A 114,756-nucleotide genomic window follows, 5' to 3' on the forward strand; every position below is an offset into this window, starting at 1 on the left:
AACGAGATCGTGGTGCTGCGAAGCTTTCCCTCCGCCGAGGCCCTCGATGAGCAAGCGTTCGGGGAGGCCGAACTGGCGCCCCATGCCGGCGCCATCGACAGCCTCGTCGGGCTGGACCAAGGTCTCTTCGTCAGCTTTCCTGGGCTGCCGGTGCATGCGGGCGGCAAGCTCGGTGGCTTCTATGAGATCCGAACCTATGCGCTGAGGGATGCGCCGCAGGCCCTGCCGCAGACGATCGCTGCATGGCAGGAAGCCGCGCCCGGGCGTGTCACCCTGTCGCCGCTGGTCGCGGCCCTGCAGTCGCTGTCGGGACCCCCGCGCATCGTCCATATCTGGCCGTTCGAAACCCTGGACCAGCGTCAGGCCGTGCGTGCCGATGCCTTCCAGAAAGGGCTGTGGCCGCCGCGCGGTTCGCTGCAATGGCTCGACGGCGCCAAGTCCTCGATCTACATCCCCGCGCCTTTCTCTCCGCTTCGGTGAGCCGGCGGAACAGCGACGGCGCGATCCTTCATACCAGGAGATCTCAGAATGAAAAACAGCAAGGGCAAAGTGATCATCAGCTGTGCGGTGACCGGCAGCATCCACACCCCGAGCATGAGTCCGCACCTGCCGTTTACACCGGCCGAAATCGCGGCAAGCGCGAGGCAGGCGTACGAGGCGGGCGCTGCGATCCTTCACCTGCATGCGCGGGATCCGAGCAATGGCGAGCCGACCGCCGATCCGGACACCTTCATGCAGTTTCTTCCAGAGATCAAGCAGTCGACCGACGCGGTGGTGAACATCACGACGGGCGGCGCCCAATGGATGACGCTGGATGCACGGATCGCGGCCGCCCGGCGGGCGTCGCCGGAGATGTGCTCGCTGAACATGGGCTCCATGAACTTCGCGTTGTTCCCCATGCTGGAGAAGTACAAGGACTTCCAGCACGCCTGGGAGGCCCCTTACCTGGAGAACTCCCGCGACGGCATCTTCAGAAACACCTTCAAGGACATCCAGTACATCCTGCATGAAATCGGCGAAGGGCATGGCACTCGCTTCGAGTTCGAGTGCTACGACATCGGCCACCTGTACTCGCTGGCGCATTTCCTGGACCGCAAGCTCGTGAAGCCGCCGCTCTTCGTGCAGACGGTCTTCGGCATCCTCGGCGGGATCGGCGCGGACATCGACAACCTGAACCATGCCCGGCATATCGCCGACAAGCTGTTCGGCGACGATTACGAGTGGTCGGTCATGGCGGCGGGTCGCCACCAGATGCCTTTTGCCACTGCGGGCGCGATCTCGGGCGGCAACGTGCGTGTGGGCCTGGAGGACAGCCTCTACATCGGCAAGGGGCAACTCGCACCATCCAACGCCGCCCAAATCTCGAAGATCCGCGCGACGATCGAATCGCTGGGTCTGGAGGTGGCCACGCCGTCCGAGGCGCGGCAACGACTCGGTCTGAAAGGCTCTTCTCAGACGGCGTTCTGACCTGCACTTCGAGGATTTCCATGAAGCAGCAAAGCTATCAAGCCGCCAACTTCTCCATTGAGGACAAGGTGGTGCTCATCACCGGTGCCGGCAGCGGAATCGGCAGGGCCATGGCCATCGGCTTGGCCGATGCAGGCGCGAAGATCGCCGTCATCGACCGAGACTTCGAATCGGCGCATCAGGTCGCCAACGAGATTGGTATGCAGCGGGCCGTGGCAGTCGAATGCGATGTCACCGACGAGGAGGCCGTGGCGCGGACGGTGGAAACGACGTTGGACCAATGGGGACGCATCGACGGGCTGATCAACAACGCGGGCCAGCTGCACCGGTGCCTCGTCAAGGACCACACGCTGGCCGACTGGCAGCGCATCTTCGAGGTCAATGTGATGGGAACCTTCCTGTTCGCACGGGCGGTATTGCCGCAGATGATCCGCCAACGGAACGGGCGAATCGTGAACTTCACCTCCGCACTGGGTGTCAGGAGCATGCCTGGCGGCGCCGCCTACGGTGCCACCAAAGCGGCGGTCACCAGCTTCACCAACACCTTGCATCAGGAAGTGTGTGGAGAGGGCATTTCCGTGACCGCCATTGCCCCGGGGCTTACCAACACGCCCATGGCCAACGACCACATGACGTCGGAATACATGGAGCGCATTGCAGCTTCTTATCCGGGAGGACGCCTGGGTCAGCCCGAGGACATCATCGGCCTGGCGCACTTCCTCATGACCGACGCTTCCCGGCATGTGAGCGGCACCACGCTGTTCGTGCGCCCGCCCGGCGGCTGATCCGTCCCTCCCCCACGGACACTAAACTATGACCCAATGTCTTGGAATCAGCCTCTCCGATGAGCACCGCTCCCACCGTCGCCAACCGTCAGGGCACGCGCAACACTGGACGTCCGCGCAGCGAGCAGTCCCGCACCGCTGTGCTGGATGCCACGCGCAATCTGCTCGCCACCACGCGGGTGGGCGACTTGACGATCGATGCGATCGCGCGGGAATCCGGCGTGGCCAAGATGACAATCTATCGTTGGTGGGCCAATCGCAATGCGGTGGTCATCGACACGTTCATCGACCTCATGCTTCCCAGCACGCCGGTGCGCGATGCGGATTCGGCGATGGAGGCCATGTCCGAGCACCTGATCCTTCTGGTCAGGCAGTACCGCGGCGAAGTGGGGAAGATGGTGGCGGAGATACTGGCGGAAGGCCAGTCGGATCCCGTGCTGCGCGACGCGTTTCGCGAACGCTTTTTCCGGCAGCGCCGCGCCGATGTGCGCGCGGTCGTCGTGCGCGGCCAGGAGACGGGGGAGTTCTCCGCGGAGCTGGATGTGGATACCGCGCTCGACATGATGTACGGGGCCGTGTATTTCCGGCTGCTCATGGGGCACAAGAACCTGGACGCGCGCTTTGGCAAGGACCTGGCGGCCATGGCAGCCACCCTGCTGCGATCGGGGCGCCAGAAGTAAGTCTGCCGGGCGGCGCGCAGCCGTCGGGACGGTCGCTCCTCGAGGAGCGGCCATGAGCGCCTACAAGCTCTACTGCCGAGGCGAATCCGGCAACTGCTACAAGGTGGCGCTCATGCTCAACCTTGTCGGGGCCGACTGGGAAGCCGAGTTCGTCGACTTCTTCAATCCCGACTCCAAGGCGGCGTTCATCCACACCGTCAATCCACAGGGAGAACTGCCTGTGCTGCAACGGCCGGACGGCAAGTTGCTGACCCAGAGCGGCGCGATCCTGGACTACCTTTCGCGGGCGACGGGCCGATTCGCACCGGCGAGCGACGAGGACAGGCAAGAGGTCCTGCGCTGGCTGCTGTTCGACAACCACCGTTTCACGCCGGCGTTCGCCACCCTGCGCTTCATGGTCGGCATCCGCGGCGCTGAAGAGAACCAGCTCACGGGCTATCTGCGGGCGCAGGCGCAGGCCGCCTACGAGATCGTCGACGCGCATCTGGCCGGGCGTCGCTTCATGGTCGGTGACGCACCGACCGTGGCGGACATCTCGATGGCGGGCTACCTCTACTACGACGAGGATGCGCGGTTCGACAGATTGCAGTTTGCCAACGTCCAGGCCTGGGCAGGACGTATCAGCGAGCTGCCGCGCTGGAAGCATCCCTATGAACTCATGCCGCGAGCGATCCGCGAAGGAAACTGAATGATGGCCCACGACCTTCACGGCAAGCGTGCGCTTGTCACGGGCGCTTCTTCGGGCCTCGGTGCCCATTTCGCGCGGTTGCTGGCCCGCCAGGGTGTCGAGGTGGTGCTGGCGGCCCGGCGCGCCGAGACGCTATCCGGCATCGTGGCAGAGATCCGCCAGCAAGGCGGGGCGGCCAGCGCGATGCGGCTCGACGTGCGCGACATCGAGGCCAGCAGCCGCGCGATCTCGGAGCTCGGAACGCTGAGCATCCTGGTGAACAACGCGGGCATTGTGCGGGAGGGCGCCGCGCTCGATCAGAACGAGGCGGCATGGGACGACGTCATCGACACCAACCTCAAGGGCATGTTCTTCGTCGCGCAGGCCGCGGCGCGGCTGATGGCGCCCAACCCCGGCGGCGCCATCATCAACATCGCCTCGATCCTGGGTCTGCGGCAAGCCGGCGGGGTGCTTCCGTATGCGGTGTCCAAGGCTGGCGTCGTGCAGATGACGAAATGCCTCGCCCTCGAGCTGGCGCGGCAGGGCACGCGCGTCAACGCCCTCGCGCCCGGCTACCTCCACACCGAGTTGAACGGCGAATTCTGGACGTCGGACGCGGGTCGGGCGCTGGTGCGACGCATACCGCAGCGGCGCCTGGGGCGACTGGAGGATCTCGACGGACCTTTGCTGCTGCTCGCTTCGGATGCCTCGCGCTACATGACCGGCGCGGAACTCGTGGTCGATGGCGGCCATTTGGTCAGCACCCTTTGAAATCGTCTTGAGCATGAACCAAACCTTCGGTCCTTCTCCCACCGAACGCAGCCGGCAGATCGCCGAGCGGGTCGAAGCCTTCGTCCGCCAGACCGTCATCCCCTACGAAACGGATCCACGCTGCGGTGCCCATGGGCCCTCGGAAGATCTGGTGCTGGAGTTGCGAAGCCTGGCGCGTGCGGCAGGCGTCTTGACGCCTCACATCCTGCCGGATGGACACTACCTGAGCCAGCGCGAGACCGCTGCCGTGCTCGAACGCTCCGGCCTTTCTCCACTCGGGCCGGTGGCGGTCAACACCATGGCGCCGGACGAGGGCAACATGTTCCTGTTGTCCAGGATCGGAACGCCGCAGCAAAAAGAGCGCTTTCTGGCGCCCCTGGTGTCCGGCCAGCAGCGCTCGGCCTTCTTCATGACGGAGCCGGCGGCGGAGGGCGGTGCGGGCTCCGATCCGTCGATGCTGATGACCACTGCGGTCCAACACGGGGGCGCCGGCGGAGATTGGCACATCCATGGCCGCAAGATGTTCATCACCGGAGCGGTCGGCGCCAAGGTCGGCATCGTCATGGCGCGCACCGGTCAGGGCACGCCCGCGCGCGCCACGATGTTCCTCGTGGACTTGCCGCATCCTGCGGTGAAGATCGAGCGCGTCATCGACACGCTCGACAGCTCCATGCCCGGCGGCCATGCCCAGGTTTTGATCGATGGCTTGCAGGTGCCTGACGCCCATGTCCTCGGCTCGGCCCATGAGGGCTTCCGGTATGCCCAGGTCCGCCTGTCCCCCGCGCGGCTGTCCCATTGCATGCGCTGGCTGGGCGGTGCGGCCAGGGCCCATGAGATCGCCGTGCGCTACGCGACCTCGCGCTCGGCCTTCGGGAAACTGCTGGTGGACCATGAGGGCGTGGGCTTCATGCTCGCGGACAACCTGATCGATCTCAAACAGGCGGAGTTGATGATCGACTGGTGCGCGGGAGTGCTGGATGCGGGATCGGCCGGAACGGCTGAAAGCTCGATGGCCAAGGTTGCGGTGTCGGACTTGCTGTTTCGGATCGCCGACCGCTGCGTGCAGGTCATGGGCGCCAGCGGCGTTTCGGGCGATTCAGTGGTTGAGCAGATTTTTCGGGAGACACGCGCCTTCCGGATCTACGACGGTCCGACCGAGACCCACAAGTGGTCGCTTGCAAAGAAAATCAAGCGGGATGCGCTCCAGGGGGGGGGGGCAATGACGTCGGTTCTCGAAGAGGAGGGCATTCGTCCTGTTCGCGCACAGCACCGGTTCGACGAAGAAGCGCTGGCGCGCTGGATGGCGGAAAACGTGGACGGCTACGGGGGCGTCATGCAGGTCGACCAGTTCCAGGGTGGGCAGTCCAACCCGACCTACCGGTTGCGCACGCCGCACGCATCCTATGTATTGCGCCGCAAGCCGCCGGGTGTGCTCCTCAAGGGCGCCCATGCCATCGAGCGTGAGGCGCGGGTCATGACGGCCCTGGGGCAGGCCGGCTTTCCGGTGCCGAGGGTTCATGGCCTCTGCCTGGACGACACGGTCATCGGCAGCTGGTTCTATGTGATGAATCTGGTCGAGGGCCGAATCTTCTGGGACGCACGCCTGCCCGATGTAGCCGCAGCGGACCGGCGCGCCTATCTGGAAGCGATGAACGCCACGCTGGCGCAGTTGCATCGGTACGACCCGGTCGCGCTGGGCCTGTCGGACTACGGCAGGGCGGGCGGCTACATCGCCAGGCAGATCGAGCGCTGGTCGCAGCAGTACCTCCAGGACGAAGTCGCGGGTCGGCATGCATCGATGGATCGCTTGGTGGAATGGCTGCCCGAGCACATTCCCGCCAACGACGAGGTTGCCGTCACGCACGGCGACTTCCGGATCGACAACATGATCTTCCATCCCGTGGAGCCTCGCGTTGTTGCGGTGCTCGATTGGGAACTCTCGACCCTGGGGCATCCCCTGGCGGACTTTGCCTACAACCTGATGATGTATCGGGTTCCGCAGGAGATCCACAACGGCTTGCTCGGCGCCGACCTGGCGGGCATGGCACTCCTGTCCGAGGCGGATTACGTGCGGACCTACTGCCGCGAGTCGGGCCGCCATCATCTCCCCGACCTCGAGTTCTACGTGGTGTTCAACATGTTCCGCTTCGCAGCCATCCTTCACGGCATTCGCGGCCGCAATCTCCGAGGCACTGCATCCAGCGCCAATGCGCAGGAGGTTGGAGACCGCTTCGCGCTGGTGGCCGATCTTGCCTGGCAGCAGGTGCAGCGCCTGTGACCGGCGCGTCAGGATCCCCGCTTTTTAGAAAGTCTTCCATGTCCCATCGTGAAGTCGTTGTCCTCAGCGGTGTGCGCACCGCCATCGGTACCTTCGGTGGTGCCCTCAAGGATGTTCCTCCCATCACCCTGGCCGCCGAAGTCGTCAAAGCAGCTCTCTCCAAGGCTGGCGTCCCGGGTTCGGATGTGGGGCACGTGATGTTTGGCCATGTGATCAACACCGAGCCTCGCGACATGTATCTGTCACGGGTCGCGGCCATCGAAGGGGGATGCGCAGAGACGACGCCTGCCTTCAACGTGAATCGCCTGTGCGGGTCGGGATTGCAGGCGGTCGTTTCCGCCAGTCAAGCGATCCTGTTGGGCGACACCGATATCGCGATCGGTGGAGGGGCCGAGAACATGAGCCGCGCGCCCTATGTGTCATCGACCTCGCGATGGGGAGCACGCATGGGCGACACCTCGATGACTGACATGATGCTGGGCGCCCTGCACGATCCCTTCGAGCGCATCCATATGGGTGTGACGGCAGAGAACGTGGCCAGAAAGTGGGGCATCGACCGGGACGCTCAGGACAGGTTGGCGGTGGAAAGCCATCACCGCGCGGAGCGCGCCTGGGCGGCGGATGTGTTCAGGGACCAGATCGTCCCCATCATCCGAAAGGGCCGCAAGGGCGATGTCGTCTTTGACAAGGATGAGCACTTCCGCACCGGGGCGGTATTGGCGGACATGAGCAAGCTCAAGCCGGTCTTTCTCAGAGAGAACGGGACTGTGACCGCTGGCAATGCATCCGGGATCAACGATGCGGCGGCGGCACTGGTGCTGATGGAAGCTTCGGCCGCCAGAACGCGCGGGTTGAAGCCGATGGCACGGCTGGTGAGCTATGCCCATGCCGGTGTCGACCCCCGGTTCATGGGCATCGGCCCCGTACCGGCGAGCAGAGCGGCGCTCGAGCGCGCGGGACTGTCGGTGAAGGACCTCGATGTGATCGAGGCCAACGAGGCGTTCGCCGCCCAGGCCTGCGCCGTCAGCGCGGAGCTGGCGCTCGATCCAGCCAAGGTGAACCCCAACGGCTCGGGCATCTCCCTGGGCCATCCCATCGGCGCGACTGGCGCCATCATCACAGTGAAGGCGTTGCACGAACTCCAGCGGATCGGTGGGCGCTATGCCCTGGTCACGATGTGCATCGGGGGCGGACAGGGCATTGCCGCGATCTTCGAGAACATCGAGTGAGCGGCGGGGTCGTTAGACCCCTTTCCATCTTCGGGCTGGCCTTGGACCGGCCCATTTCCACCAAAGGACAAGTCATGTTGATTGGCGTACCTGCCGAAACCTCGGCGGGTGAGACTCGTGTTGCCGTCACGCCGGAGACGGCGAAGAAACTGGTGGCGTTGGGGCACACGGTGCGTGTGCAGAGCGGCGCGGGCGTGGCGGCCAGCGTGACCGACGCGGCCTACCAGGCCGCTGGTGCCGAGATCACCGACCAGGCCGGCGCCTTCGGTGCCGACATCGTGCTCAAGGTGCGCGCGCCGAGCGACGCCGAATGCGCGCTCGCCAAGTCTGGCAGCGTGCTCGTGGGCATGCTCAACCCCTTCGACGCCGCCGGCCTGCAGCGCGTGGCCGCGGCCGGCCTCACCGGCTTCGCACTCGAAGCCGCGCCGCGCACGACGCGCGCCCAGAGCATGGACGTGCTCAGCTCCCAGGCCAACATCGCCGGCTACAAGGCCGTGATGATCGCGGCCGACAAGTACCAGCGCTTCTTCCCGATGCTGATGACCGCCGCCGGCACCGTGAAGGCCGCGCGGGTGGTCATCCTCGGCGTGGGCGTCGCGGGCCTGCAGGCCATCGCCACGGCCAAGCGCCTGGGCGCGGTCATCGAGGCCTCGGACGTGCGCCCCAGCGTCAAGGAACAGATCGAATCGCTGGGCGGCAAGTTCATCGACGTGCCGTACGAGACCCAGGAAGAGAAGGACGCGGCCGAGGGCGTGGGCGGCTATGCCCGCCCGATGCCCGCGAGCTGGCTCACGCGCCAGCAGGCCGAGGTCGCCAAGCGCGTGGCGCTGGCCGATGTCGTCATCAGCACCGCGCTGATCCCGGGGCGTGCCGCGCCGACCCTGATCACCGAGGACATGGTCAAGTCGATGAAGCCGGGTTCGGTCATCGTCGACATCGCCGCCGGCAAAGGTCCGGACGGGGTAGGCGGCAACTGCCCGCTCTCGGAGGCCGACAAGACCGTCGTCAAGCACGGCGTGACCATCGTCGGCGAGACGAACCTCGCCGCGCTGGTGGCGGCCGACGCGTCGGCGCTGTACGCGCGCAACGTGCTCGACTTCCTCAAGCTCGTGCTGACCAAGGAGGGCGCGCTGAAGATCGACCTCGAGGACGACATCGTCGCCGCCTGCCGCGTCACGCAGGACGGCCAGGTCACGAAGAAGTAAGCGAACACGCGAGGAGAAGAAATCATGGACATCGTCTCTCACACCGTCATCAACCTCATCATCTTCGTGCTGGCCATCTACGTGGGCTACCACGTGGTGTGGACCGTCACGCCCGCGCTGCACACGCCGCTGATGGCCGTGACCAACGCCATCTCGGCGATCGTCATCGTGGGCGCCATGCTGGCCGCCGCGCTCACCGAGACCGGCCTGGGCAAGACCATGGGCGTGCTGGCCGTCGCGCTGGCGGCGGTCAACGTCTTCGGCGGCTTCCTGGTCACGCGGCGCATGCTGGAGATGTTCAAGAAGAAGGAGCGCAAGGCCGCGCCCGCAGCCGCCGAGGGAGCTTCCAAGTGAGCATGAACCTCGTCACCCTGCTGTACCTGCTGGCCAGCATCTGCTTCATCCAGGCGCTCAAGGGCCTGAGCCATCCCACCACCTCGATCCGCGGCAACGTCTTCGGCATGACCGGCATGGCGATCGCCGTGCTGACCACCGGCGCGCTGATCTACAAGCTCGCCAGCGGCAACCTCGAGGGCCTGGCCTACGTGCTGGTCGCGCTGGTCGTGGGCGGGGGCCTCGGTGCCTACATGGCCAACAAGGTCGAGATGACCAAGATGCCCGAGCTGGTGGCCTTCATGCACAGCATGATCGGTCTTGCTGCCGTGTTCATCGCGGTGGCCGCGGTGGCAGAGCCGCATGCCTTCAACATCGCGCTCAAGGGCGATCCGATCCCCGCGGGCAACCGCCTGGAGCTGTTCCTGGGCGCGGCCATCGGCGCCATCACCTTCAGCGGCTCGGTGATCGCCTTCGGCAAGCTCTCGGGCAAGTACAAGTTCCGCCTGTTCCAGGGCGCGCCGGTGCAGTTCGCGGGCCAGCACATGCTCAACCTCGTGCTGGGCCTGGCGACCGTGGGCCTGGGCCTCGTCTTCATGGCGACGGAGAACTGGACGGCGTTCTTCGCGATGCTCGCGCTGGCCTTCGTGATGGGCGTGCTGATCATCATCCCGATCGGCGGGGCGGACATGCCGGTGGTGGTGTCGATGCTCAACAGCTACTCGGGCTGGGCGGCCGCGGGCATCGGCTTCAGCCTGAACAACGCGATGCTGATCGTGGCGGGCAGCCTCGTGGGCAGCTCGGGCGCGATCCTGAGCTACATCATGTGCAAGGCGATGAACCGCTCGTTCTTCAACGTGATCCTGGGCGGCTTCGGTGGCGACGCGGCGGCGGCCACGGGCGGCGCGAAGGAGCAGCGCCCCGTCAAGAGCGGCAGCGCCGACGACGCGGCCTTCGTGCTGGGCAATGCCGAGACGGTGGTGATCGTGCCGGGCTACGGCCTGGCGGTGGCCCGCGCGCAGCACGCGGTCAAGGAGCTCGCGGCCAAGCTCACCGAGAAGGGCATCACGGTGAAGTACGCGATCCATCCGGTGGCCGGGCGCATGCCGGGGCACATGAACGTGCTGCTGGCGGAGGCCGAGGTGCCGTACGACCAGGTGTTCGAGATGGAGGACATCAACGGCGAGTTCGGCCAGGCCGACGTGGCGATCATCCTGGGTGCCAACGACGTGGTGAACCCGGCCGCGCACACCAAGGGCAGCCCGATCTACGGCATGCCGATCCTGGAGGCCTACATGGCCAAGACGGTGATCGTGAACAAGCGCTCCATGGCCGCCGGCTACGCAGGGCTGGACAACGAGCTGTTCTACATGGAAAAGACCATGATGGTGTTCGGCGACGCCAAGAAGGTGGTCGAGGAGATGGGCAAGGCGGTCGAATAGCGAATGCGGCGCCAATCGCTTGCGTTGCGGCATCACCCAAGCCTGTCCCTTGTCGGCGTCTAGGCGGCGAGCCATGTTTCGGTGGAAATCTTCGAAGGGCGTGTAACCAGCAGTCATCTCTTGTCGAACTAAGCCCTGAGCAAGCGCCAGGCCGGCGTTGTCTGGCTGCTTGCCAAGCCATTGAAAGGGCATGAGATGAAAAGTTCTAAACACACGCACTACCTGCTGTCTGATCGCGGTGCCTTCCGTGGTTCACGCAGCGAGTCGACTCACAACGGGTCGCGATCGACACCACGCTGGGGGGTGTACCTTCACATAAGCGGTCTTGCGCTGACTGCCTCCAACAGTTGCACGGGAGCGTAGGCGAATGAAGACCCCACAGGATCAAACTGCCACCGGGCGACCTACTGTCGTCCGATTCGCCGCGATCGCTCTTTCAGTCGGGGCCGTGGCCTGTGCCTTTGCCTACGCAGCTGGGTGGCTGACACCTGCGCGCCTGACGCCCGCCAAGATTGTGGATTCGCTCGCGCCGGCCAGCGGACCGGTCAAGGGATTCCGACGCAATCATGCGAAGGGTATTTGCTTTGCTGGAAACTTCGAGGCGAATGGCGAGGCGGTCGCAGTTTCGCGAGCGGCCATCTTCAAGGCTGGGAGTTATCCGGTCATGGGTCGCTTCAACCTCGCGGGCCCGATTCCGACCATGGCGGACGGCACCGGTCGTGTACGTGGATTGAGTCTTCGAATCGAGGCGCCAGACCGGCAGGAGTGGCGCACCGCGATGATCAACGCGCCGTTCTTTCCGATCGCCACGCCGAAGGAGTTCTATGAACTTCAGCGTGCCAGTGCGAACAAGAACGACCCCGGCGCAATCAAGCAGTTTGCAGCCAGCCATCCTTCGCTTCGCGAGTTCGGTGCGTGGGCGGGCAGTGCTCCATATGCCGAGTCCTACGCGGAAGATCGCTTCAACAGCCTCAACAGTTTCATGCTGACCAACGCACAGGGTCAGAAGCAGGCCGTGCGCTGGTCATTCATTCCGACCGCCGCGATGGTTCCGGTGCCTTCGGAGGACTTGAAGAAGCGCGATCCCGACTTTCTCTTCAAGGAGCTCACCCAACGAGTCGCCGATGCCCCGCAAAAGTGGAAGCTGGTATTCACGCTCGCCAATCCGGGCGATCCCACGGCCGACCCCACCAAGGTTTGGCCCGCCGATCGCCGACAGATAGAAGCGGGCACGCTCGTGGTGACCCGGATCGAAGCCGAGGCCAACGGACCGTGCCGCGACATCAACTTCGATCCCACGGTTCTGCCGGAGGGAATGCAGACCTCCGACGATCCGTTCCCCGCGGCGCGCTCGGCGGCCTATGCGGTGTCCTATGACCGCCGCACCTCGGAGTCGGAACACTACCCGCGCGTTCAAGCCGGAGCCAAGCCATGAACCATCCAAGCATGAAATTCTCGAAGCTGCAGCGCGTGCTCCATTGGGTCATGGCGATCGGCATCCTCGCGATGCTGTTCATCGGGGTGGGCATGATGTCCACGATCGATCGCGCTTACCTGGTGCTGGTGGGCATCCACAAGCAACTCGGCATTGCAATACTCGTACTGGCGCTGCTGCGTCTCGTCGTGCGATGGCGCAGCGGGGCACCGTCGCTGCCGGCGAGCATGAGCGAGCCCATGAAGCTCGCGGCAAGGTTGTCGCATGTCGCGTTCTATGCGCTGATGATCGCGATGCCTTTGCTCGGGTGGTCCATGTTGTCGGCTGCGGACTATCCCGTGACCTTGGCCGGGATGCGGCTCCCCTCGATCGTTCCAGCCAGTGCCGAGTTGCACAGCATCCTGTGGAGCGCCCATCGCTTCCTGGCGTTCTGCCTGTTCGCCTTGTTCTTGCTGCACTTCGCCGCCGCGCTTCTTCATGCCTGGGTGCGAAGGGATGGCGTCTTCGAGACCATGACCTTTGGTCGTCGAGGTGGTCGCTGATTCATTCGGCCGATCGTGAAGGCGCGCGGGTTCCAGGACCGAAGCGGCCCCGTCGTTGCCGTTCAGCGTGTCGAACCAGCCCGAGGCGCTTGCTGCAATTGCCGCGCTAGGACGAAGTCGGCGATGGCGTCGACGACCCCTGGTGCCAGTGGAAGGTCGGCACGACCGTAGGTCGCGAGATTGGCGGCCCGATCGTCGGTCTCGACGGCTTTCAGCACATGGTTCGCCTCCGGAAGCAGCACCAGCTTCGACTGCGCCGCCGCCTGACGCAGCCGCTGTGCGTCCGCGACGCCGACTTGGAGGTCGCGGCCGCCCTGCACGATCAGCAGGGGCTTCGTGTACCGGCCGGCCAACTTCGCGGGGTCGATGGCGAATGCGCTGATCAGGAACCCCTGCACTTTCGGGTGGAACACACGCCGCAGCGCCGGTTGCACATCGGCCATCTCCACCCGGCGGCCGGCTTCGAGCGCATCGATGGCGGCCATGGCCTGGTCTAGCAGCGGCGCGTTGGCGGGATTGGCCCGCAACTGCTCACGCAGTACCTGCCCCATCGGCCGGCCCGTGCTCGCCACCAGGACTAAGCCGCAGATGGCCGGATCCTGCCGCGCGGCCGCCGCCGCGAGCGCGACCATTCCGCCCTCGCTGTGGCCCAGCACCCAGACGCATCCGGCGCCGGAGGCCTCACGAATCGTGTCGACCCAGCGGCGCACGTCCTCCGCGTAGTCCTCGATGGTGACCGCGTCGGGGTCGGCAACCGCGCCGGCGCTGCCGTACAGGCCGCGCTTGTCGATCCGCACTGTCGCGATCCCTTTCGCTGCGAGGCCTTCGGCCAGGAGCCGGTACGTCGAGGCCTTCACTCCCAGCGGGCTGTTGCCGTCGCGGTCCGTGGGGCCAGAGCCTGGCACGATCAGTAGCACCGGAGCGAGCGGCGTAGCCGGAGCAGCCGGCGACAGCAGGGTGCCCCGCAGCGGACCCAGCGGCCCGGGCGCCTCCAGCGGCTTCTCGCGCGGTTCGGCGGCAGCTGCGCTGACCACGGTGGCGGCGATGGCGGCCCTCGCCAGCAGATGGAGGAGGCAGGCTTTCATTTCTTCATGGACCTTTGACTCGATCCCCCAAGAGCGGGTCGGCCAAGACTATAAGGCTACCATCGCCGCCCCGCATCGAAGAACGCGAAGGACGACCTCCCTGTTGGCCTCGTTGCGGCGCCTTCATGTCTCATTGTCTCACCGCGAGACCCGATCCATGACCACCGCGAGCTTTGAAGCACCCGCCTCCGTTCGGGTCCATGGTGGGTCTGTCTAGGCGGCCGACTGAAGGCCGTGAACCTTCGGGCATCCGCGGCAATCAAATGGAGCTCTTCTGCCGTGCTCTCCAGGCCAAGCAGTTTCCAACCCTCCCGTCCGGAATTGGTTGGTGCCAACAGCCCCTAGTTGGGTGCCGGCCGGGCAGCGACACCGACTCCCGACCTCGAAGCCACAACGGACAGGATGGCCGCAACGGTCAGACTGGCCCCGATGCAAAGCATGGCGGCAATCAGTCCCTTGGCCATGGAGCTCGCGCTCGGCGAAGTACCTGCGACGCTGAAGAAGACGCCGCCGATGACCGCGACGCCCAGGGCGGCGCTGATCTGCAAGGCCGAGTTGGTGATGCCGGCAATCATCCCGGAGCCGCTCACCGGTGCGCGGTCGATGACCGAGCGCACGAGGGTAGGCAGTGCCCATCCCTGCCCGAAACCCAGCAGTCCCACCGCAACGATGAGCGGAAACTGGGCCGGCATTTGTGCGGGGGCGCCAGCAACCAGCACCGCAAGGTACAAGCACCCGGCCACCTCGAGCAGCATGCCGATGGCGGGAACCCAACTGCCAAAGAGACGGACGGCCAGCGGTGTCGTCAACGGACCGATGAAGAAGCCGACGCCGAAGGGCAGGAACACCAGTCCTGTTGCCAAAGGATCCAGTCCCAGCGCCGACTGTAGGTAGACGGAGAACACCAGGAAGAAGGCAGAGACGACGTAGAAGAAAAGAACGCCGGCGAGACCGCTCATCAATCCCGGCATGCGGACCAGGTCGATGCTGACGAGCGGGACGCCGCCTCGTCGAGAAAACGCCTTTTCATAGCGCCAGAAACCGAGCGCGGCGACAGGTGTCGCGATGAGCATGGCGCATGCCCACCATGGCCAGCCCCTTTCGCGCCCCTCTACCAGCGGCACGATCAGCAGGCTCAGCGTGAGCGCGCAGAGCAGAACACCGCCCCAGTCGATGGGCGCGGGGCTATCGCCACGAACGTTCGGCAGCAAGGGCAATCCACCGATCAGGACCGCAGCCACCACGGGCAAATTGATCAGGAAGATGATTCGCCACTGGAGGTGAAAGACGTCTGCGGAGATCAATGCGCCGCCCAGGGCTTGCGCGATTACTGCCGCCAGCCCGACGGTGGCGCCATAGAGGCCCAGCGCACGCGAGCGCTCCCGCACCGGGAACAGCGCATGAACGGAGGCCAGCCCTTGAGGGGCCATGGCGGCTGCGCTGAGACCTTGGAGTATGCGTCCCACGATGAGCATGGAAGGCGAGCTTGCGAGGCCGCACAGCAAGGACGTGAGTCCGAAGCCGCTGATGCCCAGCAGGAACATGCGCCGTCGGCCGAAGAGGTCGCCAAGCCGCCCACCGGTGATGAGGAAGACCGCGTAAGCCGCCGCATATCCGGAGATCACCAGTTGCAATTCAGCAGCACTCGTGCCGAGGTCGCCCTGAATGGACGGCAACGCAACATTGACGATGAAGAAGTCGAGCGGAGGCAGGAACGCCCCCACCAGCAACACCGCGAATGCGAGCCACCGATGCGAATCTGAACTTGCTTCTTGCATGATTTCGGTTGCGGCGGCGCGCATCAGATGGGGCGACCGAAGCGTTCCGTGCCCATGATGGGGGCCCAGTTCTGCAGCGGCGTGGCGAAATGCATCTCGAAGATGCGCTGCTGGAACGCCCATCGCCCGTCTCTTCGCTGGTAGATATCCTTGTACTGGCCGCTCACTTGCAGCGGTCCCTTCTCGACGTCGTAGAAGAGGCAGTCCGCCGCAACCAGGCCATGGCCGTTGTCGCCGTCGAGCGTGATGATCGTGTTCGCCATCCAGTGATGCATGTGCGGCATGCGTTTCATGTTGACGCGTGCTTGCGCCAGGATCTCATCGAGTCCTTCCGAGTTTCCATTGGCGCCGAGCAAGAGCCGAGAGTCGGGATGCCATAGGGTGGCGAGGAGTTCCACATTCATCGTGTCGAACGCTTCCGCATAGTTGGCGATCAAGGCATCGATGGCGAAGCGGCTTTCGATGGCGTCAAGGCGAGCTTCAAGTTCTTGGGACATGCGGGTTCTCCGTGAGTGAGCGGTGCGAGCGATCTGTGAGCGCACCGGGAAAATGTACCGAGTGGTACAAAAATGAGTAAAAAAAAGCGCGACTGGAGCGACCGGGGCGTGGAGCCCGCTTCCTGCGCGGGCGCCTGGTGTTCAAGCGCATGCTTCAAACGCGTCGATTTAAATATCGATTGGTACAAATATATGGCGGCGTTCGAAGGCTGTCAACGGCTCGGTTCCCCCCGGTCGATTTGCCAGCCGGGAGAGGAGGTCTTTGCTTGCCGATTTATTGTGTATCGACTAGTATGTAATTTTGAACTGGCGGAGATCTTCATGGCTCAGCGAGGCCGACCGCGCGCATTCGACCGCGATGCGGCCCTTACCTCGGCCATGCACCTGTTCTGGGAGCATGGCTTTGAATCGACCTCGCTGTCGCAACTGAAGGCGGCGATGGGCAGTGGCATCTCCGCGCCCAGCTTCTATGCGGCCTTCGAGTCCAAGGAAGCGTTATACAAAGAGGCGCTGGATCGATACATGGAGATCTACGGCCACTTGACCAGAAGCCTGCATGATCCTTCCCTAGAGCCGCGAGAAGCGGTGTTCCTTGCATTGAAGCGCTCGGCAAAGATGCAGTGGGAGGGAGGGCACCCCAAGGGTTGCATGGTTGCGTTGGGCGTGATGGGAGCCTGCTCGTCGGGCAGCGAAACCATCACCGCAATGCTCCGAGAGGTGCGCAGTCGCACCCGCGCTGGATTCCGTACCTGCGTCGAGCGGGCCATAAAAAGCGGCGAGCTGCGCAAGTCCACGAACCCGGCTTCGATGGCCGCCGCGTTCGACAGTTTCTTCTTGGGTCTGTCCGTCCTGGCCCGCGACCGTGTGCGGCTCGCGGTCGTCGAGGAATCCGTGGTCGAAGCCATGGGCATCTGGGATGCCGCGCTGGATCGATCCGATCATCCAGGCTGAGCTTTCGGTCGACTGGCAATGAACGCGCAGAGCATTGCGCTGCCGTGCGCCACGCTCTGGCGAACGGTCGGCTAGCCAAGGCCTGCGCCACCCGACCACCTCGACCCGCGGCAACGTCTTCGGCATGACCGGCATGGCGATCGCCGTGGTGACCACCGGCGCGCTGATCTACAAGCTCGCCAGCGGCAACCTCGAGAGCCTGGCCTACGTGCTGGTCGCGCTGGTCGTGGGCGGGGGCCTCGGAGCCTACATGGCCAACAGGGTCGAGATGACCAGGATGCCCGAGCTCCTGGCCTTCATGCACAGCATGATCGGGCTGGCGGCCGTGTTCATCGCGGTGGCCGCCGTGGCCGAGCCGCATGCCTTCAACATCGCGCTCAAGGGCGACCCGATCCCCGCGGGCAACCGCCTGGAGCTGTTCCTGGGCGCGGCCATCGGCGCCATCACCTTCAGCGGCTCGGTGATCGCCCTCGGCAGCGCCCCCCGCCGGCGGCTGCGCGCGAGGCGAGACCTTGGGCAGGCCCGCGTGGCGTGGCGTTCAGGGAAAGGCGCTGGCCAAGCCGGTGCGCGGCGTGGCACCGCCGCCCGGCCCGATTTCCAAGTAGGCGTCGCTGGCAGGCGTGTAGGCTTTCCACTCCGGCGCGTCCATGCTGGGATTGCCATCCTTCGCGAAACGGGTCCATAGCGTCATGGTGGTTTCAGTGATGGCTTCGTCGTTCGGTCCCCAGCCCATCGACGCCTGGACATCGGCCGCATCCCCAGCGGTGCCGGTGATGCCATTGCCATTGAGGTCACCGATGGGCGCCTTCGCGCCGGCCGGCGTGAGCACCAGACCCATCACGTAGTTCGTCACCATGCCTTGCGGGTAGCCGAACAGGTAGGGCAACTCGCCGCTGTGGCCGCTGAGCAGGCCCATCGCCGACCAGCCGTCCGGCACGCGGCTGAACCGGTACACGTACTGGGGCGAGCGATAGGTTGGCGCGCGCTGCGCCATGAATACCGGCAGCGACGCGCGCAGCGAGGGATAGTCGCCAGAGGTCGCCCCCACCATCAGCGGCACGTCGCTGGGCATACCCTCCGCCATGTTCTGACCGTAGGTCTTCACCATGTGACGATGATCCACATTGGGTCGGTAGGTCTCGCGCGGGATGCCCGCGTCGAGGTCGGCTTGGGTGTAGGCGGTCCACGGCAAGGCGCGCGCCTGTGCCAACGTGGTCGCACCGACGCGCTCGAACACGGCCTTGCCGATCGCCTCGCCGCCGGCCAGCGAGCTCGCGGGTGTTCCGCCTGTCGCGATGGCATTGGCGCCGCTCTGCACAATGGCCTTGTGGAACAAGCCGGCAGCCTCGGGCGCGTTCATGAGGCCATAGACCTTTCCGCCGCCACCCGATTGGCCGAAGATGGTCACGTTGCCGGGATCGCCGCCGAACGCAGCGATGTTCGATTTCACCCACTGGAGCGCCATCACCAGGTCCATCTGGCCGTAGTTCCCCGAGCCACCGTGGCCGCTTTCCGCACTCAGCAGCGGATGCGCGAGATAGCCGAACGGCCCCAGCCGGTGGTTGACGGTGACCAGCACCACGCCCTTGGTGGTCAATCCATCTGGATTGTTGTACTGCTTGGAGTTGGCTGTGAGGATTGCGAACGAGCCACCGTGGAACCACACCATCACCGGCAGCTTCGACGCGCTTTTGGGCGCCGTCACATGCAGGTACAGCGAATCCTCGCTCATGCCGCCTTCGCCCAAAGCTTCCATCGTCGGGTTCTGCGCCGACTGGTCGGGCCAGGCGATGGCCTGGCGCACACCGCTCCAGGGTGTGGGCGATTGCGGTGCGCGCCAACGCAATGGACCGACCGGCGGTTGCGCGTACGGAATACCGAGGTACTGCCACGTGCCGGCATTTGCCTCGAAGCCCCGCAGCGAACCGCCCGTGGTGGCCACGAGGTGGCGCGTGCGCGTGCTTCGCGTGTAGTGTTCCTGTGCGGCTGCGGTGGTCCTGGCCGTGCGCGGTCGCGGGTCGAGGTCGGAGAAGGCGCCTGCCGTCTCGATCGCTGCGAGCAGGGGCGCAATGCTGGCACGGAACGCGGCCGCGGGCTGTGCGAAATCGATCGCGGCGGCATGACGCGAGACCGCTTGGCGGATCGCTTCGGTGATCTGTATGCCGTTGTTGAGGTCACCGTCGGCATCGAGGGATTGCAGCAGCACCAGGCGGTTGCTCACACGCACGTCACTGGTCGTGCTGTCGGCCCCGACCCAGGCGAGCGGCGAGACGGCGGCCGATGCCGGTGTCGAGCCCAGCGGCAATGTACCGATCGAGAAGCTCAAGGTCTCGCCGGCCGCATAGCGGTACCGGCCTTCGGCATCGGTGGTGCGCGCGCCGCTCAGTGAGCCGCGGTAATCGAGTCCCGACACAGGGTCACCCGTGAACGTGCCCGTGAGCTTGGGCTGAGTATCGGGCGCGGTGTCGCCCGCAGGCGGCGCGACGAACGCGAGGCTGGCGCCATTGCCGCCGCCTCCGCAGCCGAGCAGGGCGACGGTGCTCGCCCAGGCTGCGAGGCAAAGGACGCGCGAGCGGCGCCGCTCGGCGCGGGCCGTGTGTGAGTGCATGAAGGTCTCCTTGTGGTGTGGTGTGCGGGAACGAAAGGCGTGGCCGCGCCGCCGCGCCTTCCGCGATCTGGCGATGCGGCGCTCAGGCGGCGCGCTCAGGGAAAGACGCTCGACAGGCCGGTGCGGACCACGGGCGCGGCGCCGAGTTCGACGAAGCGGTCGTTCGCGGGCGTGTAGGCAGGCCAGTCAACCAATCCCGCGACGCTTGGGTTGCCGGTTTTGGCGAACTGGGTCCAGATCGCCATGCTGTTCTCGATCGCCTTCGCATCAGCGCTGTCGAAACCGGCCGAGGCAAGGATGTCCTGCGTGTCGCCCGCGGAGCCGCTGACGCCGTTGCCGTTGAGGTCTCCAATGGCGAGCTTGCCGCCGGTGGCCGGGTCGATCACCAGGTCGAGCAGGTAGTGGGTGACGACGCTCTCAGGCGCATTGAAGACGTAGGCCAGCTCGCCCGCGTGATACGTTTTCACGCCCCTAGCGCGCCAGCCGCCCGGCACCTGGCTGAAGAGGGCCGCATAGTGCCGGCTGGCGCTGTGCGCCGTCATCCAGGGAAACACGTTCTTCACCGTCTCGATCGGGTCGGGGGTGTCGTTGGTGTTGACGACAATCATGAAGGGCACGTCGTTGTGTCGGCGCGACTCGAAACTCACGCGCTCGCTGTAAGGCAGATAGCCGTTGTCGATGTTGGTGTAGGGCACGAGCACGGAGGCCGCTGCGACCACCTCGGTCCAGGGGCGGTTGCGCATCTCCTCGAGCGAGGCCGCGCCCAGCCTCTTCTGGAGCGCGAGTCCGACCGCCTCGGCCGAGGCCAGCGTGCGGGTGTCGGGAATCAGCGTGCCGCTCTGGCTGATCGCTTTGTGGAAAAGGCCGGCCGCGCTCGGCGATGCCATCAGTGAAAGCACTTTGCGCCCGCCACCGGACTCGCCGAAGACGGTCACGTTGTCAGGGTCGCCCCCGAAGGCCGCGATGTTCGCCTTGACCCACTGCAGCGCCATCACCAGGTCCATCTGCCCGTAGTTGCCCGAGCCGCCGCGACCGCTCTCGGCGCTGAGCGCGGGGTGCGCGATGTAGCCGAGGGCACCGAGGCGATGGTTCACCGAGACTTGCACCACGCCCTTGCTGACAAGGGCATTCGGGTTGTTGAAAGGCTTGGTGTTGCTCGTGAGCGAAGTGAACCCGCCGCCGTGGAACCACACCATCACCGGCAGCTTGGAGGCCGACTTGGGTGCCGTCACGTTGAGATACAGCGAGTCTTCGCTCATGCCGCCCTCGCCGAAGCGCTCGAGCGCTTGGACCTGTGCGGCCTGATCAGCCCAGGCGACCGCCTCGCGGACGCCGCTCCACGGCTGGGGCGCTTGCGGCGCGCGCCAGCGTAGCGCGCCGAGCGGCGGCTGCGCGTAGGGAATGCCAAGGTATTGCCAGGTCGTGGCGCTGGACTCGAAGCCGCGCAGCGGACCGCCGGTGGTGGTCACGAGGTTGCGCGCGGCGGTGGCGCGGGCGTAGTGCTCCTGCGCGGCGACGGCGCCGCGCGCGCTGCGCGGACGCGGATCGAGATCCGTGAAGGCGCCGGCCGCATCGAGCGCTGCGAGCAATGGTGCGAGGCTCGCGCGGAAGGCCGTGGCCGATTGGGAGAAATCGATGGCCGCGGCATGCCTGGACACGATGTCGCGGATTGGGCCGGTGACCTGAATGCCGTTGTTGAGGTCGCCGTCGGCATCGAGGGTCTGCAGCAGTACGAGGCGATTGGTGGCGCGGGGGTCGGCCGGCGAGCTGGCGCCGCCGATGCTCAGCGGCGACAGCGCGTCCGCGGCGGGCGCGGTGCCCAGCGGCAACTCACCGATCGAAAAGCTCAGCGTTTCGCCTGGCGCATAGTCGTAGCGCCCCTGCGCGTCTGTCTTACGCGCCCCTGTGACGGAGCCACGGTAGTCGAGGCCAACGACCGGTCCGCCTGCGAACACGCCGATGAGCCGGGGCTGGTTGTCCGGTGCAGGCTCATGGCTGCCGCCGGGTGCCGGCACCGTGGGCCACGCTACGAAACTGGCGCTGCTCCCTCCTCCACCGCCGCAGCCCAGCAAGAACGCGGTCGCGGCGCAAGCGGCCACCCACCGCGTGCCGCAGCGGCGCCCCTCGGGCGATGCCATGCCTCTGATCATCCATGTCTCCTTCGGTTATTTGACGTACGGGGTCCCCGCGCGGGGCCGAGCCGACCCAGACGGAACAGGTGGATAATTCCATTGAATTAATTCAATCGAATTAGAACTAACCCTAGCCGAGCCAGAGGTCACAATCTGCGTCCCATGCCCAGTCCCGCAACGAGCCCGAAGGAAAAACGCCCGCCCGCGCTGGCGGCGTCGGCCGCCGCCACGCGCGAGCGCCTGCTGCTGGAAGCCATGCGGCTGTTCGCGCGAGAGGGCATGAATGCTGTGTCGCTGCGCAGGATCGTCGCGGCCGCGGGCGCGGCCAACTTGTCGGCGCTGCACTACCACTTCGGTAATCGCGAGAGTGTGGTGACCGAGGTGGCGCGGATGCTTCAGCGAATCCTCGAGCCGCGCTGCCGCGCGCGGCTCGAGGCGCTGGATAGGGGGCCTCACACCGTGCGCGACGTGCTCGACGCGGCCTTCGGTCCGATGATCGACATGCTGTCCGAGGCCGGGCTGGGCCGCGACGCCGTGTGCTTCATCGGCCGGCTCGGCTGGGATTTTGGCGAGGAAGGCCAGAAAATCTCGGCCGACATGCACCGCGACATACTGACCCTCGCACTGGACAGGCTTGCCGCATTGATCCCGGCGGTACCCCTCGAAGTTCTGAAGTTCCGACTCCTTCTGACGATGAATTCGTTGTACTACGGCATCTCATACCGCAGCTATGCCATGCGCTCACCCTTCGGTCCGCTGTCGATCGGGCGACGCGGCAACGAAGTGCAGGAACGGGCGCTCTTCATGGACTATCTCGAAGCCGGTATCCGGCATCCGTGACGCTCACGCTGGAGCGAAGATCGCCAGGCGCACCGGTGAACGCGGAGCGCATGACCAGGCGCCGCAGCTTTCATGATTTGGCTTCATCGGTCATGCATGGCTCATGGCGTCGCTCGACACCGCGCACTGTTTGGCGAACAGCGCTGCTTGCTGATAGCCAAAAGTCCTACATCCTTCTCGCAGACCCAAGGGTAGAAAAAGTGACCCTGGAGTCCAGAATGACCACCGTTGCGTTTGACAAACGTTATGAGGCATGGGCTGCGGCTGAGGCTGCGGTCTACGAAGCGATGACTCGGCTCGGTCCGCTCGGCCATGCAGAGGTCGCGCCTTTGCGTGCACAGGCCGATGAGCTGCTGCGCGACCTTTGGGAAGAACCAGATCTCTTTGAAGCCATTCGCCAGTCTCGCGATCAGTTTGAGTTTGCGCATGCCTTGCGGGCTGCGTAACTGCTCACGTTGAAATCGTCGGCAGCTGGCTGGTGTGATCCTTGGCCAGATCACTGGGCGGGCGACGAGATCTCCATCCATGTTGATTCTCAAGTCTCCGGCTTGGCGCGCGAGGCTGCAGCGAGCTTGCCGCAAGCGCTTGTTCGCGGCGGGGCTCTTGTTACGCGGTGCTTGTTCCCTGCGGCGCACACATGGCTGCAGCGATCTGGTTCGTGAGGTGTGGGCGAGATCGGAGCCGCGGAGCCGCTCCGGGCGGCTCGGCGAGTTTGCCGCTGCGGACACGACAGGTTGTGGCCGGCTTCTCTTCGCGTTCTCGGCGTCACCCGCCTTTTTCTTACCATTCGCGTCTCTCGCGGCCCCCGCGCCTCAGAGTGCAAAGAATCAAAGTTATCTGACATGGCGTGAAGCGCGGGAACCCTACATTTCTGACGCCACGCTGCGTCGTGGCACCTTGCTGTAAACCTCAGCCCGGCTCCGTGCCGGGCTCTTTTTTTGGGTATCGCTGTGACGAGTCGAACGGCTCTTGAAATCTTGCCGAAGGGGACCTAGATTGATCACCGTCGAAGTTTTGGTCAACTGAAAAGGAGGTTTCCATGACCATGAACTTGTTGCGGCAGATCGCGACGTCCCGCCTGCCGGTCTCGTTCTATCGACCCGAAGACATTGACCAAGTCCGCATCCTCAGAGCGGCGGGGCTGGTTGTGGCGCTGGTTCCGGCGCCGACCGATCCGCTCACGCTGGGGGGCGATGGCTTGGCTGCCCAGGTGCTCGCCGTCACACAAAAGGGGCGTGAAGAGCTCGCAAGGTTCGACTACCCGCAGTCGCCGTCGAGGGCGCCGCTGTGGCGCCAACGAATGTCGCGAATCGTCACGCGGCGTCGCAGACCGCCGTCTTCCGACTCACCCAGCTCTGCACGCATGCAGTAGCAGAAGAAAAGATGGGTCCGCTCGAGCACGCGCTGCTTTGATCATTCACGGCAGCGCGTGCTGTTTCGACGGCCGAATCTTGCGCTTCGCCGCCGTGTTGGTCGGGCCCTTGGATTTCGATGCAGGCACCATGTGGCGGTACCTGTCTATATCGCTATTACGCCTCGAACCTTCATGAAGCGCAGGTCACTGCGAGCCTGCCGGCCATGCTGGCCCTAGGTTTCGCCTTGCTCGCATACATCCATCGCAGCGATTTGCCTCCAGATTCACTCGCAGCCATCGACGGTGACATTCACCATCGGTCATTCACGCTGCTCAGGTGAGGACCCCGCGGGCACGCGCGACTACCTCCAGCAAAAGTAAAGCGCCATCACAGCAACGTGACCTCGACGCCGTCGGCCGCCACCATCACCCCGGGGGTGTCCGCAACGATCTCGATCGGCACTCCCATGTGGGTGAGAAAATCCCTCTTGGCCGAGCCGCAGAGCTTCAGCACTCGCATGTATTCCGCGTGTTGCGCGGGTGTCATCAGAAATTTTCGCGGATAAGCGTTGGCGTGGGCTTTCCAATGGGCCGACAGCTTTTCGGTCATTGAGAGATAGAGAGACGGCATACGTAAAATGACATTGCTAAGCGCACAGGGCTTTAGTAGATTTTCGTGCCCGTTGGAGGGGGCTGGCATGCCAATGGATTTTTTGCGTCGCATCGAGGACGCCAGGTTTCCGCTCGAGCTTCATGACGAAGCAGATATTAGAAATTCGATTGTTCTCGAAGCGGCCGAGTTGATTGAAGCCCAGCTTCCGGGTGTCGACGCCCCACCCGCGGACGCGAGCGCCATCATTTTCCGCATCACGCCGCAAGGAAGGGCCGCCCTGTCCACGGCCAAGCCGATGTAGCTCGGTCGGTGAATGCCTGTGCCCGCATCTACGTTCGACTTGACATCATTTCGGTTGGTCGTTCCATGCGTCGGTACTCTGAGTGTCCAGCCAGCCCGAAAGGGCGCTCTTCTGCCGGTCGGATGCGAAAGGGACAAGCCTTTCTCGACGCACACGGGCGTAGTTCGGTGCATGAGTCTGAGTGCTTGACGAGCGCGCGAGCGCTGCTCAGCCTTGTGCCGGCAGCAGCGTGGATGCACGCACGTGCAGACGCTTTTCCGAGGGGACACCGAAGGGAGTTCGCTGTCATCCTTTTCTGCAGGTTCCCACTGGCGTTCACAGCAACCGTTCACATTGCTCGGTAAGTCCTCAGTGGGGAGACGCTGCGAGACAAGCTTGCAGGCAAAGCATTTGCGAGAATAGATACATGCTTCTTCCTCCTCCGAACGGTACGGACCGTGTGCAGGGCCTCGCGGCGCGCCTCGGGTGCACCGTGGCCGATCACTGTGAACTCTATGGGCAACCCAAGCCCGCCCTTCTGGGCAGCCTCTCAGGGCTCGCGCTGACGCTCAAGGAATTTGGGGGTCGTTGGGACAAGGTAGAGCGTGTGTACGTCTTCGCCAGCTGGCCCATGCTTGAGGCCGCTTTGGAATACTGCATCAGGCACAAGGAAGAAGCCCGCCCTTCGATTTGAATGCCGCGGCCCGAGACGGCGCGGTCGATGGTGCGCCGCCGCACGCCCTGGACTCGCGACAGCCAAGCGGAAAGACTGCAGCTATCACGGCGCCGTGCTCACGCAGGTTGGCGGAGAGAGAGCGAGCGACGACGCCCCGGGGTCTGATCGTGGTGCCTGGGCCCCACGGGCATCCAGCACGTGGGTCGCGCCGTGAATACGAAGCGCCGTCCCAAACGCCTCGGGCGTCGGCATGTCCCTCATGCAAGGCGCTTGCGGTCTCGTTGAGGACCCTGCCGCGCAGCGACGTTTAGTGCTAATCCTGTCGAGGTTGTCTTTTCACACAGTGATCCTGATGCGTTGCAGTTACGCTTGGTCAGATCGCTACAGCACTCGTTACGACGATTACAGCCCGATCGCATTGTAGGGCGGCGAGAATTGAAGCACTTTTTTGAACGAGCGTTCAGTGGTCAATGGAAATTCCCGAAAAGCCCTCACTTCCCCTATCAACCGTACGCGCAGAAGGCGGGCCGCACGAACTTCGCGACCACAAAGACGACATCTTCTTCGCGGCGATCGAGACCACCCGTATGCCAATGCTGGTGACCGATCCGCGCCAGCACGACAATCCCATTGTGTTCGCAAACCGTGCCTTCCTGGCGATGTCAGGCTACTCGAGTGAAGAGGTGCTGAAGCGGAACTGCAGGTTTCTTCAGGGCCCTGCGACCGACAGAGAGTCTGTTTCGACGATCCGCGAGGCCATCAAGTTCCGCCGGCAGGTGCAGATCGAGATCCTCAATTACCGCAAGGATGGCACGACCTTTTGGAACGCGCTGTTCATCTCGCCAGTCTATGACCCGCTCGGTAACCTGATCTACTTCTTTGCGTCCCAGCTCGATGTCAGCCGTCGCCGCGACGCCGAAGAGGCACTTGCACAAGCGCAGAAGATGGAGGCTCTGGGGCAACTCACCGGCGGAATCTCGCACGACTTCAACAACCTGCTTCAAGTCATGTCAGGTCATCTGGACATACTCGGGGTGAAGTTGGAAAAGGGAATACTCGATGAGGGCACCATCCGTCGAGGAGTTGAGAACCTGCGTTCCGCAATCTCTAAAGCATCGACCCTGACACAGCAACTGCTCGCTTTTTCCAGACGTCAACGTCTGCGCGGTCGAGTGGTAAGCATTAACGCGGTGGCACAAGGAATGTCCGAGTTGGCCGCGCGTACGCTGGGTGATTCAATCCACATCGAATTCGACTTGGCGCCCAACGCGGGGAATGTGGAGATCGACGTGACGCAGCTCGAGGTCGCCATCTTGAATGTGCTCGTCAACTCACGCGATGCAATGCCAGGCGGAGGGACGATCAAGCTGCGTACACACCTCATGGAGGTGGCGCCTGGCAGTCCCACGGCGTTCGAGGGACTGAGGCCCGGTCCGTATGCTGCTGTCTGCATCTCCGATTCCGGCCTGGGCATTGATCCGGCGATCCTGCCTCGCGTGATGGATCCTTTCTTTACGACGAAAGACGAGGGGAAGGGCACTGGCCTCGGCCTGTCGATGGTTTATGGTTTCGTGAAGCAATCAGGCGGCGCCACAACGATCGAGTCAGAGGTAGGAAAGGGAACGACCATCTGCATGTACTTCCCGACGGTGGGCAGCGCGCTGACTGACGACTCGGAATCCATCGTGAGGCCCAGCATTCGGGGTGGCACTGAAGCAATCCTGATCGTTGAGGACCGCGAGGAAGTGGCAGTGGTAGCACAAGGCATGCTGGAAGGACTTGGCTATTCGGTGCATGTCGCGCCCAACGCCAAGATAGCGCTGGACAAGCTTCGTGACCTCGGCCCCGACGCAATTGATCTACTTTTCAGCGACGTGATGATGCCCGGAGGGATGAACGGGTACATGCTGGCCAGGGAGGTACAGCGGATATCTCCCGGTGTACGTGTGCTGCTGACTACAGGCTTTGACCGGGATCTGAGCGCTTACGAACCGGCCGCCAATGCCGAGTTTGAACTGCTCAAGAAGCCGTACCGCCTCGCTGACTTGGCGCGAAGAGTAAGGGACGTGCTGGATGGTCCGACCGGAACGATGGGCTAAGTCCAAGGCGCATCGATAGCTTCACTCTCGCGCGATCATGCTCGGTTTTTGACTCCAACCCGATCGAAGTCCGGCTGCTCACGATCACTGAGGTCGAGGCCGGGGACGCGAGGTGCAGCATCGGCGTCGCGGCGTTTGGCGTATCGGCCCATCGGTTTTGAGGAAATGAGCGCAACGCAGCAGCACCGATGCGCCAGTCCGAGTGCGCTTTTTCAAGCGCTGACCAGGGTCCTCAAGACCTTGACGGCGGCCTCGGCCTCCGGCTCTGCCTGGCGCACTCGTTGAGCTACGCGGCAGTCCCACGCGTCGATGTCTCTCATCCAAGGCTAAGAAAACTACGAAGGAAAACTTTGTAGTTTGGCTTTGTATCCGCTAGGATGGCCTCATGAATGAGTCAGCGAGCGGACCTGATCGATGCGCGCACACCCTCGCTGCGGAACTGCGCATGCTGGTGGCCAAGCTCAACCGGCGACTGCGTGAGCAGTCGCATGCCGGCGATCTCACGGGCTCCCAGAAGACCGTGCTGCTGCATCTCGAGCGCGAGGGTCCGGCCACGGTGACGACCCTTGCGCGCACGGTGGGCGTGCGTCCACAGTCCATGGGCGCGACGGTCGCCGCGCTTCAGGGGGCGGGACTTGTGAGCGGCGCGCCCGACCCTGCCGATGGGCGGCAGACCATCTGGTCGATCACGCCGGCCTTTCGCAAATGGCTCAAGGACGCCCGCGCCGCGCGCGAGGACTGGCTGTTCCAGGTCATCCAGACCAGGCTCGCCCCGCGCGAGCAGGAAGCGCTCGCGGCATCCATCGAACTCCTCAAACGCGTCGCCGAAGATTGAAAGCGAACCCGCCATGCCCGTCACCACCCTCGATCCTCGAACCGCCCTCATCATCATCGACCTGCAAAAGGGCATCCTCGCGCTGCCCGTCGCGCACGCCACCGGCGAGATCGTGCAGCGCGCCAGTGCCCTGGCGTTTGCCTTTCGCCAACGTGCGCTGCCGGTGGTGCTCGTCAACGTGGCAGGCGGTGCCAAGGGCCGCACCCAGCAGCAGCGCCCCGGCGGCGAACTGCCCGCCGACTGGACCGAGCTGGCCGTCGAACTCGACCGCCAGCCCCAGGACCACCTGGTCACCAAGCACACGTGGGGTGCCTTCACGAGCACGGGGCTCGAATCGCACCTGAAGGCGCTGGGTGTCACGCAGGTCGTGATCGTCGGCATCGCCACCAGCATCGGCGTGGAGTCGACCGCACGCCAGGCTTACGAACTGGGTTTCAACGTCACGCTTGGCATCGATGCCATGACCGACATGAACGCCGACGCGCACGCCAACAGCATCGCTCGCATCTTTCCGCGCCTGGGCGAGACCGGCACCACGCAGGAAATCATCGACCTGCTCGCTCGGTGAGCAGCAGCACGTTTCGCTCGCTCAAGGGCTACAACTACCGCGTGTGGGCCGGCGGCGCGGCGGTGTCCAACGTGGGCACCTGGATGCAGCGCACCGCGCAGGACTGGATCGTCCTTACGCAGCTCACGCGCCACAACGCCACGGCGGTCGGCATCGTGATGGCGCTGCAGTTCGGCCCGCAGTTGCTGCTGCTGCCGCTCACCGGCTGGGCGGCCGACCATCTCGATCGGCGCAAGCTGCTCATGGTCACGCAGGCCACCATGGGCGCGTTGGCGCTCGGGCTGGGTCTGCTGACACTCACCGGCCTCGTGCAGCTGTGGCACGTGTACGTGTTCGCGCTGCTGCTGGGGTGCGTGGCGGCCTTCGACGCGCCGGCGCGCCAGACTTTCGTGTCGGAACTGGTCACCGAGATCGATCTGCAGAATGCAGTGGCGCTGAACTCCACCTCATTCAATGCGGCGCGCATGATCGGCCCGGCGGTTGCGGGCACGCTCATCGCCGCGGTCGGCACGGGCTGGGTCTTCGTGATCAACGCGGCGTCCTACGTCGCTGTCATCGGCGCGATGAAGATGCTGCGCGTGCACGAGCTCTATCTGCGCCAGCGCGCGGTGCGCACCCGCGGCAGTTTCCTTGAGGGCTTTCGCTATGTTTGGCGGCGCCCCGACCTGAAGGTCGTGCTGTTCATGCTCTTTCTGATCGGTACTTTCGGCCTGAACTTTCCGATCTTCATCTCAACGATGTCGGTCACCGTTTTCCATGCGGGCGCTCACCAGTACGGCCTGCTGTCTTCGATCATGGCCATCGGCTCCGTTGCAGGCGCGTTGCTCGCCGCGCGGCGCGACAAGCCGCGCATGGGCGTGCTCTTGGTAGGGGCGTCAGTTTTCGGCCTGGGCTGCGCACTGGCGGCGCTGATGCCCGGCTATTGGCTCTTCGGCATGGCGCTGATCGTGGTGGGTGTGGCCGCGCAAACGTTCACCACCACGGTCAACAGTTGGGTGCAACTGTCGACCGAGCCAGCCATGCGAGGGCGCGTGCTGGCGATCCTGCTGGCGATCGTGCTCGGTTGCACGCCAATGGGTGCGCCCCTGCTCGGTTGGGTGGCCGACACGTTCGGGGCGCGTTGGGCGATGGGTGTGGCGGCGCTGTCGGGGCTGGCCGCGGCCATCGTCGGGTTGCGCTACCTCTCGACGCACCACCGGTCGTCGCAAGTGGTCACTTCCCGGGCAAAACCAGGACCATAGACTCGAGTGGGGGCAGTCCACTCGGGCGCAATCAGCGATCTCGCGGTGCACAGCCGCCGCATGACTGTCGATAGCGTACTCCGGCATGTGTACTGCGTCGTCGCCAGTGGTCCGGTTGAACGAGCGTGGCCGGAAAAATTAGCCGCCAGCCCCTGCTTGGCCACACACATTCAGCGCTCATTTTTACAACGAATCGACGGTTCAGGACACCGAGGAAGAAATTTCCGCGGAGGGTGATGTGCAAGTGTGGGCTAACCGGGCAAGAAACCGTCCTCCCCGCGGGGGCGGCGGACTTCGCCCGCTCAATCACCGCTCCGCTGCGCATCTGTTGGGCCCCGCGCATGAGACTGATTCCTCGGGCCCGGGCCGGGCCTCGGGTTCGGATTCGCATCCGCGTGAGCGAAGGAGCGCGAAGGAGCTCCCTGGAAGAGTCGATGCGGTCAGTGATGGGCTGCAGGTTGAGCGTTGGTGAGTGCTCATTCGCGCGGTCGGCTTTGCAGTTCGCAAGCCGACGGTTGGGCCGTCGGATGGGCGCGGTCGTCTTCCTTGGAGCGTTGACGTGGCGGCCTCTGCCGGCCAAGCGGATGCAAAATGCGCGCTGAGCAGGGCCGCTTCAAAAAAATTTACCCCTCCATTCCCCTTTTTCTCAAGAATGAAAAGACTGTCTACCAGTGTCGAAGGCTTCGACAAGATCCTCAACGGCGGCTTGTTCGAGGGCGGCGTCTATATCCTTGAAGGGCCGCCTGGCGTCGGAAAGACCACGCTGGCCAATCAGATTGCCTACACACTGGCCAAACGAGAGACTCGAACGCTCTACGTCACGATGTTGGCGGAATCTCATTCGCGCATGCTCCAGCACATGGGAGGACAGCTGTTTTTTGACCACCAGGAGGTCAATTCCAAAGTTTTCTACGTGAGCGGTTATCGGGAGCTGGAGCAGGGTGGGTTGAAATCGGTTGTCGCCCTGCTGCAAGGAGAGCTGGCGCGCCATCGCGCGGGTTTGCTGGTCATCGACGGATTGGTTGTCGGCGGTCCGGTCTCCATGTCAGATGACTCGGTGAGACAGTTTGTCCATGAACTGCAAAGCCTAGTTTCTGCGATGTCCTGTACTTGCCTTGTGCTGACAAGCGGCAACGGCAATGCCCTGAGCGCTGAGCAGACGATGGTCGACGGGATCTTCTCGTTTGAGGACCACGCGTTCCACTGGCGCGCCGAGCGCCGCATGCAGGTGCGCAAGTTCCGAGGCAGTCAGGTCATCCGCGGCAAACACACTTTCTGCATCTCCTCAAATGGACTGCAGTTCTTCCCACGGCTTGAAAGCTTGCCAGCGCCTTCGTCAACGGGAATGCTGGGGCCTGCTGCGTCACCGTCGGGGGTGCCAGCGCTGGATGAAGTCCTACGGGCGGGTGGGCTTCTTTCCGGCAGCGCCTCTGTCGTCATTGGGCAAAGTGGTTCCGGTAAAACCACGCTGGCGTTAGCGTTCGCGGCCGCCTCCACTGCTCAGAATCCTGGATTGCTGCTGCCTTGCACCGAGTTGGCAGGTGATTTGCGGCGCATGGGCGCGGAGTTGGGGCTGGCGGTGGCCGAGGCTGCGGACCGCGGGGCATTGACGGTTGAACCGCTTGGTCACGAGGATGAGTCCATGGACGAGATGGGGCACAAGCTCTTGCGAATGGTCGATGAACTCAAGATCCGCCGTTTGGCTGTCGACGGCCTGGCCGGGCTGGCGGACACGCTGGCGTTTTCCGAGCGTGGCTATCGCTTCCTAGGTCGACTGCTGGCAGAGCTCAAGGCCAGAGGAGTCACCTCGATTTTCACTGTCGATCCCGCCGCACTGGCGGTTGCCGCCAATACGCCATTGGCGGAGGGGGTCGTCGGTTGGTTCGACAATGCTTTCGTTTTTCAATCACCATGCGATGGTGACGGGGACTCGAGTAAGCGCATTCTCTCTATCACGAAGATTCGCGGCGGTCATGCCTCGCGGACGACTGTTGATGTACATCTACCCTTGCTCGATGCAAGCACGCATACGAGCAACTGAATGAAGGTCCGTCCCGATGAAGCTCATTTTGGTTGTCGAGGACGAGTATGGCAACGCGCAAATTCTCCGGCTCTTGCTGGAGACGGAGGGCTATCGCGTGGCCTCCGCTTCGAACGGAAAGGTTGCGCTTGAACTGCTTTCGGGCGAAGCACCTGCCTTGATCATTTCGGACTTCATGATGCCGATCATGAACGGCGGCGAGTTCGGCGAAGCGGTGCGTCGGGATCCCGTGCTTTGTCGGATTCCGTTCATCATGATGAGCGCTACTGACGAAGACGTCGTTCGAAAAATCTTTCGCGGCTACGACGCCTTCTTGGTCAAGCCTTTCGAAATCGACCCCCTCTTGTCACTCGTTCAACGTCTGGTAGCCAATGGCCGTCCTCCCCAGCCCAGCAGTGAAGAGATCAGCGAGTCGATGAGGCACCTCATGCGGGGCATGAAGCTCCCCGGCCGCGAAGAGTAGGCCGCACAGGCATGACCTCACAGATCAGCGCCGCCGCCTAGCGCGTTGTGCTTCAGCATAAGGCGTCCCCTGGGTCGGGGACCCCTGCGCTGCGCTAGGTTGACAGCGCCATCGTGGAGGCCCCAGCTGCCAGCACATCGACGGTGATCGCCATCTCCGTTACCTCGAGGGGGCCGTAGTTGGAGAGGAACGCGACATCAGCCGCGTCGCGTCCATAGGCCAATACGATTCGACCGCCTCGAGGTTCCGCCTGCGTCGCATCAAACGTGTACCACCGCCCGCCAACGAAAGCCTCGAACCAGGCGTGCATGTCCATCGGCTCAAGTTGATGCAGGTAGCCGACCACCAGGCGAGCAGGAATACGCAAGGCACGGCACAGCCCGATAGCCACATGCGAGAAATCGCGACAGACGCCGGCGCCATCTGCGAGGGTGTCAAGTGCATCGGTAGATCCGTCGCTCACTCCATACCGGTACTCCAGGTGCTCGTGGATCCAGCGTCGAATGGCTTCGACCTGGGCGTAGCCCGATTTGGTGTCCCCGGCGATCTGGAGCGCACGGTCCTCCATCTTGTCAGAGGGGCAGTAGCGGCTTTGAAGCAAATATTGGAGTGTGTCCGAGGGCAGGTCGCGCACCGCCACCGCCTCGGCATCAGGTGCGACGGCAATCGCGGCTTCGGCTTCCATGATCATCTCGACCTCTATGCGCATGTCGCCTTTCGGTACAGTCAGGCGCTGACACAGGTTGCCGAACACGTCAACGTATTCCGTGGTTGTGACCCACGGGTGAAGTTCGTAGCGTTCGCTGACCATCCACTGCGCATCGCCACTGCGCGGACGAAGCATTGCGACGACAGGACAGTCGCTACTTACTCGCACTCTCATCTTGCATGTGGCGTGAAGTCGCATATTTCGTTCTCCGTGGAGATTGGCTGTGGAAGCGGCCGCCGGAATCTGGCTTCGCGTGTAACCCTCGCATATCGCCGATTCTGTCGGTTGCGGCCGAGTTATCGAGTTGCTACCAACGTTTGCACCCGGAAAGTTTGGACATGTTGGTTATAAACCTTACGCGCTTCTCAGGTACGCGTTGCAAGAGCAAAAGCCATGCCCTTCCGGGGAAAACCTCCGCGAATCCTGCGATTGCTAGGGGCTGATGCGACGGACTGGGTGCTGCCCGAGGATTTCTCTCACTCGAGACGCTGGAAATGCATGGATGCGAAAAAGACGTGCACCCGTCAGAAGTCAGGACCCATCAGAGAGCTGCTTGAGATCCCCGCTCGAGCGTACCTCAAGGGTTGAGGCCTTCGCCAGCATGGGAGGTCATTTGGCTTAGAGAAAACAATGCAAGAAGGGAAGCAAAAAAGTCGAGATCTTTTTGCCTTCTGCCACTTGTCAACGCCAAGAGGCGCCGGAGCTCACATCCCGATCAAGCTGGCCATCGCGCGTGCAATCGGGCTATCAAATTGCATCTTGCCCTCGACTGCGGCAAAGCAGATGCAGTCGGCCCCGTTGGCGACAGTCGGGCAATGATGGATGCTCTGATCCGCGGCATCAAAGTCACCTGCGCCGAATACCTCACGCCCATCGGCAAAGGCGCCGTGGAGCACCTGGGTGAGCTCGGTGCCTTTGTGGGTATGAAATGGCAGGTTGCGACCCGAGCCGATGCGTAACAAGAAAAGCTTCGCATCCGGGTGCGCAGGAAGACGAAGTCGGCTCCACCGCATGCCAGGAGCGAGAAACCTCCAGGGGGTTGACGTGCAGGCCTCGAGCGCGCGAGGCCACGCCATGCCGGCGGGCAACGAAGGACGATCGCCCCGATCGAAGGTGCGTGATGCTGCTGTTGGGTGAGTCGATGCCGGCCGATCGATCGTCGCGAGTGTTCGTGCCAGCGCTTGCGCGGACAGGGATGCAGGCGGCAGGTCCTCGAGTGTGACCCCACCGACCGCTTCAAAGAGTCCAAGCCGCTCCTGGCACTGAACGCAGGTTTCTACGTGAGTGCGAACTACGAGCGACGCGCCGATAGAGAGCGTTCCCGCGGCGAGTGATAGCAACAGGTCGTCAGCGGGATGATGGCGGATCATGGTTGCATTCCTTCAAGCAACTCGCGCAAACGCGCAAGCGCCCTTCGAATGCGCGACTTCACAGTGCCCAAGGGAAGCCCAAGCTCTTGCGCAATCTCTGGATGGGGGTGATCTTTGAAAAAAGACAGGCTCAGCAGGTGCTTTTGCTCTGGAGAGAGCTGCGCCATGGCCAGTCGTACGCGTACTGCATTCTGGCCAGTCCACACACCGTCTTCCAGAGCCGGACCCGGGTCAACCAACTGCGTCGCCAGATCCTCCTCGTCTGGGACCAAGGGGACGTTGTCTCGTCGCAAAGAATCCACCCGAAGATTCCTTGCGATCGCGAAGATCCATGTAGACAACGCCGCTCGCTTCGGGTCGAAGAGCTTGGCCTTTCGCCAAAGGCTCACCATCGTCTCTTGCGCCAGCTCCTCGGCCGACGTCTCCGAAGACCCACAAAGCATCATGTAAGACTTGACCCTCGGTGCAAAATGCTTGAAGAGCGCCGCGAAAGCCTGCCGATTGTTGGCGGCTGCGACTGCCTCCACCCACTCATTGAGTTGCTCACTGGTTGGCACTGCACCTCGTCGCTGCGTTTTGGGCACGCTAGACAGCCAGGGCAGCTTGGACACCCCCGGGTCGGGTTCGGGCACGACGAGTTCTTGAACGGCGCTCATGCCTCCCTTACGCGGCTTGGGCTCACTTGGATCATAGAATGGCCCGGGTTGCAGGCGAAAACTGTAACAATCGACTAGAGCGAGACCATCTCGGTGACGCGACTGCTCTTGAAGGTACCGAGCAAGCAGAGTTCAACCTCGCTGCGTGCGGCATCCGCGGCATGACAGCTGTATCTTTGCGGGCGTTGCACCGAGCGCGTATCGCGTGCTGGCATGGACGCCGACTTCTACATCGCGAGGCGGCGGGTGCCTAGCAGGCCGTTGCTAACGTCGAATGCCGCTGGGAATCTGGGAAGATTTGGCGTTGCGCCCCTGGCGGCCCTCTGCTTGGAACTCTCAATGTCGTCTCTTGAAGCCCCTCCTGACGCACTGCTGCAGGCGTTGTTGCTCCATGGCGGATGCGCCGTGTGCTGTTACGACGACCAGAATCGCGTTACTGGTTGGAATGCACTCTATACAGAGTTCTTTCCGGAAGTCGCTTCATGGATCAAGGTGGGAACAACGTTCGAGGAAACGTTGGAGGCGTTTCTGCGCCTACAGCATCCAGCGTCGACGCCTGAGCAGATGGTCCAGGCGACGAAAAATGGCATGTTTAGGCACCTGAACGAGCGCGGGCCCATCCAATATCAGCGGGCTGACGGCCGATGGCTCGAGCTTCGCATGTTCTCGCTGCCAGAAGGTGGGCGCTTCAAGATTTGGCGAGACATCAGTACTCAAATCGCGCCAGGCACAGATAGCGAACTGCTGCATCGACTGATAGCGGCAGTCAATGTGGGCATCACGGTCCATGATGCCCATGGAGACCTGCGCTATGTGAATACGAGATTTTTTTCGGAACACTTTCTCAGTCTGATTCGAGGAGTTCCGGAAATTCAACGGAGAGTAAATCAAGGAAGCTACTGGAAGAAGTTCCAGGAGATTTTCGAACGCGACGCTGAGTTCGAAGAATTGTGTCTGAGTGAGGCTGAAGGTCCGTTGCATCGCCCAGTGACACTTCAGGCTCGTTCGGGTCGCTTCTATCGTATTCAAGAACAATGGTGGGAAGATGAATTGGTCAGCATCTGGACTGATGTGACCGACGTGATTTCCCGGAAGAGAGCACTGCAACAGGCGCACTCTGAGCTTTCAGCGCTAAATCGCCAGTTGGTTGAGCTATCGGAAACGGATTCACTGACAGGGCTGGCCAATAGAAGACGATTTGGAGTACAGCTCGAACGTGCGCAGCAAGCAGTCATCGAAGGTTCCCACGGGGCGGTCGCAATATTTGACCTTGACTTCTTCAAGGCCGTCAACGATCGCTATGGGCATGATGCGGGAGACGTCGTACTTGTCGAGGCCGCAAGAATGCTCCAAGCTCATCAAAGTAACGACGTCTGTGTCGCCAGGCTTGGTGGAGAGGAGTTCGCAATGGTGTTTCGCGGCATGGAGGTTGCCGATGTTCTCGCGATTTGCGAGGACCTGCGTCGCGCGTTCTCGCAAGGCCACTTCAGTATCGGAGCACAGCGTTTGCGTGTCACCGTCTCGGTTGGGGTTGCGCTATTGAGAGAATCTCGGAGTCAGTCAGTTTCGTTGAAAAAAGCAGATGATTCGCTATGGAAAGCAAAGTCCGCTGGTCGCGACTGTGTCATGTTTGAGTCGAGATGGCCTCATGTCCGCGACGGAGTCGACGATCTTCAAGTTTTCACGAATATCCGTGTCGATGATGAGCCCCTCACGCCGGAAGCCTTGCGTGAGAAGTACGCGCTGCCGGCCAATCAGCATCCAGGTTTCACTCGCTCCCAGTGGCAAGAAGCCGTGCAGCGCAGAGAAACCGTAGACGACTATTGGGGATGGGTCAGCTACAAGATTGAAGCGCGAAGCCAAGACCATTGAGTTGCATGCATCGTTCCCGTGTTGTTGCGAGGGTCGGACTGTGCGATCTGTCGATCTTTGTTTGAGCGCTTTGATTGAATGCGGCTGGTCGCCTTGGCTTGACGCTCAGATGTCCCCACGTGTTAAACGTCGGCGCTTGGACAAGGCTGTACGTCCATCGAGCTGGCAAGTCCAGTCGGTGAGGGCGATTTGGGCTTCGTGCCGTGAGCGTAGATTGTTGCCGGCCGGGCCTGCCGAGGCGCTAAGGCCTTGCACGCGCCCCGGGCGTCTCCGGCCAGCGCTGCGGCACACGGCGCAGGTTGTCCACTGAATAGCCCAGCTCCTTCAGACGCGCCACCGCGTTCTGGTAGGACGTTTCGGAGATCTGCGGCGTGCGTGCCATGATCCAAGCGTAGTCGCGATCGCTGCGCCCGATGATGGTCAGCTGGTAGTCGCTGTCGATGTCGACGATCACGTACTCGGCCTTGATCGGCCAGATGAACTGCATGCCCCAGACCGCATTGTTGGTCCCGGGCACTACAGTGGCCACGGGATTCATCGTCTTCAGCTCGCCGTCGAAAGCGCCTTCACGATAGCGGAACTGGGTGGCGATCCTGCCGTCGGCCTGCAGCGTGTACGACTCGACCGCGTTGAAGGCGTTGCGCTCGGGACGCGTCGGGATGTTCCCGATGACATACCAGTCGCCAACGAAGCGCTGCAGGTCGACCTGTGGCACCGGCCGAATCTTGGTATTCGGTGACACAGCGCAGCCGGCAACGAACAGCGTGGCGAGCAGGGCTGCGGAAAGTAGGATGGTCGGCTGGACCAGCCGCGACGAGAGGCGGTGCATAGGGGCGACTCCGGAAATTTGGTACAAATTACGGTTGGGTGCGCGCCAGATACGTCGGACGGCACCCCGCGCGGTTGCAAGCCCGCTCAGCGCATCGGGCTCCCACGATCCTCCACCCCGGGGACGACTCCAGTGTCTTGCTCCGCCGGAGGTCGTCGCAAGGGGAAAGCTCCCAGAGAATGAGGCCAGCAGTGGAAGCTGCCTTGCGGGGAAAGCGGCTCGCGCTGGGGGGCACGCACGGCTATCGATAGCCTGACGATCGCGGCTTTCGATGCCGCGAAGCTGACATGGAAGAAAGATAGTTCGCGACATGGCCAATGAAATGGCGCAGACTCCTCTGCCCAACACGACCAGTACCGGTCGCGTTTAACGAAAGAAAGGCGTTTATGGTCACAGTCGCGTTATTCGTTCGCCTGGAAGCGAAGCCCGGGAAGGAGAAGGAGGTCGAAGATTTTCTCGTGGGTGGCCTCCCTCTCGTCATGGAGGAGCCCGCCACTACCGCTTGGTTTGGCATTCGCCTTGGGCCAACAACCTTCGGGATCTTCGACGCCTTTCCGGATGAAGCAGGCCGCCATGCTCATCTTTCCGGCAAGGTTGCGGCGGCTTTGATGGCACAGGCAGGTGAGCTCTTCTCCGAACCGCCGTCCATTCAGAGTGTGGACGTGCTTGCGGCAAAGTTGCCCGGCTGAACCTATCGGAAATCGATCGCCGAGAGACTTTCTCCGCGCACCACACGCTGAGCCGTCGCGCACAGGAATGTTGTGGCGCATGGCCCGTATCGGCAAACAATTGGCCGTGATGGTCGTTCCCGCCTCCTGGCTTGGACTGAGTGCGCATGCAGTCGCTTTGCGCAGGAGCGTACCTACAGCGGCTTTATGTACAGTTACCGCGCATCAATACGGATCATCGCAAGACGCGCCATGGTGGCGGGAAGGAAAGGTCTCGGCCAAACCTACGGTTATTCACCGCAAAAAATGGAATTTGGGGTTTTGAACGATCAGTGCATTGTCGTTCCGGCACGGCAGGCTCTCATGGTGAAAGAAGAGGGGGAGCCCATCCTTCTGGCGATCGCAAAGTCAGGTGTCGGCAGCCCTGCGCGCTGCAGGCCCGTCAGCAACACTGGTATGGCGGCGGAGCAGGATATCTGTTTGCTCATGCAAAAAGGCGAATTTCGACTACAGATAGGGTCTTCTGTAGCGACTAGAAGCCTCTTTATGCCTACGCCAAAAGCAAAGATCGATCGGGTGCAGCGGTTGTCCGCTGAGGAACGTCTGAGCCAGCCCTCACCAGAAGAATGGCTGCAGCGCCTGGACGAAACTTGGCTCCGTCCAGGGCTCTTGCTGCGACCGAGCGATTTTCCCCGCGCCACGGCTGCGCGGGATTTTGCCGTCGAGAGGCGTCAGTCGTCCGCAGACTAAGCCGCAAGCCTGAGGAGTGGTCCCCAGGTGCCCGCTTGCGCTACAGCTCCGAGACGAGACGCACATCCTGTGCTGGGTCCTGATGAAGTATCAGCGCCCAAGTCAACTCAAACCCTCGTAGCGCTTTATCGGGGAGCAAACTCGCTTCGAGGTGTGCTTGCGAAAACTGTCGCTGCTGCACAAGCTCTTTAGCGAGAAGGGTCGGATGCGGATGCGCCTTGATCAAAGCGCGTAAAGCCGCGGTCAGCGCGATCTCTGTTCCAAGAACGTTGGCCGCCGACGCGTTTTCTGTTGCCTCTTCCGGTGTGGTCATTGTGTGCCTCCCTTGCGGGTTCCGTGTTGAGGAGCTCCCACTCTACTGCAAGAGGGCCCACTTGGTGAACACCACAGAGACGGCGCATCTTCTTGCGTCTGAGCTGACGGAGACAGTCTGGCCTGTGGTATCCACTCGTGCAGTGATGCAGAACGCGAGACCGCCAGATGCAAGACAAGCAGCCGATCCTGCAGGACGCGTTTCGACAGCAATTTCATGCTGCGCCTGCCCTTGTTGTTCGTGATCCGTGATGCTGCGAGGGCAGCCGTGGAATCCATGCGACATCCCATGTCGCTGGTGAACCGCGATCATCTTCCGTGAGCGCCGAAGTCGCTGGGCAATGTCAAGAGGCTCAAGCTCGAACTGTCTAGGAGGTCTTCGTCTCGCCAGCTCTTGAATGCTCGCGTTTGGGGCTCTGGACTTACACACACCCTCGTTTGACCGCATCACGCGGTGATGCGCGATTCCCTTTGAAGGATCGGCTCACGAGGTCGAGATGCGTCTTGGCGTTGCGACAACTCAGCTTGCCCCCGACTGCGGACCCACGCTTTTCAGGGGGCGCTTCGCTCGCCGGGCCGGTTGCTAAGGGCAACTTCTCATTTCGCGTGCAACATGGAATCAGATATGTTTTTTGCTCGAACGATCAGCTCGTGCACAACCAACGCGGCCGCCTTGCCGATAACGTCGTGTTGGTTGGCGTCAAGATGAATTCCGTCGATGTCACTGCGGCCCGTGATCGGGTTCAGGTCAAAGAAGTGAACAGATTTCGCCACCGCCATCTCTGCCAGCGCCGCGGCGAAGCCGTTGCTTCGCTCGACCGCACCTTCGAACTTTTTCTCGTTGGTGCCCTTCGGCTGAACGATCTCCGGCGGCGCCACGATCAGGATGCGAGGCTGCGGCATGCCGGGTTCCAACGGGGCATGGCGTACGATTTCAACCAGCTTTCCGACGCCGGAGGCGGCTGCCCAGGCCTTGATGCCGAAGGGGGCCTGGAAGTCGTTGGTTCCCAGCTGAATAATCACTAACTCCAGCGGGGCGCACATCTCGATCACCTCGCCGAGCCCTGCCGCGCCATTTCGCCCTGGGCGAAATGGATCGTCCCAGATCGTTTTCCGGCCGGGAAGGCAGTTCTCGACGACTCGGATCTCCCGCAAACCGGCGCTGTGAAGTGCGGCTTCCAGGACACCCGGCCACCGTTGATCGAAGGCGTAACGTTTGCGGGTGCCGGGGACCATGCCCCAACTCATGCTGTCCCCGTACACAAGGATTTGCTTCATGGCCTGACCGTTTCTGTCAAAGGGTGTTGCTTCACGAGCATGGGCGCCCAGTCCATCAGGACGTGCATTCGTCGCGCAGCAGCACGCTTGCCAACGCCGCCGAGTACACCTTGGACTCGAGACTGTCCGTGCGGCTGGTGAGGACCACAGGCTTTTTCGTTCCCAGCACGACGCCGGCACAAGACGCACCAGCCATGTAAACGAGCGACTTGTAGAGGGCGTTGCCAGCTTCGAGGTTTGGCATCAGAAGAATGTCTGCTCTGCCGGCGACGGATGAGTCGATGCCCTTTGCGTTCGCAGATGCCATGGACACCGCGTTGTCGAAGGCAAGCGGACCATCCACAGCCGCATCGATGATCTGACCACGCTGCGCCATCTTCGCGATGGCTGCGGCATCGAGCGTGCTCGGGGCACCCGGTAATACCGATTCGGTGAAGGAGACAACAGCCGCTCTTGGCCGGACAACGCCGAGCGCTCTTGCCAAATGAATGGCATGTTCAAGAATTTCCACCTTCTCGCCCAAGGTCGGTGCCACGTTCACGACGCAGTCGGAGATGATCAGCGGCGATGGGCGGCCCGGCACTTGGAGCACGAAGGCATGAGAAATACGCCGCTGCGTGCGCAGCCCGTCGATACGCGCGACCACCGCGCGCATCAGTTCATCGGTGTGGAGTGAGCCCTTCATCAACATGTCGAGGCTTCCGGCGGCCGCATGCTTGCACGCTTTCTGAGCAGCCGACGCAGCGTCGGCGCCGGTGTCGATCAACTCAAATCGCTCCAGATCGATGCCTTCGCGCGCCCCGAGCTCGAGCAGACGATCGCGCGGGCCGAACAAGCTCACATCGGCGATGTCTTCTTCGGTCAGCCGATAGCCTGTCTGGAGCGCGGCTGCGTCGCAGGGAAACACCATGGCGATCTTCCGCCGGCCGCATTGACGGGCGGTCGCGAGCAGGCCGTCGAGAAAAGTGCTGCTGCTTTGCCCGGCGACGCAGGCAGGCGGTGAGTTGGGGGCGGTCATAGAGTGCGATGTTGAAGAGGGCTGGGCGTGCCGGTCAGGCGACGGGTTCCTGTGCGGAGGTGGCCGGCAGTGCGCTCGAATGACGCAGCCGTGTCTTTGTCAAGGCGCCGGCTGTCTCCAGGATCGGGTACGCGATGGAGCAGATGAGGGAGTTGATGCGCTTGAGATCGCTGATGAGGTCGAGGTGCAGAGAGCTTGTCTCGATGCTTTGGCTCGTCTGCATCTGGAGACGTGCAAGATGGTTGGCGGCATACGCGTGTTCCAGCTCGCGGAACCGGGCCTTCTCCTCAAGCAGCGCTCTCGCATCGTGCACCTGGCCGTCCAGGAAAACGCTCATCGCCAGCCTCAGGTTGGCAATCAATCGCGAGTGCAGATCCGCGATTTCTCCCATCCCGGCATCCGAGAAGCGGCTGGCCTTGCGGATCTGCTTGTCCTCGAGGTCTTGGATCACATGCTCGATGAGGTCACCAACCTGTTCCATGTGGATGGTGAACGAGACAATGTTCGACCAGCGGCGTCCTTCTTTCTCCGGCAACGCATCGCGAGGGATCTGCGTGAGGTAAAACTTGATCGACGAGCAGATTTCGTCGACGCGGTCGTCCATCTTGCGCAACTGCTCGGCCAGCGTGAGGTCGGCGTTGCGAAGCACCGGGAGGATGCCGGTGAGCATGGCTTCAACCAGATCCGCTTGGTGCAGGGCCTCGCGAGCCGCACAGCTGATCGCGAGGGAAGGGGTCGCCAGGGCGCCAGGATCGAGATGTCGCGGGCGGATCTCGCCGACCGGCGTGGTAGGGGTGGGTAGCAGCGTTTCGACGACCTTCGCCATCGGTCCCGTCAGCCCAATCAGAAGCACGGCCCGCGTGAGGTTGAACCCCAGGTGAAAGGCAATCACCTGGGTATGCAAGCTCGAGAAGTTCTGTTGCAGCAGATGCTCGATCTGGGGGAGCATGACCACGGCCAGGGCGCATCCGAGCAGCTTGAACAGCAGGCTGCCGAGCGGAAGCCGCATGCGGATCGCACGCGGTCCCGAGCTGGTGAGCAGTGCCAGAATTCCGCTGCCGATGTTCGCGCCCAACACGAGGCACATTGCCATCGATATCGGCAGGACGCCCGAAGCCGTCAAAGTCGCGGTCAGGAGCACAAAGGCGAGACTTGAATAGGTCGCCATCGTCAGCAGGGCACCGACGACGATCTCCAGAAAAACATCGTCGGGCAGTGCGAGCACCAGGCTGCGAAACGTTGCAGAGGCGAGCAGGGGCTGGGTCGCGCTGACGATCAGCTGCAGCCCGAGCGTGATCAGACCGAAGCCAATCAGCACATGCCCCACGCGGGCGCGCTTTCGCTTCTCTGAGCCGGTGGCGAGCACGACCCCCGCGAGCACGAGCAGCGGTGAAAGCCAGGACAGGTCGAAGGAGAAGACCACCGCCATCAGGCTGGTGCCCACCTCCGCGCCGAGCATCACGGCCAATCCGGCGGGCAGGCCGACCAGGCCGCTGCCGACGAACGATGAAATGAGTACCGCGGTGGCCGTGCTCGACTGGACGATGCCTGTCACCGTCACGCCTGCGAACATCGCCAGGAAGCGATTTTTCAGGCTGCGCGAGAGAACATCGCGCAGGTTGGCGCCAAAGAGTTGAATGACGCCGGTGCGCACGATCCCCGTGCCCCACACGAGCAGAGCGATCGCAGCGAGAAGGTTGAGCAAGTGGATCATCGAGGTGACACGACGCAGGGCGTCGGGCCGGCGAGAGGCGCAGTGAAGGAGGCCGCGATTGTGGGTTTCGGTGGGCCTCAGGATCAATCGACCATTGCTCACACGCCGGGTGAGTTTTTATGCAGACCAACGGATGTATGCTTTTTGATCGTCCTCCTCAGTTCCGATGCATGCCATGCGAGCCCTTCCTCCGCTGAATTCCATCAAGGCCTTCGACGCGGCCGCGCGCCACCTCAGCTTCACGAAGGCTGGCGATGAGCTGTGCGTGACGCATGGCGCGATCAGCCGGCAGATCCAGGTGCTCGAACAATGGCTGGGCACCGCCTTGTTCCTGCGGCTGCCGCGCGGGCTGCAGCTCACGGCCGATGGCATGCGCTTTCACACCGAGGTCAATGCCATGCTGAACAGCCTGGCCGCTGTGGCTGACCAGATCCGACGGCCGCAGACGACCCGCATCATCCGCGTGCAGTCCTTGCCGACGTTCACGATGCGTTGGCTCATCCCCCGGTTGCCGGATTTCCAGAGAAGGTATCCCGATGTCGAGATCCGGCTGTCGATTGCGGCCGACGCCATGCCGCCGCGCGTCAACGACTTCGAAGTGTTCCTGACCGGCGGCCCGGAAAGCCATCATGGCTTTCGTTCGGGGCGATTCCTCGATGAGCAACGGATCGCCGTCGCGGCGCCGGAGTTGTTGCTGCGTTCACCGATCCAGCAGCCCAGTGACCTGAAGCAGCATGTGCTGCTTCACACCAGCAGCCTGCCGGCGCTTTGGTCCAACTGGTTTTCGGCCGTGGGCAGCCAGACGATCCAATGCCGCAGCGAACTGACCTTCGAGCACCTTTACCTGTCCATCCAGGCCGCCGTCAACGCCGTGGGCGTTGCCATCGGTCCGACGGCCTTGGTGGCCGATGACATCGACGAAGGGCGGCTGCAGTACGTCATGCCGCAGTACGCGCTGCCGGCCAGGAGCTACTTTTGGTACTGCCCGGAGCGGACCAAGGGTGACGCCGCGGTGGAGGCCTTCTGTGCCTGGCTCGTGGATGTCGGCAACACGGGCCCAGTGGTTGCGAGCTAGCTGGAACCAAGCCGGGTCCAGGGGCGAGTTCAGAAAAACTCACAGGCCTGTCTCAACTTAAATCGATTGATACCAGACGGCTCCGAAAAATAGCATCGCTCGTTTCATACACCTGAGAACAAGGAGCGAGCATGGCTTTGGAGCTTGAAGATATTCGGGCGTTATTCGACGCGTACGGCTCACGGGCATACGGCAAGGAAGCGGTCACGCAACTGGAGCACGCACTGCAGACGGCCCATCTGGGCGAATCCGAAGGCGCCGAGCAGGAACTGATCGTCGCGGCATTCCTGCACGACCTGGGGCATCTGATCGGTTTGAGCAAGCACCATGAAGAAGGGGCGCCGAGTTCGGACGACGGATCGCCTTTTGGAACGGGTGACGACCTGCATCAGTACGTGGCGCTGCCGTTCTTGCGCCCCGTTCTCCCAAGCGCAGTGGTCGATCCCATCGGTCTGCACGTCGAGGCCAAGCGCTGTCTGTGCGCCATCGATCCGACATACCGCGCGAAGCTCAGCCCGCTGTCCATTCACACGCTGAAACTGCAGGGCGGCATCTACACGAAGGAGGAGGCAGATGCCTTCCAGCATCGCCCCTTCGCCCTCGACGCCATGCGGCTGCGCCGCTGGGATGACGCGGCCAAGGTGCCCGGCGTCAAGACGCCGCCGTTCGAGCACTACTTTTCCATGCTCTCGCAAATCTACGCGCAGCACCGCGAAACGCGCGCGGCGCACTGAACAAGAACCAAAAAGCAAGCTCGCGCGAGCGCGCGAGTGCAGGAGACAAGATGTTTCATCAATTGACGATGCCGATCGGCGGCGCACTGCTGCCCACCTTCATCGTGGCGGCACTTCCGATCACGACCGTGCTGCTGATGCTCGGCGTGCTACGGCGACCTGGCTGGCAGGCGGGTCTTGCGGGCCTGGGCGTAGGTCTGGCCGTTGCGGTCTACGGCTGGCAGTTTCCAGTCGGCATGGCCTTCAACGCCGTGGCCCTCGGCGCAGTGTTGGCGGTGTGGCCCGTGATGTGGGTCGTGGTCGCGGCGATCTTTTTGTTCAACATGACCATACGAGCGGGACGGCTCGACGCCTTTCGTGTTTGGGTGCTGGACAACGTGCCCAACGATCGACGGGTTGTGCTCCTGGTGGTGGGTTTCCTCTTCGGCTCGCTCTTGGAGGCCGTGGCGGGGACTGGTACGCCCATTGCCATCACCTCCGCTTTGCTCGTCACGCTCGGCTTTCCGGTGCTCGATGCGCTGGTATTCATGCTGATCTTCGATACGGTTCCGGTCGCGTTTGGCGCCATGGGCCTGCCGATCACGGTTCTGGCTGCCGTCACCGGGCTGCCTGCCGCGGAACTGGGCCAGATGGCAGGGCGCCAGCTCCCCTTTTTCGCGTTCCTGCTGCCCTTCTATGTGCTGACGATCTACAGCGGCGTGAAAGGCTTGCGCGCCGTCTGGCCGCTTGCACTCGTGGCGGGGGGAAGCTTCGCGATCACCCAATTCCTTGCCGCCAACTTCTTGAGCTATGCGATCTGTGACGTGCTGGCCGCGATCGTGGCGATCGTGGTGACGATGACTTTCCTGCGCTACTGGAAGCCGGCGCCCGATGCTCACTACCATGTCAACATCGACCGGGCGAGCATTGCCCGAACGAGCGTGACAGGTCGGCAAAGCTGGTATCCGTGGCTGATCGTTGCAGTGATTGCCGTGGGATGGACCGTCGCGAATCTCGGAAAAATCGGGGAAGTCTCGATCCCCTGGCCCGGGCTCGACAAGGCGGTGTACATCACTGTCTACCAGAAGGCGTATCCGGCGGTGTGGAGCTTCCAGCCGCTGACGACCGGTACGGCGGTGCTGGTTGCTGCGTTGGTCTCCGCAGTCGTCATGCGCTTGTCAGTCAAGGACTTCTTCGGCGCTGCGAAGGACACCTTGCGGCAAACAGCGGTGCCCGTGGCCACAGTCGCCATGATCATCGGTCTGGCCTACCTGATGAACTATTCCGGGATGACGTACAGCCTGGGCCTGGGCATCGTGGCGGTGGGTCCATGGTTCCCCTTCGTGTCGGCCTTCCTTGGGTGGATCGCGGTGTTCCTTACCGGCAGCGATACCTCCGGCAATGCCCTGTTCGGCAATATGCAGGTGGTGGCGGCGAACCAGCTGGGGCTCAGCCCCACGCTGATGGCAGCCACGAACTCGACCGGGGGCGTCTTCGGCAAGATGATCTCCCCGCAGAGCATCGCGTGCGGTGTTGCAACCACAGGGATGCATGGCAAAGAGGGGGCCATCGTCGCGCGCACGTTCAAGCACAGCATCTTTCTGACCCTTTTGCTGGGCGTGTTGGTGTGGCTGCAACAAAACCATCTTCACTGGATGATCCCTGGTCACTGACTCCCCGCACGACGACGTGATGCGCCTGGTGCTGCCCCGCCTCGCTTGCGGAGCTCGGGTAGCATCGCCGCATGTTGCGCGCGTCCCACACCGATCCTCCCCTGGCTGGCATTCGAGGGGCGCGCGTGCTCACGCCCGAAGGCTTGGCGCCGGCCTCCTTCGCTGTGGACGAAACGCTGCTGCACAGGGCTGCGTCGTCCGATGCGTTCCTGGATGCGGGCGACCTGCTCGTCCTGCCTGGCATCGTTGACATCCATGGCGATGCCTTCGAGCGGGCACTCAGGCCCCGGGCAGGCGTTCAAGTGCCGCACGCGACGGCACTCACGGATGTGGACGCCCAGCTGCTGGCCAACGGCATCACGACGGCCTATCACGGCGTGACCATTTCGTGGGAAGGCGGGCTGCGCGGCTTGGCCGTTGCCGAGCAAATGCTTCACGCCTTGCAAGAGCGCGGCGTTCGATGGGGCGCCGACCACCGATTTCACTTGCGACTGGAAGCCAGATTCGTGGAGGGGTGGGCTGCCGCAAGTCGATGGATCGAAGCTGGCCATGTTCACTTCCTGTCCATCAATGACCATTGGCCGCAGCTGGCGGCCAAGCTGAACGATCCCGTGCATCTCGCCCGGTACGCGGAGCGCGCGGAATGCGATGTGCAGACCTTTGTTCAGCGCGTTGAGGCTGCCAGTCAGACAGCGCCCGAGGCGCCGGGGTTGGCACAACTCGTGGCACAGGCCAGGCGAGCCGGGCTGAGCGTCGCGTCGCATGACGATCCGGATGCGGCGCAGCGGCGACGTCTGAGCCTCTGGGGCTGCAATGTGGCCGAGTTTCCGCTGAGCGAGGATGCGGCGAGAGAAGCGAGGGTGGCGGGTGACCTCATCGTGTTCGGCGCGCCGAATGTGCTGCGCGGTGGGAGTCACGTGGGGGCGCCACGAGCCGAGGACATGGTCCGCAAGGGCCTGTGCGATGTACTGACGTCCGACTATTACTATCCGTCGCCGCTGCTCGCCGCATTCGACCTCGCACGCCGAGAGGTTCTTTCGTTCCCCGAGGCGTGGAGCATGGTCTCACGCCATGCCGCGACGGCGGTGGGGTTGACGGACCGCGGGCGCTTGGAGACAGGGCAGCGGGCAGATTTTCTGCTGGTGGATGACGCAGTTCCCGGGCAGCCGCGTGTCGTCGCGAGCGTGGTGGCGGGAGCATTGCGCTTCGCGCTGCGTGCCTTCGAAAGCGGCACGCTGCTTTGAACAACCGCTACTTCCCGCCCGTCACGTCGAGGAAGGTGCCGGTGACAAAAGAGGCTTCGGCGCTGGCCAGCCACAGGATCGCTCGCGCCACTTCTTCGGGCTGGCCGCCTCGGCCCATCGGGATCGAATCCTTGACACGATCCACTCTGCCGGGCTCGCCGCCACTGGCATGCATCTGCGTGTAGATATGACCGGGGCGGACGCAGTTGACGCGGATGCCCTCGCGAGCGACCTCCTTGGCGAACCCGGTCGTGAAGGTTTCGAGCGCGCCCTTCGATGCGGCGTAGTCGACATATTCGTTGGGACTGCCAAGCCGCGCGGCTGCCGACGAGACATTGATCACCGCTCCCCCTCGCGCGTTGTGGCGGCTGGACATGCGCTTGATCGCTTGCTGTGCGCAAAGGATCGGGCCGATGGCGTTGACCGCAAAGATGCGGTGCATCCGCTCGAAGTCGAGATCTTCCAGTCGACATTGCTTTTGCAAGATGGCGGCGTTGTTCACGAGCACATCGAGGCGTCCGAACGTGCGGTCGAGCTCCGCGAACAGACGAGCGACTTGCGCGGGATCTGCGCTGTCAGCTCGCACTGCCAACCCTTGCCGGCCCGTGGCTCGCACGTTCGCGATGACGGTATCGGCAGCCGGTTCGTCTGAGAGATAGCTGATCACCACGTCATAGCCTTGCGCGGCTGCGAGACGCGCTGTGGCCGCACCGACGCCGCGGCTGCCGCCTGTGATCAAGATGACGGGTGCCTGAGAAGCATTTTCCATGGGGTGAAGTTCCAGAGAGTGAGAAGAAGGCAGGATGGGCCGGCTTGTGGTCGAGTGAGGCCGTCAGGTCGCCTGGTCGGTGAGCGTCAAACGCGCGCGCAACGCCAACGCCAATGGGACCACGGCGATGGCAGTCAGTGCCGTCGCGCATGTAGCCCACTGGATGCCGACCCGATCCCCCAGAAGGCCGTACACCACCGGAGAAATCGCGCTCGAGCCGATGGTGCCTGTGTAGAAGAGCGCAAAGGCACGTTCGTCATTTCCCCCGGGTGCCAGTTCGGGTACCGTGCCGTACAGCACGGAAGAGGTTCCGTTCATGAGCGCGCCCAGCAACGGCAGCAAGACCAGCGCGGGAACCAGGGGACACAGCATCACCGATAGGATGCACACCGCAGTTCCGCATTCGGTGGCGAGCACGGTACCGATGACGCCCATGCGCTGGCCGAGCCAGCCGCAGATGAACTTCCCGGCGGCGCCGCCGATGAAGACCATCGCCAGGGCTGTGCCCAGCATCGGCGTCGATATGCCTTTGCCTTTGAGCAGGAACGGCAAGAAGGTCAGCAGCCCCATGCGCACGGCGCTGTCCAGCACACCGATCGCCAGAAGGAGCCGAAAGCCGGTGGCTGACGGATTCTTTTCATCGGCGCCTTCAACGTCTTCGATCGCCGGGTCGCGAGGTGTTGACGGAAGCCAAAGTGCCAGGCCTGCAGCGACCAATCCACCGACGATGGACATGGCCCACAGTGCATGACGCCACGGCATCATGGTGGCCAGCAGCGAGATCGCCGCGGGCAGGGCGGCCTTGCCCAGATCTCCGGCAAAGTTGTAGATACCGAGGGGGCCCCGGGCGTTGCGCCCATAGGCGCGCGACACGGCACCCGAAGCCAATGGATGCTGGGTACTTGAACCGCTGCCCGACAGGGCCAGTGCGACGCACAAGCCAAGCAGGCCACCGGACAGGCCCGCCGCCGCATAGCCCAGTGCGGCGAGCAGCGTCCCGAGCGCCAGCGTCGCACGGCTTCCGATCCAGCTGGCCAGACGACCTGCAGAGAGCTGGAACACAGCCATCGTCCCAGTGTAGACGCCCCGCACCAACGCCAGCGAGGCATAGCCGAGTTGGAACTCCGCCTGCCAGATCGGCAGCAGCGCATAAATCATGTCGCCGTAGCCGTCATGGAGTGCATGTGCAGCACAGGTTGTCCATAACACGCGGGTGCGGTTGCTGGATGCCTTTTTTGCCTCAGTTGGCTGCGAGACAGCGGTCGGCATCGTCATGGGGCGATGCTAGGGTGGGCCGCCGACAGCTGCCATCGATGATATGTCACACCTGCGGCGAGAAAAACTCACACCACAAAAGCAGCAAGGACGCTCGCGTGGCGGCCACTTTGAACGCCGGAGCGCGAAGACCTGCAGCGAATGGCCGCAATTCCATAGCGGCATGCGGCCCACGGCAGCGCGGGCGCAGCGACTTCAGGGGCAGTCTCGCTCACTGCTGTGTAAACGCCATCGGGATCGGGCGTGTTTTCTCTTCGTCCTGCTCTGTGCAGCGCGCCATCTGCCGCGAGTTCGAAGTCACTTTGAGCGGCCGAGAGCGTCGGGCCTCGACTCGCCCCCGTCGCTGGTGGCCGACTGGGTCAGAGGAACGTGCTGATCAATGCCATCAGGGCGATCGCTGCGATGTACGCCGCCATGAGTGGTTGGAAGCGATGACCATCCCAGAAGCTGCGCTCGACGTGGCGATCAGGGGGCCGCGCAGCCTCGGCGCCGCCTTGCCCGACCACTGAATCCGGAGCCTCGATGGGGTGCCGAGCGATCAGCGCCCGGAACCCGGTGCCTCTGCACGCGCTACAGACGACCAACCCTTCCGCAAAGCATGAGGGGCAGGGAATCTCGTCCCCGTCGTATGTGCGGTAAAGCCCGTCCCCGCGACAGCTCCGGCAGTCCACGAGGCCATCAGTGCATAAGGAACAGGGAACAGAGTCATGGGAATTGTTCTTGAGAGGGCGAGCGGCTTCAGGAGGCATGAATTTCCAACATTTGGAACACACCATACGTGCTTGAGGCCCAGCCGGATCAGATTTTCCGGACCCAGCTACACCTTTCTGCTCACATTGATCGTCGCTATCGGGAGCCCTCCGTGTGCGGAGTCGATCAGGTACAAAAGGGGGCGCGCAGCCGACGATGATGCAAAAACTCGTCGCGAAAAGACAACCTCGGCATCATCGTTGTCGGGCACGTCAAGCACCTCACAGAATCGCTTGCGTTGGATCACTGTCCTGGTCGGTGGCCGCCTCGCGCCGGACGATGCCGGCGGCAGTGATGTTGCCTTGCCGATGGTCGGGGCATGGTCTATGACGGAGCATGGCACGCGCCTGTCAGTGCGGCTTGAGGCAACGGCTGCTTCGCGATGGGGCCGCGGCAGCCGATCGCGAGATCCGAAAGGGGAACGTTCGAGTAAAGTTGCTTTGCCCGCCCGCATCAGCGAACTGTCATGCTTAAGCCATTTCCTCCAACCATCTGCCCCGTGACCCTGTGCAAGCGTGAGTTAACAGTGCGTCATTTCTTCGGCAATTGCTTGACCATTGCCGGCGCGGCGAGCGCGTGACGAGCCGGCCGGATGCCCCAAGCCGCCGTCGGCCGTGGCTGCAGTCGCTGGCAGCTCTCGCCGTCGCGACCTTGATCGGCTGGGGTTGCCTGATGGGAGCGACCGAAGTGGTGGAAAGCCTGCGCACGGGGGTGCTCAACAACCGCAAAGGACCTGACGTCCTTGCAGCCGAGCAGCCTGTACTCTATTGGGCTCTGATCGGCTTCTACACGGCGGCGACGCTGACCGCAGCTGGCTTGGCACTCTTGGTACTGACCGTTGCCGTGCGCGATCTGATCAGCGCGAGAGGCCCTGATCGATGAATGCTTGGTTAGCGCGACTGGCGACTGTTGACCTGCGGCCGGTGGTGACGCGCCCATCGTGGGTTGTCCGCCCGGCGCAGTTCTCCTGACTCCACGCACAGACGCCTGCGTGGCGGCGCCGAAGGGCCGCTCCTGGCCGACCGTAGGTCATCGCGGACTTGCTGGGAACGCGCCAGTCTTGCCGGCATCTCCCATACGCGTTGTCAACGTATGCCGGCCCTTTCCAAGCCATCGGCGAGCCACCGACCTCTCACCTTTGGGACAAGCTTGGTCGCCTCACGCCCGAAGGAACCTGTCTCCGTATGGTGGCTTGACGACTTCGGATCCAACCAAGATCGTGACAGCACGAACTTTCGGCCGACGAGTCGGGAGCCGCGCAGCGACCATGCCGATAGTCATGGAGGTGGCGGCAAAGTGGATCGCGCACCAGGTCGCGTCAACGTTGACGCGAAGCGGCGCTGCATCGAGGTCGAATCGGCGTTCTGGACTGGACCATTGACGAGCCGCGCGGCGGCGCCGGAGCAGTTATTGACGCAGCTGCGGGGCGCAGCGCCACGTTGGCATCGATCCGTCTGCGCGTTCGACGAGATATGCGCTTAGCGGCGAAGACACATGACTCATCAACGCAGCATCTGGACGGCAACTCCCGAGGAGACGAGCATGACGTCAACATCGGTTCCTTAATCGGTGGGCGTCACTGCTTGAGGCAGGTGAAGCGGTTCAACCAACGATTTCCAGGCGTACAAAGCTTGACGGACTACCCGCTCGAACTACAGTACAGAAGTCCATACCGAGTTCTCGATCACAGGCTATGAAAACGACGCTCAATCTCAACGACATTTTGCTGATGCAAGCCAAGGCACTTGCTACGCAGCAGCGGACGAGTCTCACGCGTTTGATCGAGGAAGGGCTTCGGCTGCGGCTGAAAGCCAAGCCGACATCCCCTCAAGTCGTTCATCTCCCGGTGTATCGCGGCAAGGGAGGGCTCGCTGGTGGCTTGTGCGGTGCAAGCAACAAAGAAATGTTCGACGCTGTAGATCCTGAGACCTGACGTAGAAATTCTGGTTGCTGCGTCGAAGCGACCATCCGCATCATGCAACTGGATTGGCTCTGGTACAGCAAGCGCTTGCTGATGCGGCCGCTGGGCGATCCTTCGTATTGCAACCCATGGTCGCTGCCAGCTTTCTGCGCCTGGATGCTCTGCACGTCGACGTCGTCTCTGCGCGTGGCACCCACGATGTTTCTCGATTGGCAGGCATTGCTTCTAGAGTTATGTGAAGCGAGATCTGGCGCTGAGCGTCGCATGCACTGCAGCTGTGAGGCCCGTCGGCCTCTGGTTCCTCACCGTGTTCGCGGTCCTTTGTCCGGGGCGACAGGCGCCAGGTCTGCACGGCCCTTCGCCTGCGCCTTCCAACGCTCTGCGAGCCATCTCGCGTCGGTCTGCACTGCGGGCATGCTTTCGACAAAGCGATCGACCTCCGCTGCCAGTTTGGCCTCTCCCTGCCCGCGCAGTTGCTGGGCCGTGGTGCGCCAATCATGGAGGACTCCTTGTCGCGTGCGTTGCATCGCCTCGAGGCCGTGATCGATGACCTGCTCCTGGGTCCCGAGGAGACGCAGCACCTTCTCAATTTTTGCTTGCAGCAAGGTAGAAGTTTTTGGCGCGCGGTGCCGATCCTTCTCCTCCGGCGGCCACTGAGCTGATGCTTGCAGCGCCTGCAGGCGGTGATGGACCGCGGTGCTGTAGGGAGTGCGCATCTGTCCTCGTACCTGCCTGGCTGTCGCATTGGCCGTGACGCCTTCTTCGCGCAGGAGCGCAGCGAACTGCTCGCGCCACTGTCTGAGCGTGGCTTTGTAGATGCACAGCCGCCTTGTTGGCTCGTACTCCTCTTCGCTTTTGACGACCAGATGCACATGCGGATGCGCCTGGTCGACATGCAAGGTCATGGCGTATCGGTGGCGCTGCCCGAAGTTCGTGCGTGCGAACAAGCGTGCCGCCCTCAGCAGCTTTTCCGGCTGTGTACCTTGCGGCATCGACAGCACAATGTTGTGCGCGACCTTGGGACGAGTGTCCGTTTGACCTTTGCGTGGCTTGGCTTTGTACTGACCTTTGCAGAGTTCCAACTGCCAGTCGCTTGCGAGTTCGCGAGCGGCGCTTCTTCCGTGATGAGTGCGTCCTTCGTCGTCTTCGATGGGAAGTTTTCCCTGCCGGCCGATGTAGTCCAGATGGACTTGAACGCTGGAGGCGTCGCGTCCGCCACCGGTGATTTTCACCATCACCTCTGGCGCACGATCGACTGTGCGCCGGATCTGCGCGAGCTCGTCGGAACTGAAGCGCAAGATGCCGCCGGGCCCCTTGCGGCCATAGCTCACGATGTCCAACAACATATCGGGTGTGGCCCCGATCGGTGCGGCGCCTTGCCGACTGGCTTGCGCGTTTTTCGCGGGCATCTCAGGCCTGCGCGCCGGTTTCCCAGCAGATGAGGTTCCTGCGTACAACAGTCGCCGCCTCCTCGCGCGCGGCTTCCACCTGACTCCGAACCTCTGCAAGCACGCCGCCGAGCTCGGTGGCCACACCGAAGGAAGTGTTCGGCGTGCCGAACGCCTCTAGCTGCCGTCGTAGCGAGGCCAGGTGTGCGCAAAGAATCTTGAGCTGCGTCAGTTCGCAGGGGGGCGGGACCGCCGAGCGTCGCACATGATTGCGCACGAGCAGGACCAGATAGCTGCTGAGCTTCATGCCACAGGCATCGGCGCGCAGTGTTGCCAGGGCGCGGTCACCCGTTCGAAGGCGCAGTGCGACGCGAGGGAGCGCGGAGTCCTCCACGTCGGCCGCCGACGTTTCCTCTCTTTCAGGGCCATCCGGTTCGGCAGTGCTTGAACCCGTGAGAACCTCGTTGACCATACGAGCGAGCAGGTGAGCCTCGCAGAGGCCATGGAACGCAGCAAGGGCGGAAAACCTGGCCCGTGTTTCTGAGGGTACGCGGGTACGGATCACGCTGGAGCGATGGTTGGAGGTCATGGAGCGGGACGGCGGTCGATAGGTCGGGTTGAACTCTATCGATTCGCGGTCGCCGGGCAAGGACTTTGCGGCCGGACTCTCGAAGCGTGCGCGCGGTGAAAAGCCCTCGCGCCAGCGACGTTGGCTGGCCGAGGGACCGAGGGTTTTCGAACTGATTTTTTGACAGCCGCCCGCTTTGAGACTTGTCAGAAATGGTAGCGGTTCCAAAATTCGTTCCCGCCCTAAGCTCGTGGCCTGAACGAGCTCCACGGATGCCCTGAATGCCGAAAATCACCCACACTGCCGAGCAGCTGCAAGATCTGCTACTAGAGAGAATCAATCGAATCCCGAGTCTTCGAGGCGAAGACACGGATGTCAACAAAGGTGAGTTGATTTGGATGGAAGCCGGCGAGGCCAAGCTCAACGGGCTTGATCCCTACGCCTACCTGCACGATGTGCTGGAGCGGTTGTCGACGCAGGCGGCCAACCGGATCGACGAACTTCTGCCGCATCGCTGGCGACCCTATCAGCCGGACGGGGACAAGATGCTTCGCGCCGACGGATACGAGGTCTCGAAGCATTGACCAACGAAAGGCTACGCCAGCGTTCGAAGCGGCAGGCACATCGTGAAGACGCATCCCTTGCCGGGCAAGTCTTGCACGGTCAACTGCCCACGGTCGGCTTCGACACTGCGCTGAGCGATGGATAGGCCCAATCCAAGTCCGCGCTTGTCGTTAAAGCCCTGCTGGAACGGCTTAAACATTGTGTCGACCCCACCTGCTGGAAGCCCGCCGCAGCAGTCTTCCACGCCGATGTTGATCCATCCACCGGACGTATGCGCATGCAACGCAACCTCGGTGCTCGGCCGAGTGAACTTGAAGGCGTTCTGAAGCAAGTTACCAAGTGCCGCCAACAGCAATTCGCGGTTTCCTTCAACCGCAAGATTGGCGTCCACTTCGGCAACCCGGAGTGTGCAACCCGTGTCGGTTGCATAGAGCTCGGCAACGCGGCCGGCATCGGCTAAGAAGGTGGCAAGGGAAAAGATGCGCGGATGCAAGGGCGCGCGCGCCGCGTCGCGGACGGCTGCCAACGAATGGTCGATCAAACTCTCCATCGAGCCAAGGCTGCGCTTTAGCACCGCACCGGTAGAACCACCAACGGGAAGCCTGCCCGACTCCAAAGCTGCGAACGCGAGCTTGGCTACGTGCAAGTGGTTGCGCAACTCGTGTGCGAGAAAGCCCAGCCGCTGGTTCTCCTCCTCGGCTTGTCTTCTTGCCACTTCCAGGTCGCGCTGGGCAGCGAACTCGGTCACCGCGTCGGCAATCGCATTGTCCAGACAGCGGTTTAACGTGCGGAACTGCTCGACTGAAAACGGGGCGTCCCGCTCGACGGCTAGATCAGTGATGGCCTGGCACAGGTCCCCATAGTCATGAACGACTTGGTCAACTGTGTAGCCAATCCCCAGCAGCTCCCCACCGTGGACGGTTGCCGAAACTCCCATCTCCGAGAGCGCCGCCGCGTCGCCTCCTGACGGACCGGATATGCGGAGACCGCCAGCGGCGTCACCGTCATCTTCGGCCGCAAGCGTGCGCGTCAGTTGGTCGAGAAACATCGGGATGCCATTCGACAACTGCTCACGGGTGGCACCCCGCGCAGGCCGCAGCGCAACCTTGTCCTTGCATCGTTGAATGAGTTCGTCGCGATTGTTCAGCAGGAAGCCACGCATATGGATCGCTCCAGCATGCTGCGGCGTAGCGCCGGTCGCAGCGGGGTGATGGCGGAATCGTCTCGCGTCGCTTGAGAGACAAAGTATGCGCCAAAGCCCAGCGGCCTTGGCTCGGCAGTGGCCTCCAGAAGCAAAGAAGCGCTTCTGAAACTCAACATGCCTTCGCCGGACGCTTACGAAGACTTTCCCTCCGTTCAGGCTGATGCTTTGTCTGTCCCAGACGGTCAGCAACTGCGGCTTTAGATTCCACACATGTCTTGCCGAGTCCGTGTCAGCCGGAATACAGCCCTGCTGGGCGTGTACATGACGGAAAAGCACGGCAGGCGTGCTTAGCAAATCAAGTACCGGTTGCGTGACCTGCAGCCAGCGCGATGACGGTCAGCCGTTGGAGCATTTCCGGCGTGGCCAGCCACGTGCCCTCAAGCGCGCCACCCACCTAGGCAACAAGCTCGTGCAGTGGGTTGTCGTTCTACATCAGTTCGAAAACGGCGTGCTGTGCTGGAGGACTCTGGCCAGTCCCCATCCCATGCGTTGCAGCTGTTGCCATCCTGCTTCGGTTGGATCACTGGCGCTCGGTGAGTGAGCGTCCGACCGCGCGACGCTAACCGATTCTCTGAGTCAGTCCGATCCAAGTTACTAGCCATTCGACAACAGATCCTCGCAGCGTGACATACCGCCCCGATTCGACCGCCAGGAGCTTCTCCGGCTACATCGTCAGCGTGCCATCGCATGGATGGGGACGACTGACCCGATGCTCGCCGCGCGTTGCGTTGCGTTGCGCCAAGACGCACTACGGAACGCCAGTCAACCCTAGCGGCTAGTACGCCGTGGCCATCTTCGATCGGAGGCAGGCGCCATCGGACGTTCGCGTTGCGCGCAGTTAAACCTTCACCATTTCCGTTTTTGCGCTATTGACGAAGGGTCGCTCTTGCATCTATCGATGGGCTCGCGGCCTCGCGACCGGGTGCTTAGCGCGGGACTTCGATTTCCCCCAAGGCCGAACGCGGGAGTGCTTGAGCCTGTCAGGCTAACTGGCAGCAGGAAGGCGCAACAATCTTCGAAGCTGCAATTGCAAGGCTTCCACCAGATCGTACGCTTCCAAATAGCTCTCACTGATCCCTGTCCGCCTCCATGCTTCGCAGTCCATGACGGCCTTGGAGATCCGCTCCTCCAAAGTGGCAATCGTTTCTTCTTCATTCGCCATGTGAAAACCTCCTTCGGCTCAGCACCGTCCCAGATTGTGTTCTCAAACAAAGCGGCGTATAACATTTATCACTTACTAGTGGGAGAAGCGTGCACCTGCTGTCGGTCAAGATTGAAATAACTTGACGCTCACTGCCGACGGACATCTTTAAGGCGCCTTGGTCGGCCCAACTGAGGCCGTTTTGCGGGCCTGGGGTAGCCCACCGGCGGATTTATAGTTTTGCGGACCCGTTCGCATTCAGCCTCCCAAGCAACTTGCGCAGTGAGCCGAGCTTGCAGTTCTGAGCCCCCATGCATGTGGGCATGCTCCGTCGCGAACAACTCATGTCGCGAAGTTCTTTTTATGAACGCGACTTTACAACCTCGTAGGAGTGCGCTTCTTTCATCTGAGAGCTTGACTTCTACGGAAGTTGGCCGCCACTGAGCGCCAAGCGCGCAGCGGTAAATAGTGAATCACGGCCTTCGCCCTCTTGCACCCATTGGATCAGCGAATGAAGGCATGGCAAGCTCTTGCGAGCGTGGTCCCTGCGTCTGGTCTTCGGTCAAGGCGAGAAGGGCGCGCGAACCTTGTCTCCAGGCATCGATCCACATGTCGTAGCCTTCCTTACTGGAAGACAGCTCCGCCCAGGTATAGGCATCGGTGCCTTCCTCCATGAGCACCCAATGGAAGTGACCGGGGTCAGGTTCGTCGACATGCAGCGAAATACGACGCAGAGGGTTCACCAGCGCCTCCCGGCAAGGAATTTACGGACCCTGTCCGCCGAGTTGCCTACAGCCTTGATGGCATCGCGCAGTTGGGTTTCTGTGCACTGCAAGCTCTCGGTCCAGGCTCTAACTTCGTATTCCTCGCCCAGCGAAATCAGTTTTCGGTCGAGGCCAGTTTTCTTGGTGTCGTCAGACATCGATGCTTCCTGTATTTGGATACAGGGAGCTTTTCCGGGATCGATGTTCGGTCAAAAGTAGGCCGAGGCCGGCAAACGACCGACTCAAAGGACTGACGGCTAGCAGCGCGCAGTCATGTTGCCTGGCGCCCGCGACGCCCATGTCCGTAGTTCGGCTGCAGGTGGTCAGATACTGGAAGAGAAAGGCACACGTTTCGAAGTTTTCCACAAGCCGGACGGCGCGGTCGGCGAAAGGCGAGGCTTCTAAATCTCTTCAAGAGACAGGTGCCGCCGTGCCGATTGCGTGGGCTGGCCCGGTCCCTTGGGCCGTGAGCACGGCGGTAGTCCTCAGGCTTGCACAGCATCTTCTTCGGCCTCAGGCGCACCGCCTTCACCAGCGGGATCTGCCGCCATCAGGTTGGCTGTGGGCAACTCGATCGTCTTCCTCGCCTCGTGCACGCATGTCAGCCAGCGCGCGAAGGTTGCTCTTCGAGCGGGACGACGGACCGCTTGTCGGAAATCACCTGCCCGGTCTTTCGATCGATCTCGGTCTTATGCATGCGCGACATCAAAGGAGGAGGCTCGAAAGAACTATCAGTGCTGCGCGATCGTGATCGGTAGGCCGGGGGGCGGCTGTCCGGGGGACGAGGGCCCTGGCTTGAAGACACCACGCGTGGATAGCCGTTGGCCGCGCAATTGTGACTGCGCGCTACAGAGCCGAGTTGTCCGACTAAGGATGGCCCCACAGCCCCGCAGCCGACATCAGCAGCACGTAAAAGCCATAGGGGGAGCGTCAGGGGCGTGGGGACCGAATCGCGCATGGCACTGAAGATTTCAATACCGACAAGCCGCGACGATGTTCTCGTGTCTGTCAGGGCCACGATCCCTGCGGGCCGTCGGTTCGTCCGCCGTAACGTCGCGGCCTATAGGCCGCTGGCAGTAGAAGCAAAGCCCGCGCTTCGCGCGACAGGCGTAGTAGCGAAGAATCAGACAACGAGCTCCCCGCATGCACGAACTCCTAGGGTTGAACTTGGAAGTCCCCGGGTTCGCTTGTGCGCAGAGCGGGGGCCGGGCATCGCGCTTACCGGCGGGTGATGCCACGAGGCATCACGGCCGGACAGTCGTCCGAGCGTTGGAACTTTTACGTCGAAAAGAATCTCGAGGCACCTTGAATCCATGTTCCACGCAGGGACCGTGCACCCCGGTGCTACTTGCCCTTCCCCACTTTGGCGCGGCCGAGTGCGGAGATTCTTCGTCGTCGGAATAAGCGACGGCGAGACCGTCACCGCGCGCTGCGGCGCCGCGGGAAGCTGCGCGCCGGTGAAGGTACGCCTCTGCGGCAAGGACACGCCCGAACAGCGGCAGCCTTTCGGGGACGCGCGAAGCAGGCGAGGTCCGACCTTGCCTACATCAGTGCAGCGACTGTCGAAGTGCAAGCGGCTGAGTTGACCCTGCGTTCCATAGCACCATGAATCGCTGGTTGGCCTCCAGCTTGAGCTCGGCCAACTCATTCAAAGCACTCAATGAAGCTCCCCCGCGGATCTGACGCACCGCCTCGTGCAAGAGGTTCTCGGAGACTGCCCACGCCTCAAAGAGACCTTCATCGATTCGTGCCATCGCTATCTCCTTTCCACGGTGGATGAACTCGTGGCAGGCAGCCACGCCCGCTGGAATCCTAAAGCAGTACAAGCAGACTTTGCAACGGCTCGCTCAGCCTCGCCCTCCTCGAAACCCAGGATGTACATGCCAACGCCAACCCGCTAGGCAAGACGGGAGGTGCATCCGCTCGACCCCATCGATGGCGGACCAGAAGCTGATCTGAGCGCCGGCCCGCACCGAGAGCACTCGCCCTGGTGCGTCGACGACCGCGATGGGCATTGCGCGCTCGACGACGCGTTCACTGCGTGCACCAACCTGCCATGGGCTCACTGGCGCAGATGCAGAGCATCGCCTAAATGTGACGCTGACGTTGCTCTGTGTGCAACGCACCGGCAATTCGAAGATGTTGTGATGACCAGTGCAAGCTAGCGTACGCTGTCCAGCGCCAATATGGCGTCGACCTCGATGTCAAAGATGCTAAAGCTAGACTGGACTAAGGTCCTGGCTGGTGATGGGGAACCGACGTAGTTCGCGTAGATCTCATCGAAGGCCTGTGCGTTTGCCATGTCTTTGAGGAACACGCCAACCTTTACTGCATCGCGCAGGCTTGAACCTGCTGCATTCGCGGCCGCCTCAAGGTTGTCGAGCGCCATCCTTGCCTGCACGACGAAGGGCTTGTCCCCATGCCTCACGCTGTAGCGGTCGCGCGGTGTTTGGCCTGAGAGAAATACGAGATGGCCTGCTTGCATTGCCACGCTATAGGTGCCGGCGGGCGGCGGTGCCGATTCGCTCTTGAAGGTTTTTCTGATCATGGCGTGGGCGTCAGGTGGATCATCAAAGGCGATGCTTTTCGACCATGGCCGCGATGCGCTCGACCCCCGCGACCGCTGCTTGATGGTTTTGCGAGAAATTGAGGCGGATGCTGTCACCGGCGTGCGGGCTGAACTCGGTCCCAGGCGTAACCGTGACGTTGGCTTGCAGCCGCAACTCACGGATGAAGGCTTTCAGAGGCGTGCGCAGTGGAGGGAGCCGAGGAAACAGATAGCTGCCCGCTTGTGGCGTGCGGACCGCCACGCCTTCGACAGCCCGAAATATCGACAGCAAGGCGTCGCGTATCTGTTGGTGTTTTTCGATGCGGTCAGCCAGCCATTCGGCGGGCTCTGAAAACCAGGTCTGCAGCACGGCTTGGCAGTAACCGGGTGCGCGCAACGAAACGATCGCCTGGAGTTGCTCCATACGCTGGATGATGTAAGCGCTGCCGAACGCCACGCCGAGCCGGTAGCCGCTCAGCGATTCCGTCTTCGACGGCCCCATGATGGTGACGACGTTGTCAGTCGCCGGAAAATGGGCGCGAAGGTGAGTGTATGGCTGTCCCGCGTAAAGAAGCCGGGAATAGAGTTGATCGACGATGACAGTGGCATCAAAACGTTCGGCGAGCGCGGCAATCTGCTCAATCTCGCTGCGGGAGTAGACCGCGCCCGTGGGATTGTTAGGGTTCGAGAAAAGGAAGACCTTGGCGCCCTGGGCGAAAGCCGATTCGAGCTGTTGCAGGTCCAGGCCGGCCTGTGCAGAACCGATCAGGTAGTCCAAGCGAATTGGGATCATCTCGGCGCCCATGAACTCGACCAGCTTGCGATTGGCGAAATAGTCAGGCTGGACAATTGCCACCTTGTCGCCTGCGGTCACGGTGGCCGCGACGGCCAGGAACAGCGCACTTTGAGTTCCGGGTGTGAGGATGAGTTGTTCGGAGCCCGAGACGGGTTGCCCCGAGAAGGCGGTCAAATCGTGCGCGAGCTTTTCTCGAATGGCCGCATCGCCGCGGTACTCGGTGTAGGCCTGCGAGCCGCCGCGGTGGACGCCGTCAATAAAGGCCTCCAGCGCGCCCGGCGTGGGTTCAAACGCTGTGACATTCACGTCACCATGCGAGAAGTCAACCGCAGCACCGGGCAGAATCTCGTCGGGGTCCACGGCACCGGCCCCGTTGCGATCCTGGCGTACTTCTTGACCAGGCGCGTTGTCGATGCCCAGCTTCAGGAATTTCTCTTCGATGGTCTTCATAGCTTGCTTTTGCCCTTGCTGTTGCTGTTGCTGTTGCGATAAGAGGGTGCGCGCGGCGCGCGCTACGATGCGGTCTGCATGCGTGCGTCCGCGCTCATGACGGCCGCTCAACGGGGCCACGCCTGTCGTCGGCGCGCATGAGCGTGGCCAGCAACGTCATGTCGACGTTGCCGCCGGACAGCACCACGAGCGTGTCTTTGCTTCCGGGCTTGAGCCGGCCAGCCAGCACGGCCGCTAGTGCAACCGCGCCTCCGGGCTCGACCACCATGCGCAGTTCGGTCAGCGCGAAGCGGATAGCGCAGCCGATCTCCTCGTCGGTCACGGACCATGCCTCGCTCAAGAAGTGACGGTTGATCTCGAACGGCAGTTCTGCCGGCGTCGCGGCTTGCAGGGCGTCTGCGAGCGAGCGCGCTGCTGGGTCGTTGACTTCGCGCCTTCCACTGTGGAGCGAGCGCGCCGTGTCGTCGAAGCCGAAAGGCTCGACGGCGGCAATCCGCGCGTCCGGCTGGAGGGCGTTCAACACCAGGCCGCAACCCGCCAGCAATCCGCCGCCGCCGCAGGGTGCGGCGAAGGTGCCAAGGTTCTCTCTGGCCGCCGGAGGCAGTGCGTCCAGCGCTTCCAGAGCGACTGTCCCCTGTGCGGCCAGCACGTCGGGGTGATCGCCTGGCGGAACGAGCGTGCCGCCGGAGTCCTGCAGCAATCGCATTCCAATCGCTTCCCGGCTTTCGTGTCGCCGGTCGTAGTGCACGACGCGGGCGCCATGGGCAAGCGCTCGGTCGACCTTGTTACGCGGCGCATCGATAGGCATGACGATCGTGGCAGGGACGCCCAGGCAGCGTGCCGCCCAAGCGATGGCCTGGCCATGGTTACCGGTGGAATAGGCCACGACGCCCCGTTGCCGTTCTGCTTCGCTCAGTCGCAGCACGGCGTTGAAGGCGCCGCGCGCCTTGAACGATCCCGTGACCTGCAGGTTCTCGGCTTTTAGCCAGACCGGCGCGCCCGCGATGTGATCGAGGACTGGTGATCGTACGAGCGGCGTGCGCACCACATAGGCGCTGATGCGCTCGGACGCCGAGCGGACGTCGTCGAATGTCGGCACGCGCATGGGCCCCAGCGATTCGTGGGTGAGGACGGGGCTCGGGTTTCTCTGGGTATCGTGTCTGGTCATGGTGTACTCCTGCACACTGCACTCAATGGGAGACTAGGCGCGACAGGAACTCCTGCGCTCGCTCGGTTGTGGGAGATGCGAAGAACGCGTCCGTCGAGGTGTTCTCCACCACCTTGCCGGCGTCCATGAAGATCACGCGGTCCGCGGCGCGGCGGGCAAAACCCATCTCGTGGGTGACCACGGCCATCGTCATACCGTCCTGGGCGAGTTCCAACATTACGGCGAGTACCTCGCCGATCATTTCTGGATCCAGGGCCGAGGTCGGCTCGTCGAAGAGCATGACGATGGGGTCCATTGCCAGCGCACGAGCAATCGCGATGCGCTGCTGCTGGCCGCCGGACAGCTGAGCGGGATACGCGTCGACCTTCCCCGGCAGGCCTACACGGCTCAGCAGTTCGCTGGCCCTGCGCTGCGCCGCATCGCGCGATCGGCCGAGCACCTTCATGGGTGCGAGGCAGAGGTTCTCTCGCACCGTCAAGTGCGGGTAGAGCTCGAAGTGCTGGAACACCATGCCCACACGCCTGCGCAGCTCGCTCAAATTGGACGTCGCCGCGCCCACCTCAACGCCGTCGACACGCACGCTGCCCCGCTGGAACGGCTCGAGCCCGTTGAAACACTTGATCAGCGTGCTTTTGCCTGAGCCGGAGGGGCCGCAGATCACCGCGACCTCGCCGCGGCGGATCGTCAGGTCGCAACCGTTGAGCACGGGGACCGACCCATAGGCCTTGTGGAGCCCGGCTACTTCGATCATGGGCGCTTCGAGGTTCTTTTTCTGGGAAGTCATGCAGCGCTCCTGCGCTTGGCAGCCAGGTGGGCCGCCAGTGAAAGGGATGCGCAGAGCACGAAATAGACGAGCGCTGCGAACAGGTACATCTCGACCAGGCGGTTGTCCCGGTTCGCCACGATGCTGGTGGACGTCATGAAGTCCCGCAGGGAGATCACATAGACGAGCGAGGTGTCCTGGAACAGGACGATGGCTTGCGTGATCAGCACGGGCGTCATGTTGCGCAGTGCCTGAGGCAGCACCACGTAGCGCAGCGCCTGCGCCGGTCGCAGGCCCGAGGCTGCCGCCGCCTGCCACTGGCCCATGCGCACGCTCTGCAGGCCCGCGCGAATGATCTCGGAGTAGTAGGCCGCCTCGAACAGCGTGAAGGCGATCAAGGCCGACGTGAGCGCGCCCACGGGCCTGCCGACGATCAGCGGTACCAAGAAGTAGAACCAGAAGATCACCAGAATCAGAGGCACGGCCCTGAAGCCGTTTACGTACGCCGCCGCCGCACCGGCGAGCAGGCGGTGACGAGAGCGCCGCGCCAGTGCCAGGAACAGGCCGAGCACCAGGCCGCCCGCCATCGCGACCAGGGTCAGCATCAGGCTCAGCCCTAGGCCTTCGAGCAGGAAAGGCCAGGCCTTTAGGATGACCGAGGCATCGAATGTCGCGTTCATGTGCGCGCCCCCTGGGTGCCGGGGATCGTCAGTTTCTTTTCCAGACTCCGCATACCTGCGGTCACGCAGAGCGCGATCGTCAGGTACACCAGGGTGGCGGCGGTGAAGGCCTCGAAGCCATTGAAGGTGTAGCTCTCGATCTGGCGGCTCTGCGCGGTCATCTCAAAGACGCCGATGGTCAGCGCCAGTGCCGAGTTCTTGAAGACGGTAAGGAATTCGGAGGTCAGCGGTGGCAGGACGAGCCGCATCGCCTGCGGCAGCAGGACGAAGCGATAGCTTTGCGTCAAGGTCATCCCGCTAGCGAAGGCGGCGAACCGCTGACCGTGTGGTAGCGCGGCAATGCCAGAACGGACCTGGACCGCGACCCGCGACGCGGTGAACAACCCCAGCGCAGCGATGGCCGTCCAGAGTTCCGGCATCGGCAGATCCCGCTTCAGCCACCGTCCGGCCTCGCTCGGCAACAGCTCTGGTACCACGAAGAACCAGATGAAGAGTTGCAACAGCAGCGGCACATTCCGGAACACCGAGACGTAGGCGGTCACCAGCCATTTCGCGCGAACTGGCAGTGAGCCCAGCACGCCCAAGGCGAGACCGAGCGTCACGGCGATAGCCCAGGCGGCGAGCGAGATCAGCACCGTCGCCTGCAACCCGGACAGCAGCCATCCGGCGTAGGGGTCCTCGAAGAGGACCCTCCAATTCCATGCGTAGTTCATCACGAGTCGCGCGCGCGCCGATTCATTCGGGAAGTGCGGCCAGTTTCAGCGCTGCTGCGAGATCCTTTGACATCGGAACGTCCAGCTGTGTGAACCACTTGTCGTAGAACGCGTTGAGTTCGCCGGAGCGGACGCTGCGCGCGATGGTGGCATTGACCAGGCTGAGGAACACGGTGCTGTTCTTCTGCAGCATCAGGCCATACGGATCGAATGAGAGCGGCCGGCCGACCACCTCGTAGTCAAGCGGCACCGGTGCGCTCTTGCGCAGCCCGGACAGCAGGATGTCGTCGGTTGAAAAGGCGTCGACCCGCCCTGTCGAGAGGGCGAGGAAGCCCTCCGAGTTGTCCTTCACCGGGACGATGCGAACCTTCAGTTTCTTGGCGTCGATCAATGCCTTGATCAGGCGCTCCGGCGTGGTGTTGATGGGGAGCGCCACCGCTTTTCCATTCAGGTCTTCGACCTCCTTGATGTCCGCGCCCTTGCGGACCAACAGCCGGGTGGTGGAGATGAAGTGCGGTGCGCTGAAGTCGACTTGGACTTGGCGGCTCAGCGTGTTGACCGTCGAGCCGCATTCGAGATCGACGGTGCCGTTGGCCACGAGCGCGATGCGGTTCTGCGGATTCACTGCGATGTAGTCGACCTTGAGCGCAGGTAGCTGGAGCCGCTGCTTGACGGCGTCTACTACCTTTAAGCAGAGGTCCATCGCGTAGCCGACAGGCTTCCTGTCGTCGTTGAGGTAGGAGAATGGAATCGACGACTCGCGGTAGCCCAGCGTGATCGTGCCCTTGGCCTTGATGCGCTCCAGGATGGGGTCGGTGCTTTGTGCGAGCGCCGCACCGCTGCTTACCAACAGCGCGGCACCAACGACGCCGAACAGGACGCGAGACACGAAATGGATGGCGGTGTTCATTCGAACGTTCCTCAGGAGGCCGATACGGCTGCGGGTTGAACGGCGCCAGTCAGGGCGGCCACGAGTTCGGCAAGGCTCGATACGGTGAGGTCGGGCTTGGCCTCGGCCGCGCCCTCGCCGGACAAACCGAGCAGCCGGCCTGGACGGTTGACCCAAGCGCAGCGCATGCCCAGCCGGTTGGCCGGCGTGATGTCTGCCCGCAGGCTCTGACCAACGTGCAGGATCCGCTCGCGCGGGATGCCCATGCGCATCAGGTCGCCGATGCCGGTGTCGAAATGCGGCCAGTCCGGCTTGTAGGCGCCCACGCGCTGTGCCGTGACCACCAGGTCGAAGCGGAAGTCCAAGTTGTCGCACGAGGTGTTGAGCGACGCCTGGTCAATGTTGCTGAACGCGCCGACCTTTGTAGACGCTTGCAGGCGCTTGAGTCCGGCATGGCTGTCTGCGAACGCGGGCCAAGTGTGGGGCGCCGCAGAGAACTGACGCCGCAGGTCGGGATCCACGGCCACGCCGAACTGCGCGCAGATGCGATCGAAGCACCTGTTCAGCACCTCGGGGTAGAGGTGGGCCGGGCGTTCTTTTTGGATCGCCGCCCGGGCGCCGTCGAAGGCCATGACGAGGGTATTGGCGTCGGCGTTGACGCCGTTGTCGTTCGCCCAGCGCGTCAGGAACTTGGCGATCGAGGGTTCCCAGTCGATCAGCGTGCCGTACACGTCGAAAGTCACGGCGTCGAAATCGGAAAGGCGGAGCGTCATGTGCAACCTTGATGGAAAGTGAATGATCGAGCAAATATAATCGATTATCGATAATCGTCAAACTGATCTCGGGTTCGTACAATCCCTGACAGGAGAACAGTTATGGATTACGTTGAAGCCTCACTCGCAGACCAGGTTCTGGGTGATCGCTCCACCTCGGGGGCGGTGGTCGACGCATTGCGCGTCGAGATCATTCAAGGTCGGCTCAAGCCGGGCGAGCGTTTGCGACAGGATGCCGTGGCGTCACGCTTTGGCGTCAGCCAGACGGTCGTCAGGGAGGCCTTCAAGGATCTGATCCGCGAGTGCTTCCTGGCCGCCGAGCCACGCAGGGGAGTCAGCGTGGCGACAATGTCCGCTGCTGAGGCGGAAGAGATGACGCGCTTAAGAAGCCTGGTGGAGCCGCAGGCCCTTGCGTGGGCTATCCCGCGACTGACTGACGCCCACTTCGAGGTGGCCAAGCGTGTGCTCCAAGAACTGGACGGTGAAGCGAGCGTGGATCGGATCATCTCGCTGAACGCCCGCTTTCATCGCGGGCTGTACGCCGCTGCCGATCGCCCTCGGACATTGACCATGGTCGAGACCCTGCGCCTGGGCTTTGAGCGCTATCTTCGCTACACGTGGGAGTTCACCTCACATCGCGATCGCTCTCAACAGGAGCATTGGGAACTCCTGGCAATGTGCCAGCAGGGTGACGTCGCGAATGCGTGCAAGCTCCTGACGCAGCACATTTCCGCGACGGGAGAACTGCTCGTTGAATGCTTTGCAAAGCGGCCTGTCCAGCATTCGTCGTCGTAGCTGGTATGCGCAAAGAGCTGTGCGAAGCAGGCGGGGGAGATCGCGCCCGCGTCGCGGGGATCGTTGAGTTCCGTTGGACGGCCGACCTCAAGCTGCGCGTTTTGACTGGCGCGTTCTCGAAAGTTCAGTGTCGTCCGCACGCACTTTGACCGGGGACAACGCATAGGACGGTAAGGCAGTTGTCCACCGCCTGGGAAACCCGCCAAATTTGTAAACCTCCTTGCTCAACGGCCAGAGGCTCCAGGATACTGTATTTTTATACAGTATTGGAGTCCACATGGTTGCCTCCCTGTCGTGGGTGAGTGGCGACGACGCGCCCCCCACCCCGTTTGCTTCCAATGCGTCGCGCGACCCGAAAGGCCGCCCGCTGGTACTTCCGCACGCGGTGGAATCCGCGATCTGGCGGGGGGATGCCCTGGGCAGCCCCGTGACCCGCATCCTCAGCAGTGGCTTCGAGGCCCTGGATGCGCAACTGCCTGGTGGTGGCTGGCCTTGCGGTTCGTTGACCGAGGTTCTCCAGGCGCAGGCCACGGTTTTGGAATGGCGGCTCTTCGCGCCCGCCATGCGTGCACTGATTTTGGAAGGCAAGCAGATCGTGGTGGTCGGACCTCCCAAGGCTCCGCATATTCCAGGGCTTGTTCATCTGGGGCTCGACGAACGTCATCTGGTATGGATTCACGCGGACAAGCCGATGGAGCGGCTGTGGGCGATCGAACAGCTGCTGAAGGCCAACGCAGCGGGCATGGTGCTGGGGTGGGTGCCGCAGGCTCGCCAGGAACAGATCCGTCGCCTGCAGGTGTCCGCGCAGAGCTGCGACGCGCCGATCATCCTTTTTCGACCAGCTGCGGCCGCGCATGAAGCTTCGGCTGCGCCGCTGCGCCTGCAGGCGCGATTCGGCATCGATTGGGAACTGGGAATACAGCTGCTCAAGCGCAAAGGGCCGTCGCACGATACGGAACTGCGTCTGCCGTCGATCCCCGGAGGTCTGGCAGAAATCCTCACGCCTCGCCTGCAACACCCGAGTCGTTTGATCGCGGCGCGCCATTTCAGAGAGTTCTCCCATGCGGTGGGCAGCACTGCTCCCGCACAAGCTGCCGGACGGTCCGAAGCCGCGCACTGAGGCGCTCGAGAGTCTGACCACCGAGTACTTGCAGTTCACCCCGCGCGTTGCCGTCCTTGAAGCGCTTCTATCGTGTTGCGGCGTTGTTATGGAACGCGAGCAAAGCCTGCGCATTTTTGGCGGCATTCGCCGGTTGGTGAAGTGGTGCGCGAAGAGTGCGCCGATCTTGGCGTGCGACACCTCGCTCGGGTGCCACAAGCTTGGCCCGCTCGCACCCCGCGCGAGCGGGCCTGTCCAACGGCTTTACGAAGCTATTGGCGCAACTGCTGGATGCATTGCTGTTCGAGACACTGACGCAGGTCGCCGCGCACCAAGCCACACTGGCAAGCCTGGGTTGCCAGACCTTGGGGCAGGTGAAGGCGCTACCGCGCGTGGGACTGAGCCGGCGCTTCGACGCACCATTGCGTGGAAGCCGGGCGCAGGCGTATGGCTTGCGCCCTGACGGTCACGAGTGGGCGCAGCTGTCCAACACTTACCATGCGAAGCTCGAGCTGATGGCGCGTGTAGAACATGCGCCAGCGATCGTCTTCGGCGCGCGTCGACTGATGCTGCAGATGGCGGGGTGGCTTCTGGCACGGCGCTCGGGCGTCAGCGCTCTAACCTCGCGCTGGTGCCATGACGCTATGCGTTCGAAGTCGGCAGGTGATTGCGTCGAAATGACGGTGCGAACGGCCCACGCCACGAGTGACACAGAACACCTGACGCGGCTTTTGGCTACGCACTCGGTCAAGTTCGAACTGCTAGCGCCGGTGGGCGATCTAGGAGCAGTTGGCCAACGAGGTGCAGTCATTGGAGGAAAAGAGCCTGTCTATGCTGCCCGAGCCAAAGGTTGGGTGAGACCATGGCGCTCGTGCTCGAGCGCAACGCCGCACGCCTGGGGCCGGACGCGTGTTGCGCCCGGTCCTGGTCGAAAACCACCGAACGGAATGAATGTGTCGTTGGCGACCGGCGACCGGCGCCCGACTCCGCACCGCGCACCGGATGCCGGCCGCTCAGCGTGCCGCAGCCGACCTTCGTACTGGCCAAGCCGCTGCGTATGGCCGTTCAGGACAACCGGCCGATCTGACAGGGGTGTGCTTCGACTGCTTGCGGGCCCCCCACCGCGTGGAGGGCGGCTGCTGCGACCGCACAACAAGTATCGAGGCGGTCAAAAACGAGCGGCCTCTCCCACCGTCCCACCGTTGGAGACCACCTCCCACGTCGCGCAGGATGACTGGGTGGTCGTGAGCGAGCAGGCCGGTGTGCTGTAGATTTTTTCCAGATGCGCCTGGCCAGGGCCGAGACCGTCCGGTTTCTCCACGACACCTTCGCTTGAGGGCTCGAAATTCAACTGCCCTTTATGCCGACCTGAAGTGCTTGAGCAACTTCAGCTTTCTTCGTGGGGCGAGTCGGCCGGAGAAAGTGGTCGAACGCGCGAAGAAGCTTGGCTACTCGGCCTCGGCGATCACGGACTCAGCCTGGCGGGCGTGGTTCGTGCCCATGTCGCTGCCAACTCCTGGCCTCCAAACTGATGGCGGTGCTTGGAATCTAGCAGCGCGAAGAAGGTGAAGAATCTCATCGCCTCTAGGCTGGAGGCTCGCGAAAGCAAGCGAAAAGCCGGGATTTCCGGTAGGCGGACTGCAACCAGAACCCCTTTTTCGTGCGTGTCTTTTGTGCGTGCGGAGGCCGCCTCGATCGGATGAGACGCTGGCGAGGGCCATCTGCGAAGTCAACGCCGATCGGGAGATCACTGTGAGGCGATCAATCAGAGCTGCGGGCGATTCAGAAAAATGCCATCGATTGGAGCAGCAGTCCGAGCCGCCCCGAGCTGAGAAACTGGTGCGACTTGAGAGTGACGCTTGCGCAGCAGGCAACGTTGCTGTGGCATCGCATTGAATTCACGCGCAGGTAAACGACCCGGAACGTCAGCTGTGGCCAGCCTCTCGAATCGCAGAGCTTCCCCCTCTTGCCGCGCAATGAGCTCTTTCAAACACACGAATTGAGAAATAAGTTAGCTGGGTCGCAGAAGCCTGAAGATCGTCAGACAGATGATCTCGTGCGTCCACGCCAACAAGTGTCCGGCCATCACCGCGCGAGAGAGAAGCTCATTCAGGCCGAATTCAGGTGAGATCGATTACCCATCCATGAACGCTGGACATACCTTCTCGCGGACACAACCCGGAGGTGTGAAGATATGGATTCTTTCGGTGTATTTCGAAAAATCGCAATCCTCACTGGCTGAAGGTGTCGATATCTATGATAAAAACCGAGCCTTAAAATTATCAGGACCACCAAGCAATGGCAAAAAAGACTTTCCTCGAAGTGCAAAAGCAAATCGAACAGCTTCAGCAAGAGGCCGAACAGTTGCGCAAACAGGAATCCAATGAGGTGCTTGCTCGGATCAAAGAAGCGATTGCCGTGTACGGTTTCACCGCTGCAGAACTTGGTGTCGCGGGAGGCGCCAAGCGCGGTCGTGTGCCGAAGGCCGTATCGGTCAAAGCGGGCCGCAAGTTCTCTGGCAAGGCCGGTGCCTCTGCACCGAAGTACCGTGATCAGAACGGCAATGTGTGGAGCGGCCGCGGTCCGCGCCCGGCCTGGTTCAAGGCCGCATTGGAGGCTGGCAAGTCGGCAGAAGAGTTTCTTGCCAAGTAAGGCCTGCGATTGTCGCCCGCGGGGGCAACAGTACGGTGAGAGCGATCGAGCGGCCCGCCGCTCGGTCGAAACCTTGTAAGCCCCGCAGTTTCGGGCAGCGATCTCTGCAGTCACAGGCCGCTTGTCCTCGGGAGAAAGCTGCAGTCGCGCACCTGCGGCCACTTCGTCGTCCGAGTTGTGTGAGCCAAGGAAAATCCTCCCTCGCGTTGACCGCCAGGGCGAGCGCGCAGCGAAAAAGGCGCCCGGCCCGGCCTTGAGGCTCTCCCTTTTCCTTGCTCCTGCTCCCTTCAGTTCGCTCGATTGTCCTGTGCGTCCACGGCAAGCCTGCTGTGTGCACTGAGAATCGCCAAGGCTTCACACGCCTCATGCCACGCCGGGGACAGGCGCTCGTCGCCAGATCGCGATGAAATCCGGGCTTCCGTTGAGTGCACGCGAATACAGCCATGGGGGTGTCAGCCTCTCGTGCGGTAGCGACAAGATCGGCTTGTGCTGGTGCACCTTCTCGTTTCCGATGAAGATGTATTCCTCGCAATTTCTGAGGATGGAGGCTTCGTCAACGCCCGTTGTGCTACCGCCGCGTTGGGGCTCGGACGCTTCGAAGCGGTGCGTGACCCAGCAGGCGATGACCACCTGCGGACGGTATTTGGCGACGGCACGCTCGGCATCAAGTTTTTCGACATGATTCCCGTAACGAATCGTCGGCTGACCGATCGATTCATAGTACGCGCGGATCGCTGGTTCTTCCTGTTGACGGTTGTCGGTGGCGGGGATGGCGAGCGCCTGGGCCAACACCCCGTGACCCGCACCGATCTCGATCGCGCTGCGGCCGGCAAGACGCGCGCGCAGAAACTCCAACAGTTCCACCGTCGGCAAGCCGTAGATGCCATGCCGTACCCCGAACAACAGCCGTTCCTCAGCCGTGGTCTGCGCGAGTTCCCGAGCATCGCGAACCAGAAGTCGACCCTCGGCATCCAGCAGAAGATGCGCGAGGTCGCGGGTCCTTTCCGGATCGAGTACGAAGGCTTCGCTGGCGTTGCTCATGCCGCAATTGTCAGCGAAGCAAGGTGTGATGGCATTCGTTCGCGTCAAGCGCTCCCGTATTGCCGGAGAGTCGCTGTTCGCGGGGTCACGGTGAAGCGAGGCCGCGGCCGGCTGGAGTGGGCGAAACGGCCGGTCTTTCGGTCGTTTCGCGCTGGTGGTCGCAGCAATGCTGACGATTCGGAAAATTGATGCTGCCGCGATCGCACCACGGCCGTCGGGCCGTGGCGCACTTAGGCTCTGCGCGCCTCGACCGCTTCCAGCGGACCCAGTCGGCGCATCTTGTCGTACAGGGTTTTGCGCGGCACGCCCAGCCGCTCTGCCGCGGCAGCAGCCGAACCATTGCACGCCTCGAGCGCCTCGTGGATCAGATATCGTTCGAACTGGGCCATCTGCCCGTCCAGTGAACGCTCGCCTGGCGTCATTCCGCGCGTCGCCTCGTTGCCTTCCCACAGTCCGAGCACAAAGCGATCGGCGATGTTGCGCAACTCCCGCACGTTGCCAGGCCAGGCATGCGCCATGAGCGCATCCAGATGGTGGGGCGCCACGACCGGCAGCTCTCGCTCGTGGCGCAGCGCAGCCTGCATGGCGAAGTGCGTGAACAGCATCGGAATGTCCTCGCGTCTCTCGCGCAGCGGCGGGAGGTTCAACACCACCACGCCCAGCCGGTAGTAGAGGTCGTCTCGGAATTTGCCTTCGCGCGCGGCAGCAAGCAGGTCGGCTTTGGTCGCGGCGACGACCCGGCTGTCCATCGGTCGCAGTTCGTTCGACCCCAGGCGCTCGAACTGACGCTCCTGCAGTGAGCGCAGCATCTTGACCTGCAGGCTCATTGGCATCGTCTCGATCTCGTCGAGAAACAGCGTCCCGCCGCGCGCGTGTTCGATCTTGCCGATGCGCCGCTTCGCGGCGCCGGTGAAGGCGCCTGCCTCGTGGCCGAACATCTCGCTTTCGAACAGCGCTTCGGGCATGCCGCCACAGTTGATGGCCGCAAAGTTGCCTTCCTTGCGCCGACTGCAATCGTGCAGGCAACGCGCCACGAGCTCTTTGCCGGTTCCGGTCTCTCCGAGAATCAGGACGTCGGCATCGGAGTTGGCCACGTCGAGCACCAGACGGCGCAACCTGTGCATGGCCGAGGAGCGACCGATGAGCTTCGCCTCGATCGATTCAAAACCCGCGATCCTGCGCCGCAGATGCTCGACTTCCAGGCTCAACGCGCGCTTGTCCAGCGCGCGCTGGACGACTTCGGTCAGCTGGTCGGGAGAGAAAGGTTTTTCGAGGAAATCGTAGGCCCCCAGGCGCATGGCCTGCACCGCCATCGTGATGTCGCCATGGCCAGTCACGAGGATCACAGGCAGGCTCGGATCGAGCTTCAGGGCGTGCGAAAGCAACTCCAGGCCATCGATGCCCGGCAGCTTGACGTCCGTGACCAGCACGCCCGCGAAGCCCGGCGTCAGCTTCTGGAGTACCTGCTCCGCCGAACCGAAGCCGGTGACGCGAATGCCGGCGAGCTGTAGCGCCTGCGTGCTGCCCAAGCGCACGGGCGGATCGTCTTCGACATAGAGAACCTCGAGGTTGCGCGTTTCAATCATGATCTGTCCGTTCCTCTGCTTTTCGCAACGTGACGGAAAAGACCGCCCCGCCGAGATCGCTGCGAGCGGCACGCAGCAGGCCACCGAAGTCGCGCACGATGCCGGCGGAGATGGCCAAGCCGAGGCCCAATCCGAGGCCTTGCTCCTTGGTGGTGAAAAATGGCTCGAACAGCCGTGGCATGACCTCCGGCGCAATACCGGTGCCGTTGTCGTGAACTTCGAGCACGACGCCGTCGGGTGTACTGCGCGCCACCACGCGCACGCAGCGCGGATCGACGCCCGCGGAGGCCGTGGCGTCGAAGGCGTTCACCAGCAAGTTGACCAGCACCTGTTCGAGCCGATTGCCTTCGCACAGGGCACGCAGGCCGGGTTCGATCTCCTGTGACAACGCAATGCGCTCTTGGCGGATGCGCTGGTTGAGCAGAAACAGCGCGTCGGCGACGGTGTCGGCCAGCGCCACCGATTGCAGCTGGACGGTCGACCGTCGCGCAAACTTCTTCAGCTGCGAGGTGATCTGGCCCATGCGGTCTGTCAGGTCGCAGATGGTGCGAAGGTTGAGATCGACCTGCTCAGTGTGTCCGCGCTCCAGAAAAACGACCGCATTGGCGGACAACGTGCGCAGCGCGGCAAGCGGCTGGTTGAGTTCGTGCGTGATGCCCGCGGACATCTGGCCCAGCACGGCCATCTTGCCGGTCTGCACCAGGTCGTCCAGCGTGCTCTTGAGAATGTCCTCGGCGCGCTGGCGTTCGGTGATTTCCGTCTGCAGGTGTTCGTTGGCATGGCTCAGTGCTTCGGTACGGACCTGCACCATCTGTTCGAGCTCGTCGTAGGCACCTTGCAGGGCCTCTCGTGCCGCGAGCCGTTGGTGCACGATGCGTCGGCGCTGCTGGATGTACAACACCAGGAGCGTAAGGAACACCAGTGCGAATGCCGTGCCCACGGCCGATGTGCGCGCGATGGCGTGCACCGGCTTCATGTCGGACAGGATGATCAGCTTCCAGTCCGTGCCTTCGACGGGGCGGCTGTCCAGCAAGTAATCGGGTCCGAAAGGCTCTTGCGTCGCGGAGCGGCGCGGCCCATCGGCGTTCAACTGCACCACCATGGCGTTACCACCCGACAGCGGTCGATGCTCGCGCATGTCGATGGGGCGCAGCGCGCCTGCTTCCGTGTACTGCCTGGTCTGGGCGAGCTGCTGAAGGGTTTCGCTCGACAACGGACGCAAGGCGCGGAATTTCCAGGCCGCTTCGGATGCGAGGAACACCACCCCATTCCCATCGATGGCCAGCACCTTGTCGGTGGAGCGTGACCATGCGGCATCGAGCTTGTCGAGGTTGACCTTGACGGTGGCCACGCCGAGCTGGCGGTTGCCGTCGACGATGCCGTGCGAGAAGTAGTAACCGGGCTCACGGCTGACCGTTCCGATCCCATAGAAGCGTCCGGGCATGCCGCGCACCGCGTCCTTGAAGTACGGGCGGTAGGAGAAGTTCATGTCCACGAAGCTGCTGCCTGGCTGGTTCCAGTTGCTGGCGGCGAGCGTCAGGCCCGTGGTGTCCATCACGTAGACCGCGGAGGCCTGCGCATGCGCATTGACCGTCTCAAGGTACACATTCGCTTCGAGCTGGAGGGTCCGGTGGGTCGGCGCACGCAGCAGATCGAGCACGTCCGGGCTGAGTGCAACGACCTGCGGCAGATACTCGTAGCGGCTGAGCTCGCTGCGCAGACTGGTGGAATAGATGTCGAGCCGGTGCAGCGTCCCTTGTTGGAGTGCACGGATGCCCGTGCGCTCTCCGATCAGATACGCCAGCGCACCACCCGCGGCGATCAGGCACAGCCACGCCCCTACCGCGGCCCAGCGGCGCCAGCGGGTTGTGGTTGAGATGACTGTCGCGCCCTTGAAGCGCGCAAGCACGGCCTGGTCTCGCAGATCGTCGGGGGAGCCGGCGAAGCCATGGCGGTACGGTGCGGACAGCTTCAGCACGGCACGACCTGCCGAAAGCAGCATTGACACGAGAGTGGGGGGCGGAGGGCTGCGGGAATACGTAAACAGCAGACGATCGTACGCAGGCGCTCGTGATTCGCCGAGGCGGAATTACCCTGCATCGGCGTTCTCTCGTACATCACCGGGGTCCATCAATCCGCGTAGACGCCCGCAGCCTTGATGACCGGGCCGAAACGTGCGACTTCAGCCTGTACAAACTTTTTGTGTTCTGCCGGCTCCACGCGTTTGTCGGTCACGACCACCGCGCCCAGACCTTCCTCCTTCTTGATGAACTCCGCGTCCTTGAGCGCGACCTTCAATGCGTCGTTGAGCTTCTTGAGCACCGGCGCCGGCGTGCCCTTGGGCGCATACAGCCCATGCCAGATCGTGACCTGGAAGCTCTTCAGGCCCGACTCGTCGAGCGTGGGCAGATCCTTCAATGCCGGCGTGCTCAGGCGCTTGAGCGTCGTGACCGCATAGGCCTTGACCTTCTTGGCTTCGATCTGGCCTGTGGTGTTGGTGGTCTGGTCGCACAGCAGGTCGATCTGGCCGCCGAGCAGGTCTGCGATGGCCGGTGCCGTTCCCTTGTAGGGCACGGTGGTCATCTCTGCCTTGAGCTCGCTCTGCAACAACAGGCCGCACAGGTGCGAGGCCGAGCCGATGCCGGCGTTGCCAAGATTGGTCTTGCCGGCGTTCTTGCCGATCCACTCTCGCAGTTCCTTGAAGCTGTTGGCCTCGAGCTGTGGCTTGCCGATCACGGTCATCGGCACGTCGTTGATCATGCCCAGGTATTCGAAGTCGGTCTCGTAGTTGTAGGGCAGCTTGCGATAGAGCACGGGGGTCGTGGCCATGCCGACGTGGGTGAGCAGCAGCGTGTAGCCGTCGGCCTTGGCGCGGGCGACCTTCGCATTGCCGATGGTGCTGCCCGCGCCGGCGGCGTTGTCGATCACGATCGTTGCGCCGTCGAGCGGCTTGCGCAGCGCTTCGGCGAGGTCGCGCGCCACGCGGTCGGTGGGGCCGCCCGCGGCGAAGGGCACGACGATGGTGATGGGTTTGCCGCCCGGAAAATCTTGCGCGTGCACGCCCAGGGACACAGTGGCCGCGGCAAGAGCGGCAAGGCTTCGTTTGACGATCGATCGGTTCAAGGAAATGGCTCCGGTGGAAAGAAAAGAGGTCGCACGGACCGCCGCCGCGAGGTCGACGGCGGTCTGTGCAGGTCCAGTCAGCGACGTCAGAGCATCGACGGCGTGATCTGCTTGGTGACGTCGAACAGCAGGTTCAACGGCGAGGGGCCGAAGGACAGCCAGGTACCGCTCAGGGGCTGCTGGCCCACGCCCGGCCTGGTCCAGTCGCACACGCCATCGGGGAAAGCGGCAGTCAGACGGGCCCATTGCGTGGGCGTGAAGAACACGCGGTAGTCCGAGGGGTTCAGCGGCTTGAGCTGGCACTTGGCGATGTCGTCGGTCAGCGGGCCGCCAGCGGCCATGCGCGGCGTCGTGCCGGCCGGGTAGAAGGTGTTGCACGCGCTCGCGCCGAAGGCGGTCTGCTCTTCCGTGTACTTCAGGCCGTTGTTCCAGCACGCGTCCTTCAAGTCGGCCGGCCGTGCGGCGGCGATCTTCTGGGCGAGCGGACGGTCCGAGCGGTCTGCCTTGGTGGCGCGCAGCCAGACGTCCATTGCATCGAAGGCCTCGGCGCTGCCCGCGCCCTTGGTCCACATCACGTGGTTGTCGATGTTGCCGTTGGCGCGGCGCAGCCGCTCCCGCATCGAGAACGAATGGATCTTGGTGTGGATGTCTCCGCCCACCGTGCCGTCGTTGTAGTCGCGCAGGTCGATGATGGCGGTGGAGGCCAGTCCCCCCGCGCCATTGACGATGCGTCCGGACTGGTAGGCCCGGGTCAGCGCATCGAGATCGCCCACGGTGCGCGTCGTAGTGCGATTCATGTCGCGGTCCACGCCACCAGCGCGCTCGTTGAGGTCGATGAACTTGTCGATGCCGAGCTTGCCCTCGTTGAGCGCATTCAGGCCGTACTGGATGCCCACGTTGTCGATCGGGCGCAGCGCGAAGCCTTCGGCGGTCTTGCCGTAGACGTTCACGGTGTGGTCGAACACCGTGGCGCGCGCACCCGTCGGGTTCGTCGCGGCGTTGTAGCGCTTCTCCACCGGCACGCCAGCGGGGAAGGACACGGTGGGATCGAGCCGGCCGGCGCTGCCGCTCATGTTGGGGATGTTGCCAATCTGCAGGTAGCCCGAGATGGCCTGCTTCTCGGCCACGGTGTAGTTCAGCGCCGCGGTGGCCGGGTCGTTGAAGTAGTTGTTCAGTACACGCGAGTCATGCAACTTGAAGATCGTGGACGAGGTCACGTCGGCGAACACCTGGCTCACCACCACGCCGTCGAAGAGGCCGGGGTAGTTGTCGCTGGTCTGGTGGCTCTGGTAGGAGCCGCCCGAGCCGCCGGTGCCGATGGTGTAGGTGGGCGCGCCGAAGTTTTCGATGAAGCGCTCCTTGACCATGCCAATGGTCTCGGACGACAGCAGGTCGTTGCAGTTCGTGCCGAAGACGTTCAGCGTGGAAGTGGTCACCGCGAGCCCGCGGCTTTGGTAGGTCGGATTGATCAGCGTGCCGAAGTCATTGCCCTGCTGGAACCAGCCGCCCTGGCAGCCGCCGCCGAGCGGATAGATCAGGCCGCCTTTCCAGCCCGCGGTACGGTAGGTCGGGGACGGGGGCGGCTCGTTGAGCACGTCGTGCAGGATCGCCGACTGGTACAGGCCGCGGTTGATGGTGCCGCTCTCCAGCCGGATCACGTACGGCACCTGCTTGCCGTCGATCGTGAGGTAGGCGATGTTGGCCGGATAGGCGCTCAGGCTGCCGGGTTCGAAGCGCGTGTTGGTGCCCGCGGTGGTCCGGTAGTAGTAGTCCACACGTGTCTCGACCGAGCACTTGCCGTCGTCGAGCGACTTGAGCTTCTGGCCGCCCATGCGCGTGAAGGTCTCGTAGCCACACACGAAGGGCTCCTCGTGCGGCCCCGAGATCACGGGACCGGTGATCGGATAGGCCGTCAATGCGAGCGTTGCCCTGTAGCCGCCGTAGCTCGCGACCAGTTCGTTGGCGCCGGTCTTCAGTCCCGTGACCTTTCCCACCAGTCTTCCATTCGCGGGGTTGGGCGCGAAGGCAGCCGTGACATCGCGCCCGTCGACCGTCACCGACAGACTGCCGGGCGACTGCTCGCTTAGCAACTCGAGCTCGACGAGTGCGTCGTCCCCGGTCACCAGCTGAGGCGGCGACGACAGCACACCGACTTTCAGCGTCGCCCCGGCCGGCGGCGTGCCCGGGTCGGGGTTGCCGGGGTTTGTGGGATTGCCACCACCACCACCGCCGCCGCCGGCGATGGGCGGTATGAATCCACCGCCCCCGTCGCTTCCGCCGCCGCAGGCGGCAAGGATCAGGGTGGCCAGCAGGGTGCTGATGCGCAGTGGTGCTTTCGCCTTGGCAAAGCGGCTCTCGATCTCGGGTCTTGCGGTCATTTTTTCGGTCTCCGTTGTGGTTCTGGTTGCAGGGAAGAAAAGCGGGAAGCGGGTGGCCGGGCTCGCGCGCGACGGGATGGCCATGCGGCGGCGCGACCCGGCGAAGCCGGGCCGTTGGCCTTGCGGCGCTTGTCAGTGCAGGGGCAGAGGCGGGTGTGGACGCGGGCGCTCAGGCCGCGAACCGGCAGGCCGCGTGGAAGTGCTGTGCAAGGGGATGTGTCGCATGGTTGTCTCCGTCCTCTGTCTCAGGGATGCGCTCTGGAATAGCAACGCGTGTGCCATGTCGACCTTTCGATGCAAGTCGTTGAAATGAAAGGGGTTTTCTGGTCCACCCCCAGGTTTTCCCGCGGTTTTTCGGCTGAAAGTTCAGCCGCGCCGGACATGAGGTGGCCGGGAAACCGCACGCCCCCTCCAGGCAAATCGCCGACAGAGCGTTGCGTCCGATGCAGACAACGCGCCCGTGTAGAGGGCCCGCAATCTTTGACAGCCCAATCCTGGGCCACGAGATCATTCGAATGGAGGGATTCGACGATGAACCTTGCTCGCCTTGCTGCCGGTATCGTCGGGGCCGGCGCGCTCATTGTCTGGAGCACGGCGGCTCATGCCCAGCAGCCCCCCGCGTCCAGCCAACCCTCTCCAGGGAGGACCCAGGTCGCCTCAACGGGGCGCACGCTCGCTAGCTCTCAACTCGCAACGGACATCCTCAACCGCATCGCAGGCCATGTTCGTACGGTCAAGGGTTGCCAAACGCTGTCCGAGGTGCGCATGGAGGTGATGCCGCGCGGCTATGTGCCGGTGCAGCCCGCCGTGTCTGCCAACTCGCGTGGGGGCCACTTCGAACGCTGGAGCGTGAACGCCTGCGGGGAGCGTCAGCTGTTCCAGATCGGCATGTGGCCCGCGCAGCGCGGAGGCAGCGACTTTGCGGTGACGCCGTTGGCCGTTGCGGCGGCTCCCTCGGGGTCGGGCGCAGCCGCTGCGCGCCCTGCTTCGTCCACCGCGTCTTCTTCCGCATGGCACGGTCGCTACGTCTGGGAAGAATCGCTCGGCCGCATCGGCGGCTCGACGCCCTCCGAGGGGGTGGCCGCATTCATCAACCACACCTTGGTGCTCGGGCCTTCCGCGGGGGCCACCAGTTGCGCGCTTAACGGCGATGGCTACCAGACCCATCGACGCGTCATTTGCACGGCAACCCCCGAGGGACAGTCGCTCGTGATCAAGTTCTACAAGTTTGGTCCCGAAAACGCGCTGGGGCGTCATCAAGTCGGCGAGCGCTTGTTCACGTTAACGCGGGGACCTGAAGGGCTCATGACCCGATTGGAGGGCCTGGGGCGGGCCGTCGACAACATGCCGCGCAGCGGCATGCTTTTCAGGTTGACGCGCTGAGAGGCATGCCTGGGCAATTCCCGCTCGCAGGTCGACGCTCGGGTGCGCTCTCAGCGCTTTCGCGCGCTCGCGCTACAGCGACCTCGACTCGCGGCTACTTGGCTCTTCAGGCCAGCGTGTACGCCGTCTTCACCGTGGTGAAGAACTCCTGCGCATAGCGCCCCTGCTCGCGCGGGCCGTAGCTCGAACCCTTGCGACCGCCGAAGGGCACGTGGTAGTCCACGCCCGCGGTCGGCAGGTTCACCATCACCATGCCGGCCTGGCTGTGGCGCTTGAAGTGCGTGGCGTACTTGAGCGACGTGGTCGCGATGCCGGCCGACAGGCCGAACTCGGTGTCGTTGGCCGTGGCCAGCGCCTCCTCGTAGTTCTTCACGCGGATCACGCTCGCCACCGGGCCGAAGATCTCTTCCTTGTTGATGCGCATCGACGCGGCCGATTCGCTGAAGAGCGCCGGCGACATGTAGTAGCCGTCGGTCTCGAGCTTCAGGCGCTCGCCGCCTGCCGCCAGCACCGCGCCCTCGGCCTTGCCGATGTCGACGTACTCCAGGTCCTGCTCGAGCTGCGACTTCGAGGACACCGGGCCCACGTCGGTGCCCTGCGCGAGCGCGTCGCCGACCTTGATCTTGGCCATGCGTTCCTTCATCGCCGCGATGAATTTCGGATAGATGCCTTCGGTGACGATCAGCCGGCTCGAGGCCGTGCAGCGCTGGCCGGTCGAGTAGAAGGCGCTCTGCGTGCTCAGCTCCACCGCTTGCGCGAGGTCGGCGTCGTCGAGCACCACCTGCGGGTTCTTGCCGCCCATCTCGAGCTGCACCTTCTTGCCGTTCTTCACGCACTGCACCGCGATGTTGCGGCCCACGCCCACCGAGCCGGTGAAGCTGATCGCATGGATGCCCGGGTGGTTGACCAGCGCATCGCCGATCACGCTGCCACGGCCCATCACGAGGTTGAACACACCGGCCGGAATGCCCGAGCGGCTGATGATCTCGGCCAGCGCCCAGGCGCAGCCCGGCACCAGGTCGGCGGGCTTCAGCACCACGCAGTTGCCGAACGCGAGCGCGGGCGCGATCTTCCAGGCGGGAATGGCGATCGGGAAGTTCCACGGCGTGATCAGGCCGACCACGCCCACGGGCTCGCGCGTGATCTCCACGCCGATGTTGGGCCGCACCGAGGGCAGCAGCTCGCCCGACAGGCGCAGGCACTCGCCCGCGAAGAACTTGAAGATCTGGCCTGCGCGCGTGGCCTCGCCGATGCCTTCGGCGCGGGTCTTGCCTTCCTCGCGCGCGAGCAGCGTGCCGAGTTCCTCCTTGCGCGCGAGGATCTCGTTGCCGATCTTGTCGAGCGCGTCGGAGCGTGCCTGCACGCTGCCCGTGGCCCAGGCCGGGAAGGCGGCGGTGGCGGCCGCCACGGCCGCCTCGACATGGCTCGCGTCGCCTTGCGTGTAGTGGCCCAGCACGTCGCCGAGGTTGCTGGGGTTGACGTTGGGGCTGTAGCTCGCGCCGGCGCGCCATTCGCCGCCGATCAGGTTGTCGTGGTTCTGCATGCTTCTTCGTTTCTTCAAAGATCGTGGGCGAGGAGTCCGCGGCGCGCGAGGTTGGCGATGAAGGCGCGCAGGCCGAACCGCCATGGCGCCGCGTCCTCGCTGTGAGCGACGCGATTGCGCAATTCGCCCAGTCGCGCGCTGCGAATGCTCACCACGTCGCCGACATGGTGGGTAAAGCCGCTGCCCGGCTGCGCACGATCCTGAATGGGGGCGAACAAGGTGCCGAGAAAAAGCATGAAGCCATCGGGATACTGATGAGCCGCCATGGTCTGCGCCACCAGGTCCAGCGGATCTCGGCTGATCTGCGACATTGAGCTGATGCCAGCCAGCTCGAAACCCTCGGGCCCTCGCACGGTCAGATGCACCGTTTCGCCACGAACGGCATCCAGCCCAAAGGATGCGTCGAAGAGCCGGATGAACGGACCGATCGCGCACGAGGCGTTGTTGTCCTTGGCCTTTCCAAGCAGGAGGGCGCTGCGACCTTCGATGTCGCGCAGGTTGACGTCGTTTCCGAGCGTGGCACCAACGATCGCACCCTGGCTGCTGACTGCCAGCACGACTTCAGGCTCCGGGTTGTTCCAGGCCGAGTCGCTGCGGATGCCGATCTCCTGGCCCGTGCCGACGGCGGACAGTACCGGCGCCTTGGTGAACACTTCGGCGTCCGGGCCGATGCCGACCTCGAGGTATTGCGACCACACGCCACGTTCCTGCAGCAGGCGCTTGAGCGCCATGGCCTGCTCGGAGCCGGGCTTGATGAGCGACAGGTCGTCGCCGACTGTCTCGCGCACCTGCGCGCGGGCCTCTTCCGCGCGCGATGGATCGCCCCCGGCCTGCTCCTCGATCACGCGCTCGATCAGGCTGGCCGCGAACGTTACGCCCGCGGCCTTGATGACCTGCAGGTCGCATGGCGCCAGAAGGTAGGGGCGGCGCATGTCGCATCCAGGGTGGACGCTGTTCGACAGCAGTTCCTCGAGGCTTCCGATGCGCGATCCGGCGGTCTCGCGCACCCGCCGTGCCGGGTCGTCGGCATCGAGCAAGGTGGACATCGTCGGGAAGGCGCTCGACAGGTCATAGACCCCGTCAGCGCGGATCGCGACCACCGCGGGACCGGGCACCTCGCCGGTCAGCCAGGCGCGCCCGACGAGGGTGCCTGCGTAGCCGTCGTCCGGCAGCACTGCGGAGGCTGCAAGTGTCAGGGGCGGGGAGGAAACAGGATCAAGCGTCATGCCGTTCCATTCGATCGGTATTCGGAAAATTCGAGAAAGATGGCTGAAGTGAGGAATGCAGCCGGCGCCTAGGTGACCACGCTGATCTGCCACGGCACGAATTCGTTCTGGCCATAGCCGTGCTGCTCGCTGCGCGAGCGCTCCCCGGAGGCAACCGATAGCATCATGCGAAACAGCTCCTCGCCGAGCTCGGCGATCGAGCGCTCGCCGGACAGCACGGTCCCGCAGTTCAAGTCCATGTCGTCGGCCTGCCGCTCCCACAGGGCGGTGTTGGTCGCGAGCTTTATCGACGGCGATGGCGCGCAACCGTAGGCCGAGCCGCGGCCGGTGGTGAAGCAGATCAGGTTCGCTCCGCCGGCGACCTGCCCGGTGGCGGACACGGGGTCGTAGCCTGGGGTGTCCATGAAGACCAGCCCTTTGGCGGCGACCGGCTGCGCATATTCGTAGACCTCGTTGAGCGAGGTCGTTCCGCCCTTGGCGATGCCACCCATCGATTTCTCGAGGACCGTGGTGAGCCCGCCGGCCTTGTTGCCCGCGGACGGGTTGTTGTTCATCTCCGCGCCGTTGCGCGCGCAGAATTCTTCCCACCACTGGATGCGCGCCACCAGCTTGCGGCCGATGTCCGGCGCGCGTGCGCGTCGCGTGAGCAGGTGCTCGGCTCCGTAGATCTCCGGCGTCTCCGACAGGATCGCGGTGCCGCCGTGCCGTACCAGCAGGTCCACGGCGGCACCCAGCACCGGGTTGGCCGAGATGCCGGAATAACCGTCGGAGCCGCCGCACTGCAAGCCCACCACCAGATGGCTCGCGGGAACGCTCTGCCGCTGCACGGCGTTGGCCGCCGGCAGGAGGCTGCGCACCAGACCCACGCCGCGCTCGACGGCGTTCGTGGTCCCGCCCACGTCCTGGATGGTGTAGCTGTGCACGCGATCGTCGTGCGTCAATCCCTGGCTGGCCAGCAGCCCGGAGATCTGATTGGTCTCGCAGCCCAGTCCGACGACGACCACCGCGGCGAAGTTAGGGTGGCAGGCATAGCCTCCCAGCGTGCGTTGCAGGATCCGCAGGCCTTCACCCTTCGCATCGATGGCGCACCCCGCGTCATGAGTCAGCGCCACGACGCCGTCGATGTCGGGGTAGGCGCCCAGGGCATCCGGATGAATGTCGCGGCGAAATCGGTCGGCGATGGCCCGCGCAACGGTGGCGGAGCAATTGACCGTCGTCAGGATGCCGATGTAGTTGCGGGTGCCGACGCGCCCGTCCTTGCGCACGATCCCCTGGAACGTGGCTGGCTGCGAGGCGGCCGGGGTGGCCCGGGTCTCGGCCGCGTGCGCGTAGTCGCGGCTGAACTCGCCCATCGTCACGTTGTGCGTATGCACATGCTGGCCCGCGCGGATCGCCACGCTGGCGAAGCCGATGATCTGGCCATAGCGGCGCACGACCTCGCCCACGGCGATCTCGCGGGTTGCCATCTTGTGGCCGGGCGGAACCAGTCCGGAGACGACCACGTTCTCGCCGCGCACGAGCGTGCCCGACAGCAGCTGGTCGAGCGCGACCACCACGTTGTCTTCGGGATGCAGTCGTATCACACGCGGCGCGGCCGAGAACGAGGCAGTCGGCGCGAGGCCATGGCGATCAGTCATTCGCTGGTCCTCACTGCAGCGGCGAGTAGCGCGTGGGAACGAGCAACTGGTTCTCGATGCGCGCGACGATGGGCCCTTCGGACTCGAAGCGCTCCCGCGCGGCCAGCCATTCCGCATCGTTGGAGAACGCGCTCCAGATGCGTTCGCGCGCGGCCAGGCTGTCCCAGCGGATCATGAACGTCAGCGCCTGGTTGCTCGGGCCGACCTCGGTGGTCCAGAAACCCACCGCCTCGATGCCGTGGCGGCGCCACAGCGGCAGCGTGGCTTCCTCGAAGCGTCGGTGCAGTGCCGCGAGGCGACCCTGGGCGCAGTGGTAGATGCGCAGTTCGTGAACGGCGCTCATTGCGCGGGCAGCGGCGGCAGTTCGCTGTGGTGATACTTCTTGAAGATCTCGTTGAGCTTGCCATTGGCGCGGTTAACCTTGACCCAGTCGTTGATCCACGCCAGGAGCTTGGGTTCTTCCTTGCGCATGCCGATGCCCAGGTTGAACTCCTTCACGACGAACTTGGTTTCGAGTTCCCTGCCGGGCGCCTTGGTCTGGATCGCCTGCAGCAGGGTGGTCGCGGTGGAAACGATCGGCGCCTGCCCGCTCACGCCGGCGGTCACCAGCGTCGCGTCATCGTCGTAGCGCACGATCTGCGCGCCCACGGCCTTCTGCACGAGCTCCATCTCCTGCACGTTGCCGCGGGTGATGGCGATCTTCTTGCCGACGAGGTCGCCATAGCCCTTGATGTTCATCGACTTGGGCGCGGCGACCACGATCTGCACGACCGAGTACGGCACGGAGAAGTCGATTACCTTCTGGCGATCGGGACTGATCGACAGCGTGGCGATCGCGAGGTCCGCCTTGTTGGTCTGCAGGAACGGGATGCGTGTGGGACCGGTGGCCGGAACGATCTCCAGTTCTACGCCGAGGTCCTTCGCCAGGAGCTGCGCGGTCTCCACATCGGAGCCGTAGGGTTGCATCTTGTCGTTGGTCATGCCGTAGGGCGGCAGCGCCAGCTCGATGGCGACGCGCAGCTTCCTGGCCTGCTTGATGTTGTCGAGCAGATCGGCCTGTGCTGCGCCCGCGGCGGCCAGTAGCGAGAAAGCCAGCGCGATGCGCCCGAGGGTTGGCTTGATCATGGTCATGTCTCCTGATGTGGATGTGGATGGGGAAGAAAGAGGGACGGTGCAGGTCAGAGTCCGTTGCCGACGAATTGCGCGAGCTCCGGTGTGCGGGGTGCGGCCAGGATGTCCGCGCCGCCCATCTCATGCACCCGTCCGGCATGCATGAAGACGATCTTGTCCGCCACCTTGGCGGCAAATGCCATCTCATGGGTCACGAGGATCATGGTCATGCCGCGCCTGGCGAGCGATTCCATGACCTGCAGCACCTCGCCCGTCAATTGCGGATCCAGTGCGGAGGTCACCTCGTCGAAGAGCATCAGCTGCGGTTCCATCGCCAGGGACCGGGCGATGGCCACGCGCTGCTGCTGCCCGCCCGAAAGCTGCTCGGGATAGGCCTGCACCTTGTCGTGCATGCCGACCTGGCGCAGCACGCGATCGGTGATGTCGGTGGCTTCGGCGGCGGACTTGCCGCGCACCTTCCTGAGCGCGAGCGAGACGTTCTGGGCCACTGTGAGGTGCGGAAAGAGGTTGTAGCTCTGGAAGACGATGCCGACCTCGCGGCGCAGGCGGCGCAGGTCCAGCGAGGCGCTGCTCAGCGACTGGCCGCACACGGTGATCTCGCCGCCATCGATGGTCTCGAGGCGGTCGATGCAGCGCAGCGCCGTGCTCTTGCCGGAGCCGCTGCGGCCGATGATGGCCACGACCTGGCCGCGGTGCACGTCGAAGGACACGCCATCGAGCACCCTCGCCGTGCCGAAGCTTTTCCGAACCTGGTCCAGTCGAACCAGTGCTGTGTTGTCGTTCATGTCTCAGGTTCCAGGAGAGGCGCGTCGACCGACGCGCAGGCGCGTTTCGAGCGCGTGTGCCCACAGCGAGAGCGGGTAGCACAGTGCGAAGTACAGGAGCGCCATGATCGAGAACACCAGGAAGGGTTCGAACAGGGCGTTGTTGATGACCTGGCCGGCCCGCGCGAGCTCGATGAAACCCACCACCGAAGCCAGCGAGGTGTTCTTCACGATCTGCACGAGGAAGCCGACCGTTGGCGGCGTGGCGATGCGCAGGGCCTGGGGCACGATGATCAGGAATAGGCGCTGCGAGGCACTGAAGGACAGGCACTCGGCGGCTTCCCACTGCGTCCGGGGCACGGACTGCAGCGCACCGCGCCAGATCTCCCCGAGGTAGGCGCTGGTGTAGATCGTCATCGCCAGGCCGGCGGCCGCGAGCGGTGGAACGTCGAAGCCCATGATGCCGAGGCCGAAGTACGCCAGGAACATCAGGATCAGCAGCGGCGTTCCCTGGATCAGTTGCACGTAGATGCCCACGAGTCCGCGGCACAGCCGGCTGGGCGCGATGCGGCCCAGGGCCACGAGGAACCCGAGCAGACCGCCGCCCACGAAGCCGGTGGCCGACAGGCCGAGCGTCCAGGCTGCGCCGTGGAGCAGGAAGAGCAGGTGGTTGGTGTTGAATTCGTTGTTCATCGGGTCGACTCAAATCGCGGTGCCGAGCCTGCGTCGACGAGGGAAGATGAGGAGGCCCAGGAGCCAGAACCCGGCACGCATCGCGAGCGACAGCAGGAGGTAGCAGCAGGCGACCACGAGGTAGGTCTCGAAGGCGCGAAAGGTCATCGACTGCACGCGGTTCGCGACGGCGGTGAGTTCCTCGGCCGAGATCTGCGACATGATCGAGGTGGCCAGCATGAGCAGGATGAACTGGCTGGTCAGGGCCGGGTAGACGCGCTCCATGGCCGGCTGGAGCACCACGTACCAGTAGGTCTGGATGCGCGAAAGGCCGAGGCATTCGGCGGCCTCGATCTGGCCCGGATGCACCGACTCGAAACCGGCGCGCATGATCTCAGTGGTGTAAGAGCCGACGTTGATCACGAGGACCAGCAGCGATGCGACCGCGGCATGCATCGTCAGCCCGAGGCTCGCGAAGCCGAAGTAGAAGAGGAAGACCTGCACCAGCAGCGGCGTGTTGCGGATCACTTCCACATAGATGCCGCAGGTGCGCCGCAGCCACGCGAGCTGGCTGCGGCGGCCGATCGCGCACAGCGAGCCGAGCACGAAGCCTAGCAGCGTGGCCGCGAACGAGAGCTGGATCGTGAGCCAGGCGCCGTGCAGGAAGTCCGGCCAGAATGCCGCGACGCTGCTGAAGTCGAACTTGTAGTTCATGGGCCGTCAGACCGTGGCGACCGGTGTGGCCGGGGAGCCGACCGCGCCGGGAAGCCGCAAGGGAGGCGCCGTCAGCAGAAAGCGATTGCGCCCGCGCGCGCGCAGCCAATCGGCCAACGGCGTGAGGTGCCACAGCTCGCCCAGGTGCACGCCCAGCTTGAACAGGCAATGCTCGTGCAGCGGCAGTGCCGCGCAGCATCCGTCGAAGGCGCGCGCGGGTTGGGCTTCGACCGCGTAGTTGTCCGCGATCAGGGCGGACAGGCCCGAGTCTGTGATCCATTGCAGCAGCCGCTCGTCGCGCCCATCCAGCACCGCGCAACTGCGGTCCAGCACCGCGGCATCCGGCTGCCGGTTCATGTCGAGCAGGCGCTGCGCGTAACCGGTGTGCAGGCACACCATGTCGCCGCTCTCCACCTCGACGCGGTCGGCATCCAGGATGCGCATGAGGGTGTCGTATCCGACGTTCACGCGGTCGTCGCCCAGGTGCGCGCGCAGGTCGATCATCACCGCGCGGCCCTGCACGCAGCGCTCGGCCATGTTCTCGATGCCCAGCGCCTTGGCATGCGAAGTGGAGTGCGTCACGCCCGCGATCGGCGGCCCCGCATCCGCGGGGTCTTCCGGGCCGATCATGTCGATGTGCGCACGGTAGCCGTTGTAAAAGACAGGCACCGGCACCCCGTCTCCGTTCGCGTCGAACATCTGGCCGACATGCGCCAGCGAATCCCACTGCGTGGAGTACTGCAGGTAAAGCACGGCCAGGTCGTCACAGAGCACGTCGGTCAGGTTGAGCAGCTCCGTGAACATCTTGTAGTTCATGTTCGGCCGGCCATTGCGCAGCGTGGGACGCAGGATCGGGGGCCGGCGCTTTTCGTTGAGCACGTTGCCGCCGGGGAAATCGAGCGGCAGGCTCAGGCAGAAGGTGCGCCCATCGCGCACCTCCGCCAGGCCCTCGAGGACCTTGCTCGGCGTCAGCAGATTCATCCGGCCCGCCTGGTCGTCGGGGCCGAAGTCGCCCCAGTTGGAGCCGGGTGGGCGTTGTCGCCAGCGCGGCGAGGCTGGCGTCGTGTGTTCGATCATGAGAGGGGATGCCGCTGCAAGAGTGACTAAATTTTGAGACAATATCCAATTATTGGTTCTAAACCTTTTGGACTCACATAGGGCTATCCCTAGGGAGTCGCGTGTCAGCCGTGGCTCCCGCCCCTGGATGCAGAGGCGCCGCGCACTGGGGAGCGACACGGTCGATAATGAGCGGATGTCTAATTTTTGAAACAACGAGGCAGCCGTATGGCCTTTGACTTGGCCGACATCGGCGCGCGGGTGCGTGCCTACCGACTTGGTGCTGGTTACAACGCAGACGAGCTCGCTGCGCGACTGGGGGTGTCGCGTGCCGCGCTCTATCGCATCGAGCAAGGGGAGATCGTCAAGATCGACGTGATCCAGAACATCGCCTCCATCCTCGGTACCAGTCTGGCCTCGCTGCTCGGGGCGGGGGCCGAGTACCACGCGAACGCCGCGAGCTACCAGGCACGCATGCAGCAGCTCGAGAAGAATGCGAGTCACATCGTCGCGCTCTTCAGTCCGCTGTCATACCTGTTGACCACCGAGGAGTACGACGAGTACCTTGCACTCATGATCGAGGAGGCGGAAGCGCCCGTCAGCCGCGTGCGCGCTGGTGCCCGAAGCGACCGCGGGACCGCGCTGCTGGAGACCCTCGGGCAGCGTCGGATCCAGGCCCGCGAGCACTCGCCGTCGATCACCTGTCTCTATTCGCTCGAGGAGCTGCGGCGACTGCTGACCCTAGGTTTGGTCGGGCGCCTTGGACTGCCGGCTGCCACGGTCGCGAAGCGCAGGCAGGCAGCTCAGCGCCAGGTGGAACACCTGGCCAGGCTGATGCGCACGGAACCGCTGGGCATCCAGATCGGCCTGGTTGAAAACGTGGTGCCGAACGTGGCATTCCAGCTGTTCTACCAATCCGATGCGGTGGTTCTCGGCACGAGTCCCTTTCGGATCGGCGAATTGCCGAACCTGGACGTGGGCGTGGCGATGATCACTTCCGCGAAGGAGGCTGTCGACCTGCACGTGCAGCTGTTCGATCGGCTATGGAGCCGTTGCAAGCGTGGGACCGATGGCGCCAGGCTGTTGGAAGAACTGCTCGATTGAGCGTGGCGAACGTCCTTCCAGCGAGCCTGTGGCAATCCCATTTGCCACATCGCGTGACGTCATCTAGCGCTCTTTGAAGAAAGCTGCCGGCCTGCTCTCCAGGAACCGGCCGAAGCCCACCAGCCATCTGCGCGGTCGACGTCGGCCGGCTTGCCGAGAGCTCTCTCGAGGGGGCGCTCGACCCCAAGGCCTTCGGCATCGTCCCCCGATTCGAGGAGCAAATCGCGCGCCTTGAACACGATCATGGTCGGCAACAACAACGGTTGCCTCGCGCAAGGACTCACGAGCTTGCGCAAGGCGCAGATCGATGGCGAGCGGATGCAGGACTGCTACCAAATTCATCCAGCGGGACTTTGCGGAGATCGCCCGCAACTTCGGATGCCTGGGTCTGCCAGTCGACCGCCACCGCGATCCGCCGGACGCGCTGGACGAGGCGTCGTGCAGCGGGCTTGCGGCGGTGATCGACGTGCGGCATCGATCCCGCGGCTTTGGCGCCGTTGCCCTGGATGCCTTCTCTGTAAGCCTTGCTGTAAGGCCTGCAAGTACTTCGGGCAGCTTGGGCCAGGGAACTACGACACGATATCCTTGGCAGCGGCTTCAAGGGGCACAAGGATCGTGGTTCATCTCCGCTCAGATATGCTCAGCCGCACATCAGCGGGACCCGCCATGCGAGAAGCCGAGTATTTCGTACTGAGGGCATTTGTCGCAGTGCAGGAGCAAGGGAGCTTCCACCGGGCGGCAGAACAGCTGCGCTTGAGGACGAGCATCCGCACGTAGTTTTTCTTGTATGCGCCGCGCAGGGCGACTTTCGTCGATGTAATGGTGTACCTTTTGCGATGAAAAGGAGTGGCCAGACGTCACCACGTCTTTTGTCGAGGGTTCGGTCCTGCGGGAGTTACGGGCGTCAGACATGCTTGCAGTACTCACCGTCTGCGGCACCTCAAAATGCCTCGGCATCGCTCTCGAACCTTTGAGCCAAGCCTTCACGCGGAATGTCCTCGGCTGGGGTCGACCTCGGGCAACTTCGTTTCCGCTGATGCGATTGGTGCGATGGTCTGGTTGCTGTGCGGAGTTCAGCGCCGACGGGGCACCTCAGACGCGCGCTCGGATGCAGGCTCGAGATTTATCCGCTACATACCTTGCACGACGAGGAAGTGAACATGCGATGGATGTTGATTCAAGGAAGCTGACTGGCTGATACAAGAGCCGCGGCAAAAGAAGTTGCTGGCGCAATGATGCGCCGTCGAGATTCAATGGGATTGTTTCTAGAGTGCCACTCGACCAACTCGATCGAAATCAACGCCCGCCCGGAATTACCGCCAGCGTGAAGATTCGGTTGTGCTCACCATTTTGAGCACGTCCAGGACTGGATCGGTTAGTTCGCGACTTTTTCGGGGAGCAGTTGATCGTCAGCTCGGTGCAACCCAATTCCGTCAAAGAACAGATCTACCAAGTGCGCGATACGCGCTTTTCCGCTGTGGGACTGCTCGACAGCAAGAGAGATCGCCGTGACCATGCACAACAGATCGTCCAGGGACAGATCCTCGCGAATCGCTCCCGCTTCTTGCGCACGCTGGAGCAGCCGCAGACCCTCATCGCTCCCCGCTTTGCAGCCGGGAGTGCCGCTTTTAAGTACCGCGCCCAGCGATGCAGCTAGTCCGTGATAGTGGCTGGCATGCATCACGAGCGCTCGAACGAAAGCGCGTATGGAGGCTGTGGGTTCGGGCGCAGGGTCTGCGGCTCGACTCGCCGCTGCGAGCGACAACAGGCGCTCATCGCTCAGTGCGGCAAGCAGGGCCTCGCGCGTCGGGAAGCGGCGATAAAGCGTCCCGATCCCCACCTTCGCACGCTTGGCAACATCGTCGAGCGAGGCATCAGCACCACGCTCGAGAAACACCTCTTCGGCAGCTGCAAGGATACGCTCCCGATTGCGCGCTGCATCGGCGCGTAGTGGCGCCTCATCGGTGGCAGGACTTTCTTTCATATCCGGTCTTGGTTACAAGTGGATGATAGCTCCGCTTCAAAAGTGGATGGTTCCTCCATATAATAAGTGGAGGAATACTCCACTTTAGAGATGAGGTACGCATGGGCAAGCGATTTATAGACAAAGTTGTAGCGATTACCGGTGGCAGCGAAGGCATCGGACTGGCAACTGCCAAGCTCTTCGCCGCAGAGGGCGCGCGGGTCTACGTCACCGGACGCAGACAGGAGCGACTCAACGACGCCGTCCGGGAAATTGGCAACGGTGCTATCGGCGTACAGGGAGATGCCGCGAACCTCACCGACCTCGATCGCCTCTACGAGCGCATTCAGCGCGAGAGCGGCAAGCTGGATGTTGTGTTTGCCAACGCTGGCATCGCCGAGGGCGAGCCGCGCCCGCTGGGCACGATTGACGAAGCCGGCTTTGACCGCCTATTCGACTTGAATGTACGTGGCGTGCTTTTTACCGTGCAGAAGGCATTGCCACTGATGACTGCTGGCGCCGCAGTCATCCTGAACGGCTCGGTCGCCGGCAGTAAAGGCTTTCCCGACCAAACGCTCTACAACGCGAGCAAGGCGGCAGTGCGTTCGTTCGCGCGAACCTGGACGGCCGACCTGAAGGAGCGCGGAATCCGCGTCAACGTGGTATCGCCGGGCGGCACTGAGACCAGCCTGATGCGTAGCTACCTTGATTCGCGACCGGGCGTCGAAGACATGCTGAAGCAGGTCGTGCCTCTCGGTCGCCTGGGTCAGCCAGACGAGATCGCGCGCGCCGTGCTGTTCCTTGCATCACATGAGAGCAGCTACATTGCCGGCATTGAACTCTTCGTGGATGGCGGCTCGATCGCTGTTTGAGACTCTTTCCGACGACGACTTCCTGCAAGCTGCGCAGCGCTAGGTCACGGGAACAAGTCCTTGCCGTCGGTGTCGAACGCCAGGATCGGCGTACCCATGCTTCGCGCTAATTGCGAGCGCCACGTCTGTTCGGTGTGCGCTAGACGCAGGGCGCGGCCTCCGGTCGATTGATCGAGGTGCCCTGAGAGTCACGCGAACGCTCTAGGTGGGCCTTGTGGACACCTATCTGTAGTTTCCCAAGACATAGGGGATGGCGCGCTGTTGTTCGCCGCTGTTTCGATGCAGATCGAACTGCGCCATGCCTCAGAGGGGCGAGTGTTCGTCTGCGAAAGAGCCCCACTGGGCCTGTACGGCGTTCCAGCCGTCAGCGCATGCATCGGCCCAATGGCGCTGTTGCTGGATCCGTTCCTCGCCGCGTGCACGGGGAGCTTCCTGCAATTCATTTATCTCTTGAGGAGAAATGATGTAAGCCGCGGGACGGCCGCGTTGGGTGATGGCGACGGGCTCGCGTTGAGCAGAGCCCAGCAGTTGCCCGAAGCGATTTTGTGCTTCGGCCGAGGTGACATTGAGCATGAACATTCCCAAATTGGCTAAATACAGTTTAGCTGGCGTATGTCATGAATTGCCGAGGTGCAAGCGTCTGCTTAGTAGCCAGAGCCGTGGATCGCCGTGGTCTCCCCCTCGAGCACCAGCGTCGGCGGACTGGCGAGCACGCCCTCGCCGCGGTAGGCCGCTCGCGGCCTCCCAGCCGAGCGGGTGAGGCTCCAGAAGGCCAGGCCCTCGATGTAGATCGTCGGCGTGGTGCTCATGGAAGTACCTTCGTGCTTCGCACCGCGGTCCGAGCTTGCTTGGGGCGGCCTGGGGCGGCGCTCATGCCTGCGCCGCCTTACCGAACACCAGCGCGCAGTTGTTGCCGCCGAAGCCGAAGGAGTTGGAGAGCGCGTAGCGCACCTCGCCGTGCGCCGGCGCGAGCCGGATCTGCGGGCCGAAGCCCGGGTCCAGCGCGGCCGAGTTGACCGTGCCCGGCATCAGGCCGCGCTCGATCGCCAGCAGGCTGATCACCGCCTCGACGATGCCCGCGGCACCCAGCGTGTGGCCCGTGAAGCCCTTGGTCGAGCTCGCATGCGTGCGCGCCGGGAAGCGGCGCGCCACCAGCGCGCCCTCGACCTCGTCGTTCTTCTGGCTCGCGGTGCCATGCATGTTGATGTAGTCGATCGCCTCGGGCGCGAGGCCGGCGCGCGCCAGCGCCTCGTCGAGCGCGCGCTCGGCGCCCAGGCCCTCGGGATGCGGCGTCGACATGTGGTGCGCGTCGCTGGCCTCGCCGTAGCCCAGCAGCTGCAATCCTGTGGCGGAAGCCGCGTCGGCGCGCTCGAGCAGCGCGAAGCCCGCGGCCTCGCCCAGGCTGATGCCGTCGCGGTCCGGATCGAAGGGCCGGCACGGCCCGCCGGACACCAGCTCGAGCGAGTTGAAGCCGAACAGCACGCTGCCGCACAGCGTGTCGACGCCGCCGACCACGGCCGCGTCGACCAGGCCCAGGCGGATCAGCCGCTCGGCCGAGGCGAACACCTTGGCGCTCGACGAGCAGGCGGTGGAGATGGTCTCGCTCGGCCCCTCGAGGCCCAGCACTTCCTGCACGAACATCGCGAGCGAATGCGGCGTGTGCACCTTGGGGCGTCGCTGTGCGGGCGGAAAGGCGCCGCTGGCGTCGAGTTGGGTATAAGCAAGCTCGGCCTCACCGATGCTCGAGGTCGAGGTGCCGAGGATCAGCGCGATGCGCGCCGCGCCATGGCGCCCGCGCGCCTCGGCCACGGCCTCGAGGAAGCCGTCGGCTTGCAGGCCGAGCCAGGCCAGCCGGTTGTTGCGGCAGTCCCAGTGCGCGAGGGCATCGGGCAGGCGGAGCTCTTCGAGGCCGTCGACGCGGCCGATCCAGGTCGGCAGCGGCGCGGGGCCGAAGTCGTTGGCGCGCAGGCCGCTGCGCGAATGTTCGAGCGCTTCGGCAAGCGGCTCCTTGCCGACGCCGACGGCCGAGGTGGCCGTGTAGGCGCTGATCTGGAGGGGGGGAATGCGGGCGGGCATGGCGCTGGCTGGGCGGGGCAAGAGATCGTGGGTCGCACTTCTTCCGAGACTTGTCGACGATATGCAAAGCTTAACAATTGAGGGTGAGGACTCCTGTCAGTGGTGGGCTATGGGTGTCGTCTCCCGAAGAGCCGTCATCGTGGCGCACCGCGAAGTAGCCGCCGTCAGCGCCGCGGGCATCGGCGCGCGAGCAGGTTGCGACATGCGATCGGAGCGAGGTCAAAGACGGCGACGAACATGCCGGAGCTTGCGAGGAGCTTCGCGACGGTCGCATCCGCGGGTTGAACCGCGCGTACGGCGAGACTTGTTCCTGAGACTTAGGTACCGGCGAGGAGGGGGGAGGAGGGGGGAGGAGGGGGCAGCCTGTTCCCCGGGTGCGCCGACTCAGAAAGGATCGGAGCGCTCTTCGAAGCTCGCGCACGCGGCGGACAATTGTGATGGTCCCAAAAGCTCAGCATCGCTCGCGCATTCCTGGCCAGCGCCCCGGCCGATGGCTTCGCCAGTCAGAACCTTTGATTGACGGGGGGACGGTCTGGGCACGCTGCAGCTGTTGCAGAGTAAACTGCAGTCGGCCCCCGTCTTAGGTTGCGCCGCCAGCGCGCAATGCCGCCCCTCGGTACCACCGACGCACGGCTCTTGTGAAGCCATGAACGTTAGGCAACTGCGCTACTTTCTCCAAATCGCCGAACTCGGCAGCGTGACGCGCGCTGCGGAGGTCTTGCACATCGCCCAGCCGGCGCTGTCGCGTCAGATGCGCTCGCTCGAAGAAGACCTCGATGCGACGCTGCTACACCGTTCCGAACGTGGTATCACGCTGACGGAGGCTGGGGAATGTCTTCGCGGAAGTGCCGTCGAACTGCTGCGCCATTTCGATCGGGTCCGCTCCGAGGTCCGAGATCGGTCCGGTGACGCCAGCGGTGAGCTCACGATCGCGCTGCCTCCGTCCATGTCGGAGTTGCTCGCGTTTCCGGTCGTACAGCGATTCAGGACCAGTTTTCCTAACGTCTTGCTGAGGGTATTCGAAGGATCAAGCGGAGTGCTCGACGCCTGGTCAATGGTCGCACAGGGCAGGGCCGACCTGGCAGTGGTCGCCTCCGGGGAACCCCTCGCCAGTCTTGAGGCCTTCCCTTTCATCGAAGAGCCAATGTGTCTGATCGGCCCAGCCGAATCAGGTCTTTCCATGGACAAGCCGTTGGCCCTGGAAGATCTTGTCGATCGGCCGATGGTTGCGATGAGCCGCCCGAATGTGGGACGCATGATCGTGGAAAGCGCGATGGCCGAACGGAATTTGCGCCTCAACATTGCGATGGAGGTCAACACTCGGCAACTGGTGTTGAGGGCGGTGGAATCGGGCTTGGGGTTCACGACCCTGCCGGTGTGCTCCGGGAGCGACCTGCTTGAGCGTGGTGCCATCTCCATGGCACCCATCAAGGACGTGATGATCTCCTGGCTTCTGATAAAAGGCCGCGAACAAGGTTTGTCCGTTGCGGGCCAGCGCATGCAACTCATGCTGCGGCAAGTCGCCCATGAGCAGATATCAGGCGGTCGCTGGCCACTTGCCAGACTGAAGGGGTTCATCCCGTCAGGGACGGACGTTGCTCGCCTGCCTTGACGTGACACCGGGATCGGCATGGTCGCCATGCCGAGAAAGCATTTCCGCCGCCATTGCCTCGTTGCTAACCTCTTCTCCAGTCTAATTACTACTAGAGGAGACAGTCGTATGAACAGGCGAAACATGATCGCCGGGTCGCTGGCGTCGATGCTGGGAACCCAACTGCGCGCGCAGGGCGGCAACGGCTATCCGCACCGTCCGGTAACGCTCATTTTCCCCTTTCCCCCTGGATCGCCGGGGGATGCGGAAGCGCGAGAGATCGGCATCTCGATGCAGAAGGCGACTGGTCAGCCGCTCGTCATGGACTATCGCCCCGGCGCAAGCGGCATTATCGGCACGCAGCTCGCCCAGCGAGCTGCACCGGACGGCTACACGCTGCTGTACGGCTCGACGACATCGATCGTGACGGGACCCGCCGTCACCATGAAGTCCCCCTATAGCGGGACAACCGACTTTGAGCCGCTCACGGGAATCGGTCGGATCGACGGGCTCCTGGTTGTGCCGGCCAATTCCAAGTACCACACGGCGCAGGAGCTTGCCGAAGCGCTCAAGGCAAATCCAGGCAAGTTGAACTACGGCACGATCGGGCCCGGCTCGATGTCGCACCTGATCGGCGAGCTCTACCTGCGGACCGTTGGCGCGAAGGCGACGCCTGTCGCGTACAAGGGAACACCGCAGGCCTTGCAGGCGCTGGTTGCCGGAGAAATCGACTTTCTCGCGGACAGTGTGGCGTCAGCCGGCGGCCTCATCGACGCTGGAAGGGTTCGTCCGCTGGCGGTGGCAACCAGCAAGCGCCTGTCACAGTTGCCTGATGTCCCGACACTCACTGAGACCGGACTCAAATTGGTACTCGGGGTGTGGCTCGGGTTGTTTGCGCCGAAAGGGACGCCTCGCTCGGTGCTGGATCAATGGGCGCTATGCGCGAGCGACTATCTGCGCGACGCGGACGTGCGTTCGAAGTTGCTTGCGAGGGGGATAGAGCCGACTCCGAGCACGCCCCAGGAATTTGCGCGTCAGGTTGCGGCAGACGAGGCGCAGTGGCGGCCGCTCATCAGGTCGTTGAACATCCAGACTTGAGAGTTTCGAGTCCGAATACAGCGGGCGACCTTTTGGTCGCCCGCTTTTTTTTGCCTTTCCGCCCATCGCATACACGCCACTGTCCAGGGCATGCCAGCCATGCCACGACAGTATTTCCCGAGCGGGCATGCAATTCCTATTCTTGCCGGCATGGAAAGACAAAAAAGGACGACGCAATGAACCCAATGAAAGAGACTGAAGCTGCCGCGATCATCGACGCCATCGTTGTGGACTGGGACGTCCCCATCACGATGGATGATGGAACGGTTCTGCGTGCCGATGTTTTTCGTCCGGTGGAGGAAGGGCGCTATCCCGTACTGCTGAGCTATGGACCCTACGGCAAAGGACTGGCCTTCCAGGAGGGCTATCCGGCTGCTTGGGAGGGCATGGTCCGCAGCCACCCCGATGTGGCAGAGGGATCCAGTGGCCGGTACCAGAACTGGGAGACGGTCGACCCCGAGAAATGGGTGTGCGATGGTTATGTGTGCATCCGCATCGACAGCCGCGGCGCCGGTCGCTCGCCCGGATTGTTGGATCCCTGGTCAGAGCGAGAGATCAGCGACATTTGCGAGTCGATTGCTTGGGCTGCAGCACAGCCATGGAGCAGCGGCAAGGTCGGCATGAACGGGATCTCCTACTACGGCGTGAACCAGTGGTTCACTGCATCGCGCCGTCCTCCGTCGCTGTCGGCGATCTGTGTCTGGGAAGGTGCAGCCGACATCTATCGGGACGCAGTGCGCCACGGTGGCATCCCTTGCACGGCGTTGTGGAAGTCCTGGTACGGACCGCAGGTCGTGAACGTCCAGCACGGCGCCGGTGACCGCGGGCCGCGCAGTCGCGTGACAAGTGAGCTGGTTGCGGGTCCGGAGACACTGGATGACGAGACTCTTCGCTCTAACCGAGTGGACCTTGGGCACGAACTGACGAGCCGACCCCTCCCGGACTCGTATTTCGAGGCGCGGTCGGGACGATGGGACTGCGTTGACGTACCGCTCCTCTCGGCGGGCAATTGGGGAGGGCTCGGCCTGCATCTGCGAGGCAATATCGAAGGGTTCACGCAAGCGAGCTCGAAGCAGAAGTGGCTCGAGGTGCATGGCGGCGATCACTGGTCTTCGTTCTACATCGCCAGTTCGGTCGCTCTGCAAAAGAGGTTCTTTGATCACTTCCTAAAAGGAGCTGACAACGGCTGGGACGCCGAACCTCCGGTGAATCTGAACATCCGGCACGTGGACCGTTTCGTCGCTCGGAAGGAGCAGGCATGGCCCATTCCGGACACGCGATGGACCCCGTATTACCTGGAGCCGGGGCAGGCGGCCCTTGGCAGCTCCGTCCCGGTGGACAACGCTTCCGTCACCTACGAGGCCCTTGGGCCGGGCTTGGTATTCATGCTGCCGCCCTCGACCAGTGAACTCGAGGTAACGGGCCCCTTGGCAGCTCGCCTCTACATTTCTTCCGAGACCACCGACGCGGATCTCTTTCTCACCGTTCGCCTGTTCACGCCCGACATGAAGGAGGTCACCTTCCAGGGCGCCAACGACCCTAACACGCCGATCGCGCAGGGGTGGCTGCGTGCGTCGCACCGGAAGCTGGACGCGGATCGTTCCAAACCCTGGCGCCCCTGGCATGCGCACGACGAGATCCTTCCACTCGTGCCTGGCGAAGTTTATCCAGTCGACGTGGAGATCTGGCCGACCAGCATCGTCGTCCCCCCGGGCTACCGATTGGCGCTGAGCATCCGTGGCAAGGACTTCGAGTACGCGGGCCCACCCGTGATGGCGTTGCACCCCGCACACGAAATGCGAGGCTGTGGAGCGTTCGTTCATGACGACGAGCGGGACCGTCCGCGGTCAGTTTTCGGGGGGAAGGTAACGATCCACACTGGCCCGTCGCACCCGTCATCTGTCCTTCTGCCCGTGATCCCGACGCGGGCGTGATTCATCTGTCCTGGAGACTACTTTTGTGAAGCAACAGCGAGTAATCATCAGCTGCGCGGTGACAGGCGGCGTGCATACGCCCACAATGACGCCGCACCTGCCGATCACCCCCCAACAAATCGCGGATGCAGCCGTGGGCGCTGCCGAGGCTGGCGCCGCCATCATCCACTTGCACGCGCGAGACCCCGTTACGGGGCGGCCGGACCAGTCGCCGGAAGCATTCGGCAAGTTCTTGCCGCAGATCAAGGAGCGATGCGACGCGGTGATCAACATCACCACGGGCGGTGCGCCGGGCATGGCTGTAAGCGAGCGCATTCGGCCTGTGATCGAGTTCAAGCCGGAAGTCGCCTCGCTGAACATGGGGTCGATGAACTTCGGCATGTATCCCATGCTGGAGCGCTTCAGCAACTTCAGGTTCGATTGGGAGGCTCCGTTCCTGGAGAGCACCCGCGACCTCGTGTTCAGGAACACCTTCAAAGATATCGAGCACATCCTGGGGGTGGGGTCCGAGGCGGGCACGCGTTTCGAGTTTGAGTGCTACGACACCGCGCACCTGTACAACCTTCGACATTTTCTGGACCGCGGAATGTTGAAGGCCCCTCTCTTCATTCAATCTGTCCTCGGCATTCTGGGAGGGGCGGGGACGCACCCGGAGGATGTGATGCACATGAAGCGGACAGCCGACCGGCTGTTCGGCGATCAGTACCACTGGTCAGTGATCGGAGCAGGCGCCGCGCAGATGCGAGTGGCGGCGCAGGCGGCAACGATGGGCGCAAATGTGCGCGTCGGCCTGGAGGACTCGATCTGGCTTGGCCCCGGCAAGCTGGCTGAGTCGAATGTGGATCAGGTCCGGGCCGTGAGAAAGCTGATCGAAGGATTGGGGCTGGAGATCGCGTCTGCCGAGGAGGCCCGCGAGCGCCTGCACCTCAAGGGCGCTGCAGGTGTCAACTTCTGAAGGAACGAATGTGTCGAAAGTGCTTGTTGTGACCGGTTCCAGCCGGGGTATCGGTGCCGCGATTGCGCTCCTCGGGGCGAAAGAGGGGTACGGGGTCGCGGTGAACTACCGCAGTGATCGTGATGGCGCGGAAGCGCTCGTCCGAAATATTGCGCGCCAAGGAGGCAGGGCCGCTGCCGTCTGCGCGGATGTGTCGACCAGTGCCGGAGCCGCGAAGCTTTTCGCCGAAGTCGATCAGACATTGGGCAGCGTCTCCGTGCTGGTGAACAACGCCGGCATCTCCGGCAGCCGGTGCGCTATCGATGCAATCGACGAGGACAGGCTGCAGCGGATCTTCGAGACGAACGTGTTTTCCGCCTTCTTCTGCTCCCGCGAAGCGGTCAGGCGCATGAGCCGCACCAGCGGAGGCGAAGGCGGATCGATCGTGAACATCTCATCGGCTGCGGCACGGCACGGCGGTATGCCCGAACTTGCTCACTATGCGTCCACCAAAGCCGCGTTGGACGGCATGACCATCGCGCTGGCCAAGGAGCTCGGGCCGCAGGGCGTTCGGGTCAACAGCCTTCGACCGGGTGTGATCGTCACCGAAATGCACGATGAGTTCGGAGGCGCAAAACTCATCGAAAGCATTGCGCCTACGATTCCGATGCAACGCCCGGGCACGGTGGACGAAGTCGCTGAGGCTGTGCTTTGGCTGGCGTCGGAACGCTCATCGTACGTCCATGGTGCTGTCATCGATATCACGGGCGGAAGATAAGATGCTCTTCGAGATGCGGACCTACCAGGTGCTGCCGTCCCGCCTGAAGGACTACCTCAGCATCTACGCAGAGAAGGGCAAGTCGCTTCAGTGTGAAGTCCTTGGGCACTTGGCCGGGTGCTACATGACCGAGGTCGGTGACCTGAACCAGGTGATCTTCATTTGGGGGTTCAGTTCGTTCGAGGACCGTGTGCGCCGGCGTGGCGCGCTCGCCGCGCTTCCTGCGTGGCAAGCGTACGTCGCACAGGTCGCTCCTCTCTTCGTCCGTCAGGAGAGCAGGCTGCTGATGCCGGCAGCTTTCGGCGAGGCTGCGCCGATGAAGGACGAGATGTGGCATTCGCGGGACGTCGGTTAAGCGATGCCGCGCCCGCTTGTCGCCGCACTGGTGTGCGGCAGTCCCCACCGTAACCACGATTTTGATTTCGCGCGGCTGCGGCTCGGCCAGGCTCTCTACGACGCTCACGGCATTCGCACCGATTGCTACAACGACTATGAGGAGTCGGCTGACCTCCTCGGCGCCGACCTGCTCGTCAGCTACACGTCGCAGGTACCGGTGAGTGAAAAAGCGAGTGCAGCGATCCGGCGCTTCCTCGATCGAGGCGGGCGCTGGTTCGCGTTGCATGCGACCAATTCGGTCGCGGGCAATCAGGCGATGCCGAGCATCCTCGGCACACGCTTCATTTCACATCCGAAGTACATGACCTTCCCGGTCAAAGTGACGCGGCAGGAAGAGCCGCTGCTAAAAGGCATCCGCGATTTCGACGTGTCCGACGAGCTGTATTGCATCGAGGATGTCACCAGGGACCTCGACGTGTTGCTCCACGCGCACTGGGGCGGTGAAGCGTTCGGCGGCATTCATTTCGAGGAGGCCGATCGCCCGATCCTCTACCGCCGGACAGTCGGCGATGGCGGCGTGCTCTATCTCGCGCTCGGCCACGCCAACCGGCCCTATGACAAGCTGTTTCCGCACCTGCCCGATCAGCTCGACCATCGGGGCCCCTGGGACCTACCGATGTTCCAAGAGCTGGTGAAGCGTGGCGTCGAATGGGCGGCACAGCGGCGCCCGTTCTGACCACACCCCGCCGCTCGTGCCCGGTCTTTCGAGTGGCGAGCCTTGCAACCATTCGACTCGGCGTTCAAAGTGAAAAACAAATTCTCAGACGAATCTCTTCAACTGCGCTCTGTTGTCACTCATGGAGGGCAGGTTGTGCTTTCTCTTGTCAGAGAAGCGCTGCCAGCTCTGAAGCCTGAAGATGTGCTCATTCGCGTCGAGGCCGCTCCAATCAACCCGTCCGACATTGGCTCGATGCTTGGCGCCGCGGACCTCAGTCTGGCGTGGACTGCTGACGGTGCTGCTGGGCCGGAACTTGTGGCGCCTGTACCTGCAGCATCCCTGCCGGCGATGCGATCGAGCAGGGCTGCTTTCATGTCGGTCGGTCTCGAAGGGGCAGGTACGGTCGTGGCGGCAGGAAGTTCACATGCTGCACAGTCCTTGATGGGGAAAACGGTTGCAGCGATGGCCGGGGGCATGTACGCGCGCTATCGTTGTGTAGCGGCGGCAGAATGTCTCGTGCTCCCCGAGGGCACCAGTGCGGTAGAGGCTGCCTCCTGCTTCGTCAATCCCCTCGCCGCGTTAGGGATGGTGGAGACGGCTCGCAGGGAGGGCCACACGGCGATTGTCCAAACGGCTGCTGCCTCGAATCTCGGACAGATCCTTCTTCGAATCTGCCTTGCTGATGGTGTCCCGCTCGTCAACGTGGTGCGGTCGCAGCAGCAAGAGGAACTCTTGCGCGCGCAGGGCGCCCGCTACGTGTGCAACTCGAGTTCCGGCGATTTCAGAGATCGACTTGTTGACGCCATTGCGGCCACGGGGGCAACGATTGTCTTGGACCCCATTGGAGGGGGTAGCGGCGGGCAGATTTTGAGCTGCATGGAGGTGGCCATCAGCCGCCGTCCCGGTCAGGCAGCCTCCCGCTACGGCTCGGAAGTTCTTAAACAGTTGTATGTGTACGGCGCTCTCGATCCTCGCCCCATCGAGATACCGCGCGACATCGGTGCTGCATGGGCCGCTGGCGGATGGCTTCTTCTGCGGTACCTCAAGGTGACGCAGCCGCAAATCCTCGACAGGCTCAAAGCTCGGGTTGCCGCAGAAGTCAAGACCACGTTTGCGAGCCACTACGCCCGAGGCATTTCGCTGAAGGAGGTCATCTCACCGGAGGTCCTCAAGGTCTGCGCACATCCCGCGACAGGAATGAAATTCCTGATCGAGCCCTGGAAAAACTGTTGACCGAGTCGTCGGAAATGCCGAGCTCGAATCCGCTGGCCGCAAGAGCGCACGGCGTCTGTTATCTGGAAATGGGAACTCTCCGCATCCGGGCGCCACGCGTTCGTCGAAGTCCTTCGGAGATCACGACCGGGCTCAACTTCCTTGCGACTGAATAGGTGACATCCATGGACACTCCGCTCTTCGACCGGGACCTTCCCCGGACCTCCGCGAACTACGCGTCGCTTTCTCCCTTGCCATTCCTCCAACGAAGCGCCGAGGCATATCCACAGCGCTTGGCCATCGTGCACGGGAACCTGCGCCGCACCTGGTCCGAGGTGTACGTCCGATGCCGACGGTTGGCCTCTGCGCTTCAGCGGCGCGGCATCGGCAAAGGGCAGACGGTGGCGGTCATGCTGCCCAACACGCCTGCGATGGTCGAGGCGCACTTCGGCGTGCCCATGGCCGGCGCGGTACTCAACACCCTCAACACGCGGCTGGATCCCCAAAGCATCGCCTTCATGCTGGACCACGGCGAGGCCCAAGCGGTCATTGTTGATATGGAGTTCGCGCCGGTGCTAAAGAAGGCATTGGCATTGCGTAAGAGTCACTCGCCGCTGCTGCTGGTGGACGTCGATGACCCACTCTACGCCGGACCAGTGGAGCGCATCGGCGAGTTGACCTACGACGTGCTCGTTGCCGAGGGCGATCCACACTTCGCCTGGGATCTGCCGCAAGACGAGTGGGATGCCATCGCCCTGAACTACACCAGCGGCACCACCGGTAACCCCAAGGGCGTCGTCTACCACCACCGTGGCGCGGCATTGAACGCCGTGTCGAATATTCTCGAGTGGGACATGCCCAAGCACGCCGTCTACCTCTGGACGCTGCCGATGTTCCACTGCAATGGCTGGTGCTTTCCCTGGACTATCGCGGCGCGCGCCGGGGTTAACGTGTGTCTGCGAAAGGTCGATGTCGACGCGATGGTGGACGCGATCCGCGAGCACGGGGTCACGCACTACTGCGGCGCGCCGATCGTGCATTCGATGCTCGTCAACGCGCCCGACGAACTGACGAGAAAACTGCCGCGCGGGGTCAAAGCGATGGTGGCCGGCGCGGCGCCGCCTGCCTCGATGATCGAGGGCATGGAGCGGCTCGGCTTCGACCTCACCCACGTGTACGGCCTGACCGAGGTTTACGGCCCGGCAATGGTCTGTCCGAAGCACCCTGAATGGGACGGAATGGACATCGGCGAGCGCGCGCGGCTGAACGCCCGCCAGGGCATGCGCTACCACCTGCAGCAGGGCGCCATCGTGATGGATCCGCAGACGATGGTGCCCGTACCATGGGACGGCGTCACCATGGGCGAAATCATGTTCCGCGGCAACATTACGATGAAGGGCTACCTTCGGAACCCGAAGGCAACGCAACAGGTGTTCGCCGGCGGTTGGTTCCACACGGGCGACCTCGCTGTGCAGTACCCGGACGGCTATATCAAAATCAAGGACCGCAGCAAGGACATCATTATCTCCGGCGGGGAGAACATCTCCTCGATCGAGGTGGAGGATGTCCTGTACCGGCATCCAGACGTGCTGGCTGCCGCGGTAGTGGCCAAGCCTGATCTCAAATGGGGCGAGTCACCGTGCGCTTTCGTCGAGCTCAAGGCGAGCGCGAAGCTCGTGCCCGAAGACATCATCGCGCACTGCAAGAAGCACTTGGCCGGGTTCAAAGTACCGCGAGCTGTGGTCTTCGGCGAACTCCCCAAGACCTCCACCGGCAAGATCCAGAAGTTTGAGCTGCGACGACTGCTCGAATGAACCGGCGCCGAGCTCGAAGATGGTCGCGAAGCTCGTTGACTGTCGAGCGCCTGGGGCCGCGGTTCTGGCGTCGCCCCTGGACTGCGGCCTGTCTTTAGCGCACCGCTCCGGTTGCGGTTGACCGTGCGAAGTTCGAGTCGTTCACCCGCGCTGCCGTCCACCTCAGTTCCGGGATCGTGACACCCGGATCGGCATGGCCTCCATGCCGAGAAAGCATTTCCGCCGCTATTCCCTCGTCGCTAACCTTTGCTTCAGTCACATCATCAATGGCGAAGACGGTCGCATGAACAGGCGAAACATCGTCGCGGTGAGCGACATTGCCTGCGCGGCCAGTTGATCGCCGAGCTGCTTTCTTCGTCTCGACATCTTGAGAAGAGGCCAGATGAAATTGCCGTCCTTCGCTCTTGTTCGGGGCCTCCTCTCGACGACTTGACGCAACCCGGCGCGATGCGCTGCCCCACCCAACCCCCCACCAACAGAGATCATCCATGCAACATCTATCCGACCCCGCCGAAGCCTTAGCGGCGGCGCTGCGCGACGCCGAGCATCAGCGCTCCCCCTGCACGCCGTTGCGGCACCAAGCCGAGTCCCTCGGCTGGTCGGTGACTCAGGAGAACGCCTATACCGTGCAGCGCATCAACGAGGCGCGCCGCATATCGAGCGGCGATCGCGTCACGGGCCGCAAGATCGGGCTTACTGCCGCCAGCGTGCAGCGACAGCTTGGCGTAGACCAGCCGGACTACGGCGCGCTCTGGAGCTCCACGGCCTTTGGCGACGGCGCGGAGATTCCGCTGACCGGCTTTATTCGGCCCAAGGTGGAAGCCGAAGTCGCGATCGTGCTCGACAAGGATGTGACGGCCGCCGACGCAACCTTGGCCGACCTCTTCGCGGCCACGGCCTATGCGGTGCCTGCGCTCGAAATCGTGGACAGTCGCATCGCGGCCTGGGACATACACCTGTTCGACACCATCGCCGATAACGCATCGGCCGCCGGCTACGTACTGGGCGCGGACCCGAAACGACTGGATCGGCTGAGTCTGCGCGATGCCGGCATGACACTGACCGAAGACGGCCGCAGCGTGAGCCAGGGCAGCGGCGGCGAGTGCATGGGCCATCCCTTGAATGCTGCTGTCTGGCTGACGCGGCAACTGGCCCGGCTCGGCACCCCGCTGCGCGCCGGCGATGTCGTACTGACCGGGGCGCTCGGACCGATGGTGACGATCACTGCGCCCTCGTTCTTCGAGGCGCATATTGAAGGTCTCGGCCGCGTCGCGGCGCGGTTCGCGTGAACATGCAAGGAACCTCCATGAACAAGATCAAAGCTGCCATCATCGGCAGTGGAAACATCGGCACCGATCTGATGATCAAGGCCCTGCGCGGCGCACGGAACCTCGAGGTGGTCGTGCTAGCCGGCATCGATGCAAACTCCGACGGCCTCGCGCGTGGGCGCCGCCTCGGCGTGGCAACTACCGACCAGGGGGTCGAGGGCCTCGCGCGACATCCCGCCTTCGGCGACATCGACATCGTGTTCGACGCAACCTCGGCTGCCGCGCACGTCCGCAACGACGCCTTCCTGCGCGAGCTCAAGCCGGCCCTCCGCATGGTGGACCTCACGCCGGCCGCCATCGGTCCCTACTGTGTCCCTGTGGTGAACCTTGAAGAACACCTGGACGCGCTAAACCTCAACATGGTCACATGTGGCGGTCAGGCGACCATTCCCATCGTGCATGCCGTCTCGCAAGTGGCGACCGTGCACTATGCCGAGATCGTCGCGTCGGTGTCGAGCCGCTCTGCGGGCCCGGGCACGCGGGCCAACATCGACGAGTTCACCGAGACCACGGCCCGCGCTATCGAAGTTGTGGGAGGGGCGAGGCGGGGCAAGGCCATCATTATTCTTAACCCTGCAGAGCCGCCACTGCTGATGCGCGACACCGTCTACACGCTGAGCGTGGGCAGTGACGAGGCCGCAATCGAAGACTCGGTGCAGGCCATGGTGGCGGCCGTGGAGGGGTACGTGCCGGGCTACCGCCTCAAGCAAGCCGTGCAGTTCGAACACATTCCGCCCGGGCAGGCGCTGCAGATTCCCGGCGTGGGAGGGCTTGCCGGACTGAAGACTTCCGTGTTCCTACAGGTGGAAGGCGCGGCGCACTACCTGCCGGCGTATGCGGGCAACCTCGACATCATGACCAGTGCCGCGCTCGCGAGCGGCGACCGCATCGCGGCGCGCCTGCTGGCCACCCGTGCCATGGCGAACGCGTGAGGAGAATTCCATGAATGACAAAAAGATCTACATTTCTGATGTGACCCTGCGCGATGGCAGTCACGCCATCCGGCACCGGTACACCGTGGAGCAGGTGGCGCAGATCGCGGCCGCGCTCGATGCAGCGGGCGTTGACTCCATCGAGGTCGCCCACGGCGACGGGCTCGCCGGCTCCAGCTTCAATTACGGCTTTGGCGCACACACCGACGTCGAGTGGATCGCCGCGGCGCGCAACGCCGTTCGTCGGGCGCGCATCGCCACCCTGCTCGTGCCAGGCATCGGCACCGTGCACGACCTGAAGGCCGCCCACGCGGCCGGTGCCAGCGTGGTGCGCGTGGCGACGCATTGCACGGAAGCCGACGTCGCAAAGCAGCACATCGAGACCGCGCGCGAGCTTGGCATGGACACCGTCGGCTTCCTCATGATGAGTCACATGACCAGCGCGGCAGAGCTCGCGCAGCAGGCGCTGAAGATGGAAAGCTACGGTGCCACCTGCGTTTACGTCGTCGACTCGGGCGGAGCCTTGGGCATGCAGGACGTGCGTGACCGCTTCCGCGCCCTCAAAGACGTATTGCGCACGGAGACGGCGACCGGTATGCATGCCCACCACAACCTCAGCCTCGGCGTAGCCAACAGCATCGTAGCCGTGGAGGAAGGCTGCGATCGCGTAGACGCGAGCCTGGCTGGAATGGGCGCCGGCGCCGGTAACGCGCCGCTCGAGGTCTTCGTGGCCGCGGCCGAGCGGCTGAATTGGGATCATGGCTGCGACGTCAAGGCGCTGATGGATGCGGCCGACGATATCGTGCGGCCATTGCAAGATCGGCCCGTTCGGGTAGACCGGGAGACTCTGTCGCTTGGCTATGCCGGTGTCTACTCCAGCTTCCTGCGGCATGCGGAAGCCGCCGCGTCACGTTACGGCCTGCCGGCCGTCGAGATTCTGCTCGAACTTGGACGGCGCCGTATGGTTGGCGGTCAAGAAGACATGATTGTGGACGTCGCGCTCGACCTCGCGCGGTCGCGTGACGCCGACTCCGCTACCGATGTCGCTGCGGCAGTCGCCTGATTGCCGGAGATTCCCGCACGACTTTCTGTCCATTCCCTGGGCCTGCGTCACGCTCTCTTCCACGAGTGGCTGTCTCGAGCAAGCCGAGCAGGTCATTTGCATGTGGCCGCGCGGCACGCTACCAACTGTACCCAGCGGTCACATAGACGCTGCGACGCTCGCCGTAGTAGCAGCCGGTCGACGACAGGCAGGTCGCCACATAGGTCTTGTCCGCAAGGTTGGACACGTTCAGCGCCAGGCGTAGGCCCTTGAGCGACGGGCGCCAGCGCCCGAGGTCCCAGCGCAGGGCCGCATCCATGAGGGTCACACCGGGCACGCGGAACTGGTTCGCGGCATCGCCGTAGGTGGTGCTGATGCGGCGCACGCCCGCGCCCAGCGACAGCCCGGGCGCGATCTCCATCGGAAAGGCGTAGTCCAGCCACAGGGCCGCCTGGTGCTCGGGCACATAGGGGAAGCGCTTGCCCAGGGTGCTGGCACCCGACGCGTTGGCGTTGGCACGCGTGACCCGGCTGTCGGTGTAGGCATAGGAGGCGATGACATCCAGGCCGCGCGTGAGCGGTGCCTTGGCTTCCAGCTCGAGGCCGCGCACACGCACCTCGCCGGTCTGCTCGCTGAACGATCGGCTCAGTGGATCCGGGGTCAGCACATTGCGCTGCGTCAGCTCATAGACGGCTGCCGTCACCATGGCCTTGGATCCGGCCGGTTGGTACTTCAGACCGGCCTCGATCTGCCGGCCCGTGGTGGGCTCGAAGGGATTGCCCTGCCGGTCGGTGCCGGCGGCCGGCTGGAACGAGGTGCTGTAGCTCAGGTAGGGCGCGAAGCCACTGTCGAAGTTGTACATGAGCGCGGCGCGCCCGGTGAACTTGTCGTCGTGCTGGTCGACGGGTGCCATGCGCGCCGTCGCGGTCGTCAGCGTGCGGGTGTCGGTGTCGGCCTTGTCGTAGCGGCCGGCCAGCACGAGGCTCCAGCGGTCCAGGTGGATCTGGTCCTGCAGGTAGAAGCCGGTCTGGCGACGCTTCTGGTCGATATGGGTCGCGACGCCGGGCACGGCGCCGGAATCGGTGCCGAAGACCGGGAGGTAGGCGTTGAAGGGCCGCGTGATGATGCGCAGGTTGGTCTCGTCGAACGCGGACTTCTCATTGGAGAAGTCCACGCCGGCGAGCAGCGTGTGCCGCAACGTGCCGGTGGCGAAGTCCGCCTGCAGCTGCGTGTCGGCGGTCAGCAGGCTGGCCTCTTCTGGAAAGGCCCATGCGTAGCGCAGCAGCGAGGACGGGTTGCAGGCCGCCAGGCAGACGGCCTGAATGCGTTGGGTGTACGCGTCGACCTTGCCGTAGCGCAGGTTCTGGCGCACCGTGAAGGTGTCGTTGAAGCGGTGCTCGAATTCGTAGCCCACGAAGCGCTGCCGGTTGCTGAAGCGGTCGTAGCCTGGTTCGCCGACGAAGGTGCGCGTGGGTAGGGCAGCGTAGCGGCTGGTGTCGAGGGTGCCCGCGGCGGGCAGTGCCGGCGCGCCGCCGCCACCAGGGGAGTCGAGCGACTGCCATTGGCCGAGCACCGTGAGACGTGTGGCGCTGGAAGGGCGGAAGGTCAGCGACGGGGCGAAGTAGGTCTTGCGCTCGGAAACGTGGTCGTAGGAGGTGTTGGCCTCTCGGTGCAGCGCGACCAGCCGGTAGCTCCAGACGCCATCGGCATCGATGGCACCGCCGAGATCGAGCGCTGCCTGGCGCCGGTTGTGGCTGCCGAACTGCAGCTCCACCTCGCGCACCGGCTCGAGCGTGGGGCGCTTGCTGACCATGTTCACCAGCCCGCCAGGCGTCGCCTGCCCGTAGAGCACCGACGACGGCCCCTTGACGACCTCGACGCGTTCCAGCCCCCAGGGCTCGATGCGCGGCTGCGAGTAGCCGCGCGCGCCGAAAGGCAGGCGCAGGTTGTCCAGGTAGCGCGCGGGCGGCGTGAAGCCTCGCAAGGTGAGCCAGTCCAGGCGCAGGTCGGTGTTGCCGTATTGAGCGACGATGCCCGGCGTATAGCGAAGGCTCTCGACCAGCGTGGTCGCGCCCTGCGCGTCCATCTGGTCGCGCGTCACGACGGACACCGACTGCGGCGTCTCCATCAGGGGCGTGTCGGTCTTGGTGCCCGAGACGCTGCGCCGTGCGATGAAGCCGGACACCGGGCCGGTGCCGGTCTCGCGGCTCGCCTGGGGCTCCACGACGATCGCCGGCAGCGACCCGGCCGAGGGCTGACCCGCTGCCGACGGGCTGGCGGGGCGCGATGCATCGCGCTGCAGGGAGTAGATGTTGTCGCCCGTGCGAGTCGCCCTTAGGCCGCTGCCCTGGAGGGCCGTTGCGAGCGCTTCCTGCAGGGTGAAGCGTCCGCGCAGGCCGGGGCTGTCGAGCCCGGCGGTGAGGGATGCATCGACCGACAGCAGGATGCCCGACTGGCTGGCGAGCTGCGTGAGAACGCCGGCCAGCGGACCGGGCGCGAGGGCGTAGTCGCGCGCGGTCTGCTCCGTGGGCGACTGGGCGAGCGCCGGGTTGGCATGGAGGACGACGACGGCGGCAGGCAGGATGGCGAGCGCCGTGCCCAGCGCGCGCGCCGCGAGGGTGGTACGACGCAGGCGTGAGCGGGGCGGTCGCGCGGGGCGCACGCCATGGAGGGAGGAAGTCGAGAGGTCGCGCATGGAGGCTTTGAGCAAATGGAAGGGTTGGTACCTTCCTTGCCACGCGACGGTCGCAAAAGGGGAACCCGCGCCGCGAATTTTTTTTTTCAGTGGCGGTTGTCGGGGCCCTGCGCGGGCTCGATGGTCACCCACCATGGCAGCACGCGGTTCACCCGTACCGGGAGGGTGGCTTGAAGCGCCGCGAGGATCCGGTCGGTGTCGGCCAGCGGATAGCTGCCCACGATCCGCAGGTCGCGAACCGCCGGGGCGCAGGCGAGGTGGCCGCGCCGGTGGCGCGCCAGCGCATCGATGAAGTCGCCCAGGCGCATGTCGTTGGCGACAAGCTGGCCGCGCGTCCAGCTGTCGCTGCCCGCGTCCGCGGCCGCCGGTGCTTCGACGCGGTCGACGAACAGCCGGGTCTGCTCGTTGGCGCGCAGCGTCCGCGACGGCCCGCCCCGGGCGGGCTGGACGCGCACCCCGCCTTTGAACACCGTGACGAGTGCCGCGTCGGCAGCGTTGCCGTCGCCCTGCACGGTGAAGCGCGTGCCCAGCGCCGTGAGCCGTCCCTGGGCGACCTCGACGACGAGCGGTCGATCCTCCCAGGCGGGGTCGTGTCCCGTGGACACCAGCACTTCGCCGGCATGCAGGAGGATGCGCCGATGGGTCGTCGTGAAGTCGACATCGACCGCCGAAGCGGTGTTGAGCCAGAGCCGGCTGCCGTCCTCCAGCGCGATCTCACGGCGTTCGCCGGTCTGCGTGCGGTACGTTGCCACCCATGCGCGCCAGGGCATTTCGCGTTCGAGCAGCCAGCTGGCCACGCCGGCAACGGGCAGCAAGGCCAGCACGCGCAGCGCGCTGCGACGGCGGCGCGTGGCCGTGGCCCTCGTGTCTTCGAGGATCTGGCGCGCAGGGAGATGGCGCACGGACGAGAAGTCCCGGGACACGGCCTCGACCTGCTGCCAGGCGGCACGCGCGCCGCCATCCTTGCGCAGCCATGCTTCCCAGCGCAGCCGGTCGCTCGCGGTGGCCGATTCGGACTGCAGCAGGGCGAACCAGGTCGCCGCCTGCTGAAGATGTTCGAACGTCGCCCGGGGCTGTTCCGGGTGCGCCGAGACTGCGGTCATGGCTCCTGCGCGAGAAGAAGGCACTGCAACATCGCCTGGGCCATGTATTTCTTGACCATCCGATCCGACACGCCGAGTTCGAGTGCGATCTCCGCGTAGGTCCGACCGTCGATCTGCGACAGCAGGAAGGCCTTGCGTGCCTTGTCGCTCAGCGTGTTCAGCATGGCGTCGATCCGGCACAGCATTTCCACCGCGATCATTCGCTCCTCGGGGGAGGGGGCGAGGAGCTCGGGCTGTGCGGCGACCGCTTCCGCCCAGGCGCGCTCCACGTCGGCGCGGCGCCAGTGGTTGACGATCACGCCGTGGGCGAGCGTGCGCAGGAATGCGCGTGGCTCGCGCACCTGCGCCAGCTCGCGCGAGGTGATGAGCCGTACGAAGGTGTCGTGCGCCAGGTCCGCGGCCTGGGAACTGCCGCTCAGCCTGCGCAGGAACCAGCCGAGCAGCCACCCATGGTGCTCGCGGTAGATGCTGTCGATCAGCGCGGGGGCTGGCAGGGGGGCGGACATGGGAGCACGAAGGCGTGACA

At 63.7% G+C, this 114,756-nt stretch carries 104 protein-coding genes and 2 pseudogenes (1 of these 106 running past the window's edge); 54 read left to right on the forward strand and 52 right to left on the reverse strand.

Going from position 1 to position 114,756, the window contains the following annotated elements; genetic code table 11:
- From INQ48_36525 to INQ48_36590, 14 genes and pseudogenes are all read left to right on the forward strand, one after another.
- Nucleotides 1-480, forward strand: partial view of an NIPSNAP family protein gene (locus tag INQ48_36525; protein QRF62974.1) — the 3' portion only. The gene continues 189 nt to the left of window position 1, outside the view; 480 of the gene's 669 nt are visible here — the last part of the coding sequence; its start codon lies off the left edge, out of view; its stop codon occupies nt 478-480.
- 48 nt (nt 481-528) lie between these two features.
- On the forward strand, nt 529-1,467 hold the full coding sequence (locus tag INQ48_36530) for a 3-keto-5-aminohexanoate cleavage protein (GenBank protein ID QRF62975.1): 939 nt from the start codon (nt 529-531) through the stop codon (nt 1,465-1,467).
- Nucleotides 1,468-1,487: 20 nt separating this feature from the next.
- A complete protein-coding gene (locus INQ48_36535) occupies nt 1,488-2,252 on the forward strand; it encodes an SDR family oxidoreductase (protein QRF62976.1) in 765 nt (254 codons plus the stop codon).
- A gap of 59 nt (nt 2,253-2,311) precedes the next feature.
- On the forward strand, nt 2,312-2,932 hold the full coding sequence (locus tag INQ48_36540; protein ID QRF62977.1) for a TetR/AcrR family transcriptional regulator: 621 nt from the start codon (nt 2,312-2,314) through the stop codon (nt 2,930-2,932).
- 52 nt (nt 2,933-2,984) lie between these two features.
- A complete protein-coding gene (locus INQ48_36545) occupies nt 2,985-3,620 on the forward strand; it encodes a glutathione S-transferase family protein (GenBank protein ID QRF62978.1) in 636 nt (211 codons plus the stop codon).
- On the forward strand, nt 3,621-4,370 hold the full coding sequence (locus tag INQ48_36550; protein QRF62979.1) for an SDR family oxidoreductase: 750 nt from the start codon (nt 3,621-3,623) through the stop codon (nt 4,368-4,370). It abuts the gene before it with no gap.
- A 13-nt stretch (nt 4,371-4,383) separates the two neighbouring features.
- Nucleotides 4,384-5,568, forward strand: a pseudogene (locus INQ48_36555) (acyl-CoA dehydrogenase).
- Between the two features lie 21 nt (nt 5,569-5,589).
- Entirely contained in the window at nt 5,590-6,648 is a 1,059-nt protein-coding gene (locus INQ48_36560; GenBank protein ID QRF63125.1) for a phosphotransferase, read from the forward strand.
- 38 nt (nt 6,649-6,686) lie between these two features.
- A complete protein-coding gene (locus INQ48_36565) occupies nt 6,687-7,877 on the forward strand; it encodes an acetyl-CoA C-acyltransferase family protein (protein ID QRF62980.1) in 1,191 nt (396 codons plus the stop codon).
- A 74-nt stretch (nt 7,878-7,951) separates the two neighbouring features.
- Complete coding sequence (locus tag INQ48_36570; GenBank protein ID QRF62981.1) at nt 7,952-9,082, forward strand: Re/Si-specific NAD(P)(+) transhydrogenase subunit alpha; 1,131 nt, start codon at nt 7,952-7,954, stop codon at nt 9,080-9,082.
- Between the two features lie 24 nt (nt 9,083-9,106).
- Nucleotides 9,107-9,436, forward strand: coding sequence for an NAD(P) transhydrogenase subunit alpha (locus tag INQ48_36575; GenBank protein QRF62982.1), 330 nt, complete (start codon nt 9,107-9,109; stop codon nt 9,434-9,436).
- Nucleotides 9,433-10,857: an NAD(P)(+) transhydrogenase (Re/Si-specific) subunit beta gene (locus INQ48_36580; GenBank protein ID QRF62983.1), complete on the forward strand. Its 1,425-nt coding sequence runs from the start codon at nt 9,433-9,435 to the stop codon at nt 10,855-10,857. The genes INQ48_36575 and INQ48_36580 overlap by 4 nt, the downstream gene beginning before the upstream one ends.
- A gap of 367 nt (nt 10,858-11,224) precedes the next feature.
- Nucleotides 11,225-12,292: a catalase family peroxidase gene (locus tag INQ48_36585; GenBank protein QRF62984.1), complete on the forward strand. Its 1,068-nt coding sequence runs from the start codon at nt 11,225-11,227 to the stop codon at nt 12,290-12,292.
- Complete coding sequence (locus tag INQ48_36590) at nt 12,289-12,834, forward strand: cytochrome b (protein QRF62985.1); 546 nt, start codon at nt 12,289-12,291, stop codon at nt 12,832-12,834. Before INQ48_36585 ends, INQ48_36590 begins: the two co-directional genes overlap by 4 nt.
- A 62-nt stretch (nt 12,835-12,896) precedes the next feature.
- On the opposite strand, the gene INQ48_36595 is transcribed toward INQ48_36590, so the two are convergent.
- From INQ48_36595 to INQ48_36605, 3 genes are all read right to left on the reverse strand, one after another.
- Nucleotides 12,897-13,919 carry an alpha/beta fold hydrolase gene (locus INQ48_36595; protein ID QRF62986.1) on the reverse strand — a complete coding sequence of 341 codons (1,023 nt, stop codon included), beginning with the start codon at nt 13,917-13,919 and terminating at the stop codon, nt 12,897-12,899.
- A 341-nt stretch (nt 13,920-14,260) separates the two neighbouring features.
- A complete protein-coding gene (locus INQ48_36600) occupies nt 14,261-15,697 on the reverse strand; it encodes an MFS transporter (protein ID QRF63126.1) in 1,437 nt (478 codons plus the stop codon).
- Nucleotides 15,698-15,720: 23 nt separating this feature from the next.
- On the reverse strand, nt 15,721-16,194 hold the full coding sequence (locus INQ48_36605; GenBank protein ID QRF62987.1) for a nuclear transport factor 2 family protein: 474 nt from the start codon (nt 16,192-16,194) through the stop codon (nt 15,721-15,723).
- 321 nt (nt 16,195-16,515) lie between these two features.
- Here INQ48_36605 and INQ48_36610 point away from each other — a divergent pair, with 321 nt between their 5' ends.
- Nucleotides 16,516-17,145, forward strand: a complete 630-nt coding sequence (locus tag INQ48_36610) for a TetR/AcrR family transcriptional regulator (protein ID QRF63127.1) — start codon at nt 16,516-16,518, stop codon at nt 17,143-17,145.
- 538 nt (nt 17,146-17,683) lie between these two features.
- Here the strand turns inward: INQ48_36610 and INQ48_36615 are convergent.
- Together INQ48_36615 and INQ48_36620 are read right to left on the reverse strand one after the other, a co-directional pair.
- A complete protein-coding gene (locus tag INQ48_36615) occupies nt 17,684-19,753 on the reverse strand; it encodes a carboxylesterase family protein (GenBank protein QRF62988.1) in 2,070 nt (689 codons plus the stop codon).
- A 95-nt stretch (nt 19,754-19,848) separates the two neighbouring features.
- Nucleotides 19,849-21,891, reverse strand: coding sequence for a carboxylesterase family protein (locus tag INQ48_36620; protein QRF62989.1), 2,043 nt, complete (start codon nt 21,889-21,891; stop codon nt 19,849-19,851).
- A 156-nt stretch (nt 21,892-22,047) separates the two neighbouring features.
- Here INQ48_36620 and INQ48_36625 point away from each other — a divergent pair, with 156 nt between their 5' ends.
- From INQ48_36625 to INQ48_36635, 3 genes are all read left to right on the forward strand, one after another.
- Nucleotides 22,048-22,725, forward strand: coding sequence for a TetR family transcriptional regulator (locus INQ48_36625; protein ID QRF62990.1), 678 nt, complete (start codon nt 22,048-22,050; stop codon nt 22,723-22,725).
- On the forward strand, nt 22,722-23,171 hold the full coding sequence (locus tag INQ48_36630) for a hypothetical protein (protein QRF62991.1): 450 nt from the start codon (nt 22,722-22,724) through the stop codon (nt 23,169-23,171). The genes INQ48_36625 and INQ48_36630 overlap by 4 nt, the downstream gene beginning before the upstream one ends.
- 593 nt (nt 23,172-23,764) lie before the next feature.
- Complete coding sequence (locus tag INQ48_36635; GenBank protein ID QRF62992.1) at nt 23,765-24,097, forward strand: hypothetical protein; 333 nt, start codon at nt 23,765-23,767, stop codon at nt 24,095-24,097.
- Between the two features lie 370 nt (nt 24,098-24,467).
- Here INQ48_36635 and INQ48_36640 read toward each other — a convergent pair whose 3' ends face one another.
- Entirely contained in the window at nt 24,468-24,710 is a 243-nt protein-coding gene (locus tag INQ48_36640; GenBank protein ID QRF63128.1) for a hypothetical protein, read from the reverse strand.
- A gap of 67 nt (nt 24,711-24,777) precedes the next feature.
- On the opposite strand from INQ48_36640, the gene INQ48_36645 reads away from it, so the two are divergent.
- The 7 genes from INQ48_36645 to INQ48_36675 all read left to right on the forward strand — a co-directional run bounded on the left by INQ48_36645 (nt 24,778) and on the right by INQ48_36675 (nt 32,895).
- A complete protein-coding gene (locus INQ48_36645; GenBank protein ID QRF62993.1) occupies nt 24,778-24,993 on the forward strand; it encodes a hypothetical protein in 216 nt (71 codons plus the stop codon).
- 1,125 nt (nt 24,994-26,118) lie between these two features.
- Nucleotides 26,119-27,747: a PAS domain-containing protein gene (locus INQ48_36650; GenBank protein ID QRF62994.1), complete on the forward strand. Its 1,629-nt coding sequence runs from the start codon at nt 26,119-26,121 to the stop codon at nt 27,745-27,747.
- Nucleotides 27,748-28,132: 385 nt separating this feature from the next.
- A complete protein-coding gene (locus INQ48_36655; GenBank protein QRF62995.1) occupies nt 28,133-28,582 on the forward strand; it encodes a MarR family transcriptional regulator in 450 nt (149 codons plus the stop codon).
- A gap of 13 nt (nt 28,583-28,595) precedes the next feature.
- Nucleotides 28,596-29,150, forward strand: coding sequence for an isochorismatase family protein (locus INQ48_36660; protein QRF62996.1), 555 nt, complete (start codon nt 28,596-28,598; stop codon nt 29,148-29,150).
- Nucleotides 29,147-30,391 carry an MFS transporter gene (locus INQ48_36665; protein QRF62997.1) on the forward strand — a complete coding sequence of 415 codons (1,245 nt, stop codon included), beginning with the start codon at nt 29,147-29,149 and terminating at the stop codon, nt 30,389-30,391. The genes INQ48_36660 and INQ48_36665 overlap by 4 nt, the downstream gene beginning before the upstream one ends.
- A 559-nt stretch (nt 30,392-30,950) precedes the next feature.
- Nucleotides 30,951-32,432 carry an AAA family ATPase gene (locus INQ48_36670; protein ID QRF62998.1) on the forward strand — a complete coding sequence of 494 codons (1,482 nt, stop codon included), beginning with the start codon at nt 30,951-30,953 and terminating at the stop codon, nt 32,430-32,432.
- Nucleotides 32,433-32,448: 16 nt separating this feature from the next.
- The gene (locus INQ48_36675) at nt 32,449-32,895 is read left to right on the forward strand and encodes a response regulator (protein ID QRF62999.1); all 447 of its coding nucleotides are present in this window, start codon (nt 32,449-32,451) and stop codon (nt 32,893-32,895) included.
- 94 nt (nt 32,896-32,989) lie between these two features.
- Here the strand turns inward: INQ48_36675 and INQ48_36680 are convergent, their stop codons facing one another.
- From INQ48_36680 to INQ48_36690, 3 genes are all read right to left on the reverse strand, one after another.
- Complete coding sequence (locus INQ48_36680; GenBank protein ID QRF63000.1) at nt 32,990-33,802, reverse strand: transglutaminase family protein; 813 nt, start codon at nt 33,800-33,802, stop codon at nt 32,990-32,992.
- Between the two features lie 506 nt (nt 33,803-34,308).
- Complete coding sequence (locus INQ48_36685) at nt 34,309-34,974, reverse strand: cupin domain-containing protein (protein QRF63001.1); 666 nt, start codon at nt 34,972-34,974, stop codon at nt 34,309-34,311.
- Nucleotides 34,971-35,630, reverse strand: a complete 660-nt coding sequence (locus INQ48_36690) for a sigma-70 family RNA polymerase sigma factor (GenBank protein QRF63002.1) — start codon at nt 35,628-35,630, stop codon at nt 34,971-34,973. The genes INQ48_36685 and INQ48_36690 overlap by 4 nt, the downstream gene beginning before the upstream one ends.
- Before the next feature lie 213 nt (nt 35,631-35,843).
- Between INQ48_36690 and INQ48_36695 the strand changes: the two genes are divergently transcribed.
- Entirely contained in the window at nt 35,844-37,502 is a 1,659-nt protein-coding gene (locus INQ48_36695; GenBank protein ID QRF63003.1) for a diguanylate cyclase, read from the forward strand.
- A gap of 241 nt (nt 37,503-37,743) precedes the next feature.
- Here INQ48_36695 and INQ48_36700 read toward each other — a convergent pair whose 3' ends face one another.
- Nucleotides 37,744-38,331 carry a lipocalin family protein gene (locus INQ48_36700; protein ID QRF63004.1) on the reverse strand — a complete coding sequence of 196 codons (588 nt, stop codon included), beginning with the start codon at nt 38,329-38,331 and terminating at the stop codon, nt 37,744-37,746.
- Between the two features lie 386 nt (nt 38,332-38,717).
- On the opposite strand from INQ48_36700, the gene INQ48_36705 reads away from it, so the two are divergent.
- Nucleotides 38,718-39,020 carry an antibiotic biosynthesis monooxygenase gene (locus INQ48_36705; GenBank protein QRF63005.1) on the forward strand — a complete coding sequence of 101 codons (303 nt, stop codon included), beginning with the start codon at nt 38,718-38,720 and terminating at the stop codon, nt 39,018-39,020.
- A gap of 186 nt (nt 39,021-39,206) precedes the next feature.
- Nucleotides 39,207-39,749, forward strand: a complete 543-nt coding sequence (locus tag INQ48_36710; protein QRF63006.1) for a hypothetical protein — start codon at nt 39,207-39,209, stop codon at nt 39,747-39,749.
- A gap of 40 nt (nt 39,750-39,789) precedes the next feature.
- Here INQ48_36710 and INQ48_36715 read toward each other — a convergent pair whose 3' ends face one another.
- The 4 genes from INQ48_36715 to INQ48_36730 form a co-directional block, all read right to left on the reverse strand.
- Nucleotides 39,790-40,062 carry a hypothetical protein gene (locus INQ48_36715; protein ID QRF63007.1) on the reverse strand — a complete coding sequence of 91 codons (273 nt, stop codon included), beginning with the start codon at nt 40,060-40,062 and terminating at the stop codon, nt 39,790-39,792.
- A gap of 596 nt (nt 40,063-40,658) precedes the next feature.
- Entirely contained in the window at nt 40,659-41,339 is a 681-nt protein-coding gene (locus INQ48_36720) for an SGNH/GDSL hydrolase family protein (protein ID QRF63008.1), read from the reverse strand.
- Between the two features lie 55 nt (nt 41,340-41,394).
- Nucleotides 41,395-42,357, reverse strand: a complete 963-nt coding sequence (locus INQ48_36725; GenBank protein ID QRF63009.1) for a bifunctional enoyl-CoA hydratase/phosphate acetyltransferase — start codon at nt 42,355-42,357, stop codon at nt 41,395-41,397.
- A 34-nt stretch (nt 42,358-42,391) separates the two neighbouring features.
- Nucleotides 42,392-44,071 (reverse strand): Na/Pi cotransporter family protein, encoded by a 1,680-nt coding sequence (locus INQ48_36730; protein QRF63010.1) that lies wholly within the window; start codon nt 44,069-44,071, stop codon nt 42,392-42,394.
- A gap of 166 nt (nt 44,072-44,237) precedes the next feature.
- On the opposite strand from INQ48_36730, the gene gcvA reads away from it, so the two are divergent.
- From gcvA to INQ48_36750, 4 genes are all read left to right on the forward strand, one after another.
- On the forward strand, nt 44,238-45,146 hold the full coding sequence (gcvA, locus tag INQ48_36735; GenBank protein QRF63011.1) for a transcriptional regulator GcvA: 909 nt from the start codon (nt 44,238-44,240) through the stop codon (nt 45,144-45,146).
- A gap of 131 nt (nt 45,147-45,277) precedes the next feature.
- Nucleotides 45,278-45,880, forward strand: a complete 603-nt coding sequence (locus INQ48_36740) for a phosphohydrolase (GenBank protein ID QRF63012.1) — start codon at nt 45,278-45,280, stop codon at nt 45,878-45,880.
- Nucleotides 45,881-45,930: 50 nt separating this feature from the next.
- On the forward strand, nt 45,931-47,532 hold the full coding sequence (locus INQ48_36745; GenBank protein ID QRF63013.1) for an L-lactate permease: 1,602 nt from the start codon (nt 45,931-45,933) through the stop codon (nt 47,530-47,532).
- A gap of 71 nt (nt 47,533-47,603) precedes the next feature.
- On the forward strand, nt 47,604-48,776 hold the full coding sequence (locus tag INQ48_36750) for an alpha-D-ribose 1-methylphosphonate 5-triphosphate diphosphatase (protein QRF63014.1): 1,173 nt from the start codon (nt 47,604-47,606) through the stop codon (nt 48,774-48,776).
- Nucleotides 48,777-48,783: 7 nt separating this feature from the next.
- Here the strand turns inward: INQ48_36750 and INQ48_36755 are convergent, their stop codons facing one another.
- A complete protein-coding gene (locus INQ48_36755; GenBank protein ID QRF63015.1) occupies nt 48,784-49,545 on the reverse strand; it encodes an SDR family oxidoreductase in 762 nt (253 codons plus the stop codon).
- 63 nt (nt 49,546-49,608) lie between these two features.
- Nucleotides 49,609-50,814 (reverse strand): MFS transporter, encoded by a 1,206-nt coding sequence (locus INQ48_36760; GenBank protein ID QRF63129.1) that lies wholly within the window; start codon nt 50,812-50,814, stop codon nt 49,609-49,611.
- A 1,332-nt stretch (nt 50,815-52,146) separates the two neighbouring features.
- Between INQ48_36760 and INQ48_36765 the strand changes: the two genes are divergently transcribed.
- Both INQ48_36765 and INQ48_36770 read left to right on the forward strand, forming a co-directional pair.
- Complete coding sequence (locus INQ48_36765) at nt 52,147-52,452, forward strand: hypothetical protein (protein QRF63016.1); 306 nt, start codon at nt 52,147-52,149, stop codon at nt 52,450-52,452.
- Between the two features lie 811 nt (nt 52,453-53,263).
- The gene (locus INQ48_36770) at nt 53,264-53,503 is read left to right on the forward strand and encodes a DUF2191 domain-containing protein (GenBank protein ID QRF63017.1); all 240 of its coding nucleotides are present in this window, start codon (nt 53,264-53,266) and stop codon (nt 53,501-53,503) included.
- A 290-nt stretch (nt 53,504-53,793) separates the two neighbouring features.
- Here INQ48_36770 and INQ48_36775 read toward each other — a convergent pair whose 3' ends face one another.
- Together INQ48_36775 and INQ48_36780 are read right to left on the reverse strand one after the other, a co-directional pair.
- Nucleotides 53,794-54,837, reverse strand: a complete 1,044-nt coding sequence (locus tag INQ48_36775) for a relaxase/mobilization nuclease domain-containing protein (protein QRF63130.1) — start codon at nt 54,835-54,837, stop codon at nt 53,794-53,796.
- A 64-nt stretch (nt 54,838-54,901) separates the two neighbouring features.
- Nucleotides 54,902-55,186, reverse strand: a complete 285-nt coding sequence (locus INQ48_36780) for a hypothetical protein (protein ID QRF63131.1) — start codon at nt 55,184-55,186, stop codon at nt 54,902-54,904.
- A gap of 674 nt (nt 55,187-55,860) precedes the next feature.
- Here INQ48_36780 and INQ48_36785 point away from each other — a divergent pair.
- Nucleotides 55,861-56,031: pseudogene (locus INQ48_36785) on the forward strand (transposase domain-containing protein).
- A gap of 11 nt (nt 56,032-56,042) precedes the next feature.
- On the opposite strand, the gene INQ48_36790 reads toward INQ48_36785, so the two are convergent.
- From INQ48_36790 to INQ48_36850, 13 genes are all read right to left on the reverse strand, one after another.
- The gene (locus INQ48_36790; GenBank protein ID QRF63018.1) at nt 56,043-57,173 is read right to left on the reverse strand and encodes a HAMP domain-containing histidine kinase; all 1,131 of its coding nucleotides are present in this window, start codon (nt 57,171-57,173) and stop codon (nt 56,043-56,045) included.
- Nucleotides 57,174-58,200: 1,027 nt separating this feature from the next.
- A complete protein-coding gene (locus INQ48_36795) occupies nt 58,201-58,377 on the reverse strand; it encodes a hypothetical protein (protein ID QRF63019.1) in 177 nt (58 codons plus the stop codon).
- 452 nt (nt 58,378-58,829) lie between these two features.
- Nucleotides 58,830-59,099: a hypothetical protein gene (locus INQ48_36800; protein ID QRF63020.1), complete on the reverse strand. Its 270-nt coding sequence runs from the start codon at nt 59,097-59,099 to the stop codon at nt 58,830-58,832.
- A complete protein-coding gene (locus INQ48_36805) occupies nt 59,096-59,278 on the reverse strand; it encodes a DUF3606 domain-containing protein (GenBank protein QRF63021.1) in 183 nt (60 codons plus the stop codon). Before INQ48_36805 ends, INQ48_36800 begins: the two co-directional genes overlap by 4 nt.
- A gap of 1,389 nt (nt 59,279-60,667) precedes the next feature.
- Nucleotides 60,668-60,874: a hypothetical protein gene (locus tag INQ48_36810; GenBank protein ID QRF63022.1), complete on the reverse strand. Its 207-nt coding sequence runs from the start codon at nt 60,872-60,874 to the stop codon at nt 60,668-60,670.
- Nucleotides 60,875-61,281: 407 nt separating this feature from the next.
- The gene (locus INQ48_36815; protein ID QRF63023.1) at nt 61,282-61,668 is read right to left on the reverse strand and encodes a RidA family protein; all 387 of its coding nucleotides are present in this window, start codon (nt 61,666-61,668) and stop codon (nt 61,282-61,284) included.
- 22 nt (nt 61,669-61,690) lie between these two features.
- Entirely contained in the window at nt 61,691-62,914 is a 1,224-nt protein-coding gene (locus INQ48_36820) for a pyridoxal phosphate-dependent aminotransferase (GenBank protein ID QRF63024.1), read from the reverse strand.
- Nucleotides 62,915-63,008: 94 nt separating this feature from the next.
- Nucleotides 63,009-64,019: a threonine/serine dehydratase gene (locus INQ48_36825; GenBank protein QRF63132.1), complete on the reverse strand. Its 1,011-nt coding sequence runs from the start codon at nt 64,017-64,019 to the stop codon at nt 63,009-63,011.
- Nucleotides 64,020-64,104: 85 nt separating this feature from the next.
- A complete protein-coding gene (locus INQ48_36830; GenBank protein QRF63133.1) occupies nt 64,105-64,833 on the reverse strand; it encodes an amino acid ABC transporter ATP-binding protein in 729 nt (242 codons plus the stop codon).
- 29 nt (nt 64,834-64,862) lie between these two features.
- Nucleotides 64,863-65,525: an amino acid ABC transporter permease gene (locus tag INQ48_36835; protein QRF63025.1), complete on the reverse strand. Its 663-nt coding sequence runs from the start codon at nt 65,523-65,525 to the stop codon at nt 64,863-64,865.
- Nucleotides 65,522-66,238 carry an amino acid ABC transporter permease gene (locus INQ48_36840; GenBank protein QRF63026.1) on the reverse strand — a complete coding sequence of 239 codons (717 nt, stop codon included), beginning with the start codon at nt 66,236-66,238 and terminating at the stop codon, nt 65,522-65,524. Before INQ48_36840 ends, INQ48_36835 begins: the two co-directional genes overlap by 4 nt.
- Before the next feature lie 22 nt (nt 66,239-66,260).
- Complete coding sequence (locus INQ48_36845; GenBank protein QRF63027.1) at nt 66,261-67,148, reverse strand: amino acid ABC transporter substrate-binding protein; 888 nt, start codon at nt 67,146-67,148, stop codon at nt 66,261-66,263.
- A gap of 11 nt (nt 67,149-67,159) precedes the next feature.
- Nucleotides 67,160-67,900, reverse strand: coding sequence for an HAD-IA family hydrolase (locus INQ48_36850; GenBank protein ID QRF60978.1), 741 nt, complete (start codon nt 67,898-67,900; stop codon nt 67,160-67,162).
- Between the two features lie 102 nt (nt 67,901-68,002).
- On the opposite strand from INQ48_36850, the gene INQ48_36855 reads away from it, so the two are divergent.
- From INQ48_36855 to INQ48_36870, 4 genes are all read left to right on the forward strand, one after another.
- Nucleotides 68,003-68,695 (forward strand): GntR family transcriptional regulator, encoded by a 693-nt coding sequence (locus INQ48_36855; GenBank protein ID QRF60979.1) that lies wholly within the window; start codon nt 68,003-68,005, stop codon nt 68,693-68,695.
- 277 nt (nt 68,696-68,972) lie between these two features.
- Entirely contained in the window at nt 68,973-69,815 is an 843-nt protein-coding gene (imuA, locus tag INQ48_36860; protein ID QRF60980.1) for a translesion DNA synthesis-associated protein ImuA, read from the forward strand.
- A gap of 841 nt (nt 69,816-70,656) precedes the next feature.
- Complete coding sequence (locus tag INQ48_36865) at nt 70,657-70,881, forward strand: hypothetical protein (protein ID QRF60981.1); 225 nt, start codon at nt 70,657-70,659, stop codon at nt 70,879-70,881.
- Between the two features lie 1,211 nt (nt 70,882-72,092).
- A complete protein-coding gene (locus tag INQ48_36870; protein ID QRF60982.1) occupies nt 72,093-72,446 on the forward strand; it encodes an H-NS histone family protein in 354 nt (117 codons plus the stop codon).
- 363 nt (nt 72,447-72,809) lie between these two features.
- Here the strand turns inward: INQ48_36870 and INQ48_36875 are convergent, their stop codons facing one another.
- The 5 genes from INQ48_36875 to INQ48_36895 all read right to left on the reverse strand — a co-directional run bounded on the left by INQ48_36875 (nt 72,810) and on the right by INQ48_36895 (nt 80,574).
- Complete coding sequence (locus INQ48_36875; protein ID QRF60983.1) at nt 72,810-73,487, reverse strand: hypothetical protein; 678 nt, start codon at nt 73,485-73,487, stop codon at nt 72,810-72,812.
- Nucleotides 73,488-73,717: 230 nt separating this feature from the next.
- Nucleotides 73,718-75,073 carry a sigma-54-dependent Fis family transcriptional regulator gene (locus INQ48_36880; protein QRF60984.1) on the reverse strand — a complete coding sequence of 452 codons (1,356 nt, stop codon included), beginning with the start codon at nt 75,071-75,073 and terminating at the stop codon, nt 73,718-73,720.
- A complete protein-coding gene (locus tag INQ48_36885; GenBank protein QRF60985.1) occupies nt 75,066-77,075 on the reverse strand; it encodes a sensor histidine kinase in 2,010 nt (669 codons plus the stop codon). Before INQ48_36885 ends, INQ48_36880 begins: the two co-directional genes overlap by 8 nt.
- Before the next feature lie 128 nt (nt 77,076-77,203).
- Entirely contained in the window at nt 77,204-78,196 is a 993-nt protein-coding gene (locus INQ48_36890) for a tripartite tricarboxylate transporter substrate binding protein BugD (protein QRF60986.1), read from the reverse strand.
- A gap of 86 nt (nt 78,197-78,282) precedes the next feature.
- Nucleotides 78,283-80,574 (reverse strand): hypothetical protein, encoded by a 2,292-nt coding sequence (locus INQ48_36895; protein ID QRF60987.1) that lies wholly within the window; start codon nt 80,572-80,574, stop codon nt 78,283-78,285.
- A gap of 531 nt (nt 80,575-81,105) precedes the next feature.
- On the opposite strand from INQ48_36895, the gene INQ48_36900 reads away from it, so the two are divergent.
- Complete coding sequence (locus INQ48_36900) at nt 81,106-81,957, forward strand: hypothetical protein (protein QRF60988.1); 852 nt, start codon at nt 81,106-81,108, stop codon at nt 81,955-81,957.
- A gap of 106 nt (nt 81,958-82,063) precedes the next feature.
- Here INQ48_36900 and INQ48_36905 read toward each other — a convergent pair whose 3' ends face one another.
- The 9 genes from INQ48_36905 to INQ48_36945 form a co-directional block, all read right to left on the reverse strand.
- Nucleotides 82,064-83,500 carry an aldehyde dehydrogenase family protein gene (locus INQ48_36905; GenBank protein ID QRF60989.1) on the reverse strand — a complete coding sequence of 479 codons (1,437 nt, stop codon included), beginning with the start codon at nt 83,498-83,500 and terminating at the stop codon, nt 82,064-82,066.
- A gap of 14 nt (nt 83,501-83,514) precedes the next feature.
- A complete protein-coding gene (locus tag INQ48_36910; protein ID QRF60990.1) occupies nt 83,515-84,726 on the reverse strand; it encodes a fumarylacetoacetate hydrolase family protein in 1,212 nt (403 codons plus the stop codon).
- 68 nt (nt 84,727-84,794) lie between these two features.
- Nucleotides 84,795-86,363 carry an altronate dehydratase gene (locus INQ48_36915; GenBank protein QRF60991.1) on the reverse strand — a complete coding sequence of 523 codons (1,569 nt, stop codon included), beginning with the start codon at nt 86,361-86,363 and terminating at the stop codon, nt 84,795-84,797.
- Between the two features lie 10 nt (nt 86,364-86,373).
- A complete protein-coding gene (locus tag INQ48_36920; protein ID QRF60992.1) occupies nt 86,374-86,706 on the reverse strand; it encodes an NIPSNAP family protein in 333 nt (110 codons plus the stop codon).
- Nucleotides 86,703-87,488 carry a transporter substrate-binding domain-containing protein gene (locus INQ48_36925; GenBank protein QRF60993.1) on the reverse strand — a complete coding sequence of 262 codons (786 nt, stop codon included), beginning with the start codon at nt 87,486-87,488 and terminating at the stop codon, nt 86,703-86,705. The genes INQ48_36920 and INQ48_36925 overlap by 4 nt, the downstream gene beginning before the upstream one ends.
- Before the next feature lie 53 nt (nt 87,489-87,541).
- Nucleotides 87,542-88,279 carry an amino acid ABC transporter ATP-binding protein gene (locus INQ48_36930; GenBank protein ID QRF60994.1) on the reverse strand — a complete coding sequence of 246 codons (738 nt, stop codon included), beginning with the start codon at nt 88,277-88,279 and terminating at the stop codon, nt 87,542-87,544.
- A gap of 3 nt (nt 88,280-88,282) precedes the next feature.
- Nucleotides 88,283-88,951: an amino acid ABC transporter permease gene (locus INQ48_36935; protein QRF60995.1), complete on the reverse strand. Its 669-nt coding sequence runs from the start codon at nt 88,949-88,951 to the stop codon at nt 88,283-88,285.
- 9 nt (nt 88,952-88,960) lie between these two features.
- A complete protein-coding gene (locus INQ48_36940) occupies nt 88,961-89,644 on the reverse strand; it encodes an amino acid ABC transporter permease (protein ID QRF60996.1) in 684 nt (227 codons plus the stop codon).
- Nucleotides 89,645-89,650: 6 nt separating this feature from the next.
- A complete protein-coding gene (locus INQ48_36945) occupies nt 89,651-90,721 on the reverse strand; it encodes a cyclase family protein (protein ID QRF60997.1) in 1,071 nt (356 codons plus the stop codon).
- Nucleotides 90,722-90,928: 207 nt separating this feature from the next.
- On the opposite strand from INQ48_36945, the gene INQ48_36950 reads away from it, so the two are divergent.
- Complete coding sequence (locus INQ48_36950; GenBank protein ID QRF60998.1) at nt 90,929-91,804, forward strand: helix-turn-helix transcriptional regulator; 876 nt, start codon at nt 90,929-90,931, stop codon at nt 91,802-91,804.
- 1,375 nt (nt 91,805-93,179) lie between these two features.
- Here the strand turns inward: INQ48_36950 and INQ48_36955 are convergent.
- A complete protein-coding gene (locus INQ48_36955) occupies nt 93,180-93,788 on the reverse strand; it encodes a TetR/AcrR family transcriptional regulator (protein QRF60999.1) in 609 nt (202 codons plus the stop codon).
- A gap of 101 nt (nt 93,789-93,889) precedes the next feature.
- Between INQ48_36955 and INQ48_36960 the strand changes: the two genes are divergently transcribed.
- Nucleotides 93,890-94,639 carry a glucose 1-dehydrogenase gene (locus INQ48_36960; protein ID QRF61000.1) on the forward strand — a complete coding sequence of 250 codons (750 nt, stop codon included), beginning with the start codon at nt 93,890-93,892 and terminating at the stop codon, nt 94,637-94,639.
- Nucleotides 94,640-94,942: 303 nt separating this feature from the next.
- Here the strand turns inward: INQ48_36960 and INQ48_36965 are convergent, their stop codons facing one another.
- The 3 genes from INQ48_36965 to INQ48_36975 form a co-directional block, all read right to left on the reverse strand.
- Entirely contained in the window at nt 94,943-95,212 is a 270-nt protein-coding gene (locus tag INQ48_36965) for a type II toxin-antitoxin system Phd/YefM family antitoxin (protein QRF61001.1), read from the reverse strand.
- A 71-nt stretch (nt 95,213-95,283) separates the two neighbouring features.
- Complete coding sequence (locus tag INQ48_36970; GenBank protein QRF61002.1) at nt 95,284-95,448, reverse strand: hypothetical protein; 165 nt, start codon at nt 95,446-95,448, stop codon at nt 95,284-95,286.
- Between the two features lie 61 nt (nt 95,449-95,509).
- Nucleotides 95,510-96,715, reverse strand: coding sequence for a beta-ketoacyl-[acyl-carrier-protein] synthase family protein (locus tag INQ48_36975; GenBank protein QRF61003.1), 1,206 nt, complete (start codon nt 96,713-96,715; stop codon nt 95,510-95,512).
- Between the two features lie 646 nt (nt 96,716-97,361).
- Between INQ48_36975 and INQ48_36980 the strand changes: the two genes are divergently transcribed.
- From INQ48_36980 to dmpG, 12 genes are all read left to right on the forward strand, one after another.
- Nucleotides 97,362-98,327 (forward strand): LysR family transcriptional regulator, encoded by a 966-nt coding sequence (locus INQ48_36980; protein ID QRF61004.1) that lies wholly within the window; start codon nt 97,362-97,364, stop codon nt 98,325-98,327.
- Between the two features lie 108 nt (nt 98,328-98,435).
- Entirely contained in the window at nt 98,436-99,404 is a 969-nt protein-coding gene (locus INQ48_36985) for a tripartite tricarboxylate transporter substrate binding protein (protein ID QRF61005.1), read from the forward strand.
- 176 nt (nt 99,405-99,580) lie between these two features.
- Nucleotides 99,581-101,338, forward strand: a complete 1,758-nt coding sequence (locus INQ48_36990; protein ID QRF61006.1) for a CocE/NonD family hydrolase — start codon at nt 99,581-99,583, stop codon at nt 101,336-101,338.
- Nucleotides 101,339-101,363: 25 nt separating this feature from the next.
- Nucleotides 101,364-102,293, forward strand: a complete 930-nt coding sequence (locus tag INQ48_36995; GenBank protein ID QRF61007.1) for a 3-keto-5-aminohexanoate cleavage protein — start codon at nt 101,364-101,366, stop codon at nt 102,291-102,293.
- A 10-nt stretch (nt 102,294-102,303) separates the two neighbouring features.
- Entirely contained in the window at nt 102,304-103,050 is a 747-nt protein-coding gene (locus tag INQ48_37000; protein QRF61008.1) for an SDR family oxidoreductase, read from the forward strand.
- A gap of 1 nt (nt 103,051) precedes the next feature.
- Entirely contained in the window at nt 103,052-103,405 is a 354-nt protein-coding gene (locus INQ48_37005; GenBank protein ID QRF61009.1) for an NIPSNAP family protein, read from the forward strand.
- A gap of 3 nt (nt 103,406-103,408) precedes the next feature.
- The gene (locus tag INQ48_37010) at nt 103,409-104,122 is read left to right on the forward strand and encodes a ThuA domain-containing protein (GenBank protein QRF61010.1); all 714 of its coding nucleotides are present in this window, start codon (nt 103,409-103,411) and stop codon (nt 104,120-104,122) included.
- A 69-nt stretch (nt 104,123-104,191) separates the two neighbouring features.
- Nucleotides 104,192-105,337, forward strand: coding sequence for an NADH oxidase (locus INQ48_37015; GenBank protein QRF63134.1), 1,146 nt, complete (start codon nt 104,192-104,194; stop codon nt 105,335-105,337).
- 164 nt (nt 105,338-105,501) lie between these two features.
- Nucleotides 105,502-107,130, forward strand: a complete 1,629-nt coding sequence (locus INQ48_37020) for an acyl-CoA synthetase (GenBank protein QRF61011.1) — start codon at nt 105,502-105,504, stop codon at nt 107,128-107,130.
- A gap of 488 nt (nt 107,131-107,618) precedes the next feature.
- On the forward strand, nt 107,619-108,419 hold the full coding sequence (locus INQ48_37025; protein ID QRF61012.1) for a fumarylacetoacetate hydrolase family protein: 801 nt from the start codon (nt 107,619-107,621) through the stop codon (nt 108,417-108,419).
- A 17-nt stretch (nt 108,420-108,436) separates the two neighbouring features.
- Nucleotides 108,437-109,390 (forward strand): acetaldehyde dehydrogenase (acetylating), encoded by a 954-nt coding sequence (locus INQ48_37030; GenBank protein ID QRF61013.1) that lies wholly within the window; start codon nt 108,437-108,439, stop codon nt 109,388-109,390.
- Between the two features lie 10 nt (nt 109,391-109,400).
- Nucleotides 109,401-110,453, forward strand: a complete 1,053-nt coding sequence (gene dmpG, locus INQ48_37035) for a 4-hydroxy-2-oxovalerate aldolase (GenBank protein ID QRF61014.1) — start codon at nt 109,401-109,403, stop codon at nt 110,451-110,453.
- A 118-nt stretch (nt 110,454-110,571) separates the two neighbouring features.
- On the opposite strand, the gene INQ48_37040 is transcribed toward dmpG, so the two are convergent.
- The 3 genes from INQ48_37040 to INQ48_37050 all read right to left on the reverse strand — a co-directional run bounded on the left by INQ48_37040 (nt 110,572) and on the right by INQ48_37050 (nt 114,736).
- Nucleotides 110,572-113,127: a TonB-dependent siderophore receptor gene (locus INQ48_37040; GenBank protein ID QRF61015.1), complete on the reverse strand. Its 2,556-nt coding sequence runs from the start codon at nt 113,125-113,127 to the stop codon at nt 110,572-110,574.
- Nucleotides 113,128-113,213: 86 nt separating this feature from the next.
- Nucleotides 113,214-114,230 carry a FecR domain-containing protein gene (locus INQ48_37045; GenBank protein QRF61016.1) on the reverse strand — a complete coding sequence of 339 codons (1,017 nt, stop codon included), beginning with the start codon at nt 114,228-114,230 and terminating at the stop codon, nt 113,214-113,216.
- The gene (locus INQ48_37050) at nt 114,227-114,736 is read right to left on the reverse strand and encodes a sigma-70 family RNA polymerase sigma factor (GenBank protein ID QRF61017.1); all 510 of its coding nucleotides are present in this window, start codon (nt 114,734-114,736) and stop codon (nt 114,227-114,229) included. Before INQ48_37050 ends, INQ48_37045 begins: the two co-directional genes overlap by 4 nt.
- Between the last annotated feature and the right edge of the window lie 20 nt (nt 114,737-114,756).

The organism is Variovorax paradoxus, from assembly GCA_016806145.1.
Lineage (GTDB): Bacteria > Pseudomonadota > Gammaproteobacteria > Burkholderiales > Burkholderiaceae_C > Variovorax.

Bases quoted from the DNA above. Each gene is read 5' to 3' on its own strand.
- INQ48_36760 (QRF63129.1), bottom strand. From the start codon at position 50,814: ATGCCGACCGCTGTCTCGCAGCCAACTGAGGCAAAAAAGGCATCCAGC.
- INQ48_36845 (QRF63027.1), bottom strand. From the start codon at position 67,148: ATGAACACCGCCATCCATTTCGTGTCTCGCGTCCTGTTCGGCGTCGTT.
- INQ48_36885 (QRF60985.1), bottom strand. From the start codon at position 77,075: ATGCTGCTTTCGGCAGGTCGTGCCGTGCTGAAGCTGTCCGCACCGTAC.
- INQ48_36600 (QRF63126.1), bottom strand. From the start codon at position 15,697: ATGCAAGAAGCAAGTTCAGATTCGCATCGGTGGCTCGCATTCGCGGTG.
- INQ48_37030 (QRF61013.1), top strand. From the start codon at position 108,437: ATGAACAAGATCAAAGCTGCCATCATCGGCAGTGGAAACATCGGCACC.
- INQ48_36715 (QRF63007.1), bottom strand. From the start codon at position 40,062: ATGACCACACCGGAAGAGGCAACAGAAAACGCGTCGGCGGCCAACGTT.
- INQ48_36895 (QRF60987.1), bottom strand. From the start codon at position 80,574: ATGACCGCAAGACCCGAGATCGAGAGCCGCTTTGCCAAGGCGAAAGCA.
- INQ48_36965 (QRF61001.1), bottom strand. From the start codon at position 95,212: ATGCTCAATGTCACCTCGGCCGAAGCACAAAATCGCTTCGGGCAACTG.
- INQ48_36780 (QRF63131.1), bottom strand. From the start codon at position 55,186: ATGAAGCTCAGCAGCTATCTGGTCCTGCTCGTGCGCAATCATGTGCGA.
- INQ48_36945 (QRF60997.1), bottom strand. From the start codon at position 90,721: ATGATCGAACACACGACGCCAGCCTCGCCGCGCTGGCGACAACGCCCA.
- INQ48_36870 (QRF60982.1), top strand. From the start codon at position 72,093: ATGGCAAAAAAGACTTTCCTCGAAGTGCAAAAGCAAATCGAACAGCTT.
- INQ48_36605 (QRF62987.1), bottom strand. From the start codon at position 16,194: ATGTCCCAAGAACTTGAAGCTCGCCTTGACGCCATCGAAAGCCGCTTC.
- INQ48_37005 (QRF61009.1), top strand. From the start codon at position 103,052: ATGCTCTTCGAGATGCGGACCTACCAGGTGCTGCCGTCCCGCCTGAAG.
- INQ48_36820 (QRF63024.1), bottom strand. From the start codon at position 62,914: ATGAAGACCATCGAAGAGAAATTCCTGAAGCTGGGCATCGACAACGCG.
- INQ48_36565 (QRF62980.1), top strand. From the start codon at position 6,687: ATGTCCCATCGTGAAGTCGTTGTCCTCAGCGGTGTGCGCACCGCCATC.
- INQ48_36535 (QRF62976.1), top strand. From the start codon at position 1,488: ATGAAGCAGCAAAGCTATCAAGCCGCCAACTTCTCCATTGAGGACAAG.
- INQ48_36940 (QRF60996.1), bottom strand. From the start codon at position 89,644: ATGAACTACAAGTTCGACTTCAGCAGCGTCGCGGCATTCTGGCCGGAC.
- INQ48_36690 (QRF63002.1), bottom strand. From the start codon at position 35,630: ATGAGCGCCGTTCAAGAACTCGTCGTGCCCGAACCCGACCCGGGGGTG.
- INQ48_36680 (QRF63000.1), bottom strand. From the start codon at position 33,802: ATGCGACTTCACGCCACATGCAAGATGAGAGTGCGAGTAAGTAGCGAC.
- INQ48_36625 (QRF62990.1), top strand. From the start codon at position 22,048: ATGCCCAGTCCCGCAACGAGCCCGAAGGAAAAACGCCCGCCCGCGCTG.
- INQ48_36590 (QRF62985.1), top strand. From the start codon at position 12,289: ATGAACCATCCAAGCATGAAATTCTCGAAGCTGCAGCGCGTGCTCCAT.
- INQ48_36865 (QRF60981.1), top strand. From the start codon at position 70,657: ATGGCGCTCGTGCTCGAGCGCAACGCCGCACGCCTGGGGCCGGACGCG.
- INQ48_36980 (QRF61004.1), top strand. From the start codon at position 97,362: ATGAACGTTAGGCAACTGCGCTACTTTCTCCAAATCGCCGAACTCGGC.
- INQ48_36545 (QRF62978.1), top strand. From the start codon at position 2,985: ATGAGCGCCTACAAGCTCTACTGCCGAGGCGAATCCGGCAACTGCTAC.
- INQ48_36620 (QRF62989.1), bottom strand. From the start codon at position 21,891: ATGGCATCGCCCGAGGGGCGCCGCTGCGGCACGCGGTGGGTGGCCGCT.
- INQ48_36900 (QRF60988.1), top strand. From the start codon at position 81,106: ATGAACCTTGCTCGCCTTGCTGCCGGTATCGTCGGGGCCGGCGCGCTC.
- INQ48_36640 (QRF63128.1), bottom strand. From the start codon at position 24,710: ATGCCGTCTCTCTATCTCTCAATGACCGAAAAGCTGTCGGCCCATTGG.
- INQ48_36875 (QRF60983.1), bottom strand. From the start codon at position 73,487: ATGAGCAACGCCAGCGAAGCCTTCGTACTCGATCCGGAAAGGACCCGC.
- INQ48_36695 (QRF63003.1), top strand. From the start codon at position 35,844: ATGGACGCCGACTTCTACATCGCGAGGCGGCGGGTGCCTAGCAGGCCG.
- INQ48_36740 (QRF63012.1), top strand. From the start codon at position 45,278: ATGGCTTTGGAGCTTGAAGATATTCGGGCGTTATTCGACGCGTACGGC.
- INQ48_36750 (QRF63014.1), top strand. From the start codon at position 47,604: ATGTTGCGCGCGTCCCACACCGATCCTCCCCTGGCTGGCATTCGAGGG.
- INQ48_36815 (QRF63023.1), bottom strand. From the start codon at position 61,668: ATGATCAGAAAAACCTTCAAGAGCGAATCGGCACCGCCGCCCGCCGGC.
- INQ48_37040 (QRF61015.1), bottom strand. From the start codon at position 113,127: ATGCGCGACCTCTCGACTTCCTCCCTCCATGGCGTGCGCCCCGCGCGA.
- INQ48_36955 (QRF60999.1), bottom strand. From the start codon at position 93,788: ATGAAAGAAAGTCCTGCCACCGATGAGGCGCCACTACGCGCCGATGCA.
- INQ48_36835 (QRF63025.1), bottom strand. From the start codon at position 65,525: ATGAACGCGACATTCGATGCCTCGGTCATCCTAAAGGCCTGGCCTTTC.
- INQ48_36960 (QRF61000.1), top strand. From the start codon at position 93,890: ATGGGCAAGCGATTTATAGACAAAGTTGTAGCGATTACCGGTGGCAGC.
- INQ48_36925 (QRF60993.1), bottom strand. From the start codon at position 87,488: ATGATCAAGCCAACCCTCGGGCGCATCGCGCTGGCTTTCTCGCTACTG.
- INQ48_37010 (QRF61010.1), top strand. From the start codon at position 103,409: ATGCCGCGCCCGCTTGTCGCCGCACTGGTGTGCGGCAGTCCCCACCGT.
- INQ48_36540 (QRF62977.1), top strand. From the start codon at position 2,312: ATGAGCACCGCTCCCACCGTCGCCAACCGTCAGGGCACGCGCAACACT.
- INQ48_37050 (QRF61017.1), bottom strand. From the start codon at position 114,736: ATGTCCGCCCCCCTGCCAGCCCCCGCGCTGATCGACAGCATCTACCGC.
- INQ48_36530 (QRF62975.1), top strand. From the start codon at position 529: ATGAAAAACAGCAAGGGCAAAGTGATCATCAGCTGTGCGGTGACCGGC.
- INQ48_36990 (QRF61006.1), top strand. From the start codon at position 99,581: ATGAACCCAATGAAAGAGACTGAAGCTGCCGCGATCATCGACGCCATC.
- INQ48_36920 (QRF60992.1), bottom strand. From the start codon at position 86,706: ATGAGCGCCGTTCACGAACTGCGCATCTACCACTGCGCCCAGGGTCGC.
- INQ48_36635 (QRF62992.1), top strand. From the start codon at position 23,765: ATGACCATGAACTTGTTGCGGCAGATCGCGACGTCCCGCCTGCCGGTC.
- INQ48_36610 (QRF63127.1), top strand. From the start codon at position 16,516: ATGGCTCAGCGAGGCCGACCGCGCGCATTCGACCGCGATGCGGCCCTT.
- INQ48_36930 (QRF60994.1), bottom strand. From the start codon at position 88,279: ATGAACGACAACACAGCACTGGTTCGACTGGACCAGGTTCGGAAAAGC.
- INQ48_36775 (QRF63130.1), bottom strand. From the start codon at position 54,837: ATGTTGTTGGACATCGTGAGCTATGGCCGCAAGGGGCCCGGCGGCATC.
- INQ48_36790 (QRF63018.1), bottom strand. From the start codon at position 57,173: ATGCGTGGCTTCCTGCTGAACAATCGCGACGAACTCATTCAACGATGC.
- INQ48_37020 (QRF61011.1), top strand. From the start codon at position 105,502: ATGGACACTCCGCTCTTCGACCGGGACCTTCCCCGGACCTCCGCGAAC.
- INQ48_36570 (QRF62981.1), top strand. From the start codon at position 7,952: ATGTTGATTGGCGTACCTGCCGAAACCTCGGCGGGTGAGACTCGTGTT.
- INQ48_36705 (QRF63005.1), top strand. From the start codon at position 38,718: ATGGTCACAGTCGCGTTATTCGTTCGCCTGGAAGCGAAGCCCGGGAAG.
- INQ48_36810 (QRF63022.1), bottom strand. From the start codon at position 60,874: ATGGCACGAATCGATGAAGGTCTCTTTGAGGCGTGGGCAGTCTCCGAG.
- INQ48_36935 (QRF60995.1), bottom strand. From the start codon at position 88,951: ATGAACAACGAATTCAACACCAACCACCTGCTCTTCCTGCTCCACGGC.
- INQ48_36915 (QRF60991.1), bottom strand. From the start codon at position 86,363: ATGACTGATCGCCATGGCCTCGCGCCGACTGCCTCGTTCTCGGCCGCG.
- INQ48_36645 (QRF62993.1), top strand. From the start codon at position 24,778: ATGCCAATGGATTTTTTGCGTCGCATCGAGGACGCCAGGTTTCCGCTC.
- INQ48_36745 (QRF63013.1), top strand. From the start codon at position 45,931: ATGTTTCATCAATTGACGATGCCGATCGGCGGCGCACTGCTGCCCACC.
- INQ48_36595 (QRF62986.1), bottom strand. From the start codon at position 13,919: ATGAAAGCCTGCCTCCTCCATCTGCTGGCGAGGGCCGCCATCGCCGCC.
- INQ48_36615 (QRF62988.1), bottom strand. From the start codon at position 19,753: ATGCACTCACACACGGCCCGCGCCGAGCGGCGCCGCTCGCGCGTCCTT.
- INQ48_36685 (QRF63001.1), bottom strand. From the start codon at position 34,974: ATGATCCGCCATCATCCCGCTGACGACCTGTTGCTATCACTCGCCGCG.
- INQ48_36560 (QRF63125.1), top strand. From the start codon at position 5,590: ATGACGTCGGTTCTCGAAGAGGAGGGCATTCGTCCTGTTCGCGCACAG.
- INQ48_36710 (QRF63006.1), top strand. From the start codon at position 39,207: ATGTACAGTTACCGCGCATCAATACGGATCATCGCAAGACGCGCCATG.
- INQ48_36970 (QRF61002.1), bottom strand. From the start codon at position 95,448: ATGAGCACCACGCCGACGATCTACATCGAGGGCCTGGCCTTCTGGAGC.
- INQ48_36655 (QRF62995.1), top strand. From the start codon at position 28,133: ATGAATGAGTCAGCGAGCGGACCTGATCGATGCGCGCACACCCTCGCT.
- INQ48_36975 (QRF61003.1), bottom strand. From the start codon at position 96,715: ATGCCCGCCCGCATTCCCCCCCTCCAGATCAGCGCCTACACGGCCACC.
- INQ48_36725 (QRF63009.1), bottom strand. From the start codon at position 42,357: ATGACCGCCCCCAACTCACCGCCTGCCTGCGTCGCCGGGCAAAGCAGC.
- INQ48_36985 (QRF61005.1), top strand. From the start codon at position 98,436: ATGAACAGGCGAAACATGATCGCCGGGTCGCTGGCGTCGATGCTGGGA.
- INQ48_36650 (QRF62994.1), top strand. From the start codon at position 26,119: ATGGAAATTCCCGAAAAGCCCTCACTTCCCCTATCAACCGTACGCGCA.
- INQ48_36825 (QRF63132.1), bottom strand. From the start codon at position 64,019: ATGCGCGTGCCGACATTCGACGACGTCCGCTCGGCGTCCGAGCGCATC.
- INQ48_36950 (QRF60998.1), top strand. From the start codon at position 90,929: ATGGCCTTTGACTTGGCCGACATCGGCGCGCGGGTGCGTGCCTACCGA.
- imuA (QRF60980.1), top strand. From the start codon at position 68,973: ATGGTTGCCTCCCTGTCGTGGGTGAGTGGCGACGACGCGCCCCCCACC.
- INQ48_36830 (QRF63133.1), bottom strand. From the start codon at position 64,833: ATGATCGAAGTAGCCGGGCTCCACAAGGCCTATGGGTCGGTCCCCGTG.
- INQ48_36700 (QRF63004.1), bottom strand. From the start codon at position 38,331: ATGCACCGCCTCTCGTCGCGGCTGGTCCAGCCGACCATCCTACTTTCC.
- INQ48_36720 (QRF63008.1), bottom strand. From the start codon at position 41,339: ATGAAGCAAATCCTTGTGTACGGGGACAGCATGAGTTGGGGCATGGTC.
- INQ48_37025 (QRF61012.1), top strand. From the start codon at position 107,619: ATGCAACATCTATCCGACCCCGCCGAAGCCTTAGCGGCGGCGCTGCGC.
- INQ48_36880 (QRF60984.1), bottom strand. From the start codon at position 75,073: ATGATTGAAACGCGCAACCTCGAGGTTCTCTATGTCGAAGACGATCCG.
- INQ48_36905 (QRF60989.1), bottom strand. From the start codon at position 83,500: ATGCAGAACCACGACAACCTGATCGGCGGCGAATGGCGCGCCGGCGCG.
- INQ48_36795 (QRF63019.1), bottom strand. From the start codon at position 58,377: ATGGCGAATGAAGAAGAAACGATTGCCACTTTGGAGGAGCGGATCTCC.
- INQ48_36730 (QRF63010.1), bottom strand. From the start codon at position 44,071: ATGATCCACTTGCTCAACCTTCTCGCTGCGATCGCTCTGCTCGTGTGG.
- INQ48_36575 (QRF62982.1), top strand. From the start codon at position 9,107: ATGGACATCGTCTCTCACACCGTCATCAACCTCATCATCTTCGTGCTG.
- INQ48_36585 (QRF62984.1), top strand. From the start codon at position 11,225: ATGAAGACCCCACAGGATCAAACTGCCACCGGGCGACCTACTGTCGTC.
- INQ48_36755 (QRF63015.1), bottom strand. From the start codon at position 49,545: ATGGAAAATGCTTCTCAGGCACCCGTCATCTTGATCACAGGCGGCAGC.
- INQ48_36840 (QRF63026.1), bottom strand. From the start codon at position 66,238: ATGAACTACGCATGGAATTGGAGGGTCCTCTTCGAGGACCCCTACGCC.
- INQ48_36910 (QRF60990.1), bottom strand. From the start codon at position 84,726: ATGACGCTTGATCCTGTTTCCTCCCCGCCCCTGACACTTGCAGCCTCC.
- INQ48_36660 (QRF62996.1), top strand. From the start codon at position 28,596: ATGCCCGTCACCACCCTCGATCCTCGAACCGCCCTCATCATCATCGAC.
- gcvA (QRF63011.1), top strand. From the start codon at position 44,238: ATGCATGCCATGCGAGCCCTTCCTCCGCTGAATTCCATCAAGGCCTTC.
- INQ48_36850 (QRF60978.1), bottom strand. From the start codon at position 67,900: ATGACGCTCCGCCTTTCCGATTTCGACGCCGTGACTTTCGACGTGTAC.
- INQ48_37045 (QRF61016.1), bottom strand. From the start codon at position 114,230: ATGACCGCAGTCTCGGCGCACCCGGAACAGCCCCGGGCGACGTTCGAA.
- INQ48_36805 (QRF63021.1), bottom strand. From the start codon at position 59,278: ATGTCTGACGACACCAAGAAAACTGGCCTCGACCGAAAACTGATTTCG.
- INQ48_36675 (QRF62999.1), top strand. From the start codon at position 32,449: ATGAAGCTCATTTTGGTTGTCGAGGACGAGTATGGCAACGCGCAAATT.
- INQ48_36855 (QRF60979.1), top strand. From the start codon at position 68,003: ATGGATTACGTTGAAGCCTCACTCGCAGACCAGGTTCTGGGTGATCGC.
- INQ48_36550 (QRF62979.1), top strand. From the start codon at position 3,621: ATGATGGCCCACGACCTTCACGGCAAGCGTGCGCTTGTCACGGGCGCT.
- dmpG (QRF61014.1), top strand. From the start codon at position 109,401: ATGAATGACAAAAAGATCTACATTTCTGATGTGACCCTGCGCGATGGC.
- INQ48_36770 (QRF63017.1), top strand. From the start codon at position 53,264: ATGAAAACGACGCTCAATCTCAACGACATTTTGCTGATGCAAGCCAAG.